This window comes from Microbacterium luteolum (assembly GCF_039533965.1).
Lineage (GTDB): Bacteria > Actinomycetota > Actinomycetes > Actinomycetales > Microbacteriaceae > Microbacterium > Microbacterium luteolum.
Genome location: NZ_BAAAUN010000001.1, coordinates 3717106 through 3825592, shown reverse-complemented (window position 1 = coordinate 3825592; position 108487 = coordinate 3717106). Strand labels below are relative to the sequence as shown.

The 108487-nt window shown below is 68.2% G+C and carries 125 protein-coding genes, 4 tRNA genes and 1 riboswitch (2 of these 130 running past the window's edge); of the genes, 64 read left to right on the top strand and 65 right to left on the bottom strand.

All coding sequences use genetic code 11. From position 1 onward, the window contains the following. The 3 genes from ABD648_RS18700 to ABD648_RS18690 form a co-directional block, all read left to right on the top strand. A protein-coding gene (locus ABD648_RS18700; protein ID WP_282216436.1) for a LuxR C-terminal-related transcriptional regulator crosses the window boundary here: on the top strand, positions 1-368 show its end. It extends 490 nt beyond the left edge of the window; the window shows 368 of its 858 coding nt (coding positions 491-858); its start codon lies off the left edge, out of view; it ends in the stop codon at positions 366-368. Between the two features lie 69 nt (positions 369-437). Then, positions 438-504: riboswitch (guanidine-III (ykkC-III) riboswitch) on the top strand. An 11-nt stretch (positions 505-515) separates the two neighbouring features. Then, on the top strand, positions 516-842 hold the full coding sequence (locus ABD648_RS18695) for a DMT family transporter (RefSeq protein ID WP_282216435.1): 327 nt from the start codon (positions 516-518) through the stop codon (positions 840-842). A gap of 59 nt (positions 843-901) precedes the next feature. Further along, complete coding sequence (locus ABD648_RS18690; RefSeq protein ID WP_282216434.1) at positions 902-1246, top strand: histone-like nucleoid-structuring protein Lsr2; 345 nt, start codon at positions 902-904, stop codon at positions 1244-1246. A 39-nt stretch (positions 1247-1285) separates the two neighbouring features. On the opposite strand, the gene ABD648_RS18685 is transcribed toward ABD648_RS18690, so the two are convergent. After that, a complete protein-coding gene (locus tag ABD648_RS18685; protein ID WP_282216433.1) occupies positions 1286-1903 on the bottom strand; it encodes a MarR family winged helix-turn-helix transcriptional regulator in 618 nt (205 codons plus the stop codon). Between the two features lie 77 nt (positions 1904-1980). Here ABD648_RS18685 and idi point away from each other — a divergent pair, with 77 nt between their 5' ends. From idi to ABD648_RS18640, 9 genes are all read left to right on the top strand, one after another. Further along, positions 1981-2502: an isopentenyl-diphosphate Delta-isomerase gene (idi, locus tag ABD648_RS18680; RefSeq protein WP_282216432.1), complete on the top strand. Its 522-nt coding sequence runs from the start codon at positions 1981-1983 to the stop codon at positions 2500-2502. 3 nt (positions 2503-2505) lie between these two features. Then, on the top strand, positions 2506-3588 hold the full coding sequence (locus ABD648_RS18675; RefSeq protein ID WP_282216431.1) for a polyprenyl synthetase family protein: 1083 nt from the start codon (positions 2506-2508) through the stop codon (positions 3586-3588). Further along, complete coding sequence (locus tag ABD648_RS18670) at positions 3585-4493, top strand: phytoene/squalene synthase family protein (protein WP_282216430.1); 909 nt, start codon at positions 3585-3587, stop codon at positions 4491-4493. Before ABD648_RS18675 ends, ABD648_RS18670 begins: the two co-directional genes overlap by 4 nt. Next, complete coding sequence (gene crtI, locus ABD648_RS18665; RefSeq protein ID WP_282216429.1) at positions 4490-6082, top strand: phytoene desaturase family protein; 1593 nt, start codon at positions 4490-4492, stop codon at positions 6080-6082. Before ABD648_RS18670 ends, crtI begins: the two co-directional genes overlap by 4 nt. Next, complete coding sequence (locus ABD648_RS18660; protein WP_282216428.1) at positions 6082-6429, top strand: lycopene cyclase domain-containing protein; 348 nt, start codon at positions 6082-6084, stop codon at positions 6427-6429. The genes crtI and ABD648_RS18660 overlap by 1 nt, the downstream gene beginning before the upstream one ends. Beyond that, on the top strand, positions 6426-6773 hold the full coding sequence (locus ABD648_RS18655; RefSeq protein WP_282216427.1) for a lycopene cyclase domain-containing protein: 348 nt from the start codon (positions 6426-6428) through the stop codon (positions 6771-6773). The genes ABD648_RS18660 and ABD648_RS18655 overlap by 4 nt, the downstream gene beginning before the upstream one ends. Further along, positions 6770-7663, top strand: a complete 894-nt coding sequence (locus ABD648_RS18650) for a prenyltransferase (RefSeq protein ID WP_282216426.1) — start codon at positions 6770-6772, stop codon at positions 7661-7663. Before ABD648_RS18655 ends, ABD648_RS18650 begins: the two co-directional genes overlap by 4 nt. A 32-nt stretch (positions 7664-7695) precedes the next feature. After that, positions 7696-9882 (top strand): MMPL family transporter, encoded by a 2187-nt coding sequence (locus ABD648_RS18645; protein WP_282216425.1) that lies wholly within the window; start codon positions 7696-7698, stop codon positions 9880-9882. 39 nt (positions 9883-9921) lie between these two features. After that, positions 9922-9994, top strand: a tRNA-Arg gene (locus ABD648_RS18640). A gap of 63 nt (positions 9995-10057) precedes the next feature. On the opposite strand, the gene ABD648_RS18635 is transcribed toward ABD648_RS18640, so the two are convergent. The 3 genes from ABD648_RS18635 to ABD648_RS18625 all read right to left on the bottom strand — a co-directional run bounded on the left by ABD648_RS18635 (position 10058) and on the right by ABD648_RS18625 (position 12622). Next, positions 10058-10555, bottom strand: coding sequence for an HNH endonuclease (locus tag ABD648_RS18635; RefSeq protein ID WP_282216424.1), 498 nt, complete (start codon positions 10553-10555; stop codon positions 10058-10060). A gap of 310 nt (positions 10556-10865) precedes the next feature. Further along, positions 10866-11597: a M23 family metallopeptidase gene (locus tag ABD648_RS18630; protein ID WP_282216423.1), complete on the bottom strand. Its 732-nt coding sequence runs from the start codon at positions 11595-11597 to the stop codon at positions 10866-10868. A 323-nt stretch (positions 11598-11920) separates the two neighbouring features. Continuing rightward, positions 11921-12622, bottom strand: coding sequence for an iron-dependent transcriptional repressor DtxR (locus ABD648_RS18625; protein ID WP_282216422.1), 702 nt, complete (start codon positions 12620-12622; stop codon positions 11921-11923). Positions 12623-12723: 101 nt separating this feature from the next. Between ABD648_RS18625 and serC the strand changes: the two genes are divergently transcribed. Further along, positions 12724-13836 carry a phosphoserine transaminase gene (gene serC, locus ABD648_RS18620; RefSeq protein WP_282216421.1) on the top strand — a complete coding sequence of 371 codons (1113 nt, stop codon included), beginning with the start codon at positions 12724-12726 and terminating at the stop codon, positions 13834-13836. 9 nt (positions 13837-13845) lie between these two features. Here the strand turns inward: serC and ABD648_RS18615 are convergent, their stop codons facing one another. Both ABD648_RS18615 and ABD648_RS18610 read right to left on the bottom strand, forming a co-directional pair. Beyond that, positions 13846-14490 (bottom strand): DUF3027 domain-containing protein, encoded by a 645-nt coding sequence (locus tag ABD648_RS18615; protein WP_282216420.1) that lies wholly within the window; start codon positions 14488-14490, stop codon positions 13846-13848. Continuing rightward, positions 14474-14854 (bottom strand): cold-shock protein, encoded by a 381-nt coding sequence (locus ABD648_RS18610; protein ID WP_116635891.1) that lies wholly within the window; start codon positions 14852-14854, stop codon positions 14474-14476. Before ABD648_RS18610 ends, ABD648_RS18615 begins: the two co-directional genes overlap by 17 nt. 119 nt (positions 14855-14973) lie before the next feature. Between ABD648_RS18610 and ABD648_RS18605 the strand changes: the two genes are divergently transcribed. The 3 genes from ABD648_RS18605 to ABD648_RS18595 are packed head-to-tail and all read left to right on the top strand — an operon-like array spanning position 14974 to position 18646. Further along, positions 14974-15249: a multidrug ABC transporter ATPase gene (locus ABD648_RS18605; RefSeq protein WP_282216419.1), complete on the top strand. Its 276-nt coding sequence runs from the start codon at positions 14974-14976 to the stop codon at positions 15247-15249. A gap of 10 nt (positions 15250-15259) precedes the next feature. After that, positions 15260-16969 carry a helicase-associated domain-containing protein gene (locus ABD648_RS18600; RefSeq protein WP_282216418.1) on the top strand — a complete coding sequence of 570 codons (1710 nt, stop codon included), beginning with the start codon at positions 15260-15262 and terminating at the stop codon, positions 16967-16969. Positions 16970-17005: 36 nt separating this feature from the next. Next, positions 17006-18646: a DNA repair helicase XPB gene (locus ABD648_RS18595; protein ID WP_282216417.1), complete on the top strand. Its 1641-nt coding sequence runs from the start codon at positions 17006-17008 to the stop codon at positions 18644-18646. A 24-nt stretch (positions 18647-18670) separates the two neighbouring features. On the opposite strand, the gene ABD648_RS18590 is transcribed toward ABD648_RS18595, so the two are convergent. Beyond that, positions 18671-19702 (bottom strand): CPBP family intramembrane glutamic endopeptidase, encoded by a 1032-nt coding sequence (locus ABD648_RS18590; protein ID WP_282216416.1) that lies wholly within the window; start codon positions 19700-19702, stop codon positions 18671-18673. 132 nt (positions 19703-19834) lie between these two features. Between ABD648_RS18590 and ABD648_RS18585 the strand changes: the two genes are divergently transcribed. The 3 genes from ABD648_RS18585 to ABD648_RS18575 all read left to right on the top strand — a co-directional run bounded on the left by ABD648_RS18585 (position 19835) and on the right by ABD648_RS18575 (position 22686). Beyond that, positions 19835-20527 (top strand): response regulator transcription factor, encoded by a 693-nt coding sequence (locus tag ABD648_RS18585; RefSeq protein WP_116635886.1) that lies wholly within the window; start codon positions 19835-19837, stop codon positions 20525-20527. Positions 20528-20585: 58 nt separating this feature from the next. After that, positions 20586-22277 (top strand): sensor histidine kinase, encoded by a 1692-nt coding sequence (locus ABD648_RS18580; RefSeq protein WP_282216415.1) that lies wholly within the window; start codon positions 20586-20588, stop codon positions 22275-22277. A 121-nt stretch (positions 22278-22398) separates the two neighbouring features. After that, positions 22399-22686, top strand: coding sequence for a WXG100 family type VII secretion target (locus tag ABD648_RS18575; protein WP_282216414.1), 288 nt, complete (start codon positions 22399-22401; stop codon positions 22684-22686). A gap of 77 nt (positions 22687-22763) precedes the next feature. Here ABD648_RS18575 and groL read toward each other — a convergent pair whose 3' ends face one another. From groL to ABD648_RS18555, 4 genes are all read right to left on the bottom strand, one after another. Next, a complete protein-coding gene (groL, locus tag ABD648_RS18570; RefSeq protein ID WP_282216413.1) occupies positions 22764-24383 on the bottom strand; it encodes a chaperonin GroEL in 1620 nt (539 codons plus the stop codon). A 124-nt stretch (positions 24384-24507) separates the two neighbouring features. Then, on the bottom strand, positions 24508-25086 hold the full coding sequence (locus ABD648_RS18565) for a LytR C-terminal domain-containing protein (RefSeq protein ID WP_282216412.1): 579 nt from the start codon (positions 25084-25086) through the stop codon (positions 24508-24510). 71 nt (positions 25087-25157) lie between these two features. After that, the gene (locus ABD648_RS18560) at positions 25158-25415 is read right to left on the bottom strand and encodes a DUF3263 domain-containing protein (RefSeq protein ID WP_282216411.1); all 258 of its coding nucleotides are present in this window, start codon (positions 25413-25415) and stop codon (positions 25158-25160) included. A 9-nt stretch (positions 25416-25424) separates the two neighbouring features. Further along, positions 25425-26417: a DUF2332 domain-containing protein gene (locus tag ABD648_RS18555; RefSeq protein WP_282216410.1), complete on the bottom strand. Its 993-nt coding sequence runs from the start codon at positions 26415-26417 to the stop codon at positions 25425-25427. Between the two features lie 71 nt (positions 26418-26488). Here ABD648_RS18555 and msrB point away from each other — a divergent pair, with 71 nt between their 5' ends. Further along, a complete protein-coding gene (gene msrB / locus ABD648_RS18550) occupies positions 26489-26893 on the top strand; it encodes a peptide-methionine (R)-S-oxide reductase MsrB (protein ID WP_116635880.1) in 405 nt (134 codons plus the stop codon). Next, positions 26890-27468 carry a nitroreductase family protein gene (locus ABD648_RS18545; protein ID WP_282216409.1) on the top strand — a complete coding sequence of 193 codons (579 nt, stop codon included), beginning with the start codon at positions 26890-26892 and terminating at the stop codon, positions 27466-27468. Before msrB ends, ABD648_RS18545 begins: the two co-directional genes overlap by 4 nt. Before the next feature lie 3 nt (positions 27469-27471). On the opposite strand, the gene ABD648_RS18540 is transcribed toward ABD648_RS18545, so the two are convergent. Continuing rightward, positions 27472-28410, bottom strand: coding sequence for a DMT family transporter (locus tag ABD648_RS18540; RefSeq protein WP_425561716.1), 939 nt, complete (start codon positions 28408-28410; stop codon positions 27472-27474). A 73-nt stretch (positions 28411-28483) separates the two neighbouring features. On the opposite strand from ABD648_RS18540, the gene ABD648_RS18535 reads away from it, so the two are divergent. The 6 genes from ABD648_RS18535 (at position 28484) to ABD648_RS18510 (ending at position 33375) form a co-directional block, all read left to right on the top strand. Further along, positions 28484-29137, top strand: a complete 654-nt coding sequence (locus ABD648_RS18535) for an SOS response-associated peptidase family protein (RefSeq protein ID WP_282216408.1) — start codon at positions 28484-28486, stop codon at positions 29135-29137. A 3-nt stretch (positions 29138-29140) separates the two neighbouring features. Continuing rightward, positions 29141-29524, top strand: a complete 384-nt coding sequence (locus ABD648_RS18530) for an MmcQ/YjbR family DNA-binding protein (RefSeq protein WP_282216407.1) — start codon at positions 29141-29143, stop codon at positions 29522-29524. 108 nt (positions 29525-29632) lie between these two features. Further along, the gene (locus ABD648_RS18525; protein ID WP_282216406.1) at positions 29633-30544 is read left to right on the top strand and encodes an ABC transporter ATP-binding protein; all 912 of its coding nucleotides are present in this window, start codon (positions 29633-29635) and stop codon (positions 30542-30544) included. Next, the gene (locus ABD648_RS18520) at positions 30541-31347 is read left to right on the top strand and encodes an ABC transporter permease subunit (RefSeq protein WP_282216405.1); all 807 of its coding nucleotides are present in this window, start codon (positions 30541-30543) and stop codon (positions 31345-31347) included. Before ABD648_RS18525 ends, ABD648_RS18520 begins: the two co-directional genes overlap by 4 nt. A gap of 10 nt (positions 31348-31357) precedes the next feature. Next, entirely contained in the window at positions 31358-32659 is a 1302-nt protein-coding gene (locus tag ABD648_RS18515; RefSeq protein WP_282216404.1) for a sensor histidine kinase, read from the top strand. Then, positions 32656-33375 (top strand): response regulator, encoded by a 720-nt coding sequence (locus tag ABD648_RS18510; protein WP_282216403.1) that lies wholly within the window; start codon positions 32656-32658, stop codon positions 33373-33375. The genes ABD648_RS18515 and ABD648_RS18510 overlap by 4 nt, the downstream gene beginning before the upstream one ends. Here ABD648_RS18510 and ABD648_RS18505 read toward each other — a convergent pair. The 4 genes from ABD648_RS18505 to ABD648_RS18490 all read right to left on the bottom strand — a co-directional run bounded on the left by ABD648_RS18505 (position 33366) and on the right by ABD648_RS18490 (position 38664). Further along, a complete protein-coding gene (locus ABD648_RS18505) occupies positions 33366-34319 on the bottom strand; it encodes an aldo/keto reductase (protein WP_282216402.1) in 954 nt (317 codons plus the stop codon). The genes ABD648_RS18510 and ABD648_RS18505 overlap by 10 nt on opposite strands. Before the next feature lie 63 nt (positions 34320-34382). Continuing rightward, positions 34383-36170, bottom strand: a complete 1788-nt coding sequence (locus ABD648_RS18500; protein ID WP_282216401.1) for a sigma-70 family RNA polymerase sigma factor — start codon at positions 36168-36170, stop codon at positions 34383-34385. A 230-nt stretch (positions 36171-36400) separates the two neighbouring features. Continuing rightward, positions 36401-37912 (bottom strand): VaFE repeat-containing surface-anchored protein, encoded by a 1512-nt coding sequence (locus ABD648_RS18495; RefSeq protein ID WP_344709703.1) that lies wholly within the window; start codon positions 37910-37912, stop codon positions 36401-36403. A gap of 20 nt (positions 37913-37932) precedes the next feature. Then, positions 37933-38664: a hypothetical protein gene (locus tag ABD648_RS18490; protein ID WP_282216399.1), complete on the bottom strand. Its 732-nt coding sequence runs from the start codon at positions 38662-38664 to the stop codon at positions 37933-37935. A 296-nt stretch (positions 38665-38960) separates the two neighbouring features. On the opposite strand from ABD648_RS18490, the gene ABD648_RS18485 reads away from it, so the two are divergent. Continuing rightward, complete coding sequence (locus tag ABD648_RS18485) at positions 38961-39434, top strand: hypothetical protein (protein WP_282216398.1); 474 nt, start codon at positions 38961-38963, stop codon at positions 39432-39434. Between the two features lie 380 nt (positions 39435-39814). Here the strand turns inward: ABD648_RS18485 and ABD648_RS18480 are convergent, their stop codons facing one another. Beyond that, positions 39815-40360 (bottom strand): hypothetical protein, encoded by a 546-nt coding sequence (locus ABD648_RS18480; protein ID WP_282216397.1) that lies wholly within the window; start codon positions 40358-40360, stop codon positions 39815-39817. A 169-nt stretch (positions 40361-40529) separates the two neighbouring features. Between ABD648_RS18480 and ABD648_RS18475 the strand changes: the two genes are divergently transcribed. Next, positions 40530-40904 (top strand): hypothetical protein, encoded by a 375-nt coding sequence (locus ABD648_RS18475; RefSeq protein ID WP_282216396.1) that lies wholly within the window; start codon positions 40530-40532, stop codon positions 40902-40904. A gap of 145 nt (positions 40905-41049) precedes the next feature. Here ABD648_RS18475 and ABD648_RS18470 read toward each other — a convergent pair whose 3' ends face one another. After that, a complete protein-coding gene (locus ABD648_RS18470; protein ID WP_282216395.1) occupies positions 41050-41472 on the bottom strand; it encodes a TM2 domain-containing protein in 423 nt (140 codons plus the stop codon). Positions 41473-41534: 62 nt separating this feature from the next. Here ABD648_RS18470 and ABD648_RS18465 point away from each other — a divergent pair, with 62 nt between their 5' ends. After that, positions 41535-42173, top strand: a complete 639-nt coding sequence (locus ABD648_RS18465; protein WP_282216394.1) for a helix-turn-helix domain-containing protein — start codon at positions 41535-41537, stop codon at positions 42171-42173. Positions 42174-42287: 114 nt separating this feature from the next. Here the strand turns inward: ABD648_RS18465 and ABD648_RS18460 are convergent, their stop codons facing one another. From ABD648_RS18460 to ABD648_RS18445, 4 genes are all read right to left on the bottom strand, one after another. Beyond that, entirely contained in the window at positions 42288-42977 is a 690-nt protein-coding gene (locus tag ABD648_RS18460) for a hypothetical protein (RefSeq protein WP_282216393.1), read from the bottom strand. 174 nt (positions 42978-43151) lie between these two features. Further along, entirely contained in the window at positions 43152-43472 is a 321-nt protein-coding gene (locus tag ABD648_RS18455) for a hypothetical protein (RefSeq protein ID WP_282216392.1), read from the bottom strand. Between the two features lie 514 nt (positions 43473-43986). Continuing rightward, positions 43987-44541, bottom strand: coding sequence for a hypothetical protein (locus ABD648_RS18450; RefSeq protein ID WP_282216391.1), 555 nt, complete (start codon positions 44539-44541; stop codon positions 43987-43989). A 102-nt stretch (positions 44542-44643) separates the two neighbouring features. Continuing rightward, a tRNA-Thr gene (locus ABD648_RS18445) sits at positions 44644-44716 on the bottom strand. Between the two features lie 229 nt (positions 44717-44945). Here ABD648_RS18445 and ABD648_RS18440 point away from each other — a divergent pair. After that, positions 44946-45632, top strand: a complete 687-nt coding sequence (locus tag ABD648_RS18440; protein WP_282216390.1) for a hypothetical protein — start codon at positions 44946-44948, stop codon at positions 45630-45632. Here ABD648_RS18440 and ABD648_RS18435 read toward each other — a convergent pair. Both ABD648_RS18435 and ABD648_RS18430 read right to left on the bottom strand, forming a co-directional pair. Continuing rightward, complete coding sequence (locus ABD648_RS18435) at positions 45629-46705, bottom strand: tyrosine-type recombinase/integrase (protein WP_282216389.1); 1077 nt, start codon at positions 46703-46705, stop codon at positions 45629-45631. The genes ABD648_RS18440 and ABD648_RS18435 overlap by 4 nt on opposite strands. Continuing rightward, positions 46677-47489, bottom strand: coding sequence for a helix-turn-helix domain-containing protein (locus ABD648_RS18430; RefSeq protein ID WP_282216388.1), 813 nt, complete (start codon positions 47487-47489; stop codon positions 46677-46679). The genes ABD648_RS18435 and ABD648_RS18430 overlap by 29 nt, the downstream gene beginning before the upstream one ends. 50 nt (positions 47490-47539) lie before the next feature. Here ABD648_RS18430 and ABD648_RS18425 point away from each other — a divergent pair, with 50 nt between their 5' ends. The 5 genes from ABD648_RS18425 to ABD648_RS18405 are packed head-to-tail and all read left to right on the top strand — an operon-like array spanning position 47540 to position 49476. Beyond that, entirely contained in the window at positions 47540-47815 is a 276-nt protein-coding gene (locus ABD648_RS18425; protein WP_344709698.1) for a helix-turn-helix transcriptional regulator, read from the top strand. 20 nt (positions 47816-47835) lie between these two features. Beyond that, positions 47836-48132, top strand: coding sequence for a hypothetical protein (locus tag ABD648_RS18420; protein ID WP_282216386.1), 297 nt, complete (start codon positions 47836-47838; stop codon positions 48130-48132). Continuing rightward, positions 48129-48833: a hypothetical protein gene (locus tag ABD648_RS18415; protein WP_282216385.1), complete on the top strand. Its 705-nt coding sequence runs from the start codon at positions 48129-48131 to the stop codon at positions 48831-48833. Before ABD648_RS18420 ends, ABD648_RS18415 begins: the two co-directional genes overlap by 4 nt. Beyond that, the gene (locus ABD648_RS18410) at positions 48830-49150 is read left to right on the top strand and encodes a hypothetical protein (RefSeq protein ID WP_282216384.1); all 321 of its coding nucleotides are present in this window, start codon (positions 48830-48832) and stop codon (positions 49148-49150) included. The genes ABD648_RS18415 and ABD648_RS18410 overlap by 4 nt, the downstream gene beginning before the upstream one ends. Beyond that, positions 49147-49476: a hypothetical protein gene (locus tag ABD648_RS18405; RefSeq protein ID WP_282216383.1), complete on the top strand. Its 330-nt coding sequence runs from the start codon at positions 49147-49149 to the stop codon at positions 49474-49476. The genes ABD648_RS18410 and ABD648_RS18405 overlap by 4 nt, the downstream gene beginning before the upstream one ends. 29 nt (positions 49477-49505) lie before the next feature. On the opposite strand, the gene ABD648_RS18400 is transcribed toward ABD648_RS18405, so the two are convergent. The 6 genes from ABD648_RS18400 to ABD648_RS18375 form a co-directional block, all read right to left on the bottom strand. Next, positions 49506-49703 (bottom strand): hypothetical protein, encoded by a 198-nt coding sequence (locus tag ABD648_RS18400; RefSeq protein WP_282216382.1) that lies wholly within the window; start codon positions 49701-49703, stop codon positions 49506-49508. Positions 49704-50114: 411 nt separating this feature from the next. Beyond that, positions 50115-50339, bottom strand: coding sequence for a hypothetical protein (locus ABD648_RS18395; RefSeq protein WP_282216381.1), 225 nt, complete (start codon positions 50337-50339; stop codon positions 50115-50117). 33 nt (positions 50340-50372) lie between these two features. Then, positions 50373-50558 carry a hypothetical protein gene (locus ABD648_RS18390; protein WP_282216380.1) on the bottom strand — a complete coding sequence of 62 codons (186 nt, stop codon included), beginning with the start codon at positions 50556-50558 and terminating at the stop codon, positions 50373-50375. A 261-nt stretch (positions 50559-50819) separates the two neighbouring features. Beyond that, positions 50820-50996, bottom strand: a complete 177-nt coding sequence (locus ABD648_RS18385) for a hypothetical protein (protein ID WP_282216379.1) — start codon at positions 50994-50996, stop codon at positions 50820-50822. Positions 50997-51181: 185 nt separating this feature from the next. After that, positions 51182-51871, bottom strand: a complete 690-nt coding sequence (locus tag ABD648_RS18380) for a hypothetical protein (RefSeq protein ID WP_282216378.1) — start codon at positions 51869-51871, stop codon at positions 51182-51184. Beyond that, the gene (locus tag ABD648_RS18375; RefSeq protein ID WP_282216377.1) at positions 51871-52605 is read right to left on the bottom strand and encodes a helix-turn-helix domain-containing protein; all 735 of its coding nucleotides are present in this window, start codon (positions 52603-52605) and stop codon (positions 51871-51873) included. Before ABD648_RS18375 ends, ABD648_RS18380 begins: the two co-directional genes overlap by 1 nt. A 76-nt stretch (positions 52606-52681) precedes the next feature. On the opposite strand from ABD648_RS18375, the gene ABD648_RS18370 reads away from it, so the two are divergent. From ABD648_RS18370 to ABD648_RS18345, 6 genes are all read left to right on the top strand, one after another. Continuing rightward, the gene (locus tag ABD648_RS18370; protein WP_282216376.1) at positions 52682-52909 is read left to right on the top strand and encodes a helix-turn-helix domain-containing protein; all 228 of its coding nucleotides are present in this window, start codon (positions 52682-52684) and stop codon (positions 52907-52909) included. 16 nt (positions 52910-52925) lie between these two features. After that, on the top strand, positions 52926-53651 hold the full coding sequence (locus ABD648_RS18365) for a hypothetical protein (protein ID WP_282216375.1): 726 nt from the start codon (positions 52926-52928) through the stop codon (positions 53649-53651). A 54-nt stretch (positions 53652-53705) separates the two neighbouring features. Beyond that, positions 53706-54041: a hypothetical protein gene (locus ABD648_RS18360; protein WP_282216374.1), complete on the top strand. Its 336-nt coding sequence runs from the start codon at positions 53706-53708 to the stop codon at positions 54039-54041. A 1-nt stretch (position 54042) separates the two neighbouring features. After that, the gene (locus ABD648_RS18355) at positions 54043-54906 is read left to right on the top strand and encodes a hypothetical protein (protein WP_282216373.1); all 864 of its coding nucleotides are present in this window, start codon (positions 54043-54045) and stop codon (positions 54904-54906) included. 128 nt (positions 54907-55034) lie between these two features. Next, complete coding sequence (locus ABD648_RS18350; RefSeq protein WP_282216372.1) at positions 55035-55415, top strand: hypothetical protein; 381 nt, start codon at positions 55035-55037, stop codon at positions 55413-55415. Then, positions 55415-58345: a phage tail tape measure protein gene (locus tag ABD648_RS18345; RefSeq protein WP_282216371.1), complete on the top strand. Its 2931-nt coding sequence runs from the start codon at positions 55415-55417 to the stop codon at positions 58343-58345. The genes ABD648_RS18350 and ABD648_RS18345 overlap by 1 nt, the downstream gene beginning before the upstream one ends. 63 nt (positions 58346-58408) lie before the next feature. Here the strand turns inward: ABD648_RS18345 and ABD648_RS18340 are convergent, their stop codons facing one another. The 5 genes from ABD648_RS18340 to ABD648_RS18320 form a co-directional block, all read right to left on the bottom strand. Continuing rightward, positions 58409-58582: a hypothetical protein gene (locus ABD648_RS18340; protein ID WP_282216370.1), complete on the bottom strand. Its 174-nt coding sequence runs from the start codon at positions 58580-58582 to the stop codon at positions 58409-58411. A gap of 9 nt (positions 58583-58591) precedes the next feature. Further along, positions 58592-59389, bottom strand: coding sequence for a hypothetical protein (locus tag ABD648_RS18335; protein WP_282216369.1), 798 nt, complete (start codon positions 59387-59389; stop codon positions 58592-58594). Positions 59390-59502: 113 nt separating this feature from the next. Further along, positions 59503-59931 carry a hypothetical protein gene (locus ABD648_RS18330; protein ID WP_282216368.1) on the bottom strand — a complete coding sequence of 143 codons (429 nt, stop codon included), beginning with the start codon at positions 59929-59931 and terminating at the stop codon, positions 59503-59505. Positions 59932-60553: 622 nt separating this feature from the next. Continuing rightward, positions 60554-60760 carry a helix-turn-helix domain-containing protein gene (locus tag ABD648_RS18325; RefSeq protein WP_282216367.1) on the bottom strand — a complete coding sequence of 69 codons (207 nt, stop codon included), beginning with the start codon at positions 60758-60760 and terminating at the stop codon, positions 60554-60556. A gap of 269 nt (positions 60761-61029) precedes the next feature. Beyond that, the gene (locus tag ABD648_RS18320) at positions 61030-61983 is read right to left on the bottom strand and encodes a DsbA family protein (protein ID WP_282216366.1); all 954 of its coding nucleotides are present in this window, start codon (positions 61981-61983) and stop codon (positions 61030-61032) included. Positions 61984-62215: 232 nt separating this feature from the next. Between ABD648_RS18320 and ABD648_RS18315 the strand changes: the two genes are divergently transcribed. Beyond that, on the top strand, positions 62216-63322 hold the full coding sequence (locus ABD648_RS18315; RefSeq protein WP_282216365.1) for an ABC transporter ATP-binding protein: 1107 nt from the start codon (positions 62216-62218) through the stop codon (positions 63320-63322). A 74-nt stretch (positions 63323-63396) separates the two neighbouring features. Then, the gene (locus tag ABD648_RS18310; protein ID WP_282216364.1) at positions 63397-64701 is read left to right on the top strand and encodes a DUF4032 domain-containing protein; all 1305 of its coding nucleotides are present in this window, start codon (positions 63397-63399) and stop codon (positions 64699-64701) included. A gap of 12 nt (positions 64702-64713) precedes the next feature. Here the strand turns inward: ABD648_RS18310 and ABD648_RS18305 are convergent, their stop codons facing one another. From ABD648_RS18305 to ABD648_RS18285, 5 genes are all read right to left on the bottom strand, one after another. Further along, a complete protein-coding gene (locus ABD648_RS18305; protein WP_282216363.1) occupies positions 64714-65355 on the bottom strand; it encodes an NAD(P)-dependent oxidoreductase in 642 nt (213 codons plus the stop codon). A gap of 11 nt (positions 65356-65366) precedes the next feature. Further along, entirely contained in the window at positions 65367-66380 is a 1014-nt protein-coding gene (gene rlmB / locus ABD648_RS18300) for a 23S rRNA (guanosine(2251)-2'-O)-methyltransferase RlmB (protein WP_282216362.1), read from the bottom strand. Beyond that, positions 66373-67839: a cysteine--tRNA ligase gene (gene cysS, locus ABD648_RS18295; RefSeq protein ID WP_282216361.1), complete on the bottom strand. Its 1467-nt coding sequence runs from the start codon at positions 67837-67839 to the stop codon at positions 66373-66375. The genes rlmB and cysS overlap by 8 nt, the downstream gene beginning before the upstream one ends. A 103-nt stretch (positions 67840-67942) precedes the next feature. After that, positions 67943-69163 carry a 2-C-methyl-D-erythritol 4-phosphate cytidylyltransferase gene (gene ispD / locus ABD648_RS18290; protein ID WP_282216360.1) on the bottom strand — a complete coding sequence of 407 codons (1221 nt, stop codon included), beginning with the start codon at positions 69161-69163 and terminating at the stop codon, positions 67943-67945. Between the two features lie 90 nt (positions 69164-69253). Beyond that, the gene (locus ABD648_RS18285) at positions 69254-69736 is read right to left on the bottom strand and encodes a CarD family transcriptional regulator (protein WP_017201416.1); all 483 of its coding nucleotides are present in this window, start codon (positions 69734-69736) and stop codon (positions 69254-69256) included. 135 nt (positions 69737-69871) lie between these two features. Between ABD648_RS18285 and ABD648_RS18280 the strand changes: the two genes are divergently transcribed. Beyond that, the gene (locus tag ABD648_RS18280; RefSeq protein WP_282216359.1) at positions 69872-70405 is read left to right on the top strand and encodes a DNA modification methylase; all 534 of its coding nucleotides are present in this window, start codon (positions 69872-69874) and stop codon (positions 70403-70405) included. 72 nt (positions 70406-70477) lie between these two features. Here ABD648_RS18280 and ABD648_RS18275 read toward each other — a convergent pair whose 3' ends face one another. Next, positions 70478-71161, bottom strand: a complete 684-nt coding sequence (locus ABD648_RS18275) for a response regulator transcription factor (RefSeq protein ID WP_282216358.1) — start codon at positions 71159-71161, stop codon at positions 70478-70480. Beyond that, positions 71158-72378 (bottom strand): sensor histidine kinase, encoded by a 1221-nt coding sequence (locus tag ABD648_RS18270; RefSeq protein ID WP_282216357.1) that lies wholly within the window; start codon positions 72376-72378, stop codon positions 71158-71160. Before ABD648_RS18270 ends, ABD648_RS18275 begins: the two co-directional genes overlap by 4 nt. A 219-nt stretch (positions 72379-72597) precedes the next feature. On the opposite strand from ABD648_RS18270, the gene phoU reads away from it, so the two are divergent. Beyond that, positions 72598-73296 carry a phosphate signaling complex protein PhoU gene (gene phoU, locus ABD648_RS18265; protein WP_282216356.1) on the top strand — a complete coding sequence of 233 codons (699 nt, stop codon included), beginning with the start codon at positions 72598-72600 and terminating at the stop codon, positions 73294-73296. Between the two features lie 61 nt (positions 73297-73357). Here phoU and ABD648_RS18260 read toward each other — a convergent pair whose 3' ends face one another. Next, on the bottom strand, positions 73358-74107 hold the full coding sequence (locus tag ABD648_RS18260) for a phosphoglyceromutase (protein ID WP_116635810.1): 750 nt from the start codon (positions 74105-74107) through the stop codon (positions 73358-73360). A 68-nt stretch (positions 74108-74175) separates the two neighbouring features. Here ABD648_RS18260 and ABD648_RS18255 point away from each other — a divergent pair, with 68 nt between their 5' ends. After that, positions 74176-75012, top strand: coding sequence for a class I SAM-dependent methyltransferase (locus tag ABD648_RS18255; protein ID WP_282216355.1), 837 nt, complete (start codon positions 74176-74178; stop codon positions 75010-75012). On the opposite strand, the gene ygfZ is transcribed toward ABD648_RS18255, so the two are convergent. From ygfZ to ABD648_RS18240, 3 genes are all read right to left on the bottom strand, one after another. After that, positions 75009-76130, bottom strand: a complete 1122-nt coding sequence (gene ygfZ, locus ABD648_RS18250; RefSeq protein ID WP_282216354.1) for a CAF17-like 4Fe-4S cluster assembly/insertion protein YgfZ — start codon at positions 76128-76130, stop codon at positions 75009-75011. The two genes, ABD648_RS18255 and ygfZ, sit on opposite strands and share 4 nt — an antisense overlap. A gap of 17 nt (positions 76131-76147) precedes the next feature. Next, entirely contained in the window at positions 76148-76750 is a 603-nt protein-coding gene (locus ABD648_RS18245; RefSeq protein WP_282216353.1) for a nitrobindin family protein, read from the bottom strand. Between the two features lie 153 nt (positions 76751-76903). Beyond that, positions 76904-77194 (bottom strand): hypothetical protein, encoded by a 291-nt coding sequence (locus ABD648_RS18240; RefSeq protein WP_282216352.1) that lies wholly within the window; start codon positions 77192-77194, stop codon positions 76904-76906. A gap of 74 nt (positions 77195-77268) precedes the next feature. On the opposite strand from ABD648_RS18240, the gene ABD648_RS18235 reads away from it, so the two are divergent. The 8 genes from ABD648_RS18235 to ABD648_RS18200 all read left to right on the top strand — a co-directional run bounded on the left by ABD648_RS18235 (position 77269) and on the right by ABD648_RS18200 (position 86514). Continuing rightward, positions 77269-77961 carry a winged helix-turn-helix transcriptional regulator gene (locus ABD648_RS18235; protein WP_282216351.1) on the top strand — a complete coding sequence of 231 codons (693 nt, stop codon included), beginning with the start codon at positions 77269-77271 and terminating at the stop codon, positions 77959-77961. Between the two features lie 52 nt (positions 77962-78013). Then, complete coding sequence (locus ABD648_RS18230; protein ID WP_282216350.1) at positions 78014-80179, top strand: RNA degradosome polyphosphate kinase; 2166 nt, start codon at positions 78014-78016, stop codon at positions 80177-80179. Then, the gene (locus ABD648_RS18225; RefSeq protein WP_282216349.1) at positions 80176-81174 is read left to right on the top strand and encodes an NUDIX hydrolase; all 999 of its coding nucleotides are present in this window, start codon (positions 80176-80178) and stop codon (positions 81172-81174) included. Before ABD648_RS18230 ends, ABD648_RS18225 begins: the two co-directional genes overlap by 4 nt. Before the next feature lie 159 nt (positions 81175-81333). Further along, positions 81334-82437 (top strand): phosphate ABC transporter substrate-binding protein PstS, encoded by a 1104-nt coding sequence (locus tag ABD648_RS18220; RefSeq protein ID WP_282216348.1) that lies wholly within the window; start codon positions 81334-81336, stop codon positions 82435-82437. Positions 82438-82542: 105 nt separating this feature from the next. Further along, positions 82543-83520, top strand: coding sequence for a phosphate ABC transporter permease subunit PstC (pstC, locus tag ABD648_RS18215; protein ID WP_282216347.1), 978 nt, complete (start codon positions 82543-82545; stop codon positions 83518-83520). Position 83521: 1 nt separating this feature from the next. Beyond that, positions 83522-84613, top strand: a complete 1092-nt coding sequence (gene pstA / locus ABD648_RS18210) for a phosphate ABC transporter permease PstA (RefSeq protein WP_282216346.1) — start codon at positions 83522-83524, stop codon at positions 84611-84613. Between the two features lie 29 nt (positions 84614-84642). After that, positions 84643-85422: a phosphate ABC transporter ATP-binding protein PstB gene (pstB, locus tag ABD648_RS18205; RefSeq protein WP_282216345.1), complete on the top strand. Its 780-nt coding sequence runs from the start codon at positions 84643-84645 to the stop codon at positions 85420-85422. Positions 85423-86235: 813 nt separating this feature from the next. Further along, entirely contained in the window at positions 86236-86514 is a 279-nt protein-coding gene (locus tag ABD648_RS18200; protein WP_344709681.1) for a DUF559 domain-containing protein, read from the top strand. 139 nt (positions 86515-86653) lie between these two features. On the opposite strand, the gene ABD648_RS18195 is transcribed toward ABD648_RS18200, so the two are convergent. The 4 genes from ABD648_RS18195 to sigK all read right to left on the bottom strand — a co-directional run bounded on the left by ABD648_RS18195 (position 86654) and on the right by sigK (position 89754). After that, positions 86654-87538 carry an aminodeoxychorismate lyase gene (locus ABD648_RS18195; protein WP_282216343.1) on the bottom strand — a complete coding sequence of 295 codons (885 nt, stop codon included), beginning with the start codon at positions 87536-87538 and terminating at the stop codon, positions 86654-86656. A gap of 154 nt (positions 87539-87692) precedes the next feature. Further along, positions 87693-88322, bottom strand: coding sequence for a DNA-directed RNA polymerase subunit beta (locus tag ABD648_RS18190; protein ID WP_282216342.1), 630 nt, complete (start codon positions 88320-88322; stop codon positions 87693-87695). A 29-nt stretch (positions 88323-88351) separates the two neighbouring features. Then, positions 88352-89158 carry an anti-sigma factor gene (locus ABD648_RS18185; protein WP_282216341.1) on the bottom strand — a complete coding sequence of 269 codons (807 nt, stop codon included), beginning with the start codon at positions 89156-89158 and terminating at the stop codon, positions 88352-88354. After that, positions 89155-89754, bottom strand: coding sequence for an ECF RNA polymerase sigma factor SigK (gene sigK / locus ABD648_RS18180; protein WP_282216340.1), 600 nt, complete (start codon positions 89752-89754; stop codon positions 89155-89157). Before sigK ends, ABD648_RS18185 begins: the two co-directional genes overlap by 4 nt. A gap of 186 nt (positions 89755-89940) precedes the next feature. On the opposite strand from sigK, the gene ABD648_RS18175 reads away from it, so the two are divergent. The 6 genes from ABD648_RS18175 to ABD648_RS18150 all read left to right on the top strand — a co-directional run bounded on the left by ABD648_RS18175 (position 89941) and on the right by ABD648_RS18150 (position 93109). Continuing rightward, positions 89941-90597 (top strand): fasciclin domain-containing protein, encoded by a 657-nt coding sequence (locus ABD648_RS18175; protein ID WP_282216339.1) that lies wholly within the window; start codon positions 89941-89943, stop codon positions 90595-90597. A gap of 141 nt (positions 90598-90738) precedes the next feature. After that, positions 90739-90811 (top strand) — tRNA-Lys (locus tag ABD648_RS18170). A 155-nt stretch (positions 90812-90966) separates the two neighbouring features. After that, the gene (locus ABD648_RS18165; RefSeq protein ID WP_282216338.1) at positions 90967-91305 is read left to right on the top strand and encodes an ArsR/SmtB family transcription factor; all 339 of its coding nucleotides are present in this window, start codon (positions 90967-90969) and stop codon (positions 91303-91305) included. A gap of 1 nt (position 91306) precedes the next feature. Then, a complete protein-coding gene (locus ABD648_RS18160; protein WP_282216337.1) occupies positions 91307-91969 on the top strand; it encodes a dihydrofolate reductase family protein in 663 nt (220 codons plus the stop codon). Then, complete coding sequence (locus ABD648_RS18155; protein ID WP_282216336.1) at positions 91966-92427, top strand: SRPBCC domain-containing protein; 462 nt, start codon at positions 91966-91968, stop codon at positions 92425-92427. Before ABD648_RS18160 ends, ABD648_RS18155 begins: the two co-directional genes overlap by 4 nt. A 136-nt stretch (positions 92428-92563) precedes the next feature. Further along, positions 92564-93109: a type 1 glutamine amidotransferase domain-containing protein gene (locus ABD648_RS18150; RefSeq protein ID WP_282216335.1), complete on the top strand. Its 546-nt coding sequence runs from the start codon at positions 92564-92566 to the stop codon at positions 93107-93109. An 8-nt stretch (positions 93110-93117) separates the two neighbouring features. On the opposite strand, the gene ABD648_RS18145 is transcribed toward ABD648_RS18150, so the two are convergent. Further along, positions 93118-93636, bottom strand: coding sequence for a CGNR zinc finger domain-containing protein (locus tag ABD648_RS18145; RefSeq protein ID WP_282216334.1), 519 nt, complete (start codon positions 93634-93636; stop codon positions 93118-93120). A gap of 25 nt (positions 93637-93661) precedes the next feature. On the opposite strand from ABD648_RS18145, the gene ABD648_RS18140 reads away from it, so the two are divergent. Further along, positions 93662-93895: a hypothetical protein gene (locus tag ABD648_RS18140; RefSeq protein WP_282216333.1), complete on the top strand. Its 234-nt coding sequence runs from the start codon at positions 93662-93664 to the stop codon at positions 93893-93895. Here the strand turns inward: ABD648_RS18140 and ABD648_RS18135 are convergent. The 12 genes from ABD648_RS18135 to ABD648_RS18080 all read right to left on the bottom strand — a co-directional run bounded on the left by ABD648_RS18135 (position 93876) and on the right by ABD648_RS18080 (position 104406). Beyond that, positions 93876-94409 carry a DUF1697 domain-containing protein gene (locus ABD648_RS18135; RefSeq protein WP_282216332.1) on the bottom strand — a complete coding sequence of 178 codons (534 nt, stop codon included), beginning with the start codon at positions 94407-94409 and terminating at the stop codon, positions 93876-93878. The genes ABD648_RS18140 and ABD648_RS18135 overlap by 20 nt on opposite strands. Continuing rightward, positions 94406-94987, bottom strand: a complete 582-nt coding sequence (locus ABD648_RS18130; RefSeq protein ID WP_282216331.1) for an isochorismatase family protein — start codon at positions 94985-94987, stop codon at positions 94406-94408. The genes ABD648_RS18135 and ABD648_RS18130 overlap by 4 nt, the downstream gene beginning before the upstream one ends. Positions 94988-95054: 67 nt before the next feature. Continuing rightward, positions 95055-95127: transfer RNA gene (locus ABD648_RS18125), tRNA-Thr, on the bottom strand. A gap of 69 nt (positions 95128-95196) precedes the next feature. Then, a complete protein-coding gene (locus tag ABD648_RS18120; protein ID WP_282216330.1) occupies positions 95197-96753 on the bottom strand; it encodes an alpha/beta hydrolase in 1557 nt (518 codons plus the stop codon). Beyond that, positions 96750-97907, bottom strand: a complete 1158-nt coding sequence (locus tag ABD648_RS18115; RefSeq protein WP_282216329.1) for a DNA polymerase III subunit delta' — start codon at positions 97905-97907, stop codon at positions 96750-96752. The genes ABD648_RS18120 and ABD648_RS18115 overlap by 4 nt, the downstream gene beginning before the upstream one ends. Positions 97908-97982: 75 nt before the next feature. Next, positions 97983-98618: a dTMP kinase gene (gene tmk, locus ABD648_RS18110; protein WP_282216328.1), complete on the bottom strand. Its 636-nt coding sequence runs from the start codon at positions 98616-98618 to the stop codon at positions 97983-97985. After that, entirely contained in the window at positions 98615-101488 is a 2874-nt protein-coding gene (topA, locus tag ABD648_RS18105; RefSeq protein ID WP_282216327.1) for a type I DNA topoisomerase, read from the bottom strand. The genes tmk and topA overlap by 4 nt, the downstream gene beginning before the upstream one ends. Positions 101489-101565: 77 nt before the next feature. Beyond that, positions 101566-101895 carry a helicase gene (locus tag ABD648_RS18100; RefSeq protein WP_282216326.1) on the bottom strand — a complete coding sequence of 110 codons (330 nt, stop codon included), beginning with the start codon at positions 101893-101895 and terminating at the stop codon, positions 101566-101568. After that, entirely contained in the window at positions 101895-102206 is a 312-nt protein-coding gene (locus ABD648_RS18095) for a TadE family type IV pilus minor pilin (protein ID WP_282216325.1), read from the bottom strand. The genes ABD648_RS18100 and ABD648_RS18095 overlap by 1 nt, the downstream gene beginning before the upstream one ends. 44 nt (positions 102207-102250) lie before the next feature. Then, the gene (locus ABD648_RS18090; RefSeq protein ID WP_282216324.1) at positions 102251-102448 is read right to left on the bottom strand and encodes a DUF4244 domain-containing protein; all 198 of its coding nucleotides are present in this window, start codon (positions 102446-102448) and stop codon (positions 102251-102253) included. A gap of 51 nt (positions 102449-102499) precedes the next feature. Next, complete coding sequence (locus ABD648_RS18085; protein ID WP_282217450.1) at positions 102500-103396, bottom strand: type II secretion system F family protein; 897 nt, start codon at positions 103394-103396, stop codon at positions 102500-102502. Beyond that, positions 103396-104406, bottom strand: a complete 1011-nt coding sequence (locus ABD648_RS18080) for a TadA family conjugal transfer-associated ATPase (RefSeq protein WP_282216323.1) — start codon at positions 104404-104406, stop codon at positions 103396-103398. The genes ABD648_RS18085 and ABD648_RS18080 overlap by 1 nt, the downstream gene beginning before the upstream one ends. A 405-nt stretch (positions 104407-104811) precedes the next feature. On the opposite strand from ABD648_RS18080, the gene acs reads away from it, so the two are divergent. After that, positions 104812-106779, top strand: a complete 1968-nt coding sequence (acs, locus tag ABD648_RS18075; protein WP_282216322.1) for an acetate--CoA ligase — start codon at positions 104812-104814, stop codon at positions 106777-106779. Between the two features lie 65 nt (positions 106780-106844). On the opposite strand, the gene ABD648_RS18070 is transcribed toward acs, so the two are convergent. Both ABD648_RS18070 and sp36 read right to left on the bottom strand, forming a co-directional pair. Next, positions 106845-107303: a RidA family protein gene (locus ABD648_RS18070; RefSeq protein WP_282216321.1), complete on the bottom strand. Its 459-nt coding sequence runs from the start codon at positions 107301-107303 to the stop codon at positions 106845-106847. Next, positions 107300-107524, bottom strand: coding sequence for a Sp36 family protein (gene sp36, locus ABD648_RS18065; protein ID WP_116635780.1), 225 nt, complete (start codon positions 107522-107524; stop codon positions 107300-107302). Before sp36 ends, ABD648_RS18070 begins: the two co-directional genes overlap by 4 nt. 74 nt (positions 107525-107598) lie before the next feature. On the opposite strand from sp36, the gene ABD648_RS18060 reads away from it, so the two are divergent. Next, a protein-coding gene (locus ABD648_RS18060; protein WP_282216320.1) for a transglycosylase domain-containing protein crosses the window boundary here: on the top strand, positions 107599-108487 show its start. Its footprint extends 1658 nt past the window's final position; the window shows 889 of its 2547 coding nt (coding positions 1-889); it begins with the start codon at positions 107599-107601; its stop codon lies beyond the right edge, outside the window.

Here is a 108487-nt window from a genome sequence, read left to right as displayed (position 1 = left end):
AGGCCGTACCCGCCCCGCAGCGCGAGGAGCTGCGGGAGAGCTTCGCCGCGCTCCGGAGCATCGCCGCCGACGTCGACGACCCCGAGCTCCGTGCGCGAATCGCCCAGGTCGAGCGGCGCCTGGTCACTCTGGCAGGCGATGCGGTTCCCGTCGTCACCGGCCCCGTTCCGACCGTGCACCTCTCCCCCCGCGAGACCGACGTGCTCGCCTGCGCCGCGCTCGGCTCGACCAACGCCGAGATCGCCGCCCAGCTGGGACTCCGCGAAGGCACGGTCAAGGCCTACCTCGGCACCGCGATGTCGAAGCTCGACGCCTCGACCCGCCATTCCGCCGTCACACGCGCTCGGCGCGCAGGTCTCCTCCCCTGACCTGACGCGCACGCCGGATCCCTCGTCGAACTGCCCAGGCCCTGCCCAGCCCCCTCCGCTATCATCGGCAGTGGTCGGAGAACTCCGGCCCCGGACGAGGCAGACCAGTACCCGGTGAGCGAAAAGACTGGTCCGAAAGGACCGATCATGTCGTGGATCATTCTCATCGTCTCCGGAGTCCTCGAGGCCGTCTGGGCCACCGCACTCGGAAAGTCCGAAGGACTAACGAAGCTCTGGCCGAGCGTCATCTTCTTCGTCGGCCTGGCACTCTCGATGGTCGGACTCGCCTACGCGATGAAGGACATACCGACCGGTACTGCTTATGCCGTATGGGTCGGCATCGGCGCGTCTCTCACGGTCATCTGGGCGATGATCACCGGCGACACGGAGGTCTCCTGGCTGCGCATTCTGCTGCTGATGGGACTCGTCGGATGCATTGTCGGCCTCAAGCTGATCGACACCGGTCACGAATAGCCGTCGCATTCCGCGGATCTTCTTGTCTTCCTCTTTATGCGCGCTGTAGGGTCAATTCCATGGCGAGAAGAATTGTGCACCAGCTGGTAGACGATATCGACGGCAGCGTGCTGGAGGTCGGCGAGGGCGAGACCGTGCATTTCTCGCTGAACGGCACCTCGTACGAGATCGACCTCAATTCCACGCATGTCGAGGAATTGCGTCAGGCATTCGAACCGTACATCTCGGCAGGTCGCCGCGCCGGCGCATCGAGTTCCACACGTGCCGCCTCCCCGCGCAAGCGTCAGGCACGCAATCCCGAGGTTGCGGCGATCCGCGCCTGGGCCAACGCGAACGGCTACACGCTGTCGGAGCGTGGCCGTATCCCGGCCCCGGTCGTCGAGGCGTACAACGCCGCCCACTGACCTTCACCATTCCGCCGGACGTCGCTCCGGCGGAATGGTCTAGTCCGCCGTCTGGGTCAGCCAGGGCTCGTCGCGGAGCGTGATCTCATCGGTCATGTCGGCGAGGAAGCGGATGACGAGGTCGCGCTCCTCTCTGCTCAGCCGCGCTGCCGCATAGAACCGCTTGGCCTGCTGACGCCCCACCGTCTCCATCGCCGCATGCCGGGTCTCGGGTGTGATCGTGATCGCGAGCGCTCGGCGATCGGTCGGGTGCGGCGCGCGATGGATGTGTCCGCCGTTCTCGAGGCGATCGAGCAGCTTGGTGGTCGCTGCTGTCGAGATCCCGAGGTGATGCGCGATCCCGCTCGGCGTCGACACGAGGTTCCGATTCGCGCACACGATCAGGTAGTGCAGCGCGCGCATGTCGGTCTCGTTGAGTCGCATGTACCGCCGAGACGCCTGCGACAGGCGCTGCTCGGCGTCGCGGAGTCCGGCCAGAGCCTCCATCACCGCGGCGATCTGGCGCAGATCCTCGGGCGGCACGCCGGTGCGGTCGATCAGGCTGCTGCGCGGATCGCTGGCCTCGACGTCGTAGATCGCGGCGTGACTGAGGCCGTCGGGCGTTCCGGCGGAGTTCGCCGCAACCGCGCGCGGGGTGGTGCCGGCCTCCGAGTCCATGCGATCATGTTACACACGAAGAGTTTCATGCTAAGTTGATTACTCACTAAGTTAGCTAAAACGATGAGGGAGGCTCCGTGGATCACGTGACGCTCCTCGCGGAGGACGGGACAGCGATCGGCACCCGGCCGAAGAGCGAAGTCCACACCCGGGACACTCCGCTGCACCTCGCCTTCTCCTGCTACGTCTTCGACTCCCGCGGACGTGTGCTCGTGACCAGGCGCGCGCTCGGCAAGCGGACATGGCCGGGCGTGTGGACGAACAGCTTCTGCGGCCACCCGCGCCCCGACGAGCAGATGACCGCCGCCGTCCACCGGCACGGTCTCGGTGAGCTCGGCCTGCACATCACCGATCTCCGCGTCGTCCTGCCCGACTATCGCTATCGCGCGGTCGATGCGAGCGGCATCGTCGAGAACGAGATCTGCCCTGTCCACGTCGCCGTCGTCGACGGCGATCCGCTCGCCGACCCCGACGAGGTGGCGGAGTGGACGTGGGTCGAGGTCGACGACCTCATCGACGCCGCTGCCCGTACACCCTTCGCATTCAGCCCCTGGATGGTCGAGCAGCTTCCCCTCCTCCGTGCCATCGGGGAGATCTGACCGATGACGTCCACAGCGACGGCAGAGGACCTCGGCACCCGCATCGAGGAGGCGCTGCGGCGCCGCTTCTCGGAGCGCTCCGCCGCCGCCGAGCACTACGGCACCGAGTTCGTCGCGCTCTGGCAGGCCGCTGCCGAGCACGCGCTCGGCGGAAAGCTGATCCGGCCGCGGCTGCTGATCGATCTCCTGCGGAGCCTCACCCCCGCAGGCCTCACGATCGCCGAGGTCGAGCGCGCGATCGACGTCGCGGTGCATGTCGAGCTGCTGCACTTCGCCTTCCTCCTCCACGACGACGTCATCGACGGCGACCTGATCCGTCGTCGTCGCCCGAACCTGATCGGATCCCTCGTCGAGCGCCGGTCGACCGAACCCGCGGAGCCGGCGCTGCACTGGGCTCGCTCCAGCGCCATCCTCATGGGTGACCTGCTGCTCGCCTCCGCCGTGCTGGGCTTCGCGCGCGCCGATGTCTCGAGCGACGCACGCACCCGTCTCCTCGCCCTGCTCGAGCAGACGATCTTCGAGACCGTCGCGGGCGAGCACACCGACATTGGCCTGAGCGACGGCATCATCGCCCCGGACCTGCGGACCATCCTCTCGACGAGCGCCTACAAGACGGCGACCTACTCCTTCGTGCTCCCCCTCCGCGCTGCGGCCGTGCTCGCCGGCTCGTCGCCCGCGGCCGAGGAGCAGCTCACCGCGATCGGCCGGCACCTCGGGCTCGCCTATCAGCTCCAGGACGACCTGCTCTCGGTGTTCGGCGACCCCGAGGCCCACGGCAAGGACGCCTTCTCGGATCTGCGCGAGGGCAAGGAGACCGCGATCATCGCCTACGCCCGTATGACCGGCCACTGGCCCAGCATCGAACTGCGCTTCGGCTCGATGGACCTCAGCGTGGCGGACGCCTCCGACATCCGCGACCGCCTTCGCGAGTGCGGCGCCGAGCGCTTCGTCCGCAGCCTTGTGCAGGAGCAGCTCGGGGCGGTGTCGACCATCCTCGGCGAGGCCGAGTCGGCCGGAACCATCTCGCCGGCGGCAGGGCGCACGATCCTCGGGCTCACGTCCCGCATCGAAGGCCGCACGGTATGACGGACAAGCCCCCGGTTCCTGCCGGAGACGGCGCTCTCCGACGTTTCAATCGCACGGCCGAGATCGCGACGACCGACGTGATCCGCGCCTACTCCACCTCCTTCGGGCTGGCCACCCGGCTCCTCGGCAAGCGGCACCGTCAGCACGTGCGGAACATCTACGCGATGGTCCGCATCGCCGACGAGATCGTCGACGGCGTCGCGGCCGAGGCAGGGCTCGACGTGTCGGCCCAGTCGGCGGCACTCGCCTCGTACATCGCCGAGACCCATCGCTCGATGCGCAGCGGTTACAGCAGCGATCTCATCCTCCACGCCTTCGCCCGCACCGCGCGGGAGTGCTCGATCGGCGAGGACCTGACACAGCCCTTCTTCGACTCGATGACGGCCGACATCGCCGCCGACGCGGGCTTCGCGGCCTACGACGCCGATGCCCATGCGAACTACGTGTACGGCTCGGCCGAGGTCGTCGGCCTGATGTGCCTGCAGGTGTTCCTGCGAGAAGAGGATCGGACGCCCCAGGAGCACGAGACGCTCGTCCGCGGCGCACGGCAGCTGGGCGCGGCCTTCCAGAACGTGAACTTCCTCCGCGATCTGGCCGACGACACCGATCGGCTCCACCGCGGATACCTGGGTGGCTCGACCCGTCTCACCGACGCCGATCGCGATGCCTGGGTCGAGACGGTGCATCGACAGCTCGACGACGCCCGCACCGCGATCCCCCTCCTCCCCAAGGACGCCCGCGCGGCCGTTCGAAGCGCACTCGCCCTGTTCGCGGCGCTCACCCACCGCGTGGCACGCACACCCGCCGAGGAGCTGTATCGCAGGCGCGTCCGCGTCCCCGACCCGATCAAGGCTGGTCTCGCGGCGCGCGCCCTCGTCATCACCGCCCTGGAGCGCGGTCGATGAGCCGCGTGGTGGTGATCGGCGCCGGAGTGGCCGGCCTCGCGGTCGCTGGACTGCTCGCACGCGACGGGCACGAGGTCGTCGTGCTCGAGAAGAACGCCAGGGTCGGCGGACGCGCGGGGACCATGGAGCGCGATGGCTTCCGATTCGACACCGGTCCGTCCTGGTACCTCATGCCGGAGGTGTTCGATCACTTCTTCGCGATGATGGGCACGACGACCGAGGCGCAGCTGGATCTCACCCTCCTCGATCCGGGGTATCGCGTGTTCCGCGCACCCGACGTCGCGGCAGAACCCGTCACCGTCCCCTCAGGGCGCGCGGCCGTCTCCCGGCTCTTCGAATCCCTGGAGCCGGGTTCCGCGCCCGCTCTCGACGCCTACCTCGACTCCGCGCACGACGCGAGCACGATGGCCGAGAAGTACTTCCTGTACAACCCGTTCACGCGGCTCCGCACCCTGACGGCCCCCGAGGTTCTGCGCGCACTCCCCCGCCTGTTCTCGCTGCTGGGCACGCGGTTGCAGGCCTTCGCCGCCCGCCGCTTCCGCCACCCGGTCATCCGTCAGATCCTCGGGTATCCGGCGGTGTTCCTCGGCACCGACCCGCGCAGCGCCCCCGCGATGTATCACCTGATGAGCGCACTCGATCTCGATCAGGGCGTGAGCTACCCGCAGGGCGGATTCTGGCGCGTGGTCGAGCGCATCGGCGAGCTCGCCCGCGACGCCGGCGTCCGCGTCATCACGGGCGCCGAGGTCACCGGCATCCGCACGCAGGAGGGGCCGGACGGCCCGGCCGTGTCCGGCGTGACATGGACTGACGAGGGCGGCGCTGCCCACATCGAGAGCGCGGACATCGTCGTCTCGGCGGCGGACCTGCACCACACCGAGACGACGCTGCTCCCGGAGGCGTTGCAGTCCTACCCTGAGTCCTGGTGGGAGCGCCGTACCAGCGGTCCGGGCGGCGTGCTCGTGATGCTCGGCATCCGGGGCGCTCTGCCCGAGCTGCCGCACCACTCCCTCTTCTTCACCGACGACTGGGACGCGAACTTCGACGCGATCTTCGGCGATGCCCCTTCGGTCCCCTCGCCCGCGTCGACCTACGTCTGCCGTCCGAGTGCGACCGACCCCGACGTCGCCCCACCCGGCCACGAGAACCTCTTCGTGCTGGTCCCCGTCCCCGCAGATGTCGACCTCGGTCACGGGGGCTCCGACGGCGCCGGGTCCCCGCAGGTCGAGCGCGCGGCGGATGCCGCGATCGATCTCATCTCGACGTGGGCGGACGTGCCCGATCTCCGCGATCGCATCGTCGTCCGCGAGACCGTCGGGCCCGCCGACTTCCGGGACGACTACAACTCCTGGCGGGGAGGGATGCTGGGACCGGCGCACATCCTCAGCCAGAGCGCGATGTTCCGCGCGCAGAACGCCTCGCGCCGTGTGCGGGGCCTCTACTACGCCGGCGGAACCACCGCACCGGGCGTGGGCGTTCCCATGTGCCTCATCAGCGCCGAGATCGTGTTGAAGCGCGTGCGCGGCGATCACACCGCCGGCCCGCTCCGCGAACCCGTGCGGGAGCCCGTGCGCGGGGAGTCCGGCTGATGGGTGCGCTCTACCTGGGCGCGCTGATCCTGTTCTCGGGATGCCTGCTGCTGCTGGACCGGCGGTTCCGGCTCTTCTTCTGGCGCGACGCGCTGTCGGCCGCGATCGTGACCGTCGTCGGCTTCGTGTTCTTCCTGGCCTGGGACGTCGCCGGCATCGCCGGAGGGATCTTCTTCCGCGGCGAGGCAGCCATCGCGACCGGGATCGTGCTGGCACCGGAGCTCCCGATCGAGGAGCCCGTCTTCCTCCTCTTCCTCGTCCTGTGCACGATGATCCTGTACACCGGGGCCGTCCGCGTGCTCACGCATCGTCGTCCGCGACGCCAGGCGCAGGAGAGACGACCGTGACCTATCTCCAGCTCGCCGCGTGCTTCCTCGCCGCCGCCGCCGTCTGCGGCATCGCCCTGACGGTCGCGTCCCGCCGGCGCGGCCCTCGCCCCGTCGCCGTCGGGTTGACGATCCTCGCACTCTTCCTCCTGACGGCCGTGTTCGACACCGTGATGATCGCGACAGGCCTGTTCCACTACTCGCCCGCACATCTGCTCGGCCTGCACATCGGCCTCGCACCCATCGAGGACTTCGCCTACCCCCTCGCCGGCGCCCTGCTCCTCCCGCCGCTGTGGACTGCGCTTCGCGCCCGCCGGCGTGCACGCGCCCACCCCGGCGAGGGCGACGGAGAGGAACGGGCATGAGCGCCGCCGCATCGCCTACCCGTGGCATCGGACACGACATCGCGCAGATCGTCCTCTCGTCGCGCCCGATCAGCTGGATCAACACCGCGTTCCCCTTCGCGGCGGCGTATCTGCTCAGCACCCGTGAGGTCGACCTCACGCTGGTGATCGGCACGCTGTACTTCCTCATCCCCTACAACCTCGCGATGTACGGGATCAACGACGTCTTCGACTACGCCTCCGACCTGGCCAACCCGCGCAAGGGCGGCATCGAGGGCGCGCTGCTCGCGCCTCGCATCCATCGTGCGACGCTGTGGGCCGCCGCCCTGACCAACCTTCCCTTCCTCGCCTACCTCGTGGCGGTCGGCGGTCCGGCCTCGTGGATCTGGCTGGCCGTCAGCGTCTTCGCCGTGATCGCGTACTCCGCACCCGTGCTGCGGTTCAAGGAACGGCCGTTCCTCGATTCCGTGACCTCGAGCACGCACTTCGTCAGCCCGGCGATCGTCGGGCTCGCTCTCGCCGGCGCGGGGGTCACGCCTGGCGCCGTCCTCACCCTCACCGCGTTCTTCCTGTGGGGAATGGCCGCGCACGCGTTCGGCGCCGTGCAGGACATCGGGCCCGACCGCGACGCGGGGATCTCGTCGATCGCGACCGTCATCGGAGCGCGGGCGACGGTGCGGCTGTCGCTCGTCTTGTGGATCGTCGCCGGCGCCGCGATGCTCCTGACCCCGTGGCCGGGGCCACTGGCCGCTCTCCTCGCGCTGCCGTACGTCGTGAACGCGGCGCCCTGGTGGAACGTCACGGACGACACGTCCGCGACCACGAACCGCGCGTGGCGGCGATTCATCGCCCTGAACTACTTCTCCGGCTTCCTCGCGACGATGATCCTCATCCTCGCGTGGGTCTCCTGATTCCCGAACCGCAGCCCTCCGAAAGGCCCCCAATGTCCCGCCCCGATCACGCCCCCGCTTCGCCGACCCGAGAGCGCTCACGACACCACTCCTGGGTGCGCGTCTTCATCCCGGTGGCGCTGATCCTCGTGTGGCTCGTCGGCGCGTCTCTCGGCGGACCGCTGTTCGGCAAGGTCGACGAGGTGTCGTCGAACGACCAGACGACCTACCTCCCCGAGTCGGCGGACGCGACCCAGGTGCAGAAGCTGCTCGGCGAGTTCAACGACAGCGATTCCATCCCCGCCATCGCCGTGTTCACCTCCGAGGAGGAGCTCACCCCGACGGAGCTCGACGCGATCTCGGATGCCGTCGCCGACGCGCCCTCCGTCGAGGGGATCGGTGACGAGGTCTCGCCCGCCCTCCCCTCCGACGACGGGCTCGCCGTGCAGGCGTTCATCCCGATCCAGAGCGACGCGGAACTCGCGGACGCCACCGCCGCGCTGGGCGAGGAGCTCCGCGCCGCCGTGCCCGACGGCATCACGGTCTACATCACCGGACCCGCCGGCTTCAGCGCCGACCTCGTGGCGGGCTTCTCCGGGATCGACGGACTCCTCCTGGGCGTCGCGCTCCTCGCCGTGCTGGTGATCCTCGTGCTCGTGTACCGGTCACTCCTGCTGCCACTGGTCGTGCTGTCGACGAGCCTCTTCGCGCTCTGCGTCGCGCTGCTCGTGGTGTGGTGGCTCGCGAAGTTCGAGATCCTGCTGCTCAGCGGTCAGACCCAGGGCATCCTCTTCATCCTGGTGATCGGCGCGGCGACCGACTACGCCCTGCTCTTCGTCGCGCGATTCCGCGAGGAGCTCCGTGTCGTCCAGGACAAGGGCGCCGCCGTCACCGCCGCCTGGAAGGGCTCCTTCGAGCCGATCGTGGCCTCGGGCGGCACGGTGATCGCCGGCCTGCTGTGCCTGCTGCTCAGCGATCTGAAGTCGAACAGCACGCTCGGACCCGTCGCCGCCATCGGCATCGTCTTCGCGATGCTCGCCGCTCTCACCCTGCTGCCGGCGCTGCTGCTGCTCTGCGGACGCGCGGTCTTCTGGCCGCGTCGCCCGAAGTTCGAGCCCGAGGTCGTCGAGGCGGAGCACGGCATGCGCACGACGGGGCTGTGGGCGCGCCTGGCGGGCCTGATCAAACGGCGCCCCCGCGTGATCTGGATCGTCACGACCGCCGTGCTCCTCGTCGGGGCGGCCGGCGTCACCCAGCTCGACGCCACCGGCATCCCCCAGTCCGACCTGGTGCTCGGGGCATCCGAAGCCCGCGACGGTCAGGCCGCCCTGGGCGAGCACTTCCCCGGCGGCTCCGGCAGCCCGGCCTACGTCGTCGTCGCCGCGGACAGGCTGCAGGATGCCGCCGACGTGCTGCTCGCGAGCGACGGCATCGACGGAGTGGCGGTCACTGCGGCGGACTCCCCCAGCGGCACGGCGACCGTGACCGAGGACGGGCTGACCGCCGTCGGCCCTCCGGGCACCCCGGCGCCCGAACCGACGACCGTCGACGGGGACGTCCTGCTGCAGGCGACGCTGACGGATGCCGCGGACTCCGACGCCGCGGCAGCCACGGTGCGCGAGCTGCGGTCCGAGCTGAACGATCTCGATGCGCTCGTGGGCGGTGTGACGGCGACCTCGATCGACACGAACGACGCGTCGATCCACGACCGGAACCTCATCATCCCCGTCATCCTCGTGGTGATCATGTTCATCCTGATGCTGCTGCTGCGGTCGATCCTCGCACCGGTGCTGCTGATCCTCACGACCGTGCTCTCGTTCGGCACGGCGATGGGCGTCTCCGCGCTCGTGTTCAACGGGATCTTCCAGTTCCCCGGAGCCGACCCCGCCGTCCCGCTCTTCGGCTTCGTGTTCCTGGTCGCCCTGGGCATCGACTACAACATCTTCCTGATGACCCGCGTGCGGGAGGAGTCGCAGGCGCACGGCACCCGCGAGGGCGTCCTGCGCGGGCTCTCGATCACCGGCGGAGTGATCACCTCGGCCGGCCTCGTGCTCGCCGCGACGTTCGCCGCTCTCTCGGTGATCCCGATCCTGTTCCTCGTACAGCTCGCGTTCATCGTCGCGTTCGGCGTGCTGCTCGACACCTTCGTGGTCCGCTCGCTGCTGGTGCCCGCCCTCGCGTACGACATCGGGAAGGCCATCTGGTGGCCCTCGAAGCTGTGGCGGCGCGGGCAGGACTAACGCGGACGGGGCGTGATCGGTCACCTAGACTTGAACCGCGCCCTCGTAGCTCAGGGGATAGAGCAGCCCTCTCCTAAAGGGCAGGTCGCAGGTTCGAATCCTGTCGCGGGCACGGAAGCGAGAAGGGCCGCCCTCCCGGGCGGCCCTTCCTCTCTCTCCAGGTCTGTCAGCTCGCTCAGGCCGCGAGGGCGAGGTACGGCTCCCACCGAGGGTCGCTGCGTTCGGTCCCGCGAACGGTCCAGGCCGTGCCGTGCGGCGGGCGAGGGGTGAACCGCAGCTGCCAGCGCATCTCCTGCGGCGTGCGGTCGCTCTTCACGTTGTTGCAGCGCAGGCAGCAGGCCACGAGGTTCTCCCACGAGTCGGCGCCGCCGCGTGAGCGCGGGAGCACGTGGTCGATGGTGGATGCCGCCTTGCCGCAGTAGCCGCAGCGGTGGTTGTCGCGGCGGAGCACGCCTCTCCTCGTCACCGGCACCCGTCTGCTCGTCGGCACCCGCACGTACCGCGAGAGGATGATGACCGCCGGGCGGTCGTACACGCCGTGGCTCCCCCAGACGGGGTCGTCTTCCACGCGTTCGATCACCGTCGCCTTGTCGTTCATCACGAGCACGAGCGCTCTTTTGAACGACACGATCGCCAACGGCTCGTATCCGGCATTCAGGACCAGTGTGCGCATTCGTCATCCTCTCGATCCGCCGGGACGGCTTCCCGGCACTCTCGACTCACACGAGGTCGTGCAGGCGGCAGAGCGTTCGCAGGGACGAAAAAAGGCGCTGTCTAAAGACAGCGCCTTTCGCGCACGGCAACGCCGTGGCATCCCTGCGGGCTATGCAGGAGGACGTGACGACCGAGGGCATCCATGGTTCGGATGCTCGATATTCGCTCCATCTGCCTCTCCCGCCAGTACGACAACGGGTTCAGGCTAACCCATCCAGCTGGATGGGAGGCGAAACGCCAGGTGAACGGACGGAAGCGTGTCCCGCGGATCAGCCGGCGTTCGCCGCGAGCCAGGAGTACGGCTCGACGATTCCGCCGTTGATCCACACCTCGAAGTGGAGGTGGTTCGCGGTGGAGCTTCCGGTGCTGCCGACGTAGCCGATCAGCTGTCCTGCGGAGACGGTCTGGCCTTCTTCCACCTGACGCGATCCGTAGGTCATGTGACCGTAGGTGCTCTGGACCTGCTGTCCGCCCACGACGCTGTCGATCATGACGCACACGCCGTAGCCGCCGATGCTCTCGGCCGACGCGCGGACGACGCCCGCCGCCGTGGCGTAGATCGGGGTGAGGGCCGGTGCCAGCATGTCGACGCCGTTGTGGCCGCCGCCGATCGTGCGGCCTTCCGTGTAGGAACCGGGAGGCAGCGGATAGCGCACCTCGCCGGATCCCGGCGAGACCAGGGCGTAGCCGGCGGTGTTGAAGTTCGCGGTCGCGGGCGAGGCTGCGGCGGCACGAGCGGCAGCAGCCGCCTCGGCCTTCTTCTTCTCGATCTCCTCAGGCGTCGTCGCCGTGAAGGTTCCGCGGTTGAGCGGCGCTGCGGTCGCCTGCGAGGCGACGACGAGCGACTGCGCATCGACGGCAGCGAGCTGCTGCACGGTCGTCGCGGCCTCGTCCGGCTTGCTCGCCGCATAGGCGGGAAGGGCGACGGCGGCGACCAGTGCACCGACGGCCGCGAAGATGGCGACGGATCGGAGTGGCTTGACGGCCTTTCGAGCCGTCACCCGCGCGCTGGTGCGGCGGGCGGGAACTCGGTCTTCAGATGTCTTCGCGGTCGGTTCGATGTCTGCGGCCAAAACTTTGTCCTCCTGGGCCCTCGCGCTTTCGGGTAGCGCTGGCTCGTCGGCACTCTCGTTCTCGTGGCACGAATGTAGCTCGGGTACTTTGTGCGTTCCTGCCGTGAAGACGACGAGCCTGGAAGGCGATCTTCGCGGGTCATCGCCAGCGGGCTTCTTCGCTGACGACTTGACCGAGGTTACCGGAAGATAACGATCATGTCACCCCGGGAACCTGGCAATCGACGCAGAGCCCCGGTTTTCCGCGTGGATCAGGCCGGCTCGCCGACCAGGAAGATGTGGGAGGCGAGCTCGACGGGCAGTTCCAGCCCGTCTTCCTTGCCGTCCATCTGGATCAGGACGTAGCCCTCGCTGAAACGGAAGTCGCCGTGGGCGCCGGGCATGACACCGGCGTCGCGCAGCTGCTCCAGCAGCTCCGGATCGACCTGGGCGGGTTCGGCCAGACGCCGGACCGTCCCCTCGATGGGCTCGCCCGCCGCGTTCAGCTTCTGGACGAGGCCGATGACGCCCTCGTCGAAGGTGCGCGCCGGCAGGTCGCCGAGCTGGTCGAGGCCCGGGATCGGGTTCCCGTAAGGCGACTCGGTGGGGTGACCCAGGAGTTCGACGAGACGACGCTCCACCTGCTCGCTCATCACGTGCTCCCAGCGGCAGGCCTCTTCGTGCACGAACGCCCAGTCGAGCCCGATGACATCGGAGAGCAGGCGCTCGGCCAGACGGTGCTTGCGCATGACGTCGACCGCCTTGCGGCGCCCCGCGTCGGTGAGCTCGAGCGTGCGGTCTTCGGAGACGACGACCAGCCCATCGCGCTCCATGCGACCGACGGTCTGCGAGACCGTGGGGCCGGAGTGACCGAGGCGCTCGGAGATGCGCGCGCGCAGGGGCACGATGTTCTCCTCCTCGAGCTCGAGGATGGTGCGGAGATACATCTCCGTGGTGTCGATCAGATCGGTCATGTGCAGGCCCTCCGAGATTCTTAGGCAAGCCTACATTCCCGCACGGACATCGGATCCGCCCCCGGCGGGGAACGACACCGCGCGCCCCCTAGAATCGACCCATGGCGATCGAGATTCCCGGTGACCTCCTGCCCGCTGACGGTCGTTTCGGCTGCGGTCCCTCGAAGGTGCGCCCCGCGCAGCTCGAGGCGCTGCTCTCATCCGGCGCGACGATCCTCGGGACCTCGCACCGTCAGGCCCCGGTGAAGAACCTGGTCGGCAGCGTGCGCGAGCAGCTCGCCGCCCTGTTCCGCGTGCCGGAAGGGTACGAGATCCTCGTCGGCAACGGCGGCTCCACCGCGTTCTGGGATGCGGCCGCGTTCGGCCTCATCGAACGCCGCAGCCAGAATCTCGTCTTCGGCGAGTTCGGCGGCAAGTTCGCCGCGGCCGCAGGCGCCCCGTGGCTCGACGCCCCTGATGTGCGCAAGGCCGAGCCGGGATCGCGGGCGAGCGCCGAGGTCGTCGACGGCGTCGACGTGTACGCCTGGCCGCACAACGAGACCTCGACCGGTGTCGCCGCTCCCGTGGAGCGCGTCCGTGCGGACGGTGCCCTGACGGTCATCGATGCGACCAGCGCCGCCGGCGGCATCGACTTCGACGTCACCCAGGCCGACGTCTACTACTTCGCCCCGCAGAAGAACCTCGGGTCGGACGGCGGGCTGTGGTTCGCCGCGGTCTCCCCCGCCGCGATCGAGCGGATCGAGCGGATCGCGGCCTCCGGCCGCTACATCCCCGAGTTCCTCAGCCTGAAGAACGCGGTCGACAACTCGCGCCTGAACCAGACGCTCAACACCCCGGCTCTCACGACGCTCCACCTGCTGGACAGCCAGCTCAGCTGGATCCTCGGCAACGGCGGACTCGCGTGGGCCGCCGGCCGCACCTCCGCGTCGTCCTCGGCGCTGTACGACTGGGCAGAGGCGTCCGCGGTCGCGACGCCCTTCGTCGCCGATGCCACGCACCGCTCGCCGGTGGTCGCCACGATCGACTTCGACGAGAGCATCGACGCGGCAGCGATCGCGAAGACGCTCCGAGCCAACGGCATCGTCGACACCGAGCCGTACCGCAAGCTCGGTCGCAACCAGCTGCGCGTGGCGACCTTCGTCTCGATCGAGCCGGACGACGTCCGCCAGCTGATCCGCTCGCTCGACTACGTGCTGGAGAACCTGGGCGCCTGAGCGCCTGAGTCACTCCTCGTCGTCGGCGTCCTCGTCGTCGTCCGAGTCGTCGTCGGCGTCGTCGGAGTCGTCCTCGTCGGCGTCGTCCTCATCGTCGTCGAAGCCGTCGTCCGTCAGGTCCTCGTCGGACACGCTCGGGTCGAGCTCATCGATGTCGACGCCGTCGACGTCGCCGGCATGCAGAACGGTGGCCGGAGCGTCGTCGTCCTCATCGTCGTCGAGGTCGTCGTCCTCATCGAGGTCTTCGGCATCGTCATCGTCGATGTCATCGATGTCTTCCTCGACGACCTCGCCGGCCTCGGCCGCTTCGGCGGCCGCCTGCTCGGCGAGTTCGACCTGGTGCGCCCGGTAGTCCGCGAGACGCTCGGCCCACGGCACCCACTCCGGTGCGAGGAGGGCGCCGTCGCCGGGGAGAAGCTCGACCTCGAGCACGGTCGGGTCCTCGTCCTCGACACGTGCGACTGTCACGGTCCAGTACCAGCCGGGATAGCCGGGCAGCCGGTTCTCGAAGCGCAACGACACCGAGCCGTCATCTTCGAGGAGGTAGCCGGCAGCCGGGCCGATCGAGGTCGCGGGAGTGATCTCGCGGAGGGCATCCAGCGCGAGATCGTGGGCGTCGAGGAGACGCGCGTCGGCGTCAGGCTTCGAGGTCATCGGCGACCTTGCGCAGGACGGCCGCGATCTTGCGGCCGTGTCCGGAAGACGGATAGCGTCCGCGACGCAGGTCTCCGCCGATGGTGTCGAGGAGCTTCACGAGGTCCTCGACGATGATCGCCATGTCGTCGGCCGGGATCCGCTTGGCCTTCGACAGGCTCGGCGGCGCCTCGAGCACGCGTACCGAGAGCGCCTGGAGACCGCGCTTGCCGTCGGCCACTCCGAACTCCACGCGCGCTCCCGCCTTCACCGCGGTGCCCGTGGGCATCGCCGAGGCGTGCAGGAAGACGTCCTGGCCGTCATCGCTGGCGATGAAGCCGAAACCCTTGTCTTCGTCGTAGAACCTGACCTTGCCGGTGGGCATGGGAGAACCTCGCTGAAATCGGTATGCAGAAGAGTGCACACGCTGATGCGCGCACCCTCCCAGCCTACCGGTCGTCGGACCGGCGGAATCGAAGCCCCGGTACGAGTAGGGTGAGACGGATGAGCACGCAGAATTCGGAACCGGAGATTCCCGTCCGCCGGGTGGATCGCCTCCTCGCGTTCTCCGCGCTCGGAATCGCCGCGGCATCCGTGATCTGCTTCTTCGCGATCATCATCGGCACCGCGGTCGGCATGGATCAATCCGCTTTCGGCGAAGGACTGTGGCCGCTGATCGCCGCGATCCCGTTCTGGGGCCTGCCGATCGCCTTCGTGATGATCATCGCGCTGCTCGTGATGAGCTTCATCCGAAAGGGTCGCGCAGCGTCGCGTTCCTGAGGCAGCGCCCATGAGCACTCACGCACGACCGCTGGCGGATTGGCTGGCCGCGTCGAGCGATGATGCGCTGCAGCACCTGCTTTCATCCCGTGGGGTGCGGCCGGATGTCCCGTGGCAGGACTTCTTCGACGCCGCCGAGGCCCTGCTCGATCCGTCGGCGCTCACGAAGCTCCTCCCCTCCCTCACCGCTGCCGAGGCGGCGGCGCTGCTCCGAGCGGCCGACGGCGGGGATCCCGGCGGCGAGCGCGAGACGCTCACGGCGCTCGCTCTGCTGCGCCCGGACGGCACCCCCTACGCACCGCTCGTGCCCGTGCTCGCCGGACGCTCCGTCACCGAGGTCGGCGACGCCGCTGCTCCCGGTCCCGCGGCGGAGACCGCGTCAGCACACGCTGCGGAACGCGCGTTCACCACGGTGGCGGTGCTCGCCGACGTGCTGCTCGTCGCCCGCGAAGCACCGTTCGCCCTGCTCGCCGGCGGCAGCATCAGCGCCGGCGAGAAGCGCCAGCTCGCGGATTCGGGGATCTCGGCCGACATCGTCGACACCCTGCTCGCGATCGCGATCGACGCCGGACTCGCCGTCGCCGCCAACCGCCGGCTGCGCACCACCGCATCCGCGGAGACCTGGCTGATCTCCTCCGTCGCGGATCGCTGGACGGTCCTGGTGACGAGCTTCCGCGCGTCGCTGCCGCGCGGCGTCCGATCCGCGGACGGCGGGTGGACTCCGCCCGAGTCCTGGCCGTTCGCGCATCCGTGGGACCCGTCCTGGCCGGAACGCTCCCGCATGCTGCGCGAGGGGGCACGCCTCCTGGGCCTGATCGCGGAGGACGGCACCGAACCGGAGTGGGCCGCATCGGTGCGCCGCGGCGAGGACGCCGACCCGGACGCGCTCGTCCGGCTGCTGCCCGCCGAGGTCGACCGCATCTTCCTGCAGAACGATCTCACCGCGATCGCGCCGGGCCCGCTCGAACCGGCACTGGACGTGCGCCTTCGTGGCATCGCCGCTCGCGAGTCGGCCGCGCAGGCATCGTCGTACCGCTTCACCGCGGAATCGATGGCGCATGCCTTCGTCGTCGGCGAGACCGAGGAGTCGATCCTCGAGTTCCTCGGCGGGATCTCCCTCACCGGGATCCCGCAGCCGCTGAGCTATCTGGTCGCCCAGACCGCGCAGCGACACGGCCTGGTGCGCGTCTCCATCGACGACGAGACCGGTCGCACGCGGATCGAGAGCACCGACCTCCACCTCATCCAGGCCATGGCCGTCGACCAGTCCCTGCGGCCCCTCGCGCTCGCGAAGCATGCCGAATCGCTCACCACCCGGGTCAGCCGGGAGACGGTCTACTGGGCACTCACGGACGCACGCTACCCGGCGACGCTGGTCGGAGCGGACGGCGCCATCCCGGTGCGGGAACGGCATCCCGCCCCAGCCGTCACCGCCCCCGACGTCGATGCCCCCGACGTCAGCGCACTGATCGCCCGCCTGCGCGACCACCAGGGCCCGGATGCCGACGCGGCATGGCTCGATCGGGAGCTGGAGGCCGCGGTCCGCGCCAAGGCCGTGCTCCAGGTCACCGTGGGCATGCCGGACGGATCGACGCGCGAGCTCCTGCTCGAGGCGACCGGGATCGGCGGTGGTCGCCTCCGCGGGCGCGATCGTGCGGCCGACGTCGAGCGCACCCTGCCCGTCTCGAGCATCCTGGCCGCATCGGTCGTCGCGCAGTAGGCCCCGAGCCTCCAGCGCCCGGTAAACTGGACAGCTATGTCTGATGGCCCCCTGATCGTCCAGAGCGATCGCACCGTGCTGCTCGAAGTCGCCCATGCCGACGCGGAGAGCGCCCGCCACGAACTCGCGATCTTCGCGGAGCTGGAGCGCGCCCCCGAGCACATCCACACGTATCGGATCACGCGGCTCGGGCTGTGGAACGCGCGCGCCGCCGGCCACACCGCCGAGGACATGCTCGAGACGCTGGACCGCTGGTCGCGTTTCCCGGTCCCGCCGTCCGTCGCGGTCGATCTGCGCGAGACGGTCAACCGCTACGGGCGACTCGTGATCGAGCGGGACGACGAGGGGACGCTCATCCTGCGCTCCTCCGATCCCGCGGTGCTGACCCAGGTCGCGAACAACAAGCGCATCCAGCCGCTGCTGATCGGGCATCCGAACCCCGAGACGTTCGTCGTCGACGCGTGGGCGCGCGGCCAGATCAAGCAGGAGCTCCTGAAGATCGGCTGGCCGGCCGAGGACCTCGCCGGCTACACCCCCGGCACCCCGCACGAGATCGACCTCGCCGAGGACGGCTGGCACATCCGTCCGTACCAGCAGGATGCCGTCGACGCTTTCTCGAAGGACGGTTCGGGCGTCGTGGTGCTCCCCTGCGGCGCGGGCAAGACGATCGTGGGCGCCGGTGCCATGGCGGCCACCAAGACGACCACGCTGATCCTGGTGACGAACACCGTCTCGGCCCGGCAGTGGCGCGACGAGCTGCTCAAGCGCACGAGCCTGACCGCCGAGGAGATCGGCGAGTACTCCGGCCAGGCCAAAGAGGTCAAGCCGGTCACGATCGCGACTTACCAGATCCTCACGGCCAAGCGGAAGGGCGAGTACGCGCATCTCGCGCTCCTCGATGCTCTCGACTGGGGCCTCATCGTCTACGACGAGGTCCACCTCCTCCCCGCCCCTGTCTTCAAGCTCACCGCGGACCTGCAGGCTCGGCGACGGATCGGACTCACCGCGACCCTCGTCCGTGAGGACGGGCGCGAGGGCGACGTGTTCAGCCTGATCGGCCCCAAGCGGTTCGATGCTCCCTGGAAGCAGATCGAGGCCCAGGGCTTCATCTCCCCCGCGGCCTGCTACGAGGTGCGCGTCGATCTTCCGCCGAGCGACCGGCTCGAGTACGCCGCGGCGACGGACGACGAGCGGTATCGGCTCGCGGCATCCGCTCCGGCCAAGGTCCAGGCCGTCCGCGAGCTGATCGCCAAGCACCCGGGCGAGCGCATCCTCGTGATCGGACAGTACCTCGACCAGCTCGAGTCGCTGTCCGAGGCGCTGGACGCGCCGCAGATCACGGGGGCGACGCCGGTGGACGAGCGCGAAGAGCTCTACCGCGCTTTCCGCGAGGGCGACATCTCGCTGCTCGTGGTGTCGAAGGTGGCGAACTTCTCGATCGACCTGCCGGAGGCATCCGTCGCCATCCAGGTCTCCGGATCGTTCGGCTCCCGCCAGGAGGAGGCCCAGCGTCTCGGCCGTCTGCTGCGCCCGAAGCAGTCGGGACACACGGCGAGCTTCTACACGCTCGTCGCCCGCGACACGATCGACCAGGACTACGCACAGAACCGCCAGCGGTTCCTCGCCGAGCAGGGCTACAGCTACACGATCATGGACGCCGACGCGATCGCGGCCTGAAGTCGTCCACCCGCGCCTTGCGACTCAGCCGTGGAACACGACGTCCAGGCGATGGGTCCCGTTCGCGCCGCCTGACGCGGCGATCGGCGCAGGCGCTGTGCGCACCACGCCGAGCCGGCGCGCCCACCGGTCGGCGAGCAGCGCGTAGACGACCATCGCCACCGTGGAGCCCAGCAGGTCGATCGGCGTGCCGGACGTGGCGTTCGCGTCGACCATCCCCACGGATCCGAACAGGAAGATGAGCACGTTGTTGACGATGTGCAGCGAGATGGCGGCCTCGAGGCCGCCCGTCCGCCAGCACAGCCAGGCGGCGACGATCGCGAACACCCCGACGCTCGCGGCACCCCAGACGTCGTATCCGTGGCCCAGCACGAAGAGCGGGACCGGCAGCAGGATCGCGAAGGCCGGATGCCGCAGCCAACCGCCGACGAGCTGCATCAGGTAGCCGCGGAAGACGTACTCCTCGGCGGCTGCTTGGAAGGGGATCAGAAGCAGCACGAGCAGCACCATGATCCACAGGTTCGGATGCGCGAAGTCCGGGGCGATGTCCGAGCCGGTCGCCGCCGAGATCCCCAGGGAGACAGCGAAGTAGACCGCGAAGACGGCCAGCGCGAGCAGCAGACTCTTCCCGAGCCAGCCGAGACGCAGCCGGCCGGCGACCGACGACAGCAGCCCGACACCGCGCCCCTCGACGATGCGCGAGGCCAGCAGCAGCGGCGGGATCATGAGGATCAACGGCAGCACGAGGGCGACGAGGAGCCAGGGACGGTCGAGGTCGAAGTACTCCATCGTCACCAGGAGCGTCTGCAGCTCGGTGCCCCATTCCGGCACCAGCACCGAGGCGACGCCCACCGGCACCATCACGATCAGCAGCAGCGCCACGTAGAACACGACGGCGAGAAGCCCGGTGAGCAGCATCCGCCACCAGCGGTACCGCGGACGCAGACGCGCGAGACGGTGGAAGGCGATCTGCGCGGCCGGTGCAGGGGTCGGCGCGGCGGAGACGGATGCGGTCATGGATGCGGGGGCGGCGATGTCGTCCTCGGTCGAGCTCATGCATCGATCCTTCCGGGTGCGCCTGTGGATCGCATCCGCCCACGGGAGGATTTCACCGCTCCACGACGGCGACACCGCGCCGTTCCGGACAATAGTCAGCATCCGCATTGCCGAAGTCACCATAATGGGGACATGACTGATGCGCGCATCCTGGTCGTCGATGACGAGCCCAACATCCGCGACCTGCTCTCCACGGGTCTCAGCTTCGCCGGATTCCAGGTGAAGACGGTGGCCAACGGTGCCGCCACGATCTCGGCCGTCCTCGAGGAGGAGCCCGACCTCATCATCCTCGACGTCATGCTCCCTGACATGAACGGCTTCAGCGTGACCAAGCGGCTCCGCGGCGCCGGATTCACGGCTCCGATCCTCTTCCTCACCGCGAAGGACGGCACCGAGGACAAGATCGAGGGGCTCAACGCGGGTGGCGACGACTATGTCACCAAGCCGTTCAGCCTCGACGAGATCGTCGCGCGGGCGCAGGCGATCCTGCGCCGCACCATGCAGGCCGACGAGGAGTCGATCATCCGTGCCGGCGAGCTGTCGATGGACCAGGACACGCACGATGTCCACGTCGGCAAGGAGGCGATCGAGCTCAGCCCGACCGAGTTCAAGCTGCTGCGCTACCTGATGCTCAACCCGAACCGGGTGCTGTCGAAGGCCCAGATCCTCGATCACGTCTGGGAGTACGACTTCAACGGCGACGCGGGCATCGTGGAGAGCTACATCTCGTACCTCCGCCGCAAGATCGACCCGCACACCGAGGAGTCGCTGATCCAGACCAAGCGCGGCTTCGGCTACATGCTCAAGGTCGGCAAGACGGTCTGACGACTGCACGAACTTCGACGCCGCTCTTCGGCGCAGATACCGCACACGGGAGGACCGCATGGCGCACAAGCCCGATGCGGTCACCGGCTGGTGGCGGCGGACCAGCCTGAGGGCGAAGGTCACCGGCGTCACGGTCGCAGTGCTCGCCCTCGGTCTGCTCGTCGCGGGAATCGGCACGGTCCCGATCCTGCGCACCGCACTCATCGCGAACATCGATGCGCAACTGCCCGCTCTGGTCGCCAGCGACCTCGCCGATCGTTATTTCGAGTCCACCGCCGTCGAAGGCGGCACCGTCTACACTCCTCGCGATCAGCAGCCGCGTGACTTCGCCTTCGCGATCTACGATGTGGGCGGCGTCCTCCAGGCATCGACCGAGGGATCAGCCTCCGGAGGGCCGGTGTTCCCGGAGAGCTATCCGCTCGCGAAGGCGCAGTCGGAGGCGGACACGACCTTCGATCTTCCTGGTGCGGATGCGTCCGTGTACCGGGCTGCCGTCGCCACCGTGCCCGGCGACGGCGGTGAACTGCGCATCCAGGTCGTCGCCATGCCTCTGGCCGAGGTGGATCGCATCCTCAGCCAGTACTTCGGCATCTACATCACGATCGCGCTGATCACGATCCTCATCGCCGCCCTCCTCACCCGCGGCCTCGTCACGCTCACGTTCCGCCGGCTCGGGCAGGTCGAGGCCACAGCCATGTCGATCGCCGCCGGAGACTTCCGGCAGCGCCTCACCGACCTCGAGCCGACCACCGAGGTCGGCCGCCTGAACAGCGCGATCAACACGATGCTGGATCGCGTCGACGGTTCTCTCGCTCAGCGCGACCGCACGGTTCAGCACATGCGCCGGTTCATCGGCGATGCCAGCCACGAGCTGCGCACTCCTCTCGTGAGCGTGCGCGGCTATGCGGAGCTCTACCGGATGGGAGCCATCCAGGGCGAGGAGGACACGGCGCGCGCCATGGAGCGGATCGAAAAGGAAGCGATCCGGATGGGCGTCCTCGTGGAGGATCTCCTCGCACTCGCCCGCCTCGATGAGGAACGCGAACCCGAGATCGAACCCCTCGACCTGCGCCCCATCGCCCGCGACGCGGCACTCGATCTGCGGGCCGCGGCGCCCGGGCGCACCGTGACGGTCATCGACCGCACCGTGGAGGTGACGGACACGGCGACCGTGCGGATCGCCCCCGTGCCCGCCCCGGCCGCGGCTCCGCACACGCCACGCGGTCTCTCCCGCGGCACGCTGGCGCGCCTGCGTCGTCGCCCGCGACAGCCGGAGCAGCTGCCCGCGATCGACTTCACGGAGGTTGCGGACACCCCCGTGCGCACGCCGCCCATCGTCCTCGGCGAGGAGAACAAGGTGCGGCAGGTCGTCACCAACCTCCTCGGCAACGCCCGCCGGTTCTCCCCCGAAGACGGACCCATCGAGATCGTCGTCGACTCCGACCGGGTGCGCGGCACCGGGAGCATCGCGGTCGTCGATCACGGCGAGGGCATTCCCCCGCAGATCCGCGAGCAGATCTTCGAGCGCTTCTGGCGCGCCGACACCTCCCGCGCCAGGGAGACCGGCGGCTCCGGACTGGGGCTCGCGATCGTCGCCTCCATCGTGAAGGCTCTGCACGGCTCGGTCGCCGTGTCGGAGACCCCTGGCGGCGGAGCCACGTTCACCGTCACGCTGCCCCTGGCGCCCTCCCGCGCGACGCCCGCGCACCTGCTCGAGGACACCCAGCCCCTCGACCGCCTGGAGCTGTGAGAGCCCTGCACCTCCCCCGCTCGTGAGCGGTTGTGCACAGCCGTCGGCAGATGTCGCGATCGGGCGGGATGCCGCCTGACGCGCGCGCCTAGCGTCGGAACCCCAACGAGAAGGAGTTCCCATGTCTGTCTTCACCGTCGACACCGACGCCGTCGAGTCCGCGCACGCCACGACCCGAGGCACGATCGAGCGACTTCGAAGCGAGTCGACCACCCTCATGGCACAGCTGCAGCAGCTGCAGTCGTCGTGGATGGGCGATGCCTCGAACGCGTTCCAGATCTGTGCCGAACAGTGGCAGGGCGCGCAGCTGCACGTGGAGCAGGTGCTCGATTCGATCGGCACCTCGCTCGGTTCGGCCGCCGCGCAGTACTCGGATGCCGACCGGTACTCGGCGAGCCTGTTCCGCTGAGGCGCGCCCTCACCAGAGGAGCGAGAACGCAGAAACGCCCCGACCGAAGTCGGGGCGTTTCTGTGTTCAGCGGTGGATCAGAAGTCCATGCCACCCGACGGGTCGCCCATCGGTGCCGAAGCCTTCTCGGGCTTGTCGGCGACGACGACCTCGGTCGTGAGGAAGAGTGCCGCGATCGAGGCTGCGTTCTGCAGAGCCGATCGGGTCACCTTCGCCGGGTCGATGATGCCGGCCGCGAACATGTCGACGTACTCACCGGTTGCCGCGTTCAGGCCCTGGCCCGAGGGGAGCTCGGAGACCTTGTTCGCGACGACGCCCGGCTCGAGACCGGCGTTCAGCGCGATCTGCTTCAGCGGGGCCTCGATCGCGACGCGCACGATGTTCGCACCGGTCGCCTCGTCGCCCGTGAGCGAGAGAGCGTCGAGAGCCTTCGTGCCCGACTGGATGAGCGCGACGCCACCACCGGGGACGATGCCCTCTTCCACGGCAGCCTTCGCGTTGCGGACGGCGTCCTCGATGCGGTGCTTGCGCTCCTTGAGCTCGACCTCGGTCGCCGCACCCGCCTTGATGACGGCGACGCCGCCCGCGAGCTTGGCGAGACGCTCCTGGAGCTTCTCGCGGTCGTAGTCGCTGTCGGTGTTCTCGATCTCGCGACGGATCTGCGTGACGCGACCCTCGATCTGGTCGGCCTCGCCGGCGCCCTCGACGATCGTGGTCTCGTCCTTGGTGACGATGACCTTGCGTGCGCGACCCAGCAGGTCGAGCGTGGCGTTCTCGAGCTTCAGGCCGACCTCTTCGGTGATGACCTGACCACCGGTGAGGATCGCGATGTCCTGCAGCTGCGCCTTGCGACGGTCGCCGAAGCCGGGAGCCTTGACGGCGACCGACTTGAAGATGCCCTTGAGCTTGTTGAGCACGAGAGTCGCGAGAGCCTCGCCCTCGACGTCCTCGGCGATGATGACGAGCTCCTTGCCGTCCTGGATCACCTTGTCGACGATGGGCAGAAGGTCCTTGATGTTGGAGATCTTCTGGTTCGCGATGAGGATGTACGCGTCTTCGAAGACGGCTTCCTGGCGGTCGGGGTCCGTGACGAAGTACGGGTTCAGGTAGCCCTTGTCGAAGCGCATGCCCTCGGTGAGCTCGAGCTCGGTGCCGAAGGTCTGCGACTCCTCGACGGTGACGACACCCTCCTTGCCGACCTTGTCGATCGCCTCGGCGATGAGCTCGCCGATCGCGGGGTCGGCAGCGGAGATGGAAGCGGTCGCAGCGATCTGCTCCTTGGAGTCGATCTCCTTGGCGCTGGCGAGCAGCTCCTCGGTGATGGCCGCGACGGCCTTCTCGATGCCGCGCTTCAGCGAGATCGGGTCAGCGCCGGCTGCGACGTTGCGCAGGCCTTCGCGGACGAGCGCCTGAGCCAGGACCGTGGCGGTCGTGGTGCCGTCGCCGGCGACGTCGTCGGTCTTCTTGGCGACCTCCTTGACGAGCTCCGCACCGATCTTCTCGTACGGGTCGTCGAGCTCGATCTCCTTGGCGATGGAGACACCGTCGTTCGTGATCGTGGGGGCGCCCCACTTCTTCTCGAGGACGACGTTGCGGCCGCGCGGGCCGAGGGTCACCTTGACCGCGTCGGCGAGGATGTTGAGGCCGCGCTCGAGGCCGCGGCGGGCCTCCTCATCGAAAGCAATGATCTTTGCCATGAGTTTTTTCGTCCCTCCTGGACGTAGACGTTGGGTTTAGCACTCGGAGTAAGAGAGTGCTAACGCCATTCTGGCACTCGACACCACCGAGTGCAAGCCGCCCGAAGCGGCGCGCATCCCGATGTCAGGAGGCAGGAGTGTCCGCGGGAGTCTCGGGCACGGTCGTTGCCCGATCGAGACCGATGACGACCGTGATCTGCTTCGCGCCGGTGTCGTTCAACGCCGCATAGAAGTCGCTCTGCTGGACCTCGGCGCCGCCGATCACGCGCGCCAGACCGATCGCCGCGAGCTCGTCCTCGTCAGCGACGTAATAGACCGTGGTGGTCTCGAAATCCTCGCTCGCGCTGTCGCTCGCGTAGACGCTGTCCGCGAGCCAGCCGTTGTTGATGAGCAGGTCGCGCATCTGGGTGTCGAGGCCCTCTTCGGGCGTCGCATTCAGGATCATCACCGAGATGGTGGTGTCGACGACTCCGGTCTCCTCGGGGGTGGGGACGGAGCTCGGCGCGGTCTCGGGGAACAGCGAGATGCGCCCCATGACGACCAGCGAGCCGAAGATGCCGGCAATGATCAGCACCAGCGCGGCGACGAACGACCAGAGCAGCACGACCCAGCCGTTCATCCCGGGGGTCTCGGCGCGGTGCGCCCCTACGCGTCCGGAGGAGCGGGGGACGTCATCGAAGCGATCGCGGCTGGGCTTGGACACCCCTCGATGCTAGCGGCAGGTTCCTGTCAATCCGGTACGCGGCGCGGGCGGAGACCCGCCGCCCGGCAGGATCAGCCGACGAACCCCGGCATGCGCGCTGTGCGCCTGGCGGCCCTGGTGTCGCGGATCCTTCGCAGCCGACGCACCAGCATCGGGTCGTACTCGAGAGCGACGTCCGACTCGATCAGACGTCCCAGGAGCTGGTAGTAGCGCGCCGAGCTCATGCCGAGCTGGGCACGGATCACCTCTTCCTTCGCCCCGCCATGACGCGGCCACGACGCCTCGAGGGCGAGGATCGCGCGATCGCGCTCCGTGAGGTCTCCGAGCATGGCTCCAGGTTAGGACGCATCCGCCGCGACGGCGGCGCGCCACTCCCACCAGCGCCCGAGCGGATCCGCGGCCGCGCGGACGCGACCGTCGAGCGCCACGACGAACCCGGGCCAGGCACCCGCATCGACGGGAGGTTCCCACACGTCGAGCAGACCGGGCGGATCGATGGTGATCCACCGCGCCTGCAGCCGGGAGATCCGTTCGACCAATGCCTTCCGCTCCGCTCGGGGGATGTGCACGAGGACGCCGGGCGTGGTGATGACGAGGGTCGCGTCGGCGGGGACCTCCGCCGCGAGCGCGTCGATCGACACCAGCGCATCTCCCGCCACGAGCCGCGGAGGATCGGATGCCGCGATGTCGAGCGCGGCGTCGATCCGCTCCTCTCGTCCGCTCTCCCCCGGCCAGACCAGCGCCCGCAGCCAGCTCCGATCCTTTTCATCCGCGGCATCCAGCGGCGCCAGGTCGATGCCGGCCCGCCACACGACCTCCGGCATCCGCAGCGGTGGCAGGAAGCCGATCACCCGGCTCTCCAGGATCACGGTCGAGTGGCCATCGTCGGGGTCGAGGGCCGCACGGAGCCGGTCGTCCTCGCCGACGAAGCGATAGGAGTAGCGGTCCGGATAGAGGCAGAGCCCCGCGGAGGCACCGATCTCGAGCATCGCGACCGGCCCCTCGATCTCGGACAGCACCGGCAGCAGCGCGGCGAGCCGCAGGGGCTCGTTGGTCTGGAGCTGTCGCGTCGAGCACTCGGCGACGACCTCGTCGGCGTGCCGCAGGACGAAGCGCCGCCACGCCGGGTAGCCGTCGAGATCGGCGCCGAGCAGCCGCGTCACGGCGAACACCAGGGGCGGCTGCCGCCTGGTCTCCGGGATGCGCGCGAGGATCCGCTGCACCTCGCGGTCGTCCGCGACACCGGTCGCCCACTCCTCGTAGAGCGCGCTGCGACCGGGCGCCTCGTCCCGGGCGAAGCGCGCATAGCGCTGCTGGACAGCATCCGTCATCCGTCCATTCTGACTCGGCGCACCCGAGTCCCCGGCGCAGGAGGGAGAATGGAGGGGACTCAGGAGGACAGATGTCGTACAGCGTGGACAAGACCGAAGACGAGTGGCGCCGCGAGCTCGGCGATGAGCAGTACGCCGTGCTGCGCCAGGCCGCGACCGAACGCGCATGGACGGGCGAGCTGCTCGACGAGAAGCGCTCGGGCCTCTACACCTGCGGAGCGTGCGATGCAGAGCTCTTCAAGAGCGGCACCAAGTTCGATTCCGGGTGCGGCTGGCCGAGCTTCTACGAGTCGATCCGTCCGGAGGCGGTCGAGCTCATCGAGGACTCCAGCCTCGGCATGGTGCGCACCGAGGTGCGCTGCGCGAACTGCGGCTCCCACCTCGGCCATGTCTTCCCCGACGGGTTCGGCACACCGACCGGCGACCGCTACTGCATGAACTCGATCGCGATGAACTTCACTCCCGACGAATCGTGAGCGCTCTCGAAGCCGTCCGCTCCCGGCAGTCCTGGTCGAAGGTCGATGACACCGCGCCGACGCGCGAGCAGCTGCTGACCTTCGTCGCGGCCGCCGGTCGCGTCGCCGACCACTCCTCGCTGCGTCCCTGGCGTCTGATCGAGCTTCGGGGCGCCGACCGCGAGGTGCTGGGCGCGGCGATCGCGAAGGCGGAGGGCGACAAGTCCCCGTCCGCGAAGCCGCTCCGCGCACCTCTTCTCATCGCGGTGGTCGCCAGCTACCGCAAGAGCGACAAGGTGCCGCGCTGGGAGCAGGAAGCCGTTGCTTCGGGCGTCGCCCACATGCTGAGCCTGCTGCTCGACGAGGCCGGATGGGGAGTCCTCTGGCGCACCGGGCACTACACGCGGACGAAGGCGGTGGCCAAGGCGCACGGCCTCGGCCCGAACGAGGAGCTCCTCGGTTGGCTGTACGTCGGCGCGAAGCCCGCCCGACGCAAGCCGGGTAGGCGCAAGGCCGTCGACGCCCGCAAGCTCGTGACCCGCATGCCGTCGAAGACCGAGCAGGTCGAGACGAAGGCGAAGAAGAAGAAGAAGTAGGCGTCAGCGCCGCGGCCTGATCCGCGCGACGACGACGGATGCCACGGCGACGATCACCATCGCGACGATCTGCCACAGCGCAGGACCTGCTGCCGTCGGCCAGAAGAGGTCGATCACGACCGAGGTCACGAGCTGCCCGAGCACGGAGCCCAGGCCCATCAGGAGCACGCCCGTGTGCGCGACGATGAATGCTCCGAGCAGGATGTACGCGGCGCCGAGGAACCCGCCCAGGTACAGCCACGGCTCTACCGGCGGCGCGTCGGGCATCCCGCGGACGGCGACGCTCACGCCGGCGGCGCCCGCCAGCACGATCGTGCCGGCGATGAAGCTCATCAGCGTCGCGGCGATGGGCGACTCGACCCGCTGCGCGAGCCGTCCGTTGGTCGCCGCCTGCCACGCGATGCCGACCCCGGTCGCGAACGGCAGCAGCAGCATCCACAGCGGGGCGGAGGCGAGGACGTCGCCGGAGAGGGAGATGGCGACTGCGGCGAGCGCGAGCGCTCCCCCGGCCAGGCGGCCAGGGGTCACGGCGACCACGCCGGCCGGGCCGAAGCCGATCCGGTCGAGGACCAGACCGTTCAGCGTCTGACCGGCGACGACGCCGACCGTGAACAGCGAGACGCCCAGCACTCCCGCCGTCAGGCCCTGGGTGGACACGGTGAGGGCACCGCAGGCGCCGCCGAGCAGCATCCAGAACGGGATCCGCCGCTGCCGGATCCCGCCGATGAGGCGGACCACGCCGCGGCGCGCCGAGGGGATGCACGGGATGACGATCAGGAGCGCGAAGAGCCCGACAGCGAACGAGATGAACCCGGCGACGACGCCGTCGTCGACCTTCACCCCGAGCACGCCGTTGATGCGGGCCTGGATCGCCGTCATCACGCCGATGGCGGCCGCTCCGCCGAGGGCCAGGGGCACAGGAAGCCGGCGGGTATCGGGCACCCGTCGACACTACCCGAGGAGCGGAGGAACGGAGGGCCGGGCGGATGTCGGAGGCCACGGCTACGCTGACGGCATGTGCGCGAGCTATGGTCTCGATCCCCGGTTCTCCGATGCGGAGCTCCTCGCTGCCGCAGACGACGCGGTCCTGGAGGGGCTGCGTGTGTGGGCGGAGGAGAACGCGGGCGAGACCCTGCGTCCGACCGGGAAGAATCTTCGCAACCTCAATCCGATCGTCGTGCAGCCCGAGACCGCTCCGACGCTGGAGCCGGCCTGGTGGGGGTTCCTGGTGAACGGTGAACCCGCGAAGTTCCCATCGATCAACACGCGCTCGGAGCGTCTGCAGGACCGTCCCGGCGGGGCGAAGTCCCGAGCGATCGTCCCGGCGACGAGCTGGTACGAGATGCAGAAGCCGTCGCGGCAGTGGCACGAGTTCCTCGTGGACGACGGCGCCCTGTTCGGGATGGCGGCGGTGACCCAGCGGGGCAAGACCGCCGACGGCGCATGGTTCACGTGCTACTCGATCGTGATGCGACCGGCGCCCGAACACCTCGCCGGCGTGCACGATCGGATGCCGGTGCTCATTCCGACGTCGTTCGCCGAAGAGTGGCTGACGGCAGACACCGGCCGCGACGTCGTCGACGAGGCGCTGCTGGCGGCTGCCGACCTCGACGATCGCGTGCAGGTGAAGCCGCGCCGCGACGACAAGCGCGCCGAGCGGCTGTTCTGACCCGTGGACGCGCGTGAACTCACGTCGGCCGCGGCCGCGCGTGCGGATGAGCTGCCCGGCTCGGAGCGGGAGAACCCGTTCGGCCCGGAGTGGGACGTGTACAAGGTGCGGGGCCGCGTCTTCCTGCTCCTGCCTCTGGACGGCACAGGGCGCGTCACGCTCAAGTCGCACCCCGACGACGCGGAGGCTCTCCGGGAGACGTTCGCCGACATCGTCCCGGGGTACCACATGAACAAGAAGCACTGGATCACGCTCAACCCCGGCCCGTCGCTCGAGGAGGGCCTCGTCACGGAGCTCGTGACCGAGTCGTACCTGCTCGTCGTCGAGAAGCTCCCGAGGGCGCAGCGCCCGGTCGACCCGCAGACGTTCGGACGGCCGGTCGACTGATCTCGGCCCCCGGGCCACCGGCATCCGTCACGGGAATGACGCGCGCGCCGAGGGAACGGTACCGAGGGAGGACGCGGAGCACCCCGGTCTCTCCGTAACGTGGACGGCATGATCACAGCAGAAGGCCTCACGAAGAGGTTCGGAGACAAGACGGCCGTCGACGACGTGTCGTTCACTATTCATCCGGGCAGCGTCACGGGCTTCCTCGGCCCCAACGGCGCCGGCAAGTCGACCACGATGCGGATGATCGTCGGACTCGACCGTCCGACGTCCGGCCGTGCCGCCGTCTCCGGGCGCGAATACCGTCAGCTCCGCGCACCGCTCACGGAGGTCGGCGTGCTGCTCGACGCCAAGGCCGTGCACACGGGCCGGACCGCCCGCAACCACCTCCGCGCGATGGCGGCGACGCACGGCATCCCGGCATCCCGCGTCGACGAGGTGATCGATCTCGCGGGTATCGGCCCCGTCGCCCGCAAGCGCGCCGGAAAGTTCTCGCTCGGAATGGGCCAGCGCCTCGGCATCGCCTCCGCTCTGCTCGGCGATCCGCACACGCTGATCCTCGACGAGCCGGTCAACGGCCTCGACCCCGAGGGCGTCCGCTGGGTGCGCCAGTTCGTCCGGCATGCCGCCTCGGAAGGACGCACCGTCCTGCTCTCGAGTCACCTCATGAGCGAGATGGCACAGACCGCCGACCACGTCATCGTGATGGGCCGCGGCAAGGTCCTCGCCGATGCGCCGCTCGCCGAGCTCGTCCGCGCGTGGACGACCAACACCGTGCGCGTGCGCACCCCGCGGGCTGCGGACCTGGCAGCCGCCGTGGGCGGACCCGACGTCGAGATCGTGAGCTCGGCTCCCGACCTGCTCGACATCGTTGGGCTCCCCGCATCGCGGATCGGCGACCTCGCCGCCGCGCGTGGCATTCCGCTGCACGAGCTCACCCCGACCACCGGATCGCTGGAGGACGCGTACCTCGCCCTCACCGGCGACTCCGTCGAGTACCGGACCAAGGAGATCTCATGACCGTCCAGGCACCCGCTGTCTCCCCGCACCGCGTCGACACCCGCCACCGGCTGACCTTCGTCCGCGCGCTCCACGGCGAGTGGATCAAGCTCGCCACCCTGCGATCCACGTGGTGGTCGATCGGCATCACCGGTCTGCTCACGGTCGCCATCGCCGTCCTGATCGCGCAGAACGTGGTCGATCCCGGCTTCAACCCCGTCCAGGCGGTCGTATCGCCGTTCCAGTTCACGATGCTGCTCGCCGGCATCCTCGGCGCCATCTCGGTCACCGGCGAGTACTCGACCGGCATGATCCGTTCGACGCTCACCGCCAACCCGGTCCGAGGATCGGTCCTCGCCGCGAAGGCCGTGGTGCTCTCCGCCACGATGTTCGTGTCGTCGCTGGTCATCTTCGGGCTCGCCGCGGTCGCCGTCTCGGTGATCGTCGCGGGCCGGGATCAGAGCATCGACTGGTCTGATCCCTCCTCGTCGCTGCTCCCGATCGTCGTCGCCTCGCTGGCGATGGCCGTGTTCACGACCATCGGCGTCGCGTTCGGCTTCATCCTGCGCTCCGGCGCGGGTGCGATCGCGGCGACCGTCGGCCTGCTGTTCGTCCTGCCCATCGTCTTGAGCATGTTCGCGATGGTCGGCGAGGCGGGACGCTGGGTCATGGACGCCGCCGGGTACCTCCCCGCGGCGGCGGCACAGGCCGCCATCCTCCCCGGCGACGGGAGCGACGCACCCGTCGCCTATCTCACGCTCGCCTGCTGGGTCGCCGCCGGGATGCTGTCGGCATGGGCCGTGCTCCGCACCCGCGACGCGTAGAGTCGGCCCCGTGAGCAGAACGCGAAGCCGCAGCGACTCGATCCGCGAGGACGAGGAGCTGCGGCTTCCGCGCGCACCGGGACTGCTCCGACGCTTCTGGGCGCGGCATCCCGTCTTCGCCGACGTGCTGATCATGCTGATATGCCTGGTTCTCACGCTGGGCGGCGCCGTCAGCATCGGCAGCACGAGCTACCCCCCGGAGCAGGTGGTGGCCACCGTCCCCGAATCGGTCACGATCGTGCTCGCGGTGATCTCCACCGTCCTCGCCGTCGTGGGGTGCGCAGCACTCCTGTGGCGCCGACGCGCACCCCTCGTGCCGTTCGTCATCGCCTTCGCCCTCGAACTCGCGTTCCTGTCCGGCACGCGCCCCGGGGGCAGTCCGATCGTTCTCGTCGCCTGCTACTCACTCGCGGTCTACCGGTCATCACGTGCAGCCTGGGTGGGTCTCGCCATCGGGGCAGGCGCAGTGACCGCCGCAGCCCTGTCGTTGATGGGTCTCGGCGTGATCACGCTCCAAGGCGGCGTCGACGGCATCCTCAACGCGGTCGTCCTCGGGCTCATCGGGACACTCATCGGAGTCAACGTCGGCGAGCGCAAACGGTATCTCACCGCCATCATCGACCGCTCCCGCCAGCTCCTGATCGAACGCGATCAGCAGGCGCAGCTCGCCGCATCGGCGGAGCGGGCGCGCATCGCTCGAGAGATGCATGACATCGTCTCCCACTCGCTCACCGTGATCGTGGCGCTCTCCGAGGGAGCTGCCGCGACGGCTGATCCGGAGCAGGCACGAAGGGCAGCGTCGACGGCGGCGGAGACAGCCAGGGGGGCCCTCACCGAGATGCGCTCGATGCTCGGCGTGCTCCGAGACGAAGGTTCCCCTGCGCCCTTGGCGCCGATGGAGCCGACACCGCCACGCGACACGGTCACCGCCGCGCAACGAGCCGGCTACCCGGTGACGCTCGCCGTCAGCGGGAGCGCCGAGGTCGCTCCCGGTGTCGCGCACGCGATCGGCCGGATCGTCCAGGAGGGCATGACGAATGCGATGCGTCATGCGCCGACCGCGACGGCGATCGCCGTGCGGCTCGCCTACACCGCGAAGACCGTGACGATCGAGATCATCAACGACGGCGTGCGCGGCGTCACCGGGAACGACGGCTTCGGCCTCCGCGGTCTCGCCGAGCGTGCCGCCCACGTGAACGGAGACCTGCGTTCCGCCCCGGACGGCAACGGGCGCTGGGTGCTGTACGCCGAGCTCCCCACGTCGGGGACGGCGGCAGCCGCACCATCATCACCGAACGAGGAGAACGCATGACAGAGACGATCAGGGTCCTCCTCGTCGACGACCAGGAGCTGATCCGCGTCGGGTTCCGGATGGTGCTCGAGGCCGAACCGGGCATCACCGTCGTCGGGGAGGCGGCCGACGGGCACGCCGCGATCGCCCAGGTCGCCGCTCTCGCGCCCGATCTGGTGCTGATGGACATCCGGATGCCGGGGCTCGACGGCATCGCGGCGACCGAGGCCATCGTGCGACAGCATCCGCAGACCCGCGTCCTCGTGCTCACGACCTTCGATCTCGACGAGTACGCCTTCGGCGCGATCCGTGCGGGGGCCAGCGGTTTCCTGCTGAAGGACGCGCAGCGCCACGAGATGATCTCGGCTGTCCGCGCCGTGCATCGCGGTGATGCGGCGCTCGCTCCCCGGATCACGCGGATGCTGCTGGAGCATGTCACGCCGCAGCTCGGAGCCGCGCGTGCGGAACCCGATCCCGCCGAATCCGCTCGGCTCGCGGAGCTCACCGATCGGGAGCGGGACGTGTTCCTGGCGATCGGCCGCGGTCTCACGAACGCCGAGATCGCGCAGTCGCTCTACGTCGGCGAATCCACCGTCAAGACGCATGTCGGGCGCGTCCTGGCGAAGCTCGGCGCGCGCGACCGCATCCACGCGGTGATCCTCGCGCATCGCCTGGGGCTCGTCGGGGACTCGGCGGACCGGAATCCGGCGAGTCCCGACGGCACCGCTCAGGCCTGAGCGGGCGTCCACTCCGAGACGCGGTTCAGCTGCTCCACCTCGTCGGCGGTGAGCTCGAGCCGCGCACCCGCGAGAAGATCCGGCACCTGCTCGACCGTACGGGCGCTCGCGATCGGTGCGGCGACGGTCGGCTGCGCGCGCAGCCAGGCGAGCGAGGTCGCAGCGATCGACGCACCGTGGTTCTGCCCGATCTCCTCGAGCGCGTCGATGATCCGAAGCCCCGCGTCGGTCGCGTACTTCGCGGCGCCCTGCGCGCGCGGCGACTCCTGGCCCGCGGCATCCGTCGAGCGGTACTTGCCCGTGAGGAACCCGCTGGCGAGGGAGTAATACGGGACGAGGACGAGGCCGAACTCCTGTGCGACCGGGATGATCGTCTCCTCGACGACATTGCGATGCACGAGGTTGTAGTGCGGCTGGACGGCGACCGGGCGGGCCACGCCGAGACGGTCGGCGATGCCGACCCATTCGCGGATGCGCTCCGCGGTGTAGTTCGACACGGCGACGTGGCCCACGAGACCGTCGGTCACGAGCTGCCCGAAGGCGGCGACGGTCTCCTCCAGTGGCACCGACTCGTCGTCGAAGTGCGCGTAGTACAGGTCGATCGCATCGACGCCCAGTCGCGCGAGCGATGCCTCGGCGGCCTTGCGCACGTTCGCTCCCGAGAGCCCACGGAAGTCGGGGTGCTGGCTCACCTTGGTCGCCACGACCACATCGGACGGTCTGCGCGACGCGAGCCACTCGCCGATGATCGTCTCGCTCTCGCCGCCCGAATTGCCCGGAACCCAGGAGCTGTAGGAGTCGGCCGTGTCGAGGAAGTCGCCACCGCCGGCGACGAAGGCGTCGAGCACGGCGAAGGACGCGTCGCGGTCGGCCGTCCAGCCGAACACGTTGCCCCCGAGGGAGAGCGGGAAGACGTTGAGGTCACTGGTTCCGATACGAGTCATTCTCAGGACAACGGCGCGCTCCGAGGACGCATTCCCTCATGACGGCGTGTTGCGGACGCGCGTCTACGGATCGCTGATGTCGAAGGTCATCTGCTCCGGATCGGGGCCCCACGGGTCGAAGATGACATCCGGGTCCCACACGTCCAGCGGATGTTCGTCCATCGGTCCCCAGAAGCCGTCGCCATCCAGCGCCCGGAACGTGAACCAGTACCAGCCCTGGGAATGCATGCGGAGTCGCTTGATCGCGTGTCCGGTGCTGTCCAGGGGGATCACCGCCGAGTGCCCCTCGATGCTCGTGATGTAGATCGACCCGTTCGCCGGCCCCGTGGCGGCGATGACCAAGCCCGTGGTGCTCGCCTCCGTGACATCCATGTCCTCGGTGCCGGTGATGTTCTCGAAGCCTTCGATGACGATGGGGAGGATCGTGAAGCTGCCCGTCGCCGCGGGCGACTCACCTGTGTCGTCGAACGCCCAGGCCTGATAGTCGTGCGTGCCGGCGGGGAGCTGGAGGGCGCGCGGATCGAATGACCACGTGCCATCGGGGGCGATCGCCGGGGTGTAGCGGGCGCCCCCGACATCCACCGCGACCGTGGATCCCGGCGTCGCCGCCCCGGACAGGACCGGAGCCAGGTAGCCGGACGACGAGGTAGGCGTGAGGAGTCCCGGGCTCAGGCCCGAGCCTGATCCCGGGCCGGGTGTGGTTCCCGGTGCCGTCACCGGCGCCGTGGGGCTGAGCGGCCCGGCAGCCTCAGGGTCGTTGACCAGGTCGACCGAATCGATACCGGGGTCGTTGATCCAGCGCCCTGTGCGAGGGACCGGCTGTGGTCCGGTGACGATCGGCGCCACGTCCGTGCCTTCGGGCGCCTCGGCGCCGGTCACGGGATGCGCTGCGGCGGACGTGCTCTCGGTCGCGGCGAGAGGCGGCGAGGACTCGATCGGTGCCGTCGGGGGGAACAGGAAGGACCCGAGCAGAATGCCGCTGACGGTGAGCACGCCGATCCCGCCGACGAGCAGACTCGTGACGCCGACACCGGTGCCCGCCGCGACGATTGCCGCCGCAGCCGCGGCGGTGCCGGGTGCGAGCGCACCGGTGGATGGCAGCACCACCCCGAGGGCGCCGAATCCGACAGCAGACAGGGTGACGCCCTGAAGGCGACGAGCGTCGCTGCGCATGTCGAGGAGCAGCTCTCCGCATTCGCCGCACGATGCCACGTGATCAGTGACCTCTCGCGCCACCGTGTCGTCGAGCGGTTCGGTGAGGTGTCGCGGGAAGAGGCGGGCGGCATGCGCCTCATCGTCGCGCAGGGGCAGAGGGATCTGCGTCGTGAGCCAGTGGAGCTTCAGTCCGCTGCGGGCACGGCGCTGCAGGGCCGAGACGGCGTTCGGTTTGATGCCGAGCTCACGCGCGATCTCGGGGCGCGGGACATCGGCGACCTCGGTCAGCCACAGCACGCGCTGCCAGCGTTCGGGGAGCTCTTGAAACGCTCCGAGGAGCTGCTGCGCGTTCGACTCCCGCTCGACGAGGTGGAGGGCGTCGCGGAAGTGCGGACGATCGGCCTCGACGGTGTCGTCGATGCGGTCGGCCTCCTTCCGCCACCGGATCGCGGTGTTGCGGATCACGGCCTTGAGGTACGAGCGGAAGGCGAAGTCGGGTCCCGTGCTCGTCGTCGTCACCTGCTGGTAGACGGCGAGGAGCGCTTCAGAGGCGAGGTCCTCCGCATGCGAGGGGAACAGCCGATGCGCGTACCGCAGGGCGGCGCCGATGTGACGTTCCCACAGGACCGCATACGCGCGCTGGTCGCCGTCCCGGAGCGCGCTGAGGAGTTCTCGATCGCTGCGAGAATCTTCCACGTCTTCCCTTTCCAGAGAAACGCCCGCTCGTCGTGGCCGCTGCCGAGCCGCCGCCGAGCAGCCGACCGCGAGTCCAATCGCACGATCGATCCGAGTTTGAATAGCCATTCAATGGTAGCGCCGGACGGGGTGGGTTCGCGAGAGCCACCGCGAACCGAAAGTCGTGCCGACGGAACGCGGGCAGAGGAGCGGAGAAGAATCTCGCGCCTCTGCCCGCGCACGCTCACGGGTCAGGCGTCGACAGCGCGCCGCCTCACCCGCATCAGGATCACGCCGGCGAGAAGCGCGGCCAACGCCGCCGCCGTGATCATCGTCGGTGCCGGGGAACCGGTGGCGGCGAGGTTTCCGCCGCCCGGAGTCGGCACGGTGGGCGCACCGGGATTCGGTGTCGTAGGCCCACCCGGCGCCACGGCCTCGACGGTGACCGTCTGCGCCGCATCGTCGATGTCGGTGTGCCCGGCGATGGGCTCACCGTCGAGGTCAGAACCCAGGTAGAGCCATTCGAAGGCGACGAGCACGTCGCCCGCGAACCCCTCGGGTACGACGAAGCTCACGTCCACGGTGCCGTTCGCGCTCGTCGGCGTGAACGTCGTCGACCCCGTGATGCCGGTCGGCTGGCCGTCCGACTTGCGCATCAGCTCGCCGACGACCGTGTACTCGGTGCCCGGCACGAGGTTCTGGAAGGAGACGGTGTCGATCACCGTGCCTCCGTTCGCGCCCAGCACCCGGTCCCCGTCTGCGGCGTCGACCAGCGATGTCCCGATCACCGGCTCCGCCGCGCCGGGCAGAGCCGCCCAGTCCACTGCGGCCTCACCCGTCGTCTCGGCCGTGTCGGGCGCCACCAGGATCATCGACTGCGCGTGGTCCTCTGCCGTCGGCGTGCCCCCGGGCGCGTTCGGCACAGAGATCACGGCGCCGATGCCGGTCGAGCCCACTGCCGTCACCCGCACGGTGGCGCTCCCCGCGGCCGTCGCCTCCCGCAGATCCAGATAGAGCTCCTGGCCATCGACCACCGTGCTCAGGTCCACAGGGGTCCCTGCGGCATCCGTCACCGTGACGGCGGGGTCCACGGAAACCACGACCGATGCCTGGTCGGTGCTCACCGTGAAGGGTCCGACGAGACTCCCCGCGCTCTGGGCTGCGCTGGGCGCCGTCACCGAGGCCGTGACCTGGAGATCTCCCGGGGTCAGTCCCGGGCTGGCGTTCGCGCCGTCGAGGAGGTGCCAGTAGGCAGCCTCCGAGTCGGGCGTCTCCCATGCCCACGGGGCATCGAAGTCCAGCTCGGTGTACCGCCAGATCGCGTACTGCGTCGCCTCGATGGCATCATTCCGCGAGATGCCCGGCACGCCCGCGGCCGCACCGAAGTCTTCGAGACTCACGGCCGGGTAGCTGTTCGCGAGCACCCAGAGCACCTTCCCGGCTACGGCCGGATCTGTGAAGCGGTTCTGGCCGAGGTAGCTGTCGAGGTCGCCGGCCGTGCCGAGCAGTCCGGTCCTGGCCGCGACGTCGTGCTCGATGCAGTACGCCCAGTAGTCCGGCTCCCCCTCCTGGACCCCCGAGGACCAGATCGGGTAGATCCCGGTGCCGTCGTACCCCTCTTTGCTGCCGATGAAGACCGCATCCCCCGGGGCGACATCCGCCGCCATGGCCGCGCTGACGCCGCCGGGCGCCATGATGACGGCGCCCAGTGCGAGCAGTGCACCGGCGAGCCAGCTTCCTGCGCGGCTCGCCCCTCTCGTCACCCCCGTGCCGCTCCGGCGGTTCATGCCGCGCAGACCGGGTTCAAGGCGGTGAACGTGAACGGGCCGACCCAGATGTTCTGGGGCGGCCGATCTCCCAGCGAACGCCCCGAGTTGTTGGCGACGAACGTGAGGTCGAACGCACTGAGAGGCGGCGCGGTCACCTGGACGTTTCCGGCGGCGCTGGTGGCCGCGACCTCGGGGTTCGGCGAGCCGGTGAACGGCCGCCATGCGTTGGCGCTCGCTCCCTGGCCGCGGATCCAGGCGGTGTTGTACGTGCCGGTGCCCTCGGAGACGTACACGCGCTCCGCACCGCCGAGGCCGTCCAGAGCCTGGAAGCCGTCGATGTCCTTGATCGTGTAGGCCAGGTCCGCGACGGTGACCGTCACGCCGCCCAGGGCGAAGCTGAACGTGACGCGCTGCCCGCCGCCGATGTTGCGGAGGTCAGCGGTGTCGAGTGCGAGATGGACGCTGGGCTGTGCTTCGCCACCCTGCGTCGTGGAGTCGAGACGGAGATTGTTCGTCTGGTTGATGGTCATGTTGTTCGCGCCGTTGGGCACCGCGCTGAGCGTCAGCGTCAGATCCTTGCCGTCCCCGAAGACGTCCACCCAGGTGAACACCGCTGAGGTGGCGCTCAGCCGCGTGTACGAGGCGGTGGTGGTGCTCAGGCCCGCCGTGCACGCCACGGACGCGGCCGCCAGCGGTGTGGCCACGGCAGCAGCGATCACCGGCAGCGCCCACGCCGCACCTTGCACGACCGTTCTCCGCGAAAGACCGCTCCTCGGGACCGCTACCTGTTGCTCGTTCATCTGATCTGACTCCCCTCGAATCGGACGACATTGTGTCGACACATTGGGAAGGAGTCGGAAACGCCTCAGGAGTGACGCGGGAATCAGAAATTCGTGGAAATGCGGACGGATTCGTGATTCGGCGTCACTTCGGACGCCCCGACGACTCCTTCTTCGTGGTGCACGCAGCGATCACCGCTCACCGCGTGCGCCCGCACGAACACAGCAAAGAAATGGCTCCTCAGAGCCGGATAGGGAAGACAATGCCGGACAACCCCAACTCTCGCGACCTCTCGCGCCGCACCCTCGTCAAGGGTGCAGCGTGGTCGGTGCCGGTCGTGGCCGTCGCGGTCGCGACGCCGCTCGCCGCCGCGTCGGAGACACCACCCGCTGCGACCTTCTGGGCCACGGGTGCAACCGTCAGCGTCGTGAGCGGCAACGTGACGAACTTCACCGTCGAGGGCAGCGACGCGAACGGAAACCTCGCTCTGCTCCCCGCCGGCACCAGCGTCATGATCGTCCCGGATGCCGGCGTCACCCTGCAGGTCGTGAACGCCATCGGCATCGTCGTCACGACGAACCCCGACGGCTCGATCACCGGTGTGATCACCGCCAGCGACATCACGAATGTCCGTATCCAGTTCCGCCCGACCGGCCCGTCCGGATCCGGTTACGCGATCACGACCAACATCGACATCGACCCGTTCACGGAGACCATCGACGTCACGCTGCGCTGAGCGGAGCCAGAAGAATCTGATCGCCCCGGCAGGTCGATCCGCGTCACCTCCGTTCCGACGGGATGCGGTCGGGGCGAGCAGAAGAAGGGCAGGTGTCGCCAGGATTCGTCTTGACGACACCTGCCCGGATTATGGGCCGGATGGGACTCGAACCCTTGACCGCCGTTTTCGGGTCGATCTTTCCCGAGCATTACTGATCTTTACCGGGATCAAGAGGTTCGGGTCCGAGTACACTCGCTGGCTTACCGCAATCTGCCAAGCTTTACCGCGCAATTCTCCGAGTAAGCGGCGGATCAGACGAGTGCGAAAGTTGTTCGGGCTGCGTATGGTCCAGCGGTGAAGTCGAAGACGTGCTCGCTCAAATGCGAAGTCGACGGTATTCAGGGCCCGATAGCTAGTCCGCCGAAGCGTTCTGAGGTCTTCACGCTGTCAACAGCGCCCTCTCGCCAAGAGCGGATGATCTGCCCCACCACTCGAGTGTCGCGGTGTTGGTCTTCGGAGTTTTCGATGGCCGCGACCCGCCCCGTCGCCAGCTTCAGTTGCTTCAAGGCTTCGGCATCGTCGCCACGCCCGACCATGCGAGCCGTGTCGATCGCCGCGTACAGAGCTTGCGGTGGCTCCCAGATGACGGCTGGGCGAGTGTGGAGATCGCGCATTCTCTCCCCGAGTGATTCGATCACCTTGAACAGGAGTGTGTCGAGCCGCTCTTCGTACCTCTCATTCGCCCTGGCTTTGGCATTCGAAAGTTCCCGAGCTTCCTCTTGTTTCGCTCGTCTGCGTTCGAGCCAAAAGCTACCCGCCAACGCAACCGCTGCACCGATCAGGGTTGCGAACAGCGTGGCGATGAAGCCGTCGACATCTGGCTGTGTCAAGTCATCAGCAATGCGTTTCAGCTGGCAGGCCAACGGTGGTAATTCGCAATCCATGCCTCGCACCCTATCGGGGAAGACCCGATGAGCCCGCCGTCGACGGCTCCGACGAGCATCCCGATCGTCGATTGCGCACAGTGCGGACATCGACATCCGGAGACGCGGAAGCGCTGCTCAACGCGCGGATCTCCGAGCGTGTTCTCCACTCGGTTCACGGTGGTACCTCATGAGCATCCTCGCCGCGGCGTTCAACACGTCGCGCGAGTGCCGCGCCGAGTACGACGACACCCTCTACGCGCAGTACGAAAGCTGCCGAGGACGCTCGCGCCGCTCCCGCACTGCCGAGCTGTGGGTGCAGTTCGAGGCCAGCGCCGCCGACGCGATCCAGTTCGCGGCAGCGGCCGAACGCGCCTACCGCTCCCACGAGGTGCAGGAACGCTCGCACCGCATCCGCTGCGTCCGCTGCCCCGAGTGCCAGCAGCAGATGATCTGGCACCCGCCCGCCTGGTTCGTAGGGCATGTGACCGTGAAGTGCTCGAACGACGAGTGCCGACACGTGATGGACCAAGACGAATTCGAAGAACTGGAGAAGACCGCATGACCGCGAAGCTGATCGAAATCGCCCGCGACCCGTCGCAGCGGAATCTGAGGATGCCTAACTGATCGGTTGTGTGGTCGATGCCCGCGAAGCCGCCGAGAAGGCGCACACCCCGACGCCGAGCGGGCAGAGAATGGTGCGCTGTGATTCAGTGCCGGAGACCCCGCATGGTCTTCCGATTCGCGTTGTCGACCATCGACGGGACCGTGAACAGGTCCACGATGATCCACAGCCATACCAACGCAAGGATCACGTTCGCGACGATCGCCGAAGCGGGATCGGGATCGAGCCTGAAAAGCACCTGCACGAAAGAAGCCACAAGCAGCATCGATGCCGTGCCTGGGTGACGCAGGTAGAACCGGTGAGCGCCGAAGCCTCCGAGGAGGATCAGCAGCCAATATGCGGCCGTTCGGGTCTTGGCAGGGATGAGGAACCCTGCCGGAGCGATGGAGTGACTCATCGGCAGTTGTTCAGGTGCCAGTGGACCCCACGACGCGCCATCCCACCACTGCCGCTGTCCGTTGGCGTTCAGGTGCCAGCCGGCGTCCGGCGGCGATGTGGGGAGAGTCATATCAGCAACATATCGGACCGCATTGGAAGAGAGGACGGCGTCAATGCTCGAGCCGACAGTGGGTGACTGCGAAGGAAGCGGCGGCGCTGATCGGCCGCCACGTGTCACACATCTACCAGTGGATCGACGCCGGCAGACTCGCCACCCGAGTCCGAGCCGACGGCGTCACCGTGGTCCCTCAAGGGCGGTCCTGCGGATCGAACCGAGGGTCCCGCGCGGCCGTCCGCGCGGGGCAGTGGGACGTCGGCGAGATGTGGGACGATCAGCAGATGAGCGACGCCGACGCCCCGCCCAACCCTGAAGCGGAAGGCCGAGGATTCAAACGGCCGGGCACTCGCATCTTCCGATTCCCACCGTCGACCCCGCCCGTGCCGAAACTCGACCTCGGGATTGCGACGGCCACGGCGGATCTTCTACGGTCGGTTGAGGGGCTGAAGGCGCTACCACCACCCGACCTCCTCGGACCCGCCTCTCGATCGGCAGAAGCAGCGGAGCGCACCGCTGACACGATCGCCGAGATGGCATCCCAGACCGACACCATCGTTCGCCTCACTCAGCAGAGCCTCGCTGCCTCCGAGTCCGCCCGTCTTGACGCAGCACGGTCGGAGAGATCTGCGAAATGCATTTCCGTCATCTCCACAATCATCTCCGCAGCATCGCTGGTGACCGCAGTCGTCGCGATCATTGTCACGCTCTCATGAAAACGTGCATCAATTCGCGAAACCCGCAACGATAGGGCGTGGGCGGTGGACCAGTCCGCCCAGACGAAAGGCCCGGCCCTCAACTCGAGAACACCGGGGATTCGCTGTCGGCTGTCAGCTGCCGGCCGCAAGTCCGAGCATCTTGCCGCCCTCGATGAGAAGGGCAGTCGCAACTCCGACAGTGATCTGCCGGAACATCGCTAGCCAATCCTCTTTTTGTTCTGGTGGAGAGGCTTCCGCAGCAGCTTGAAACGCCACTCTTAGCTCAACGACAGCCGCCGTGTAGTCGAAAATCCGGCCGGCGGCATCATCGTCGAGGGCGTTACGGATGGAGGCAATGAGCCGCCTTATGTATGCCGCCAGCGTCGGATCGAGATTGGGGCTATTGGTCAGCAGCGTGTCGGCCTGGTCGATGAGCGCGCGCAGGGACGGCAGCCGAGCGTCGTCGAACGTCAGCACCTTGCCGTCCAGGAACGAACTCAACGCCTCAATCTGATCGAGCGTCGCCTCATCGACGATCTGGTCCGGGCTACTGACCCCGGCGTCCCACCCCGTAGTGAGCATCAACGGCACCCGGCCCCATCTCTTGAGGCTGCGCTGATGCACCGATACGCGCGCCCCTCGATCTTCTAAGTAGCGAAGTTGACCATCGAGAATCCGCAGAAGCGCGTAAGCCTTGGCAATCTCCTGGAGCCCATCCCCCGCCGGATCCACGAGCGAGGCCATGTTCGCCCCCGGGCTTTCCACAACCCTCTGCCGCCATGACGAATACAGCGCATGCAGTTCTTCTGCCGAGTTGCTCATCCGCACATGATATCGACGCACGTTACCCCGCGTTCAACACACGCATCGCGCACAGGGCAAGAGGCCCGAGTCGAGCTGAACCATCGTTGCGCTATCTGAAGATCAGAAGGCCCGAGTCCTCGCACTCCACGTAGAAAGACTCGCGACACTGACGAGTCGGAGGAAGTCTACGGGCTACTGAGGCCCGCCAGGCTTCTGAACATTCTGCATGAGCAGCTTCATGAACTCTGCACCCTGAGCCTGGGTGTTGCGCTCCGCGTCCAGCTTGCTATCGATCACCTTCGAGATCTGCGACTCGACGTTGTTCTTCACGTCTTGGCTGATCTGTCGCGTCTCGCCGGTCACGCGGCGAATCTCTTCGAGTGCGCGCTCCGTTCGGTCTTCAGTGTCCTTCGCGAGCTTCAACTGCTCCTTCGAGATGTTGGCCTGCCAGATTGCGATGATCGCCGCGACGACACCGACGACGAGCGCGGCCACGCTGATGAAGATCTCCATGCAGCGAAGCATAGCGGCGACGCTCGGAGGGCATCGTGGCGCTGTTCATCCGGCACCCTTGAGCGTGAGTCCGTCGAAGAAATGGTCGAGGAGCTCTCTCGCTACCACCCACAGCGGCACCGGGACGCCGAGGACGAACTGATCCGGGAGGTCGCGAGGCGTGCGGTGCGCGACTTCCGCCTCTCCGCGTTGCTCCCCACCGCTCCCGGCGGGATGGGTATGAAGGCGGCAGAGCGCCAGGCGCGGAACCGCGTGTTCGCCGAGCTCGCGTCCCACCGGCCGCCGCGACCCACGAACTGCAGGCACACGCCATGCAGATCGTCTCGGGCCTCCGCGCCGACGACCTCGCACAGCGCCTGATCAGAGTCGCCGCTTCCGAGGGTGAGGCTGCTGCGGCGGCGTCGCTCCGGTTCGCTGGGCTGACATCGGTCACCCCGATCGCGGGCACGGCATCGCAGGCCGGCGCGGATGGTGACGGAGCGGTCGGGTGCCCCACGGCTCGCACGACGACGAGCTATCCCAGCACCCAGTCGACCCGGTCGCCCGTAGACGGAGAGACGTAACGCACGTTGGTCAACGTCGCACCATCGAGCACCGGGAACGTGATCCAGCCGCGGAGGCACTCACCGGCGAAGAGATCGACGTCGCCCCAGGCATACTGCGGATTCGGGAACTGGTTGTAGCCGGTGCTCGAGGACTCGTAGCTGCGCGAGTCGCTGTCACGGAGCGTCCATGGAGCAGTGCTCGCGGAACCATCGTCAGCGGTGTTGTTACAGACCTGCACATCGATCGAAACCCAGTGACTGCTCGCCTGCTGCGGCAACGGAGCTTCCGGGGCCGACGCCGGCTCGTATCCGAGCACGGCGACCGTCGATCCGGAACTGAGTTCGACCGTGCTGCCGACGACGTTCACAACCGGATCCGGCGTCGGCGTGGGTGTTTCTGCTGGTGTCGCGCTGGGGGTGCTCGCCGATGGTGTCTTCGACGGCTCAGCTTCGTCCTTCGCCGTACAGCCGGTGATCAGAACAGCGACAGCGACGAGTGCCACGGCGATGGTGCGTCTCTTCATGCTGGTGAGCATAGCTCGCACGGCTCGCGGCGTTTCGCTGGACCAGAGAGAGGTCCGGAGCTCTTGGAATTGAAGTTTCCATACTCTCGTAAGAGATCTGAGAGCCGACTACGGGACTCGAACCCGTAACCCCCGTATTACAAGTACGGTGCGCTACCAATTGCGCCAAGTCGGCGAACCGCGGAATTCCGCGGATCTCGGGGCGTCTGCAGGAGTTCGGCGGTAGCCGATCCCGCACAAACCCCGCACATTTGCGCCGGGTAAACGCTGGCTACGAGTCTAAGCGACCAGCAGTCGACGCACGCGCAAAGCGGCTCGCCCCCCCGGAAGGGTGCGAGCCGCTTAGAGCGTAAACGTCGTTGGAAGATGCGACGTCTTCTCTTCCACTCTAATACGATCAGGGCATGCCAGTCGACATCGTGACATATCTGAGTCAACCGAGATTGTCGACGTATGTCAGCGCATGCGGCGGAGATGAAGCGATCGCACTCGATCTGTATCGAGCAAACGCTCAGGTGAGTGGGCTGGCCTTCACGTCACTGCACTATTTCGAAGTGATCCTACGCAACGCTCTGGACGCCGAACTCGCGCGGTGGAACCTCTCGGCCTGCGGCAGAGCCGACTGGACCTTGCACGCAGCGCCTCTTCTTCTCGCCGTTATTGGTCTCGAGCGCCTGAAGGACGCGAGGGATGCGGCCTGGCGTGCAGTTGGACGCAAGCGGAGCCCCACGCACGATGACGTCGTCGCTCAGCTCTCGCTCGGCACCTGGCGCTACATGCTCCCCTCGGCCCGCCACCAGGGAAAGCAAAAGCTCTGGGACGACGCGATCGAGCAATCCTTCCCAAACAGGCATGGCGTGTCCGCCGCGAGCATCGCCCAGTCCGTCTCGATCGCCTACGACTTCCGGAACCGCGTCGCGCACCACGAACCAGTCTTCGCGCTCGATCTGAGGGGCAAGCGGCGAGCAATGCGGGACGTGCTCAACAGCGTGGGAGGGCCGGCGCGGAAATGGTTCGTCGAGCACGACCCCTTAGCGCCCGGGCTCAACGATTTCTACGCCCAGTGGCCGCAACTGGAGCGCAAGAACTAGCCCAACACGGCATCGAGAGCGTCAGCCGCGCGCCGTCCGCCGACCGTCTTCGACATGTAGGTGTTGAGAGTCAGCGATGGGTTCGCATGCCCCAGATACTCAGCGATGTCCCGCGCCGAAAGTCCGGCCTGATCGAGAGCCGTGGCGACGGTCTTACGGAACGAGTGGAACGTGTAGTCCCCGAGGCCCAGACGCTCGCGCGCTGCCTGCCACTCGCCGGACGTGTTGCGGCGATCGCGACGCTTGCCGAGCGGCGTCGGGAACAGCGGAACTTCGGGTTCCCGGGAACCCGAAGTTCGACTCTTGAGCATCTCGGCGACGGCGGCGGGCATGGTGATGCGCCGCTCCCCCGCGGTCGTCTTCGACTTCCGAATGGTCACCACGTTCCCGTCGACGTCGGAGACGTCCAGGTCGAGCGCTTCGCTGATCCGCACGCCAGTGCCGGCGAGGAAGGTCACGAGGTCGGCGAGCCCCGACGAGGCCGCCGCCTCGTCGCTTGCCAGTCGCTGGAGCATGCTCGGCAGCTCGGCGAGCGGCACGGCCGTCGCGCCGACAGCCTTCGCCTGGATCGGCGCGAGCTCGCGCACCGGGTTCGCCTTCACCGCGTCAGAGCGGGCGGCGAGCCCCATCATGCCGGACAGCACCGCGCGCGCCTTCTTGGCCTCGCCGGGCCCATTCTCGGCAGCGATCGCGTCGAGGGTGCGCTGCAGTCGCTCGGCGGTCGCCTCCGAAACGGCGAGGTCACCGATCCTCGGGATGATGACCTTCCGCACGCTGTGCCGGTATGTCTCCAAGGTGCGCGGCGCCCGGTCGGCCTTCGATGTCAAGAATCGTTCGCCGAGATCTCGGATGCGAGTCTCTCGCTTCACGTCGACCGCGGTTCCCGCCTGGATCGTGGTGAGCGCTTGCTTGAGCGCGGCCTCCGCCTTCGCGCGCGACGGCGCGAACTTCTCGACCTGCCGCAACTTCCCGTCGTCGAATCGGTAGCGGGTGCGCGCGCGCCACTTCCCGGACTCGATCTCGACCGTCGAGATCCGGCCGTAACTATTCAGGGGTGTCCGCGGCCTCGCCACGTTCCCCCCTCGCTTTGAGCTTGTCTAGTTCAGCTCGCGCGGCGTCCATGCGATCGATGTAGTCGCGGGCAGTCATCATCCACGCCTGGCCACTGAACGATTCACCGAGGGGCAACAACGCGTCGAGGTCCATGCCGACGGGGAGCCCGAACTCAGAGGAGTTCCCACGGTCAACGTCTGGGTCTCGAGTGTCGACCCACTCATCGAGTCTGAGAGACTCAAGCTCGGCGGGCAGATCCGGGACCTCCGGCACGTTGAACTGCTCGGCATATGACCGCCACTGTCTGCGTCTAAACGCGAGATCTCGCAGGTCGTCCACGAGGTAGCGGGAGGGGCGGCCCGCCATCCACAAGGCGTTGTGCCACTTCGCGTAGTTCATCGCATTGGCATATTTGGCGAACGTCCCGAGCGCCGATCCCCCGACGATGTGGAGCTCGGCGTCGGTGACCCACGAAAACGCAGAGATGACATCGGCCTCGGGGAGCAAGGGCCCCTCCGGGAGCGGCGCGCCGAGCGGAAGCCCCGTGATGAGGTACGTCGGCGAAACCCTAAGCGCCCGCGCGAACGCGAAGATCTCGCCGACCGAGAACGCCTTGCGCTTCTTGGCACTCAGAATCCCGTTGAGCGTCTCCAGTGACGGCGTCCACCCGTATGGGGCTAGTTCTTCGCGGAGCCGAGCAATAGTCCACCCGTAGCGTTCGCGCAGCTGATTGATCGCAGCAACGATGCGGTCGGCGTGCTCGGCTTCCCAATCTTTGAGGGATCGCGGTTCAGAAGTAGTCACGAATTGACGATAGCGCATACCGTCGATCGGGAACAGTTGACAACCTGTGGATGATGATGCACTCTGGAATTAGGCGTCATCAGTCGCCTACTCCTACACCGAAAGGTAGTCAACCAATGACAACCCAAGAGATTGGTCGCGTCGAACTCCCCGATCTGGCCACCCGCCGGCAGGTCGCCGAGTACACGCAGACGTCTGTCCCCACTCTCGCCCGCTGGGCTGGAGAGGGCCAGGGCCCGAAGTTCGTTCGCCTCGGCGGTGCTGTGCGCTATCGCCGCGCAGATGTCCTTGCGTGGATCGAGGCGTCAAGCGCAGGAGCGGCGTGATGTCGACCCATACGCCAGCGATGGCCCTCGATACGGGCACCTCGAGCGACGCCGAAGAGACGCTCTCCCTGGCTGCGAAGGAACGCGTCGCTGCAGCGATCACCGTCATCCTGACGGAGTCCGGAGCGCTGACGGATGAGCAGATCGTCGAGAAGTACAATGCTCGCGCGTTGGCACATTCCTCGGTGCCGCAGGTGACGGCGCAGCGGATCCGCACCGCTCGCGCGAAGCTCGTGCGCATCGGCCATGTCCGAGATGCGGGAGAGCTCGCGTACTCACGGCTCGGTAACCGGGCGACGGCTTGGACGCTCTCTTGAGCTCGGCGATCACCAAGAAGAAAGCCCCCGCTGCTGGCGGCAACCAGCGCGAGGGCGAGAAATCGAACCCCTTCGAAAGGAACGAATCAATGCTTACTGTAGATCAAATCCTCACTGCAAGCGACAACGGCACCATTCTCGAGGTCGCTCAAGCCGAAGCGGAACGCGTCAAGCGCGAGATCTGGGAACTGTGGGTTCACCGTCAGACCATTATCGAGAACACCGTGAAGAGGCTCCGTGACGGTGGTGTCGACGCACACCTGGCGCGCATTCTCCAGGCCAAGTCTCCGACGAGCGGCGTCCTGTGCGAGTCGTGGTCATTCGACAAACGCGGCACGTACCGCCACGGGTTCGACTATTTCAGCGTGGACGAGAAGAGCCGCCGCAAACCGGGCGTTCACCTCTGCGAAGGGGCGCTGATCGTCTGGCACGGCACGTACGAACTACTGCACCGAGATGGCCAGCGTGCGATCGTCGTGAGCGCCGAGGGAGTTGACGATCATGAAGCAGCACACCGACGGGATGTTGCGCATCTTCGCCGCGTCGCACGTCGGGACGGCCTCAGCGTTTCGGTGCGCGACCGCGACGTCACACTGCTCGATCCGATGGGCACGACTCTTCACACCGGAACCGTCATCACGACCCTCGCGTTCATTGCTGGCATCGACCTGAACGCCCCCGTAGAGGAGATCCGCGCATGACTCTCCGAATTCGGCAGACCTCACAATCGATCAAGCTAGCGAGGGAGCTCGTCTCGATCGCGACGAACATCGAGTTCGGGGACCTGCGCGGTGACATGGTCGAGAGCCGTGTCATCAAGGAAACGGAGCAGATTCAGTCCGACGGCCCGGCGGTGAGCGAGTTCATCGCCCGACTCATGGGCGCCCTCGTCCACGCCATGACCACGGTCGAGGTCCTCGTGGACGAGATCGCCCGCGACACCGCCGCCGTCCGCGCGGCAAACGCGGTGCTTGCGCACCCGGAAGCGCAGGCCATCCTCAAGGAGACGGAGGCATGACGTCAGAGGGTGACAAGGTCGCGTTCCTGATCCGGGAGGGCCTGGTCGCCGAGCACGAGGGCCAGGTCTTGCTCTCCTCTCGCGCGGTCGCGCTGCTCACAGGCACATCCGAGGAGTCATGGACCTTCGTTGGTCGGCGGGCGGAGAACGGACAGGCACGGATTGCCGACGCGTTCGGGAGTGAGGTCCGTGTCGGTGCCGCGGAGATCCGTGCACGCCTTGGCACCGACGACCCGATGGAGGTGCTGTACGCGCTCGCGACCGCACGCCGAAAGCTCAAGCGGAGCGCCGCCGTCGACGAGCAACTACGCGCACTCGACGACTGAAAGGTGTGCCATGACTGCCTCGGCTGAGATCACCTCTCCGCCGGGGCAGCCCCGCGTCCGAGCTTTGCCCGCAACATCGCGCACCGCTGCGTGAGTGTGTCGAGGGACGGACCGTCGGCGCGCCAGGCTCGCCGAGCGGCTTCCTCGAGGGTCTGCGTCATGAACTCCGTCGAGAACTCGGCGACGACCAGCCCGAGCTCTCGCAGAGCTTGCTCTCGTGTTGTCATCACGTAAGGCTAAGCCGCTCGCCGCAACTCGCCGCCGCACGGAAGAAGAGCACGGCTGGAAGGTCCGAGTGAACCGACTGCCGTGCTTCTTCCGAAGAACAGAGCGCGGCTCAGCTGTCCGCGGGAACTGCCTGCCGCGCTCTACGCACCAGGGTACAGCAAGAGAAACGCGGCCCGGCTGTCCGAGGGGACTGCCTGCCGCGCTTCACTGACGACTATACGCAACGACACCACGAGAGATCCACCGTCAGCGTGCGATGGGCCGACCGACCGCGTCCACGACTTCGACCCATCGAGTCGATGACCTCAGTACTGTCTGTGCGCGATCGGTCAATACGCGCGCGCGGAGCGCGTACGCGTGTGCGGCAAACTGACGCTGGACGCCCTAAGCGTCTCCGTGTTCGCCTCGGGTCAGATGCGCCCGGCGCGCGCCAGGCGAGCAGCCTCCTCCGGGTCGAGGAACCGCTTCTTGCTCTCGCTGTCGCCGAACCACCCCTTCTCGTCTCGGTGAAGAACGGCGACGACTCGGTCGTCCGTCATGACCTGCCAGTAGGTACCGTCCGCGCTCTCGTAGAACTTGGCGCGTTCGCCAGAAAGGTCAAAGTAGCCGCTCGGAGGATCGATCGCTGTAGTCACGCCCGCACTCTACCGGGGGCACGCCGGCTAGGGTCATTCCTCATAGAGAATGACGTCAGTTCCAGGCGTAACAAAGATCTGCTGATTGCCGACCTGGAGAAGACGCCCCGCCGTCTGTCCAGATGCGATCTGACGAAGGAACGTGGCGGCAAGATCCGCCTGCTCGTCGTCTGCGAAGGTGTAGGGGCGGTTGAAGTATCGGATGCCACGCGTTGTCATGCCCGCACTCTATCGGGGATGGTGGCTACTCGACTCGACCGGTCGATTCCGGCGTCGTGCGCGCGCGTAATGTGCGCGCGTGAGCCGCGTGCAACCGAATTCCGGTGAAGGAGTCGAACGTTCGACTGGCGAATCGCGCGCGCATGTCAGCCGCGCGCAGGAGAATTGCTGAGCGCACTGGAGAAGAGCCGCCCAGACGAAAGCCCCGGCCCTCGCAAGAGGCACCGGGGCTCTGTCGTTCAGACGCTACTTCGCGTCAGACTACTTCGCGTCCGACGCAGACTCACGGGTGACGCTGATCGTGTTGTCGGCCTTGTAGGTGAGCACGATCTCACTCTCGGCGTCGTAGAACCAGAAGAATCCGTTCGCGAGCGAATACTTCTCCGCCTCGACGGAGCGCTGCGAGGCCGCTCCCTTGTTGATGATGAACTTCGCCATGCTGTAATCCTCTCAGTGGCCGCACCCAGCGCACGGTAGCGATCAGCATACGAGCAGCCCCCGACACTCTGGCCCAGTAGCCGCACGTAACCGCGTCCAGGTGGCGCACGCTCGAGGTGAACCATGGCCGCAGCGCCCCGCACTCGCAAAGCGCATCGACCAGTCGATGACCAAACGCGCGCGAGCTATCGTCCGTTGATCTCATCGAGCACCGTCTCGATCAGATCGGCCGACATTCCTTCATGACGCTCGGTCCAGACACGCCGGAGCTCGCTATCGGGTGTTGTGGCAATGTCGATGTCGGGCGCGAGGTTGTCATACATCGCCCGGGTGTCCCGGTCGAGGGTCGCGAGCCCGGGATGCAGTGCCGGCGGGCGTGCGGGGTTAGGACGCCGCCCACGAGGCACGGGGCGTGTGCTGGGCGTTCGTGCCGGTGGCCGTCCAGGAGTTCCTTCTGCGGCGCGCAGTGTGGCCGAGACGCCCACCTGCCGCGCCTCAAACTTCACCCCCAGCGCAGCAAGCGCCTTCTTCGTCTCCGCCTCCGCCTTGGCGATGTCGCGCTCGATGAGCCGCTTGGGTCGCTTGAGCGGGTCGTACCGGTAGTGCAGCGTCTTCTGGTCGCGGTGCCGGGACTTCTCCCAGTCTTTGAGCGCCATCATGCGGCGGGCGGTGAACTCCTCATCGGGAAGCCCCTCGTCGACGAGCGCCTGCATCGTCTCCACCCAACGAACCGCGTGCTCCACGTCTGCCTCCAGCATCTGGAGTTGCTTCGCGCGAGCCCGCGGGCCATCGAGGAACTCACGTGGCCACTCCTCCGGATCCAGTCGTCCCCACGCCGGATGCCCCTCGTAGCTCACGTGGTTGTGGCCGGCCATCAGGCTCCGCCTGAGTACGTGAAGTCGGTCGAGTCGAGCGGGGGTTCGTGTCGGCCGGTGGCCCAGCCGTCGAGATGGGGCTCGAGCGGGCCGAGCGCGTCTTCCATGGCTGCCAGCAGAGGCGTAGGCATCTGTCCTGCGGCGAACTCCTCGAGCGTGAACTCTCGCCCGTGCTGCGCCGCCAGCACCGGCGCGTAGTTGGCATGGGCGGCAGCGAAGCTCCGATAGTGATCAGCCCTCGTGCGGCGAAGCTGATTCTGCATATCGCTACGCGCGTCCGGGGATCCCTCGAGATGAGCACGAGCGGTGCGAAGCGAGCCGGTGTATCGGGACCACGCATCTCGCACCTCCTGCAGGTGGCTTGCGGCGTCCGTCACCGCCTTGAACGCCGCAAGCTGTGCGACCTGATCTCCCGGCAGAAGGAGATCGGCGATCGTGACGTTGAGCACCTTTGCGAACCCGATGAGTTCGTCGACTGTGACCGAACGGTTCGACGAAGGCTTGTCGGGGTTCTCGATCTTCCAGATTGTCATCTTGCTCATAGGGCGGGCGCCGGGGAGCGCAGACATCGCCGCAGCAAGCTGCTCCTGCGTCCACGGGGCAGGGCGACCATCAGAATCGCGACGTCCCTCACGGATCTCCTGCAGGCGCGGGCCCACGTTCTTCGCCTCACCGAACCACGAGAGCAGTTCGGCAACGTCTGTCCAGCCAGTCTCGATCATTCCGAACTCCATTCCCGATCGGGATACTCAGCATATCCCAAATCCCATCGAAGCGCGCAACAATTGTTGTAACGAAGGGAGCAAGACAATGTCGATCGCACAGGACGCCATCGCCGAGAAGCTCGTCGAACCGGGAACGGCTCGCGAGATCCGTGAGCGGGCAGGCATGAGCCAGGCACGCATCGCTGCAGAGCTGGACGTCTGGCCCAACACGGTGCAGCGGTGGGAAACGGGCGTCAGCCGACCTCGAGGCGGGCTCCGCCTGCGGTACGCGCGCCTCCTCGCCGAGATCAACGACCTGCAGCCGGCCGCCTGACATGCGCATTCGAACCGTGAAGCCCGAGTTCTGGCGCAGCGACGACGTCGCCGAGCTCGACTGGCACCACCGCCTCGTCTACATCGGCCTGTGGTCGTACGTCGACGACGGCGGTGTCGGGCGCGACGACATACGCCTCATCGTCGCGGACCTGTTCCCACTCGATGATCGCGATGAGGCATCCCGGAGGACTCAGGAAGCGCTCACTGAGCTGTCACGGAGCGGGCACATCGTGCGCTACGTCGTCGACGGCAAGGCATACCTGCACATTCCCACCCTCCTCTCCCACCAGGTCATCAATCGACCCTCGAAGAAGCGCCTCCCGCTCCCACCGAATACCCCTCAACCACCACTCGCTGAGGACTCAGTGAGTGTTCCCGGAGCGCTCACTCCTGGAGGGGAAGGGGATAGGGATCAGGGAAAGGGAAGGGGAGGCGACTCCGCACCCACCCCCACCTGCCGGAGGCACGAGACCTGGGATCACAACGAACCCTGTCGTGCATGTGGCGCGGACCGTCTCGCACATGAGGCCTGGCGTAAGACCCTCGACGCGGACTGGGACAACGCTCTCACGTCGATGGAGTCCCCCCACCCATCGACGCCCGTGCCGATTCGCGGCAAGACGATGTCGGAACGCCTGGAGGACTGCGCAGACGATTCCCTCACGCACCGCTGGCTCTCTGACGGCACGTGCATGCGCTGCGAGCAGCGGCGAGAGCACCAAGACCTCGGGGCCGCATAGCCCCGTCCCACTGCTCGCCAGGGCGAGCATCCAACCCAAGGAGAACACCCCATCATGACCGAACTGACACAGGCGACCAAAGCCGCAGTGCCGAACCTCAAGCGCATCGCCACGCGCTTCCGCCGCCACCTTGAAGAACTCTCGGAACGCCACGAAGTGACTCCCGGGCTGACCCCTGAGGGCAAGGCCGACGAACTGCAGCGGATCCTCGCCGAGCACCACGACGCCGCCCGATCGATCCAGCACACCTGGGCGCAGAAGAGCGCTCAGGCATCCGCTACCGGCGAGCAGACGGCGGAGACTCCCGACTTCTCCCTGGTCGCCAGGATCACCGCCGTGCGCACGCTCGCCGAGGCGAACGCCCTCGTCGCGACTTTCGAGGAGAACTGACATGGCCATCGACCCGTACCTCGTCAACCGTGCCGCCAACGAGTTCCCCCAGGTCTCGCACCCCGTGCTCACCGACCGGCAGACTCCGCATCCAGTGTTCCCCGGCCTCACGACCGGCACACGGCCCGGACTGCGCGCCCGGTCGGCCGCGCACGCCGCGCTGAAGGCTGCTGAGCAGCACCTGAGCAACATGACCGGCGCGCGGAACTATCAGAACGCAGAGGTAGCTTCAGACATCCTGCCCGAGCTTCGGAGCGAGGTCGCTGCCCGCCTGACGGAGCGCACACGTGGGCAGTTCGAGGACCCGCTGGCAGGCTTCATCAAGGTCGCGGAGACCGCACACCAGGAGGCCGACGCAGCGGCCGAGAAGTACCGCCCGAAGCTGAACCCCGAGTCAGCGACGCAGCTGGTCCGCACCGACCAGGCTTGGAACAACCATGTGCTGCCGATGCTCAACAGTGGCAAGACATGGGACGAGATCATTCCAACTCTCGACGTCGACGGCATCCTCGCAGCTCAACGATTCGCCGGTGGATACGAGTCCAACAAGCGCGACCGCTTCCACCAGCACGAGGTCCCCTCAGTGCTCGACGGCATCCAGGCGATGACCGCCCGACGTGTCGTTGACATCGCTCCTCCTGAGGCCCGCGAGGCGCTCAGAGAAGCACAGGACACCGCGACGACACTCGACTACACGCGCAACGTCGCGAGGATCGTGAACGAGACGGACCCGCGCAACGCAGCCGCGATCAGCATCGGCTTGACCCGTGGCGCCTATCAGGCCGGTGTGCAGCGCCCTGTCGAGACATCGAACGAGGCGCTCGAAGCGTACGCGGCATCGCTGGCCGCCCCGCCGCAGGCCTGATCCCGTGACTGCCGCGATGCCACCCCTGCTCGCTTCGGCGAGGCGTCGCGGCTCCGGGGCTGACCGCGGTGTTCCGGTCAGCCCCGCCACTCCCCCGAGGCCACGCCTCACAACCTCAAGGACCTGACATGACCACCGCCCCACCCCCCGACATCGACGCCCAAGTCACCGCGTTCCGCGACCAGATGGCTGGCCTCGCCGCCATCGAGCCCGAACAGATCGCTGCCGACGTGGCACGTCTCGCCACTGCCATGCGGACCGCGGACAATCACGAGCTCGCCGCCGTCGCGATGCGCGAGTTCTACGACACTCACACCGTCGAGTACTCGCGCGCGATCATCATCGGGGCACTGAGCGCCCTCAGCGTGACGATCCTGGTCGCCGAGGACCCGAAGCTCCTCCCGGGCCCGACTGGGATGATGGTGCGCCTGACGCGGCTCGCCTGGGCCGTGCGCGGGCTTGGCATCACCCTGAATCACCCAGGATTCAGCGTCGGAGGTGAGTTCTGATGACCGCTTTCGACGCCGGGAGCCTCGTTTTCAAACTGCAGACCCTCGGAGCCCAGATCTTCTCGAAGGACCAGTCTGACGCGAAGAAGGCCGTCGAGGAGACCGGCCGCGCCGCACAGACATCCGCCGGTCAGGTCGACAAGCTCGGAAGCTCGACGGACGCGACCGGCAAAAAATCGAAGGACACGAAGGCTCCGCTCGACGAGCAGGCGAAGTCGACGAGAAAGGTCGGCGACGAGAACGCGACCGCGGACCCGAAGATCAAGCAGACCACTGCTTCCGCAGAGCAACAGATCGCGGCGGCGAAGCAGCTGTCGGCCGCGCTGCTGGGCGCAGGTGCTGCCGTCGCCGCGATGGTCACCCTGTCCGTGGTGAAGTTCACCGAGTTCGATCAGGGCATGTCCAACGTTCGTGCCGCCACCACGGCCACGAGCGCGGAGCAGAAGCAGCTAGGCGAGGCTGCGCTGCAGGCCGGTGCTGACACCGCGTACAGCGCGTCCGAGGCCGCCGCCGCCCAGGAGGAACTCGCCAAGGCCGGTCAGAGCGTCTCGGAGATCGTCGGCGGTTCTCTGAACGGCGCGCTGGCTCTCGCCGCGGCCGGTCAACTGCAGGTCGCCCGCTCCGCGGAAATCATGGCGACGACCCTCACCCAGTTCGGGCTCACCGCGGATAGCTCCGGTCATGTCGCCGATGTTCTCGCCGCAGGCGCCGGGAAGGCTCAGGGCTCGGTCGATGACCTCGCTCTCGCGCTGCAGTATGTCGGCCCACTCGCGAATCAGGCCGGCTGGAGTCTCGACGAGACCGCTGGGACACTCGCGTATTTCGCGACGCAAGGCGTCCTCGGCGAGAAGGCGGGCACGTCGCTGCGCGGCGTCCTCGCCTCACTTCAGTCCCCGTCGGCTCTCGCGAAGTCGACGATGGAGCAGTATGGGCTGAGCATCTATGACGCCAGCGGCAACATGCTCACCGCGTCGCAGGTCGCCGGCAACATGCAGAAAGCGTTCTCGTCTCTCACCCAGGAGGAACGTAACGCGGCCCTCGGGCGCATTTTTGGGAACGAATCCCTTCTCGCCGCCACGCTCCTCTACGAGGGCGGAGCGGACGCGATCTCACACATGACCGACGAGGTCAACGATTCTGCGTATGCCGCCGAGCAAGCCCGCATCCGTCAAGACAATCTGGCCGGTGACGTCGAGAAGTTGGGCGGGGCTTTCGATACTGCCCTGATCCGCACTGGGTCAGGCGCGAACGACGTCCTGCGCGAGATGACCCAGGCGGTGACCGAGCTCGTCGACTCCTACGGCGACATGCCGGAACCCGTCCAGGCCGTCACCATCGGAATCGGCGTCGCGGCAGCAGCCATGCTCCTGTTCGCAGGCGGCGCTGTAGGCACGCGAGCGAAGTTCCTCGAACTGAAGGCGGCCCTTGTAGACACAAACGTGACGATGGGCAAGACCGCGCTCGTCGGGGCCGGCGCGGGCCTCGCGCTGACCGGCATCATCACTGTCCTCGGCCTGCTCATGGCCAAACAGGCCGAGGCCCGCCAGAAGGCCCAGGCATACGCCGACACACTCGAGGACGGGACGAACCGGGTTACGAAAGCCACCCGGGACCTGGTCAAAGAGAATCTCGCCGCCGCGGACTCGTTCCTGTGGTTCAACAGTCCCTCCGCGTTCGATAAGGCCGAAGACCTCGGACTGTCGCTCGGCCGCATCACCGACGCAGCCATGGGCAACGTCGAGGCCCTGAAGGAACTGAAGGAAGCTCAGGAAGAGTATCAAGCGGCATACGACCGTGACCGAGAAAGCGGTGACGCGTCGAGTGCTGACGACCTTCGGCTGCAGAACATCAACGCCGTCATCGACGCCGTGAATGGAGAGAACGCGAGCATCGACGAGTCGATCCGCAAGGCAGAGCAGAAGAAGAAGTCCGACGAAGAGTCCGCCGAATCGTCGCGCACGGCCGGCGAGGCCTACATGGAGGTCGCCGGCGACGTCGAGGAAGTCAACAACCAGCTGTCTCAACTGATCGATAAGATCATGGCCTCGAACGATGCGAACCTCGACGCCCGCGAAGCGAACCGTCAGCTGATCGACGCGTTCGTGGACTTCGATGAGGTCCTCGCCCGCAACGGCGCGACGCTCGACCTGAACACGGAGGCCGGGCGAGAGAATGAGGCCGCGCTCGACAAGATCGCCGAGAAGGCGATGACAGTAGCCGAGTCGACGACCGCCGCCGGTGGCAGCTACGACGACTATCGCGCGTCGCTCGAGTCATCCCGACAGCAACTTCTCGACCGCATCCACGACCTCGGAGTCCAGGGAGACGAAGCCGAAGCTCTCGCTGACAAGATCCTCAAGATTCCGGCCGAGTCGGAGTGGAAGATGATCGCGGATGCATACACGGCTCAGGCGACGATCGACCAGTTCATCATCACCAACTCCGGCAAGAAGATCCCGATCAAGATCATCGCCGACGGATCATCGTTCAAGCTCCCCGACTTTGGGGGACGGGTCATCGACTCCGGCGGCCTCGCCGACGGTGGGGTTGTCAGCTACCACGCGAACGGTTCGGTGTCGGAAAACCATGTCGCGCAGTTCGCGCGTGCGGGTGAGTGGCGGGTGTGGGCTGAGGACGAGACCGGCGGTGAGGCGTACATCCCGCTCGCGCCGTCCAAGCGCGCGAGGTCGGAGGCGATCATGGCCGAGACCGCTGAGCGGCTGGGCGGCACGTACATCCCGTCAAGTGCACAACATCAGGCGGTCGGTTCCGTCATGGCACCTTCAGGCGGAACCGGTCGAGGTGTCGGGCGCGGCAACATGACGCACATCGACAAGGTGGAGAACAATTTCGTCGTCCCGACTTCCGACCCAGAGCTCGCTGCTCACTACATCGGACGTGAGCTCGGATTGGGGATCGCATCAAGCTGAGCCCCACACGCAAAACCCCCACCTAGCCATCGGGCTGGGTGGGGGTCTTTGTTGCCTGTCGCGCTATTCCTCGCGCTGGAATCCCTTAAACGGGGTCAGCCCGCGCACGACGTTGTCGTTCGAGTGGCGGCGATCCCGCTTGGTCTCTTCGATGATGCGCCGCATCTCGGGGCTCGGGTTCACCTCCGACAGGATCTTGAAGTACTCCTCTTCACGTGGTGTCAGAGCGTCCATCATGTCCTCCCATCAGTCCCCAGCTCCCCTTAGCTTCAAGATACGGGATACCACCCCCGCGGCGATACCCACCGACTCGTGTGTCGTGCGCTTGTTCAGCCGAGGCACATGAACTTCATTGGATGAGCGGTAAGCCCGATCAATCGTGATAACGCCGAGAATGACTCCCGTCTTCCTCGGATCCCAAATCGGTTCTGCGACCACCTCGGAGTATTTGCCCACGATCGACTGGAACTCGGCACGCGAGAACCCGCACCGTGTTCCAGCTGGAATCTGATCGAACGTCTCCTGGTCCATATCGGCCTCGCCGTACCGTTCGGCAACAGCATGCCAGTCCTTGTAGACCCGCTTCTTGGCCTCCCAGCAAAGGCCGACCGCGCCCTTCCCTGAGGCCCACTCCACGCCGGATTGTTGCGGATACCGCGCCGGGCGCAGCCGTGCGACGCGCCTCAGGCGCATGTGAGCGTGAGGCTTCTTGAGAAACCAGTCGAACCGAGACACTACGTATACATTCGCACCAAGCTCCTCGAGGTGAAGGGCCGGGCTCGCGCGGACAATCTGAATCAGCGCCGACGCGAGCGCGTCCTCAAGCTTCGCAGCGCGATCACCCCTCCTCGTACGGAAGTGACGCACGATCAGCGTCACCACGTTCTCAACACCGAGGACGATGAGACTCACGAACCACACCCAAGACTCCAGCGATGGGAGAGGGGTAATCACGCCGATCGCTTTCAATGCGGCACCGAGTCCCACAAGAACCGTGTACGCGACGATTATCACGCGCACGGTCAGGGAGATTGCAGGCCACATAGCCTCTGATGCTAATAGTCACCGGCGCCCACTCCCGGCCACGACGCGATCACGGTTCGGCCACGCCGAGCTGCCTGGACTCTGCCGTCGTCGACGCAACCCTTCTCGTGCGCCTAGTCGCCGTCGTAGTTCAGGTCGCCGTGACGAGTCATCCGCAGTTCGGCGTCGTCAGGGAGGCTCCGCGACAGCAGTTGGAAGTTGAGCCGTTTGAGGCCTACCTTGAGCACGTCGACGGCGGACATGCCATGGACGAGGAAGTCCGTGACGGGAACGTGCCCATGTTCTCGGTTGTAGGCCGCGAGTTCGTCGTAGGTGCTGATGCCGGTCTCGACGCGGTCGATTGCGAGCACCTTCAGCCGCGCATGGGCGATGTCGTTGCCCCACACGTCGATACCGACAATCCAGAACCGTTCGGCATCGAGCCCGATCTGATCGGCGAGCTCCCTTGTGCCGCCCCCGTGTGTGTCGGCAGCGACGGTTCCCGCGAAGTCGAAGTACTGCGCATAGGCCGGCGTCACAATCTCATCGTCATTGATAGCCACAGCTGGATCCTCTCGATTAGATGTCCAGACAGTATCGGACGCCGCCGACACCGTACTCCCACGTAAGCGTGGGCTTAGACTCCGCCGCCCGGGGCAGATCGCCGCCGGGAGACTGGGAGCAAACGCCATGCGTCGCAATCGTCCGAGAACACATCGCACCTGGTGCCACCGCGGTGCCCATTGGTTCCATCATCAGCAGACAATCACCGAACGCACTCCTCCCCTGGACTGCCCAGCGCACGCCGAATAGTCTCGCTGCAGAAGGCGGCAGGCAGTTCACTAGGACAGCTGAGCCGCCTTCTGCTTGCCAGAAAGCCGCAACGCACCGCGCCGTAACTTGGAAGGTGTGCGAGCCAGGCTATTGAAGGTGGCGGAGGTCGCCGGGACCCTCGGCGTCGGAATCGACTAGTGAGCGAGGCCGATCTGGCTGACTTCATCCAGCAGCGCCGGCCATCCTCGCGGTAGCCATCGCGGGCCTCGTCGAACGTCATCTCGGCGCGGTAGTCATGTCCCGAGATAGAATCAGCGTTGTAGGGTTCCTCCCCGCGCGAGCCACCTCGATAGTGGTCAGATGAAAGCGCGGGCGTTGGGAACCCTACTCTCGTCCGAGCGGCGCGCCAGTTCAGCCCTCGATCAGTCTCGCCGCCAACCAGGCATCGAGGTCGGCCGGGTAGTAGACGTTCAAACGGCCCTGCTTGAAGACGACGGGGCCTGTACCTTCCCACTTCATGAAGCGCAGCGTCTGCGGCTTGAGGCCGACATACTCAGCCGCCTGCTTCGTGGTGAAGACGGGGCTGCGACGGGGCGACGTCTGCGTTTCTATACTCATACCGCAGCATGTCCGCATGCCGAACGATGGTCAAGGTCGGGAGCTGTTGCTACGACAGACGAACCCCGCATTTACCCCGCAGAATCAGGGAGGTGTCTAGATAGTGCGGGATAGCAGATGATCGCGTCGCCTCACCTGGGAGATAGCAACGGATACCCCGCGTAAACCCCTGATACTCGGTTGAACTGAATTACAAGTACGGTGCGCTACCAATTGCGCCAAGTCGGCGGACGCCACCAGCTTACCGATGGCATCGTCTCCCCTCCGAACTACGGTGTGGGGGTCGCCGTCGGGCTGGGCGTCGGTGTCGGCGTCTCGGTCGACTGCTGGGAGGCGTCGTTGTCGATCGTGAGCATGAAGTTCGAGAACTCCGCCGGGTCGTCGAGCGCTCCGACGTACGCCTCGCCGTTCGCGACGATCATGGGAGCGGATGAGAGCACGAGGTCGTCGGAACCGGCGAGGGGTCCGTCGAGGGCGCGAGTCGTCGCTTCCTTCGCCCAGGTCACGAAATCGCCGTCGACGATGCAGGACCGGACGGCCTTGGGGTTGTCGACCCCGACCGCCTGGGCGGCATCAGCCAGCTGAGCGTCCGAGAATCCGTCGCTGCCCACCTTGGGCTGGTTGTCGAGCAGGTCGTGGTTGAACGCGTAGAACTGCTCGGGCGAGTGCGTTGCGACGCATGCCGCCGCAGCGGCCGCGCGCAGCGAGTACTTCGTGCCGTTGGAGCTGGCGGTGAGCAGGGCGACCGGGTGGTAGCTGACGGTCACAGCACCTTCGGTGATCCAGTTGGCGAGCTGGCGCGAGTTGGCCCGCTCGAACTCCCCCGCGTCGGGCGACAGGTAGTCGACGTAGACGTGGATCTCGACGCGCTCGGGCGCGCTCGGCTCCGTGGTCGGAGCATCCGTCGCGCCGGCCTCGGTCGGCTCGGGACTCGGCGTCGTGAGCGTCTCATCGGACGCGGCAACGGCCGAGATGTCGTTCACGACGACGCCGTCCGACTCCATGCCCGTCGGGGTGAGCTGCGGCTTGGACACCTGCGCCGACACCGCGAGGGTGACGGCGGTGCCGATCGCGCCGACGGCGATGACCGCGACAGCACCGATGATGATCCGTCGCATGAGACGCGCCCTGGACTGCTGCGCGTGCACCTGCTGTGCCTTCTCCCGCACGGCCTCGCGGGAATTGCTCGGCGTGGGGACGTTCGGCGTTTCGTCGCTCGACATCGTTCCTCTTGAAAGTCTGAGGGGGTCCGGGTTGGCCCCGACCATCGCTCGGAGCGACGATCGCCGCGTGACGCGGCCAGGTTCGATGTTAACCAGCCAGGCTGAGAAATACCCAGGTGCCATGGTTCATGTCATACTGATCCCGACCCAAAGACGGGTCATGGCGGTTCATTCCGCCACTTCCATCACTACGGATCGTCCGGCACGTACCTGCCGGTGAGGAGAAACAATAATGGCATCTGTCACTTTCGACGACGCAACCCGCCTGTACCCCGGCGGCACCCGCCCCGCAGTCGACAAGCTCAACCTCGAGGTCGGAGACGGCGAGTTCCTCGTCCTGGTCGGCCCCTCGGGTTGCGGTAAGTCCACCTCGCTCCGCATGCTCGCGGGCCTCGAAGAGGTCAACGCCGGCCGCATCCTCATCGGTGACCGCGATGTCACCGACGTGCCGCCGAAGGACCGCGACATCGCGATGGTGTTCCAGAACTACGCGCTGTACCCGCACATGACGGTCGCCGAGAACATGGGCTTCGCGCTCAAGATCGCCGGCGTCAACAAGGAAGAGCGCGCCACCCGCGTTCTCGAGGCCGCGAAGCTCCTCGACCTCGAGGACTACCTGACCCGCAAGCCGAAGGCCCTCTCGGGTGGTCAGCGTCAGCGCGTCGCGATGGGTCGCGCGATCGTCCGTCAGCCGCAGGTCTTCCTCATGGACGAGCCGCTGTCGAACCTCGACGCCAAGCTCCGTGTGCAGACGCGTACGCAGATCGCATCGCTCCAGCGTCGTCTGGGCGTCACCACGGTCTACGTCACGCACGACCAGACCGAGGCTCTCACCATGGGCGACCGCATCGCGGTCCTCAAGGACGGCCTGCTCCAGCAGGTGGGAACGCCGCGCGACCTGTACGAGAAGCCGAACAACGTGTTCGTCGCCGGCTTCATCGGCTCCCCGGCCATGAACCTGTTCTCGGCCGACCTCGCCGAGGGCGGCATCCGCTTCGGCACCGAGGTCGTCCCGCTCGACCGCGACACCGTGGGCCGTGCGAACGGTTCGCAGGTCACGGTCGGCGTCCGTCCGGAGGACATCGTCGTCGGCCCCGCCGACGGCAAGGGCCTCTCGGTCACGGTCGACCTCGTCGAGGAGCTCGGCGCCGACGGCTACCTCTACGGCCACACCGAGATCAACGGCAAGCGCACCGACCTCGTCGCTCGCGTCGACGGCCGCAGCCACCCGAACGCGGGTGAGACCGTCACGCTCGCCGCGACCGCCGGTCACGTGCACGCGTTCGACATCGAGTCCGGCGAGCGTCTGAACGACAAGCCGGTCGTCTCGGCCTCGTAATTCCACTGGACGCGGCGCGGTCGACCTTCGGGTCGCCCGCGCCGCGTCTGTTTTCCCGACTCCCCTGGAGCGCCATGCAGGATTCGCTGCGGATCACCGCCAGCTCGGTCGACCCGGGCCTTCTATCCCTGCCCTGGTCGACGACGCTCGCGAAATGGCCCTCTGAGCAGATCGTGTCGCTCCCGAAGGGGCTCTCCCGCCACCTCGTGCGCTTCGCCGACCTCTCCGGACGCGTCGTTGCCGTGAAGGAGACGACCGCCGAGATGGCGCAGCGGGAGTACGAGATGCTCGGCAACCTGGCCCGCCTCGACGTCCCCTGCGTCGACCGTGTGGCCGTGATCGCCGGACGGACGGATGCCGCAGGCGAGCCGCTTCCCGCGGCTCTCGTCACCTCGCACCTGCGCTTCTCGATGCCCTACCGAGCGCTGTTCACCCGCGTGCTGCGACCGGACACGGCCACGCGTCTCGTCGACGCGCTGGCGTTGCTGCTCGTGCGCCTGCACAACGTGGGCTTCTACTGGGGCGACGTCTCGCTCTCGAACACCCTGTTCCGTCGCGATGCCGGTGCCTTCGCCGCTTACCTGGTGGATGCCGAGACCGGGGAACTGCACGAAGAGGGCCTGACCGAGGGCCAGCGCGCATACGATCTCGACCTCGCCCGCACGAACATCGCCGGCGAGATCATGGACCTCGCCGCGGGTGGGCGGCTGGAGCTCGGCGTCGACGCGGTGGCGATCGCCGACGGCATCGTGTCGTCATACCGGTCGCTGTGGGCCGAGCTGACGGCGCAGGAGTCGTTCTCGGCCGCCGAGACCTGGCGCATCACCGAGCGGGTCGAGCGCCTCAACGCCCTGGGCTTCGACATCGACGAGATGTCGATGTCGACCACCGCCGACGGCACGGTCGTCGAGATCCAGCCCAAGGTCGTCGATGCCGGGCACCACCAGCGCCGCCTCATCCGTCTCACCGGGCTCGACGTCGAGGAGAACCAGGCCCGACGCCTGCTCAACGACCTCGACGAGTTCCGCGCCCGCTCGACCAAGCAGTGGTCCGACGAGGAGATGTACGCGCACGAGTGGCTGACTCGCGTGTTCGAGCCCGTAGTCCGTGCCATCCCCTACGAGCTGCGCACCAAGCTCGAGCCCGCCGAGGTGTTCCACCAGGTGCTCGAGCACCGCTGGTACCTGTCGCAGGCGCAGGGGCGATCCGTGCCGCTCGCCGAGGTCCTGACGAGCTACATCAACGAGGTGCTGCGCCACCGACGCGATGAGGCCACCATCATGGGCCCGCCGACCGAGACCATGAGCCTGCCCGTGATCACCGGCAACCTGTCACTCGCCGACGACGAGGACGAGGTCGACTGGCGCGACCTGGTCTGACCTCCGCCAGCCTCAGTAGCCGACGGTGAACCGTCCGCGGTGATGGTCGCCCTGTTCGATCTCGTCGACCATCGCGACGGCGAAATCGGCGCCGGAGATCCACGACTTCCCCTCGGCATCCCGCACGATGACATCGCCACCGTCGCGGTAGTGACCCGTGCGCTCGCCCTCGGCCCACGGGCCGAATTCCTCCGCGGGGTGCACGAAGAACCAGTCGAGTCCGGCATCCGTGCTCTGCAGGAAGGCGAGCGAGTCGATGCCGACCTGCGCCTCGGCCTTGTACTCCTCGGGGAAGCCCTGGTCGAACAGCCGGGGACCACCGGGAGCGACGAGGCTGCCACCGGCACCGCCGATCACGCCGAGCCGAGTCTCGGTCCCCGTGAGCGAGGTGGCGACGCCCTTCAGCGCGCCGAGCACCTTGTCCGCCATGTCGCCGCGCGGGGACAGCGCCCAGACCACCGCATCGGCTCCATCGAAGGTCGCCGCGACCGATTCGCCGTCGAGCACCGAGCGCTGCACGTACGCGGCACCCGCCACCGGGTCGGTGGGCTCGGAACGCGAGACCGCGATCACCGCGTGCCCGCGGGCGACGGCCTCCGCGACGATGTGCCGACCGGCGTAGCCGGTTCCTCCGAGGACGACGATGCGCGCCATGGGGTTCCCTTCTAGGACTTCTTCTTCGCGCCGCGAACGGTCGCGACCTGGTAGAGCGCGACGGAAGTCGCGATCCCGGCGTTCAGCGACTCGGTGGACGCGGAGATCGGGATCGAGACGATCTGGTCGCACGTCTCACGCACGAGGCGGGAGAGACCCTTGCCCTCGGAGCCCGCGACGATCACGACCGGGCGGTCGGCGAGCTGCAGGTCGGGCAGCGAGATGTCGCCGTCGCCTGCGAGACCGAGGATGAACACGCCCTGCTTCTTGAACTCCTTGAGCTGCGTGGTGAGGTTCGTCGCGAGGGCGACGGGCGTGCGCGCTACCGCACCGGCGCTCGTCTTCCACACCGCGGAGTTGACGCCGGCCGAGCGGCGCTGCGGCAGGATGACGCCGTGGGCGCCGAAAGCGGCCGCCGAGCGGATGACAGCACCGAGGTTGCGCGGATCGGTGATGCCGTCGAGGGCGACGAACAGCGGCACCTGGCCACGATCGATCGCCTTCTCGAGCAGGTCCTGCGGGTGCGAGTACTCGTAGGGCGGCACCTTGATGGCGACGCCCTGGTGCACGCCGTCGAACCCGGCCATCCGGTCGAGCTCCTGGCGGGTGACCTCCAGGACGGGGATGCCGCGGTGGGTCGCGATCGAGAGCATCTCCTTGACCCGGTCGTCCATCTCCACGCGCTGCGCGATGTGGAAAGCGGTCGCCGGGATCTTGGCGCGGAGCGCCTCGAGCACCGAGTTGCGACCGGTGACCGTCTCCGCCTCGGACGTGTTGTCCTTCGCCCGCGCGGAGCGGTTCGGGTTGCCACCCGATGCCTGGCGCTGGTTCGGCTTGCCCTTGCCACCGGAAGCCGCGTAGCGCTCGGCCGCGGCCTTGCGCTTGCCGGCGGGGTGCCAGGCGCGATCCTCCGCCTTCGGGGTCGGTCCGCGGCCCTCGAGCGCCTTGCGTCCGAGTCCGCCGGTGCCCTTGGTCGGGCCCTTCTTGTTTCCCTTGTTCGCGCCGGGGCGCTGTGGCTTAGCCATCGATACTCCAATGAGTTCCGGCCGGAGTGTCCTCCAGCGTGATTCCTGCGGCGGCGATCGCGTCACGGATGCGATCGGCCGCCGCCCAGTCCTTGTCTGCACGCGCCTGGGCGCGCTGCGTGATCATCGTCTGCACGAGGGCGTCCAGAGCGGATGCCGAGGCGCCGCCGCCGTCCGCGCCGTCGCGCCACTGCGTCGAGCCGGGGTCGATGCCCAGGATGCCGGTCATCTCGCGCACCTTCCACGCAGCGATCCATGCCGCAGCGTCGTCACCGGCATCCAGCGCGCCGTTGCCCCGACGCACGGTGTCGTGGATGACAGCAAGCGCCTGCGGGACCGCGAGGTCGTCGTCGAGCGCATCACCGAAGGCCGCGGGAAGGACGAACACGTCCTCCGCTTCGCCGTCATGGTGGCGCTCGGCCTCCTGCGCGGGCCTCTCGGCCGACCACGTGAAGGGACTCTCGAGGCGCCCCGCGCGCTCGAGGAACGATCGGATGCGACCAAGCGCGGCATCCGCCTCGACGAACGACGACTCGGTCAGGTCGAGGCTCGACCGATAGTGCGCTGCGGCGAGGGCGTAGCGCACCACGAGCGGGTCGAACTCCTCGAGCACGTCCGCCGCCGGCGTGAAGTTGCCCAGCGATTTCGACATCTTCTGGCCGTTCACGGTCACCAGGCCGTTGTGCACCCAGTAGCGCGCGAACGAGTCACCGGCCGCCGTCGACTGGGCGAGTTCGTTCTCGTGGTGCGGGAAGCGCAGGTCGAGACCGCCGCCGTGGATGTCGAACTCGGCGCCGAGATAGCGCTTCGACATCGCGGAGCACTCGATGTGCCACCCCGGTCGGCCGGGGCCCCAGGGCGAGGACCAGGTGGCGTCGGCCGGCTCCTCGGGCTTGGCGCCCTTCCAGAGGGCGAAGTCCTGCGGGTTGCGCTTGCCGCGAGGGTCCGCGTCCTCCGCTGCCTCCATGGCGTCGACGGACTGATGCGTGAGCGCACCGTACTCGGACCACGAGCGCACGTCGAAGTACACGTCGCCGGAACCGTCCGGAGCCGGGTACGCGTGACCCCGCTCGATCAGGCGGTCGATGAGCTCCTGCATCTGGGGGACGGATGCCGTCGCCCGCGGCTCGTACGTCGGCGCGAGGATGCCCACTCCGGCATATGCCGCCGTGAACTCCTGCTCCATCCGGTAGGCCAGAGCCCACCACGGCTCGGCATCCGTCGCGTTCGCGAGCACCTTGTCGTCGATGTCGGTGACGTTCCGGACGAATGTCACACGACCGAACCGGTGCGCGAGCCAGCGGCGCAGCAGGTCGAAGCTCAGAGCCGCTCGGACATGGCCGATGTGCGGGCCGGACTGCACGGTGGGTCCGCAGACGTACATCGTGATGTTCTCGGGATCGAGAGGCACGAAGTCGCGCAGCTGGGCAGCGCGGGTGTCGTAAAGGCGGAGTGTCACCGCTCAAGCCTACTCGGGCACGGCTGAACGCCCGCCGCCGTGCGACGATTCGCGGATCATGTGACGAATCGCGGACGGATCGGCGGAATCGATCCGCGAAACGTCACACTCTCCGCGAAACGTCGGGCAGCAGCAGAGCCATCGCCGTGACGGAGATGCCCTCTCCGCGTCCGGGGAACCCGAGCCCGTCGGTCGTGGTGGCCGTGACCGAGACGGAAGCGCCGCCCAGGGCTGCCGAGAGCACGGCCTCGGCCTCCGCTCGACGGGCGCTGAAACGCGGCCGGTTCCCCTGGAACTGCACCGAGACGTTGCCGATCACGAAGCCGGCATCCGCCAGCAGCTCCCGCGTGCGGGCGAGGAACACCGCGGCGTGCGCACCGGCATACTCCGGATGCGCCGTGCCGAAGTGCTCGCCGATGTCGCCGAGTCCCGCGGCACCCAGCAGCGCATCGACGATCGCGTGAGCGACCGCATCGCCGTCGGAGTGCCCGGACAGCGCCGGCTCCCCCGGCCACTGCAGCCCGGCCAGCCAGAGGTCGCCCTCGCCCCCGAACGCGTGCACATCGGTGCCGACGCCGACGCGCGGCACACCGGCGCCGATCGCCGGACGGGGCGCCGCGGTCGGGGCCGCGGCCAGCAGGTGCCGAGCCCGCTCGAGGTCGGCGGGCGTCGTGATCTTGAAAGCGCGGGCGGAACCGTCGACGTGTCGCACCGCATGACCGGATGCCGCGAACAGAGCCGCATCGTCGGTGTAGTCGACGCCCGACGAGAGCGCACGGGCGTATGCCTCCTCGAGAAGCGCACGAGGGAAACCCTGCGGGGTCTGCGCGGCCGCGAGCTCCGAGCGATCGACCGGGCCGACGACCGTGTCGGCATCGACCCGCTTGAGCGTGTCGACCACGGGGAGCGCGGGGATGACGCCCGTGTCCGCGGTCACGGCGGCGGACACGGCATCGATCTGCGCGGGCGGAGTGAGAGCGCGGGCCGCATCGTGCACGAGCACGGTCGTCACATCGCCCCAGAGCGCGGAGAGCCCCGCGGCGACGGAGAGCTGACGGGTCGCGCCGCCGGCGACGACTCGACCGAGGTCGCGGCGCTCGCCCGCTGCAGCATCCAGCTCGGCCTCCGCATCGCCCTCGTAGCCCGGAGGCGCGACGACGATCACCTGCGCGGGAGCCGCGGCGAAGACGCCGTCGAGGGCGTGACGCAGGATCGAGTGCGCATCGATGCCCACCAGGGCCTTCGGCGCTCCGGCGTCCAGCCGGGTGCCGGAGCCTGCGGCGACGACGATGATCGCGGTGTCGGGGACGGGGAGCAGAGTCACCGTCTCACGCTACCGCGTGGGTGGGGACGCCGAAGGGGCGGATGCGAGATGCATCCGCCCCTTCGGAGACGTACTCAGGCGTGCGACGCCTCAGGACGCGAGGACCTCGTCGAGCAGTGCGCCCGCCTTGTCCTCGTCAGTCTTCTCGGCGAGCGCGAGCTCGGAGATGAGGATCTGACGCGCCTTGGCCAGCATCCGCTTCTCTCCTGCGGAGAGTCCGCGGTCCTGGTCACGACGCCACAGGTCGCGGACGACCTCGCTGACCTTGATGACATCGCCGGAGGCGAGCTTCTCGAGGTTCGCCTTGTAACGACGCGACCAGTTGGTCGGCTCCTCCGTGAACGGGGCGCGCAGCACCTCGAACACATGATCGAGGCCCTCCTTGCCGATCACGTCGCGAACGCCGACCAGGTCGACATTCTCAGCCGGAACCTCGATGATGAGGTCTCCCTGCGTGACGTTGAGCTTCAGATATTTCTTCGCCTCACCCTTGATGATGCGTTCCTTGACCTCGATGATGGTCGCAGCGCCATGGTGCGGATAGACGACGGTCTCGCCAACCTCAAAAAGCATAAAAACGTGTCCTTTCGGCAACCTCAAGGATACCACAGGGAATATGCGCTAAGGTTCGCGCCTCGGCGTCCCTGAGGCCGTGCCCGCATACCCGTAGAATGGTTGCGGATACCCCGCCGGACCTCAGGAGGACCCGTGAAATCGCGCCTTGTTGCGTCTGCCGCCCTCAGCGCCGTCGTTCTTCTCGGCGCGACGGGATGCACGTTCATCTCGCCCCAGGCGACGAAGATCGAGTACGCCGCGTCGGACGGCGTGAACGTCTCCGACCCCGACGCTCCGATCGACGTCCGCAACGTGTTCGTCGTCGCGACGGAAGACGGCTCGGTCGGCAACCTCATCGCCGCGATCGTGAACCCGACCGACGAGAAGGCCACGCTCACGATCACCCTCGAGGGCATCGACCCGTTCACGGTCACGGTCCCCGCGGGGAAGACCGTCAGCCTCGGCGCCGACGAGGAGCCCCTCCGCATCGTCGACCTCGACACCAAGCCGGGCGCGACCGTCGAGATCCACTTCCAGTCGGGCGATTCCACCGGCGTCAAGACCGCGGTGCCCGTCCTCGACGGCGCCCTCCCCTACTACGCGGATCTGGTCCCGGACGTCACCGAGCGTGCGCCGCAGCCGACCCCCGTCCCCACCGACACGGCCGCGCCCGCTCCGGCGGAGTGATCCTCCGCTGACGCAGACACACGAGAGAGGCCGGTCACCCTGGGGTGACCGGCCTCTCTCGTCGTCCGGGGCTCAGCCCTCGAAGCGGTATCCGAGCCCGCGCACGGTCACGAGCATGACGGGTTCGCTCGGGTTCTCCTCGATGCGCGAACGGATGCGCTTGATGTGCACGTCGAGCGTCTTGGTGTCGCCGAAGTAGTCGCTCCCCCAGACGCGGTCGATGAGCTGACCACGTGTGAGCACGCGGCCCGAGTTGCGCATCAGGACCTCGAGCAGCTCGAATTCCTTGAGCGGCATGTTGATCTGGTCGCCGGCGACGGAGACCGTGTGCCGGTCGATGTCCAACGAGACACGTCCGCCGTCGAGCACGCGCTCGTCGAGCTCGCTCTCGGCCTGGACGACCCGGCGGAGCACGGCCCGCATGCGTGCGAGCAGCTCGCGGGAGGAGTAGGGCTTGGTGATGTAGTCGTCGGCGCCCAGCTCGAGCCCCACCACGATGTCGACCTCGGAGTCCTTCGCCGTGAGCATGATGATCGGCACGGCCGACGTCGACCGGATCTGGCGGCACACCTCGGTGCCCGGCATCCCCGGCAGCATCAGATCGAGCAGCACGATGTCGGCACCGCGCTCGCGGAAGGCCGTGAGCGCGCCGGGGCCGTCCTCGGCGATCTCCACCTCGTAGCCCTCGCGACGAAGCAGATAGGCGAGGGGGTCGGCGAGGTCGGGCTCGTCCTCGACCAGAAGGATGCGGGTCATGCTCTCTCTCCGTTTCGAACGCGGGCGGATGCGGCCTTGGCTGCTTTGCGCGCGCGCTTCTTCTTGCTCTTCTTGTCCGAGTCGATGTGCCCGGGGGTATCGATCCGGGGAAGCCGGATCGTGAAGGTGGAGCCGCGCCCCGGGCGGGACCACAGGCGCACCTCGCCGCCGTGCCGCTGGGTCGCGTGCTTGACGATCGACAGTCCGAGGCCCGTGCCGCCGGTGCGGCGCGAGCGCGCCTCATCCGCGCGGTAGAAACGCTCGAAGATGCGCTCCCGATCCGCTTCGGCGATGCCGATGCCCTGATCGGAGACCGCGATCTCGACGATCTCGGCGTCGGCCTTGACGCCGACGCCGACGCGCGATCCCCGGGGCGAGTACACGATGGCGTTCGCGATGAGGTTGCCGACCGCCTCGACCAGGATCTGCGCGTCGCCGCGCACCCAGATTCCACGGTCGCCGCCGCGGGCGAGTTCCACGCCGGCGGAGTCGGCCTGGACGACGTGGGCCTCGATCGATGAGGCGATCACCTCGTCGATGGAGACCGATGCGACCTCCGTGAGCCCGCCCTCGGCCTGCAGCCGCGACAGGCTCATGATGCGACCGGTGAGCTGGCCGAGTCGGCCGGCCTCTGCGGAGATCCGCGCGGCGAAGATGCGCACCTGCGCCGGGTCGTCCGCGGCGGACTCGATGGCTTCGGCGAGGAGGCTGACGGCGCCGACCGGCGTCTTGAGCTCGTGACTGGTGTTGGCCACGAAGTCGCGGCGCATCTGGTCGAGGCGCTCCTGCTCCGTCACATCGCGGATGATCAGGAGGACCAGTCGCGTGCCGATCACGCTCGCGCGGGCCGAGACGAGCCGCGGGTCGAGGCTCAACCCGCCGCGGGTGATCCGGAACGACTCGGTGGTCGAGCCTCCCGTGGTCTTCGCGGCGCGCACGAGCTGGCGGAGTTCCGGGTTGTCGAGCGTGGAGCCGACCTCGATGCCGAAACGGGTCGCGGCGTGCGAGACCGCGAGGACCAGACCGGAGGAGTCCACCACGCACGCGGCGTCGTCCATGCTGCCGAGCACGTCGGTGATCCCGGCCGGGATCTCGAGCGATGTCTCCTCCTCGGCCCGCGCACGGGCGCGGTACGCCCACACCACGAGGAGGGAGAGGCCGATGCCGATCACCAGCCCGATGGCGAGCGAAGACAGCGCGAGCTGCGGCAGGGTCATGACACCAGCGTAGAGTGCGTTCACCGTCCGAACGGCGGGTTTCTGCGCCCTGACGGCAACGCGAGAAGTACTATTCACGTGCTGGGCACCGTTCGTTAACCTTCGGAGCACACAATCTCCTCGGGCCTGTGCGGGAGCGCAGACCTGCCCCCGTGCGGACGAACCGCCGTCTCGCGCCGTGCACACAGCCGAGATCCGAATGAAAGGTTGCGCCCCACCATGCGCGAAGTCTTCCACCAGTCCCTCGAGGACCTGCAGGCCCGCCTCGTCGAGATCGCGGACCTCGTCACCGTCGCGATCGACAAGGCGACCCGCGCTTTCGCGACCAGCGACGTCGCCCTGGCGGAGGAGGTCATCGCCGACGACGCCAAGATCGACGCGCTGGCGATCACCCTCGACGAGCAGGCCATCGAGATCCTCGCCCGCCAGCAGCCCGTCGCCCGCGACCTGCGCATCGTCGTCACGGCGCTGCGGGTGAGCGCCTCGATCGAGCGCATGGGCGACATGGCCGAGCACATCGCGCAGCTCGCTCGCCTCCGGTTCCCGGAGCGCGCCATCCCGAAGGGCCTCAAGGGCACGTTCGTGAAGATGGGCGAGCTCGACGTCGAGATCTCTCGCACGCTGTCGGAGCTGCTGCGCACCGGCGACCTGCGCTTCGCCGACACGATCCGCAACGCGGACGACGACGTCGACGAACTGCACGCCACCGTCTTCGAGAAGGTGCTCAGCGACAACTGGAAGGGCGAGGCGACGGCGACCGTCGACGCCACGCTCGCCAGCCGGTACCACGAGCGCTTCGCCGACCACGCGGTCGCCGTCGCCAAGAAGATGGTCTACCTCGCCACGGGCGACTGGCAGGTCTCCGAGGCCGAGATCGCTCTCGCCGTCGAGCAGCAGCAGGAGCTCGGGCACGCCTGACGCGCACACACGAGAGGAGGGGCGGATGCTGTCAGCATCCGCCCCTCCTCTTGTACGCGTGCTACTTCTTGCCCTGCGCGGCGACCGCGGCGGCACCGGCGGCAGCGGCCTCGGGGTCGAGGTAGCGGCCGGGACCCGTCGGAACGTTGTTCTCATCGAGCTCGTAGACGAGCGGGATGCCGGTGGGGATGTTCAGCTCGGCGATGTCGGCGTCGCTGATGCCCTCCAGGTGTTTGACCAGACCGCGCAGCGAGTTGCCGTGCGCCGTCACGAGAACGGTCTTGCCGGCTTCGAGGTCGGGGACGATCGCGCTCTCCCAGTACGGCAGCAGACGGTCGATCACGAGCTTGAGCGACTCGGTGCGCGGCACCTCGCCGTCGATCCCGGCGTAGCGCGGGTCGTTCACCTGGCTGAACTCGCTCGCGTCGTCGAGCACGGGCGGCGGCACGTCGAAGGAGCGGCGCCACAGCTGGAACTGCTCGGGGCCGAACTCCTCGAGGGTCTGCGCCTTGTCCTTGCCCTGCAGCGCACCGTAGTGGCGCTCGTTCAGCCGCCACGAGCGGGTCACCGGGATCCAGAGCCGGTCGGCGGCGTCGAGCGCGATGTTCGCGGTCTGGATCGCCCGGCTCAGCAGGGAAGTGTGCAGCACGTCGGGCAGGATGCCGGACTCGGCGAGCAGCTCGCCGCCGCGGCGGGCCTCCTTCTCGCCCTGCTCGTTCAGGCGGACGTCCACCCAGCCGGTGAAGAGGTTCCGTTCGTTCCACTCGCTCCGGCCGTGGCGGAGCAGGATCAGGGTGCGCGTCGCAGTCATGCGGCCAGTTTATCCGCGACGGCCGCTCCGGATTGGTCCGCGAGCGCATCGAGGGGGAGGATTGACTCATGGCGTCATCTCCCGTCGGCCGGCCGACGCGCGGCACGACCGGGACGAACCGGCTGCGCCGCAACGACCGCTGGATCGCTGCGAGCCCCGCGTTCCGCCGTGCCGCCGATCCGCTGGTGATCGATCTCGGTTACGGCGCGAGCGGTGTCACCGCGTTCGAGCTCGCGGCGCGGCTGCGCGCAGTCAGGCCGGATGCCGAGGTGCGCGGCCTCGAGATCGACCCGGCGCGGGTGGCGACCGCCGACGCTCAGCTCGCCGAGGTCCGTGCGGGCCGCACGAACTTCCCGGATGATCTCCGCGTCTCGTTCGCACGCGGCGGCTTCGAGATCCCGCTCCCCGACGACCGGCGACCCGCCGTCATCCGGGCGATGAACGTGCTGCGCCAGTACGACGAGACCGACGTGCCGGCGGCCTGGCGGACGACCGCCTCAAGACTGGCTCCGGACGGGCTCCTCATCGAGGGCACCTGCGACGAGATCGGCCGCGTGGCGAGCTGGGCCGATGTGCAGCCCGACGGAACCCCCGTGCGCTTCACGATCTCGCTGCGTCTGGCCGGGCTAGAGCACCCGAGCATCGTCGCCGAACGGCTGCCCAAGGCTCTGATCCACCGCAACGTCCCCGGGGAGCGGATCCACGCCCTCCTGGTCGACCTCGATCGCGAGTGGGATCGAGCGGCCGCTCTCACGACATTCGGCGCCACCCAGCGGTTCCTGGCGACGGTCACGGCCCTGCGGGATCAGGGCTGGCCGGTGCTCGGCGGACGCACCCGCTGGCGTCTGGGCGAGCTCACGCTGCCCTGGGATGCCGTTGCGCCGCTCGACGCGTCTCGCGCCTAGACCGCGGCGCGGGGATCCGGCGCCGCGGGGCGACGCGAGAGCCGGGTGAGCCGGGGGATGTCGGCGGTGGCGCCGGCATCCGCCGGCACGATCACCTGCTGCGAGGCGGCGATGTCGATGCCGTCGGCGCGCACGACGAGGTCGCCGATCGGGGCGCGTCGCGCCAGGATCGCGAGGGCGATCGGACCGTCCTCATGATGACGGGCGACCGAGGTGACGTGGCCGACCTCGTCGTCTCCGGCGAAGACGGGAGACCCCGGCTCAGGGAGCACGGCATCGCTGCCGTCGAGCTGGAGCGCGGCGAGACGACGCGGCGGGTGCCCGAGGTTGTGGACCTTGGCGACGGTCTCCTGCCCCCGGTAGCAGCCTTTGTTCAGGTGCACGGCGGTGCGGATCCAGTCCGACTCGTGCGGGAGCGACCTGTCGTCGACCTCGGCCGCCCACCGCGGACGCCATGCCGCGATGCGGAGCGCCTCGGCCGCCAGGAGACCCGCGGCGGCTTCGTGGTCGATCGTCGCGGCCAGCTCGCCCGCGGCATCCGGAGAGAGCAGGGCGATGCGCCACGCGAGCGAGGCCCCGGGGTGATCGACGACCTCGGCGTACTGGTGGCCGCCGAGCGCCACGTGCTGCCAGGGGTCTTCCCAGAGGAGCGGGATGCGGTCGCCTGCCGCCGCGGCGGCGTGCACGGCCAGCGCGGCGGATCCTCCGTCGACGAAGCCGAGGAGCACCAGGTCCGCCCGCACGTCGACGGTCGCCTGGGTGCGGAACTTCATTCGCGTCAGCCAGGTCGCGAGAGCATCGGCATCCGCTGCGTCGGCGATCAGCCAGGTCGAAGTGCCGTCGTCGACGACGCCGGCGGCGTGCTCGACGCGGCCCTGCGGGTCGAGCACCAGGAGCTCCGTGCTGTCGCCCGCGTTCAGATGTCCGACGGACTGCGAGGTGATCGAGTCGAGCCAGCCGAGTCGCTCAGGGCCGGCGACCTCGATGACGGTGCGATCGTCGAGCGCGACCACCGCGTCGCCCGCGGCGAGACGACGCTGTTCGCGGAACGGGTCGCCGAAGTGCGCGATGCCGGCATCGCCGGCGACGGCCCCCGGGAAGCTCTCGAACACGCTCATGTCAGACGCCGTCCGTCTCAGACCTTGGCCAGCCGCGCGGACGCGTGCGCGCGCAGCGGCGTGCCGAGGGCCGCGATGTCCCACGCCCACAGCATGTGACCGTCGACGAGGCCGTACATGCGCGATGCCGCGCCATAGTCCTTGGTGCCGGCCGCCCGGACGACAGCGTCCGAGGCGATGTCGACCCGCGGACCGTTGATCTCGCCGAGATAGAGCTCCAGGATGCCGTCGGAGTGTGCGAGCGAGACCTCGATCGGGAACGCGCCGTTCTCCCCGCGCAGGCTCTCGACGTCGTCGACCGTGCGGGTGATGACGTCGGCCTGCGGAGGCAGCAGCGCCGGACCGGGATCCGCAGCGGCCGCCGGACGCGAGAGGCGCCAGAATCCGGTCTCGGCGATCAGCGGGATCGACAGCGCCTGGTCCTCGCCGGTGAACGTCGCGGTCGCCGAATAGTTGAGGTACGGGCCGCCGTCATGACTGAAGCTGACCCGGTGGGTGAACTCGCCCTGCAGGCGCTCCTCCCCGACGGGGTAGTCGATGACACCGGTTCCCTCCCACACGCCGATCAGCCACGCGAGCGGGGCGAGGTCGGCGGGGAGGTCGGTGGGCAGATCGAGCACGATGCGTCAGCGCTGGCCGCGGAAGAGGTTACGCAGAACCACTGCCGAGACGAAGACGATAGCGAGGCTCGCGAGGCCCAGGAGGCCAATGAAGAAGATTTCGAGCGCCATGAGATCCATGTCTCCACCTTACCGCGCGGCGGGACGCCGAGATCAGGTGGGCAGCAGCGCGGCGATGCCGAAGCCGACCGAGATCAGTCCCATCAGCACGAGCGCGCCCGTGACGCTGCCTGCCACCCGGAAGATGAACCCCTGGGTGCGGCCGTACCAGAGCTGCACGGCGAACGAGAGCAGCACGATGCCGCCGAAGGCGACCAGCATCCACGGGACGCGCCATTCCTCCGGCACGAAGATCCCGACGGCCACGGTCGCGACGAATGCGATGACCCACACGGCGACGACGCCGACGAGGGCATTACGCGGTGCGAGCGCTGGTTCGGACATGACACCATTGTTGCGCATCCGGTGCCGGTATCATGGCGGCACGGCGTCGACCCCCGCGCCGGTGAGGAGTGCGCGTGGCCCTGGTGCTGGTTCTGACCAACGCTCCGCTGTCGGAGCAGGTGCTTCCCGCGCTCGAGCTGCTCAGCCACCGCGTCCGGCAGATCCCCGCCGAACCGGCTCAGCTGGTCAGCGCGCCGGACTACGACGTCGTCGTCGTCGACGGCCGTCACGATCTGGTCGGCGCGAAATCGCTGTGCCGTCTGCTCCGCGCCACAGGGCAGGACGCACCGCTCCTCCTCGTCGTCACGGAGGGCGGCATGAGCGCCCTTTCCGGCGACTGGGGCATCGACGACGTCCTGCTCGCGACCGCCGGCCCCGCCGAGATCGATGCGCGCGTCCGACTCGGACTTGCCCGCCGCGACGAGGTCGCCGAGCCCTCCCGGGTGCAGGCCTCCGGTGTCACGATCGACGAGCAGTCCTATTCCGCGAAACTGCGCGGCAAGCCGCTGGACCTCACCTACAAGGAGTTCCAGCTGCTGCACTTCCTCGCCACGCACCCGTCGCGCGTCTTCACACGCGAACAGCTGCTCAGCGAGGTGTGGGGATACGACTACTTCGGCGGCACCCGCACCGTCGACGTGCACGTGCGCCGCCTCCGCGCGAAGCTGGGCGACCAGGAGCAGATCATCGGAACGGTGCGCAACGTCGGCTACCGGTTCAACGTGTACGAGGACGAGACCCTGGCGGCGACGGCGGCAGCCCGGTAACGGATCGGGTCCGTTCACACGCGCGTCACCTCGCGGTGATTAGATGTACCCCATGATCGATCCCGCACTCACCGACGCCGGTCTCGGTGACGCCGAAGACGACGACTTCGACGCCGTCGAGTCGCCCGACGCCCTGCTCCCCGACCACCGGTACCTCGACCGGGAGCTGAGCTGGCTGGCCTTCAACCAGCGCGTGCTGGAGCTCGCCGAGGATCCGTCGCTGCCCGAGCTCGAGCGGGCGAACTTCCTCGCGATCTTCGCGAGCAACCTCGACGAGTTCTTCATGGTCCGCGTGGCAGGGCTGAAGCGGCGCATCATGACCGGTCTCGCCGTTCCGACGAACATCGGCCGCTCCCCCGTCGACGCCCTCGCCGACATCTCGCGAGAGGCGCACGATCTGCAGCTGCGCCACGCCGCGGCATGGACCGACCTGGTGCGCCCCGCCCTCGCGGATGCCGGGATCGAGATCACCGACTGGTCCGAGCTCACCGAGGAGGAGCGCTCCGCGCTCTCGGACTACTTCGGCGCGCAGGTCTTCCCCGTGCTGATGCCGCTGGCCGTGGACCCCGCCCACCCGTTCCCGTACATCTCCGGCCTGTCGCTGAACCTCGCGATCCGCATCCGCAACGCCCGCACGGGCCGCCAGGAGTTCGCGCGCCTCAAGGTGCCGCCGATGCTCCCGCGCTTCGTCGAGGTGCCCGGTCACGGCGAGATCAAGCGCTTCCTGCGCCTGGAGGAGCTGATCGCGAACCACCTGGGCGATCTCTTCCCCGGCATGGAGGTGCTCGACCACCACGCATTCCGGCTCACCCGCAACGAAGACGTGGAGATCGAGGAGGACGAGAGCGAGAACCTCATCCAGGCGCTCGAAGCGGAGCTGCTCCGCCGTCGCTTCGGCCCGCCGATCCGTCTCGAGATCACCGACGACATGGACGAGGTCACCATGGACCTGCTGGTCCGCGAGCTCGACATCACGGATCTCGAGGTCTACCGCCTTCCCGGTCTTCTCGACCTGCGCGGCCTCTTCGACCTCTCGCGCATCGACCGGCCCGACCTGCGCTACCCGCCCCACCTGCCGACCACCGCCGTCGCCTTCCAGCCGACCGGGTCGAACAGCCGCGCCGATATCTTCAAGGCGATTCGCAAGTCGGACGTGCTGGTGCACCACCCGTACGAGTCGTTCACGACCAGCGTGCAGGCGTTCCTCGAGCAGGCCGCCCGCGACCCGCACGTACTGGCCATCAAGCAGACGCTGTACCGCACCTCCGGTGACAGCCCGATCGTGCAGGCGCTCATCGACGCCGCCGAGTCAGGCAAGCAGGTGCTCGCGCTGGTCGAGGTGAAGGCGCGCTTCGACGAGGCGAACAACATCGTCTGGGCGCGGAAGCTCGAGAAGGCCGGCGTGCACGTCGTCTACGGACTCGTCGGGCTGAAGACCCACTGCAAGCTCGCCCTCGTGATCCGCGAGGAAGACGGCAAGCTGCAGCACTACTCGCACGTCGGCACCGGCAACTACAACCCGAAGACCAGCCGTATCTACGAGGACTTCGGGCTGTTCACGGCCGATGCGCAGGTCGGCAAGGACCTCACGCGCCTGTTCAACGAGCTCAGCGGCTACGCGATCGAGAAGAAGTTCAAGCGCCTGCTGGTCGCGCCGCTCCACCTGCGCAAGGGTCTGGTGCGCCAGATCGACGCCGAGCGCAAGAACGCGGAGGCGGGCAGGCCCGCGCACATCCGCATCAAGGTGAACTCGATGGTCGACGAGGAGATCATCGACGCCCTGTACCGCGCCAGCGCCGCCGGCGTGAAGGTCGAGGTGTGGGTGCGCGGCATCTGCAGCCTGCGCACGGACCTCGAAGGGATCAGCGACAACATCACGGTGCGCAGCATCCTGGGCCGTTACCTCGAGCACTCCCGCATCTTCGCCTTCGAGAACGACGGCGACCCGCAGGTCTACATCGGCAGCGCCGACATGATGCACCGCAACCTCGACCGCCGTGTCGAGGCGCTGGTGCGCGTGTCCGACCCCGCCCATCTCAAGGAGCTGCTGTCGTTCTTCGACCTCGCCATGGACGAAGGCACCACGTCGTGGCACCTCGGCGCAGACGGCGTGTGGACGCGGCACGCCGAGGATGCCGACGGCAAGCCGCTCATCGACCTGCAGGATAAGACCATGGGGTTGATCCAGCGGCGGCGCCGCGCACGGGCAGTGCGATGACGGTCGGGCAGGAGCAGAGCGCCCGGGCCGCGAGGACGCCGCCACCGGCGTCGAAGTGGACCGACAAGGCGGTGTACGCGGCGGGCGCCGTCGTCTGGCGCATCGTCGACGGCAAGCTCCGCATCCTGCTGATCCACCGCACGAAGTACCGGGACGTCACTCTTCCCAAGGGCAAGGTCGACCCGGGCGAGATGCTCGCCGAGACCGCCGTCCGCGAGGTCCACGAGGAGACCGGCATCCGGGTGTCCCTGGGCGTGCCGGTGGGCGTGAGCCGCTATCACCTCGCTTCGCAGAAGCAGAAGGTCGTGCACTACTGGGCCGCCGAGGCCACCGACGACGCGATCCGCGAATCGACCTTCGTGCCGAATCGCGAGATCGCCGCAGTCGAGTGGGTGAGCGCCAAGAAGGCGCGGGAGCGGCTCAGCTACCCCGTCGACCTCGAGATCCTCGACTTCTTCACCAACCTCGTCGAAGACGGTGTGCTGCGCACGTTCCCCGTGATCGCCCTGCGGCACGCGAAGGCCCTCTCGCGGTCGGAGTGGGACGGCGCGGATGCCGCGCGTCCGCTGACCGAACGAGGACGGAAGCAGGCGGCCTCGATCGTTGGGCCGCTGCGCGCGTTCGGTGCGCGCAAGATCGTCACCAGCGATGCCGTGCGGTGCATCGAGACGGTCAGGCCGCTCGCGACAGCCCTCGATCGCAAGATCGTGAAGACCGAGAAGATCAGCCAGGACGCATGGGAGGACGGCACGTCCGACCTCCGCACCGTCGTCGGTCGCCGTGTCCGCTCCGGCAAGCCGGCCGTGCTCTGCAGCCACGGTCCCGTGCTTCCCGGCCTGCTCGCGGAGATCGCTCTCGCCACCGGCACCATCCAGGGGTCCTATCTCAGCAGTGCGGCCGACCTCGACCCCGGGGCCTTCTCGGTCGTGCATCTCTCCGCCACGAACCCCGGCTCCGGCATCATCTCGATCGAGACGCACATTCCGAAGGTCTGACGACCTCACGCGTCTCCAGCAACCGCCTGGGGCCGCCCCAGAGAGTCGCTCGCCGTTCACCTGCCGTTCACCTGCGCGGGAGAGTCTCGTTAACCGCCGCACTTAGCGTCACTGTGTGCCCTGCACCGGGCCCCACCCTCCAAGATCGAAGGATCCACAGTGAAGATCTCCCGAATCGCACGAATCGGCGCCATCGGCGCCGTCGCCGCTCTCGCACTCGCCGGCTGTGCCGCGAACGAAGGCGGCACCGGCGGCTCCAGCGACGAGCCCTCGGAGTCCACGCTCTCCGGCACCATCGACGCGACCGGCGCGTCCTCGCAGACCGCCGCCCAGGAGGCCTGGGTCGCCGCGTTCCAGACCGCGAACCCCGACGTCACGGTCAACTACGAGCCCACCGGCTCCGGCACGGGTCGTGAGAACTTCCTCGAGGGCGGCAGCAACTTCATCGGCTCCGACCGCGCGTTCAACGACGAAGAGATCGCCGCCGGCGGCTTCGGCGCCTGCACGACCGACGACATCGTCGAGGTCCCGCTCTACATCTCCCCCGTCGCGGTCGCGTTCAACCTCGAGGGCGTCGACACCCTGAACCTGGATGCCGCCACCATCGCGGGCATCTTCGCCGGCACGATCACCAACTGGAACGCTCCGGAGATCGCCGCCCTGAACGACGGCGTCAAGCTCCCCGACCTGGCCATCTCGCCGGTCCACCGCTCCGACCCCTCCGGCACGCAGGAGACCTTCACCAAGTACCTCAGCGCCACCGCGGGTGACGTCTGGACCTACGAGCCGGCCGACGTCTGGCCGATCCAGGGCGGCGAGGCCGCTCAGGGCACCTCGGGTGTCGTCCAGGCCATCGGCGCCGGCAACGGTGCGATCGGCTTCGCGGACGCGTCGCAGGTCGGCGACCTCGGCCAGGTCCACGTGGGCGTCGGCGAGGACTTCGTCGCCTACTCGTCCGAGGCCGCCGCGAAGCTCGTCGAGGGCTCGCCGCTGGTCGAGGGCCGCGGCAAGGCCGACCTCGTCTTCGACGTCGACCCGGCATCCGCCGCGGACGGCGCCTACCCGATCGCGCTGGTCAGCTACCTCATCGGCTGCGAGCAGTACGAGGACACCAACGTCGCCGAGCTCGTGAAGGAGTACTTCACCTACATCGCGAGCGAGGACGGTCAGAACGCCGCTGCCGACAACGCCGGCAGCGCACCGATCTCGGAGGGTCTGCGCGAGCAGGTGCTCGCCGCGATCGACCTGATCCAGGTCGGCTGATCCCGCCCACCCGCTGATGGCGGTGCCCCCGCGTCCCGATCGGACGCGGGGGCTCCGCCGGGTCAGCACCCGCTCCATCTCGACCCGGCCCGAAACAGGGAGATCATGAGCACGACCGCGCAGGCGCCGACTCCGGCACCGACCAAGGCGCCGCCCGCACCGATCAAGGCCAAGCAGCGACTCGGCGACCGGGTCTTCTCCGGCACCGCGCTCGGGGCGGGGGTGGTCATCCTCATCGTCCTGGTGCTCGTCGCCGCCTTCCTCGTCATCCAGAGCATCCCCGCGTTCCAGCTCGACACGAGCGACAACCACATCCTCCGCGGCGAGTCCTTCTGGACATACGTGGGGCCGCTCGTCTTCGGCACGCTGTGGGCCTCGTTCATCGCGCTGCTCATCGCCGCTCCGATCGCGATCGGCATCGCGCTGTTCATCTCGCACTACGCCCACCGGCGTCTGGCCGCGTTCCTCGGCTACATCATCGACCTGCTCGCCGCCGTCCCCTCCGTGGTCTTCGGCCTCTGGGGCGGTCTGGTGCTCGCGCCGCTCCTGCAGCCGATCTACGCCTGGTTGAACACGAACGCCGCCTGGGTCCCGTTCTTCCAGGGCCAGGTCTCCTCGACCGGCAAGACCATCCTCACCGCGGCGCTCGTGCTCGCCGTGATGTGCATCCCGATCATGACCGCGATCTGCCGTGAGGTCTTCCTGCAGACTCCGAAGCTGCACGAGGAAGCCGCTCTCGCGCTCGGATCCACGCGCTGGGAGATGGTGCGGATGGCGGTCCTGCCGTTCGCCCGCGGCGGCATGGTCTCCGCAGCCATGCTCGCCCTCGGACGTGCACTCGGCGAGACCATGGCCGTGACCATGGTCCTCTCCCCCTCCGCGGTCGTCAGCTTCCTCGTCCTCACCTCGACGAACCCGACGCCCATCCCCGCGAACATCGCGCTCGCCTTCCCCGAGGCCCACGACACGGGCGTCAACACCCTCATCGCCACCGGCCTCATCCTCTTCGTCGTGACCTTCGCGGTCAATGCGCTGGCGCGCTGGATCGTCGCCCGCCGCGCCGAGTTCTCGGGAGCGAACTGACATGACCACCCTCACCGCTGCTCCTGTCACACCGCACACCGCGGTCCTCACCTCCGGCCGACTGCCGAAGTGGGCGCCGTGGGCGCTCCTCGGGGGGTCCTTCGTCATCTCGGCCGCCGTCTTCGGCGTGGCCGCCGCGGGCGCGGATCTGGCGGACTTCAACATCGCCGGCACCGTGATCGTCGGCATCCTGCTCTACATGGTGATCATCACCGTGATCTCCTCGATCGTCGAGAGCCGCCGCAAGGCGGTCGACCGCCTGATGACCGCCCTGGTCGCCACCGCGTTCCTGATCGCGCTGCTGCCGCTGATCTCGCTGCTGTGGACCGTCGTCGCGAACGGCATCGAGCGATTCGACGCCGAGTTCTTCAGCTACTCGATGCGCAACGTGATCGGCGACGGCGGCGGCATCGTGCACGCCATCTGGGGAACGGTGCTGATCACGCTCACCGCGACGGTCATCTCGGTGCCGATCGGGCTCATGACCTCGATCTACCTGGTCGAGTACGGGCGCGGGAAGCTCGCCAAGGGCATCACGTTCTTCGTCGATGTCATGACCGGCATCCCCTCGATCGTCGCCGGTCTGTTCATCTACGCCGTGTTCGCCGTGCTGATCGGTCCCGGCATCTCGATGGGATTCATGGGTGCGCTCGCCCTGGCCGTGCTGATGACCCCGGTCGTCGTGCGCGGCAGCGAGGAGCTGCTGAAGATCGTCCCGAACGAGCTGCGCGAGGCGTCGTACGCCCTGGGTGTGCCGAAATGGCTCACGATCCTCAAGGTGGTGCTGCCGACGTCGATCGCCGGCATCACGACCTCGATCATGCTGGCCATCTCCCGAGTCATCGGCGAGACCGCCCCCTTGCTGCTCACCGCCGGCTTCACCCAGAGCATGAACACGAACATCTTCGACGGTCAGATGATGACCCTCCCGGTGTTCGCCTACAACCAGTACATGAACCAGGGCACGAACCCGGACGCGGCCGTCGCCCGCGCCTGGGCCGCCGCGCTCACCCTCATCCTCATCGTCATGGTGCTGAACCTGCTCGCGCGTCTCATCGCGAAGCTGTTCGCACCGAAGATGTCCGGCCGCTGAGCGCCCGACCACTCAGAACAGGAACCCACGTGTCCAAGAGCATCGAAGTCAACGACCTCAACGTCTACTACAGCAGCTTCCTCGCGGTCGAAGGGGTGTCGCTCGACATCCAGCCCCGCAGCGTGACCGCATTCATCGGCCCCTCCGGCTGCGGCAAGTCCACCTTCCTCCGCACGCTCAACCGCATGCACGAGGTCATCCCCGGCGCCCGCGTCGAGGGCGAGGTCCTCCTCGACGGGAAGGACCTCTACGGTCCCGGTGTCGACCCGGTGCTCGTGCGCCGGCAGGTCGGCATGGTCTTCCAGCGTCCGAACCCGTTCCCCACGATGTCGATCAAGGAGAACGTGCTGGCTGGCGTGAAGCTCAACAACAGCCGCATGTCGAAGAGCGATCAGGACGCGCTCGTCGAGAAGTCGCTCACCGGCGCGAACCTCTGGAACGAGGTCAAGGACCGTCTCGACCGACCCGGCTCCGGTCTGTCCGGCGGCCAGCAGCAGCGACTGTGCATCGCACGCGCCATCGCCGTGTCGCCCGAGGTGCTGCTGATGGACGAGCCGTGCTCGGCGCTCGACCCGATCTCGACCTACGCGATCGAGGAGCTGATCGGCGAGCTGAAGAACGAGTTCACGATCGTCATCGTCACGCACAACATGCAGCAGGCTTCGCGGGTCTCGGACAAGACCGCGTTCTTCAACATCGCCGGCACCGGCAAGCCGGGCAAGCTCATCGAGTACGACGACACCACGTCGATCTTCACCACCCCGACCGTGCAGGCGACCGAGGACTACGTCTCCGGCCGCTTCGGGTGAGCTGAGACGTCAACCGTGACGAGGGCCCGGGGACTTCGGTCTCCGGGCCCTCGCGTTTCCACTTCGGCTGCGTGGTCCGCTCTGGCCCCGCACGACTTCGGAGTTTCGAGATGACACCCCGGCAGCTGCATCCGTTCTGCGGGGTTTCCTGCACGGATCTCCGAAGTCGTGCCCGAGATGACTCGGTCTGCACCGCGGCGACGTACGTGAAGTTCTCCGCAGATCGCGGATGGGCGGCAGAGACGGATGCTGCGCGCCAGGCATCCTCGATCGATGTGCACGGTGGACGGCGACCAGGTATGGACCTACGGCGAACTACGTCAGACGATGAGGCGGAGCGAGATCGAGCGGCAGGTTCGACTCGGTCGCCTCTCACACGTGCGGCGCGGTGTCTACGCCAGTGCGGACGCATGCGCTGACGTCGTGTCGGCGGCCGCACACGGCGGCGCGCTCGGGTGCGAGTCCGCAGCCCGACACCTGGGTCTCTGGGTGCTCGACGTGCCGAAGCTGCACGTGTGGATGCACGGAGACCGCCATCAGTATCGCCACGAAGAGAAGCCGTGCACCTGTGTCGCGCATTGGGACGATGCCCCGCGGCGACCCGGGTTCGGTCTCCCCTCCGTTCCCCGCGTGCTGTTGCAGCTGTTCCGGTGCCGAGGGCGAGAGCGATTCTTCGTCGCGCTCGAGTCTGCACGCCGACAGGGCCTGATCGATGCGTCCGGGCTTCGATCGCTGCGGGCGAGGCTGAACCGGAGCGGCCGTGAGCTGGTGGACTTCTCGCGGCCTGACTCGGACAGCGGGCTCGAATCGTTGGTGCGGTTGAGATTGCGGGCCTTTGGCTGGATCATCCGCACGCAGGCGTCGATCATCGGCACGGGCCGCGTCGACCTCCTCATCGAGGGGTGGCTGATCATCGAAGCCGACGGGCGAGCGAACCACGAATCCGCAGCTCTCCGGCACAAGGACCTCGTTCGAGACGCCAACGCGGCGCTCTGGGGACACGTCACGCTGCGGTTCGACTATGCGATGATCGTCCACGACTGGGACCTCGTGGAACGAGCGATCGTCACGACGATGTCGACTCGCTCGTGAGCGAAGTCCGCGTCAGCATCCGCCTTCCGTGCACGACTTCGGAGCCCGGCGCCGCCACGCCGCTTGAGATCACGCGCTCTTGGCGTGTCGAGACGGATCTCCGAAGGTGTGCCGGCACTGCTCCGTGCGAGGTCCCTCGTCAGTCCCGCGGGGACAGGAGGTAGGCGTTCACCTCGTCGGTCAGAGCCTGGTCCACGGGCAGCGCGGCCCCGTCGATGGCCGTGATCGCGGCAGCGAGTCGAACGCTCGACACGAGCCACGCGGCGTCAGCGCGGGGAAGATCGGATGCCGGGATGCGGTCGTATCCGACCTCGAAGCCGCGAGCCGCGAGGTGCTCGTAGACGCTGAGCTGAGTGGTGCCGTGCAGGATGCCGCCGTTCGGCGCCGGTGTCACGAAGCGGTCGCCGAAGCGGAGGATGAGGGAGGCGGTCGGCGCCTCGAGCACGAAGCCGTCGCTGGAGAGGAAGATCGCATCGTCCGCATCGCGGCGGTGAGCCTCCCGGAGCGCCGCCATGTTCACCGCATACGAGAGGGTCTTCGCGCCGAGCAGCAGCCATGGTGCACGTTCTGCGGCGCCGAGGTCGTAGCCCCGGTCCAGCGTGACGACGCGGACACCCTCGGCGCGCACGCGCGAGAAGTCGGATGCCGGAGACGCGGTAACCCACGCGGTCGGGGTCGGACCGTGCTCGACGCCGCGGCTGAGGATGAGCTTGATCACCGCTTCGCCCTCTCCGCACCGCGACGCCGCCTGGTCGATCGCCTGTCGCCACTGCGGCAGATTCGGCTCCGGAAGGTCGCACAGCCGCGCCGAGTGCGCGAGCCGTTCCAGGTGCGGGACCACCTCCTGCGCATGGCCGTCGATCACGCCGATGGACTCGAAGACGCCGTCACCTCGCTGCGTGCTCAGCTCGCCCACGCTCAAGGCGGGAGCCGCGGCATCCACCGCCGTGAAGGTGTCAGCGAAGTCGGGGCGGGCCTCATCGGCCGCGACGGGATCGATCATCAGTGCGAAGCGCCGGTTCATGACTCGAGCCTACGGTCAGGGAATACCCATGGAGGTCTCGCGTTATAATTGAACGGCCGGGCCGCATAACCCCGGGCTCCAATTTTTGCCGCTTTGAGCGGCCTTCCGCCGAGAGGCGTTCTTGCGGCCCGGTCTTTCTCTGTCCGGCTCGCGGTCAGGCCAGGGAGCCCGTGCGCCAGAGCACCGCGGAGGCCGACAGATCCTGCGCATAGCTGCTGAGGCGCAGGGCCCGCGTCGTCAGCTCGCTCGCCCGCGCGGGCTCGGTCGGCTCGTAGTCGTCGGCCGTGTGGGTCGCACCGGACGCCTGCACGCGGCAGAAGGCGGCGGCACGGTCGAGTGCGACCGCGAAGTCCCCGCGGAAGGCCCCCCGCAGGATCGTGTCGATGAGCGCGACGAGCTCGTCGGGTTCCGCCGGCGCCGGAGCACCCGCGATCACGGCGTCGGCCGACGGCAGCTCGACGCGTCCGCGCTCGTACAGCAGCGCTGCCGTCTGCGGGTCGCCATGGATCGCCAGCTGCAGCACGTACAGCCTCCAGAGAGCGCCGGGCAGCGTGCGCGAGGGGGCTTTGGACCACAGCTCCGCGATCTCGTCGATGCCGTGCTCGGCCGTGAACGCGACCAGACGCTCGGCGCTCGCCCCGCTCTCGTCGGCCCGCACCCGCGTGAGCAGAGCGGATGCCGTCGCGTGCGCCACGCGCGTCTCCTCGGCGGGATCGTGCGCGCCGACGATGTTGTCGAAGGCACTCGTCGGTCGACGGATGGGACGGTGATGCTGCTCGGGCATCGAACCAGGCTACCCGCGATCGCAGCCGATCAGGCCGTGGGGATGACGATGACCGGGTCGGAGGTCGGCGTGCCCGAGGGGGATCCCCCGGCCTGCTCGACCGTGACCGCGATCACATCGCCCGCGTGCATGTCTCCTTCGAGTGCCGCGGTCGCGCGACCGTCCTCGACGTCGAACACGCCGGCGGGGATCGCGTCGTCGCCGCGGACGTACCAGAGCTCATAGGTCTTGCCGTCGGCAGGGGCGGGCACACCGTCGGTGACGAGCACGGCTGCTCCGGCGGACGCCGACCAATGCGCGGTCGCCTTTCCTCCGGAGGGAAGCTCCACGGATGCCTGCTCGGCGTCGGATGCCGACTGGATCTGCTCCAGTGCGACGACGGATGCCGGGCGGTTGAGCTGGCCGTTGAGCGCGACGGCGCCGATCCCGACACCCACCAGCACGGCGAGGCAGGCGGCGAGCGCGAACACGGTGCGGGTCCAGCGGCGCTTCGGTGCAGAGGCGCGAGCCTCGTCAGGATCGCTCGGTGACGGTTCGTCCACCCGCGGTCGCTCGTCGGCGAGGACGTCGGGGCTCGTCGGCCCCGTGCCGGTCGTCGGCTCGCCGTTCTGGGGCGTCGCCGCGATCTGGGCGAGGAGGGCGGCACGAATGCCGGGAGGCGGGGATACGGGCGCGACGGAGCCGGACAGGAGGTCAGCCGTCTCGGCATCCGCTTCGGCGATGGCTCGCCACTCGGGGTGCGCGACGAGAGCGTCGTCGAATCGACGGGCGTCGTCGGGCGACAACGCGTTCAGGGCGGCGCCTGCCGCGAGTTCCGCGAACTCCTGCTCGTTCATGCTGTCACCCCCATGGCTGACCGGAGACGGGTGAGCCCGTCCCGCATCCTTGTCTTGATCGTCCCCAATGGTGCTCCCACGAGCACCGAAATCTCGTTCTGACTGTAACCGCCGTAATACGCGAGCACGAGCGCTTCTCGCTGCACGTCCGGCAGCTCCGTGAGTGCTTCGACGACCTTCTCGCCGTCGATCCCGAGTTCCACCTGCTCTGCCACACTGTCGTGCGCCACGCCGATGTCCCTCAGTCCCGCACGCACATCACGGTCCGCACTGGACTGGGATGCACGCACCCTGTCCACGGCCCGGCGATGTGCGATGGTCATCACCCATGCTCGTCCTTGACCTCTGTTCGGAGCGAAGCGCGAAGCGGATTGCCAGATCTCGAGAAAGACCTCCTGCAGCACCTCTTCACTCTGCGAGCGGTTCACGAGCACACGCAGGATCAGCCCGAACACGCGCGAGGAGAGAGTGTCGTAGAGCTCGGCGAAAGCACGCTGATCCCCGTCGGCGACGCGGACGAGGAGTGCGGCGACCGCGTCTCTCGCCGTCCCGTCCTCGGGCACGTCCATTCCGTCGATGACCATCCCCTCCAGCATGCCGCATCTCCCCCCTATTCCCGTGCAGACGTCACCCGATCGTGAGGGAATTTCTCCCGTGATTCTGCGGATCGAGGTATCGGATCCGAACGATTCTGAGATTTCTCCCATCCGATACCGACGGGGCTCCGAACAGATGTCGACGCCACGGAGAGGCCGTGGCTGAAGTTTCTGAAGGAGCTCGAGATGTTCAGCACCAAGAAGAAGGTCACCGCAGCACTCACCCTGACGCTTGCCGGAGCGTTCCTGCTCTCCGCATGTTCGACCGGCACCGCCCCCGCCGAAGAGTCGTCGGAGCCGATGACGTCGGAGTCCGCCGAGCCGACGACCGAGGCGATGGACCCGGCCGCCAACCTCGTCGGAGCAGGCTGCTCCGCGTACGCCGAGGCCGTCCCGGACGGCGCAGGCTCGGTCGAGGGCATGTCGAAGGACCCGGTCGCCGTGGCCGCCTCCAACAACCCGCTGCTCAAGACGCTCGTCGCCGCGGTGAGCGGTCAGCTCAACCCGGACGTGAACCTCGTCGACACGCTCAACGGAGACGAGTTCACCGTCTTCGCACCGGTGGATGACGCCTTCGCGAAGATCGACCCCGCCACCATCGAGACGCTCAAGACCGACAGCGCACTGCTGAGCTCGATCCTGACGTACCACGTGGTCCCCGGCCAGATCGCGCCCGACGAGATCGCCGGCATGCACACCACCGTGCAGGGCGCCGACCTCGAGGTCACCGGCAGCGGTGACGACCTGATGGTCAACGGAACCTCGACCGTCATCTGCGGTGGCGTCCAGACCGCCAACGCGACCGTGTACCTCATCGACACGGTTCTGATGCCCCCGATGTAATCAGGGACACAACCTGCCGGGTGTGGATTTCCCGGCAAGCGACCTTCTCTCGTCTCGGGGGAGGAACGTGAGAAGGAGAAGGGGCCGCCGGTGATGGTGTTCACCGGCGGCCCCTTCTGTGCGCACTACACTTGAGGCGAGGGGCCTCTAGCTCAGTTGGCAGAGCATCGGACTTTTAATCCGCGGGTCGTGGGTTCGAGCCCCACGGGGCCCACCGCAGCTTTCTGGCACGGCGACCGGCGACGGGGATCGAGCGACGAACGCTCTCCCTGACGCTGACGTCGATCGACAGCGCGTCCATGTCGCCGTCGGCATCCGCGATGAGATCGACTCTTGCCGACGTCGACTCCGCGGACTACAGTTAGGTAAATGCCTAAGTATCACGATGACGTCGACGCCGTGCTCCGCGCTCTCGCGGACCCGACGCGTCGCGCTGTCGTCGAACGGCTGGCGAAGTCGCCCGCGGTCGTCTCCGAGCTCGCGGAACCGTTCGCGATGGCGTTGCCGTCGCTCATGCAGCACCTCCGCATCCTCGAAGATGCGGGAGTGGTCGACTCGGAGAAGCACGGCCGCATCCGCACCGTGACTCTGCGACCGGGCGCACTCGACGTGCTGCACCTGTGGCTCGGCGAGCAGCGCACGCCCGCCGAGAACCAGGCCGACCGCCTCGGCATCCATCTCGCCCTCACCACTCCCAAGGAGAACTGACATGACCCGCGTTCGCATGGCTCTGTTCACATCGCTGGACGGCTACACGCCCGCCGACCCGACGCCGACGCCCGAGAACCCCATGGGCGAGGACTGGGGCCGTCTCACGGCCGCGTACGCGGCGACCCGCACCTTCCGCGCGAAGATCTTCGGTGACACCAGCGGCGCCGGAACGACCGGCGTCGACGATCGTTACGCCGCAGCGTTCTTCGACGGCATCGGTGCCGAGATCATGGGCGCGGGGATGTTCGGCCTGCACACCTTCCCCGACGACCCGGACTGGAAGGGCTGGTGGGGCGACACCCCGCCCTTCGGCACCCCGGTGTACGTCCTCACCCACTCCGCCCCTCGCCCGTCGATCCCCATGGACGGCGGCACGACCTTCCACTTCCGCGACGCGGCGATCGAAGACGTGCTCGCCGAGGCGACAGAGGCCGCGGGCGGTCTGGACGTGCGCATCGGCGGCGGATACCGCACAGCGCGGGAGTTCCTGCGCGCGGGCCTGGTCGACGACCTGCACCTCATGGTCGCGCCGATCTTCCTCGGTCGGGGCAACCGGCTGTGGGACGATCTGCGCGGCTTCGATCTCACCCACACCGTGACGACGGAGGTCGCCGAGAGCGGTGAGATCCACGTCACCCTGACGCGTCGGGACGACCGATGACGACAGAACGCCGACTCGCACGCTCCGGATTCACCCTGACCCGCGACTACCCCGCCGGCGTCGAGCGCGTCTGGGACGCCTTCGCCGTCGAGCAGGAGAAGCTCCGCTGGTGGGGTGCCGGTTCGTCGATGAAGGCGCGCGAGTGGGCGTTCGACTTCCGCGTCGGCGGGCGCGACATCGCCGAGAGCGCCTTCCACGACCGTCCGGTGTCGCGCTACGAAGCCACGTACACCGACATCGTCGAGCACGTCCGCATCGTCACCACGTACGACATGTGGATCGACGGGGTGCACATGTCGACATCCTTGGCGTCGTTGGAGTTCGAGCCGATCGATGAGGGAACCCGCTTCACGCACATCGAGCACGGCGTCTTCTTCGACCGGTTCTGGGCCGACGGCGTCGGGCGCGAGGAAGGAACGCGCGGACTGCTGGGGGCGTTGGGGCGATACCTGGCCTGAGCCGCTCACACCGGCTCGCCCCGCTTGTATCACCGCCGTCGCCGTTCGACCACCCCCTTCACCATCTGCGCACTCCGCGAGAGGGTCGTGTCGTCCCCGAGAACCCGGGGACGACACTCCCACGAAAGGACGAACGATGACTCTCTCCGGCAGCCGAGTGGCATTCCTGGCGACAGACGGATTCGAGGACAGCGAGCTGACCAGCCCGTGGGACGCCGTGACCGCCGAGGGAGCGAGCGCGACCCTGATCGCCCCGGAGAGCGGCAGGATCACCGGCAAGAACGGTCATGAGCAGTCGGTGGATCTCACGTCCACGGATGCGACCGCCGAGCAGTTCGATGCGCTCGTGCTCCCCGGCGGCGTCGTGAACGCCGACCACCTGCGCATGGACAAGCCCTCGATCGCGCTCGCCCGCGCCTTCTTCGAGCAGCACAAGCCGGTGGGCGTGATCTGCCATGGCGCCTGGATCCTCATCGAGGCCGGTGTCGTCGACGGCCGCACCCTCACCAGCTACCCCAGCCTGCAGACCGACCTCCGCAACGCCGGGGCGACCTGGGTCGACGAGGAGGTCGTCGTCGACGAGGGACTGGTCTCCAGCCGCACCCCGGACGACCTTCCGGCCTTCAACGCGAAGGTCGTCGAGGAGATCGGCGAGGGGAAGCACGCCGGCCAGACGGCCTGATCCGCAGGTCAGGCGCCTCGGGCCCGATGCCGCCGGACGGCAGCTCGGTTCGCGCAGCGCACCGAGCAGAAGCGCTGACGACCGTTCCGCGTCACGTCCGCCACCACGTTGGTGCACGGCGGCGCCTGGCAGCGGCCCAGCCTGCTCATCCCGCGTGTGACGAGGTGCAGCGAGGTGCCGAGGTTGATGATCGCCCGGAGAACGTAGGGCAGCGATCTCACATCGTCGCGGTAGTGGAGGTGCCATCCTTCGCCATCGTGGTTCGTCAGCCGCGGGTAGGCGGCCGCCGCCGCGAGCTCCGCGTTGAGCAGGTCGGCTCGCGCGTCGGCATCCGGTTCGTCGACGATCTTGAGCCACTCGTCGATGACAGCCCGGATCTGCTCGTGGTCATCGGGCGCCGGCGGGAAGGTCTGCGTCATCCCGAGTTCCAGCGTGCGCTCCTCGATTCCGGCGCGGTCTTCCGGCCAGTCGTTGGCGAGGGATGCCGCCAGCAGGACGGCGTACTCGCCGTAAGGGTTGAGATGCATAAGAGCATTACATCACGCTGGATACATGACCGCACTGCACACCCGTCCGATCCCCCGCATCCCCCAGCCCACGGCAACACACGAGCACGCATGGCTCGTGGAGTCGCGCCACCCGACGAGCGAAGGCGTCGTGCTCTACGTGCGGTGCGCCGAGTGCTCCGTGCGGCGCGTCGATGTGCAGCCGCACCTCCAGACGCCGCCCTCCGCGCTCAGCGCCGAGATCGCCGCACCCGCTGCGCTCAGGCGGTCAGCTCGATGAGCTTCCGGACCGTGCGGAGGTTGCGCGCGGTCCCAGCGACGCCGAGGGCGCGGTCGAGCACCGCCTTGGTCAGCTTGGTCGAGTGCACTCCCCCGCTGCCGTAGTCGATCCAGAGGTCGTCGCCGATGAGCACGAGACGCTCATCGGGCAGGAGCCTCTCCTCCAGCCCCTCGACAGCGCCCGGCCGGCAGGCGCCCTCGAGGAACATGGCATGCACGAACTTCTCCTCGCCGTCGGGAAACGGCTGAGCCTTCTCGGATGCCACGAGCTCCGCATGACGGCGGTGGATCACGGGGGTGTCGACACCGAACTCCGCCACGATCGCCTTCCGCACGGCGGCGCAGGCGGCATCCGGCCTCTTCGGCGTCTTGCAGATGATGTTGCCGCTGGCGATGTATGTCGAGACGTCTTCGAGATCGGTCTCGGCGGACAGGACCTCACGCAGTCGCGCCATCGGCACGCTGTTGCGCCCGCTCACGTTCACGGCCCGCAGCAGAAGGACGCTGCGGCTCACGCGTCCGCGCTCTCGACGAGCTCCGCGCCCGCGTGCGCGAGCTCCGCCAGAGCCGCTTCGCTGGATTCCGCGCCGACGCCCGCCACGAGATCCGTGAACACGCGCACCCGCACGCCGTGCGCGATCGCATCGAGAGCTGTGGCCCGCACGCAGTGGTCGGTCGCGATCCCCACGACGTCCGCGGTGACCACACCTGCGTCCGTCAGCACCGCGCCCACGGTCGATCCGTCGTCGGCCACCCCCTCGAACATCGAATACGCGGGAACCCCCTGCCCCTTCTGCACGTGGTGCGTCACGGCATCCGTCGCGAGAAGGGGGTCGTACTCCGCACCCTCCGTCCCGGCGACGCAATGCACCGGCCACGTGTCGACGAAGTCCGGCTCCTCCGCGAAGTGCCCGCCGTTGTCGCCCTCGGCATGGTGCCAATCGCGTGACGCGATGATCACCGCGTAGTCGGACGCGTGATCGGCCAGGAACGCGGACACCGCGGAGGCCACCGCGTCGCCTCCCGTGACGGCGAGAGCGCCGCCCTCGGTGAAGTCGTTCTGGACGTCGACGATGAGAAGCGCTCTGCTCATGGTTCGAGAGTACGCCGTGAGGAACGGGAAAGGCCCCGTGATGTTCTTCGCATCACGGGGCCTTCGGAGCCGCCTGTCAGAATCGAACTGACGACCTTCTCATTACGAGTGAGATGCTCTGCCGACTGAGCTAAGGCGGCGTGCGACGCGTGAGCGGCACGATCACCGATATTACCCTGTCTCGCGGCTCGTCGCGAATCGAGGCCGCCTCACTCGCAGCGCAGACCGTCCTCGGGCACGACGTCGTCGAGCAGGAAGGCCTCCACGGCGTCATCGACGCAGGAGTTGCCCTTGTTGTAGCCCGTGTGACCTTCGCCGACGCGGGTGATGAGAACACCCTCCTCCAGCTGGTCCGCCAGCGACTCGGACCACTCGTACGGGGTCGCCGGGTCGTTCGTCGTGCCGACGACGACGATCGGGCCCGCACCCTCGGCCTTGATCTCGCCGCGCGTGCCCGTGGGCGGGTACGGCCAGACGGAGCAGGAGTCGGGACCGTTCCAGTACGGGGCGATCGTCGGAGCGCCCTCGGCGATCTTCTTCGTGATCGCGGCCTCGGCCTCGGGGTCGTCCTCGACCGGGTAGTCCATGCAGTTGTACGCACGGAACGCCTCGGAGGAGTTGCTGAGGTAGGCGCCGTTCTCCCGCTCGTTGTAGAAGTCGGCGAGCAGGAAGGCCGTCGTGGGGTCGCCCTGCAGCGCCTCGTCCAGCGCCTGGGTGAGGTAACTCCAGCTGTCTTCCGAGTACAGCGCGGCGATGATGGCGGTCATCATCGCGTCCGCGCCCATCAGGCGTCCGTCGCCGTTCTTGAGCGGCGTACGGTCGGCGCTCGCGAGCAGAGCTCCGAGGTCGGCCATCGCCTCGTCGACCGTGCCATTGAACGGGCAGCTTCCGGAGTCGAGGCAGTTCTGCATGTAGGCACGCAGGGCCGATTCGAAGCCGAGCGCCTGAGTGGCGCCGACCTCGAGACCCGGGACGGCGGGATCGATCGCGCCGTCGAGCACGAGCCGGCCGGCCTTCTCAGGGTAGAGCTTCGCGTAGGTCGCGCCGAGGAAGGTGCCGTACGAGTAGCCGAGGTAGTTCAACTGCTTGTCGCCGAGCACCGCGCGGATCAGGTCCATGTCGCGCGCGGAGTTGATCGTCGTGATGTGAGGCAGGATGCCGGCGCTGTTCGCATCGCACGCATCGGCGAACGCCTTGTGCGACTCCAGCAGCTCGGCCTCCCACTCGGGCGTCCCGCGCGGGGCGTCGGGGATGCCGTAGAGGTAGTCGTCCATCTGGGCGGCGTCGAAGCATTTCACGGCCGTGGAGGCGCCGACACCGCGAGGGTCGAAGCCGATCACGTCGTAGTTCTCGATCAGGTCGGCCCCCACCGCGAAGTCGAGGCTGCCCTGGATGAGCTCGACGCCACTGGCGCCGGGTCCGCCCGGGTTGGTCAGCAGGGAGCCGATCGCGGTGCCCTCGGCCTGGTGGCGGACCACGGAGAGCGTGATCTCCCCTGCACTCGGATTCTCCCAGTCGAGCGGCGCCGTCACGTCGGTGCAGTCGAAGCCGGTGCCGCACGTCGTCCACGTCAGCGTCTGCGAATAGAACGGGAGCAGGTCCTCGGCGACGCCCTCGGTGTCGGGTGCGTTCGTCGTCGACGGCCGCGGGGCCGCCTGCTCGGGGATCATCGCGTAGAGACACCCGGAGAGGGCGACGGATGCCGCGGCCAGGCCGGCGATGATCGCGGCGGCGCGGCGGAAGCGGGAAGTCGATCGGTTGTTCACGGTTTCCTCCCGCTCGTGATCGTCACGAGCAAGCTCTCCAGGGCGAGCAGCGGGGCGACGTTGCGCTCCAGCGACTGCCGCGTCTCGGCAAGGTGGTCAAGTACGACAAGAGTACGTGTCTCCGGCCAGGCCGACGCGAGGCCTGCCAGCTCGGCGCGCAGCTCGGTGTTGATCAGATCGTCATCTCTGCCGAACTGCAGCATGACGACGTCGCGGAACAGGGATTGGAGGTCGGTAAGCACCCGGTCGATGCCGTCACGCAGACTGCGCGTCGCGCGCTTCTTCTGGTCGTCCTCGAGAGCGGAGAGCTGCGTGCGCAGAGCCGGCGGGACGGGCTGCCCCTCGGCGATGCCCACGGTCCGGAGCATCGAGGCTCTCTCCGTCGCGTCGCGCTCGGCCGTGAGGGCCTTCGCATCCTCGGTGGCGGCCTGGATGATCCGGCCCGCCACGTCGACAGCGTCGCCGACACCGCGCACGCCCAGGACCGAGCGCAGGGTCTCGTCGCGCCGACGGCGCGCCGATTCGTCGGTGGCGAGCCGCTGTGCCATGCCGATGTGACGCTGCGCGTGCCGGGCGGCCTGCTCAGCGATCTTCTCGTCGGCGCCGGTGCGCAGGCTGATCAGACGCGCCACGTCGGCCACGTCGGGCTCACGGAGCCGCAGCGACCGCACCCGGGAGCGGATGGTCGGCAACAGGTCGGCCTCGCTCGGGGCGCACAGGATCCACACGGTCTGCTCCGGGGGCTCCTCGAGCGCTTTCAGCAGCACGTTCGAGGTGCGCTCGACCATGCGATCAGCGTCTTCGACGACGATCACCCGATATCGTCCTGCCGACGGCGCGAAGTACGAGCGCTCCACGAGCGCGCGCGCCTCGGCGATCGTGATGATGACCTTGTCGGTGCGCAGCGCCGTGACATCGGGATGCGTGCCGGCGAGCACCTGGCGCATCGCCGCCTCGTCGTCCGGACGGTCGGCGACCAGCGCGGCGGCGAAAGCGTGCGCGAGCGTCGAACGGCCGGATCCGGGAGGACCGGTGATCAGCCAGGCGTGCGAGAGCGCGGCTGGGTCGGATGCTGCGGCGCGGAGCGTCTCGACCGCCGCGTCCTGTCCCCACACATCGGCCCATGGGAACGGAGCGGCGACGGTCTGGGGCATGACCTCAGCCTAATCGGGAGCACCGACGCCCGCGGCACGGGCTCGACGCGTCACCAGCGACCCGCGGGCGGTGGTTCAGCGCGAGGCGAGCAGGCTCTCGACACGGGCGCGGATCAGCCCGGCGATGTCGGCGGCGGATGCGGCGGCGTCGACCACGAGGAATCGCTCGGGCTCCGCGGCGGCGAGCGTCAGGTAGGCGTCGCGGACGCGGGCGTGGAAATCGACCTGCTCCGCCTCCAGCCGGTCGAAGGGCTTGTCCGCGGAATCGAGGCGCACGCGCGCCGCGCCGGGGTCCAGGTCGAGCAGGATCGTGAGATCCGGGAGCGCCCCCTCGGCTGCCCAGAGCGACAGGTCGCGGATCTCGGTCGCGTCCAGCACGCGGCCGGCGCCCTGGTACGCGACCGAGGAGTCGAGATAGCGATCCTGCAGCACGACCTCGCCGCGTTCGAGGGCCGGCCGGACCACGGTTGCGACGTGGTGCGCCCGGTCGGCGGCGTACAGCAGCGCCTCCGCACGCGGCGCGATGTCACCGCGGTGATGCAGCACGATGTCGCGGATCAGCTGACCGACCTCGGACCCCCCGGGCTCGCGGGTGCGGACGACGGTACGACCGGCATCCGTCAGCCACGAGGCGAGCAGATTCGACTGCGTGGTCTTGCCCGAGCCGTCGCCGCCTTCGAGAGTGATCCACACACCGCGGCCTGAGGTCACGAGCCCGCCTTCGCTGCGGCGTTCGCGGCACGCGTCGCGGCGGCCTTCTTCGCCGCAGCCGAGCGCGCGGCCGAGGTGGCGGCGTCCGTCTTCTTGGCGGCAGTCTTCCCTGCCGTGGTCGTCTTCTTCGCCGCGGCGGTCTTCGCCGCCGGCTTCTTCGCGGGAGCCTTCTTCGCTGCGGGCTTCTTGGCGCCGCGCTTGGGAGCCGGGCCCTTCGCGCGCTTGTCGGCCAGCATCTGCACGGCGATCTCGAACGTGATGTCCTCGACCTTCTGTCCGCGCGGGATCGTGACGTTGGTCTCGCTGTCCGTCACGTACGCGCCGAAGCGGCCGTCGCGGATGCGGATCGGCTTGCCGCTGACCGGGTCGGCCTCGAACTCCGCGAGCGCGCTCGATGCCCGGCGCCCTGCGCCGTACTTCGGCTGCGCGTAGATCTCGAGCGCCTGCTCGAGCGTGACGTCGAAGATCTGCGACTCGCTCTCGAGCGAACGCGAGTCCGTGCCCTTCTTCAGATAGGGACCGAACCGGCCGTTCTGGGCCGTGATCTCCTCGCCCGACTCCGGATCGGTGCCGACGACGCGCGGGAGGCTCAGCAGCTGCAGCGCGGTCTCGAGATCGATCGAATCGACCGACATCGAGCGGAACAGCGATCCGGTGCGAGGCTTGGGCGCCGTCTCCTTCTTGGCCCCCCGCTTCGGCTTGGGGGCCTCGACGACCTCCCCGGTCGACTCGTCGACGGCAGCATCGTCCGACACGGGGTCGTTCTCCTGCACGTACGGACCGAATCGTCCGTCCTTGACGACGATGATCTTGCCGTTCTCGGGGTTCTCCCCCAGCACGCGGTCGCCGGCGACGGGAGCGTCGATGAGCTCCTGCGCCTTCGCCTGCGTGAGCTCGTCGGGTGCGAGATCCTCCGGCACGTTGACGATGCGCGGCTTGGCCTCGGGGTTCTCCGGGTCGGCGACCTCGAGGTAGGGGCCGTACTTGCCGAAGCGGAGCGTGGCGGTGTCGGTGATGCGCGTCGAGTTCAGCGCGCGGGCGTCGATCTCGCCGAGGTTGTCGACGACCTGACGGAGGCCGGTGCGGTTCTCGGATCCGAAGTAGAACGACTTGAGCCATTCCACCCGGTTCTGCTCGCCGCGGGCGATGGTGTCGAGGTCGTCTTCGAGCGCCGCCGTGAAATCGTAGTCGACGAGCGCGGCGAAGTGCTCCTCGAGCAGACGCACGACGCTGAAGGCGAGCCAGGTGGGGACGAGTGCCTGGCCGCGCTTGACCGCGTATCCGCGATCGAGGATCGTCTCGGGGATCGAGGCGAAGGTCGACGGACGACCGATGCCCTTCTCCTCGAGCACCTTGACGAGCGAGGCCTCGGTGTACCGGGGCTTGGGCGTGGTGCGGTGCCCCTTGGCCTCGGCATCCGAGACGGCGAGCGCGTCGCCGACGGCGACGGCGGGCAGGGACTGGTTCTCGGCCGCATCAGCGTCGCCCCGCTTCTCGTCGCGCCCCTCTTCGTAGGCCTCGAGGAAGCCCTTGAAGGTGTAGACGGTGCCGGATGCCGTGAACTCGGCGAGCTGGGCGGCACCCTGCCCCTTGAGCTCTGCCGAGGTGTCGACGGCGATCGTCACGGTCGTCGTCTCGTACTTCGCGTCGGCCATCTGGCTGGCGACGGTGCGCTTCCAGATGAGGTCGTAGAGGCGCTGCTCGTCGCGGTCGAGTTCGCTGGAGAGGGATGCCGGCGTCCGGAAGTTCTCACCCGAGGGACGGATCGCCTCGTGGGCCTCCTGCGCGTTCTTGCTCTTCGACTTGTAGACGCGCGGCTTCAGCGGCACCGCGGCGTCGCCGTAGAGCGCGACCGCCTGGCTCCGCGCCGCCTGCACCGCCTGGGTGCTCAGCGCCGTGGAGTCGGTGCGCATATAGGTGATGTAGCCCTTCTCGTACAGACGCTGGGCGACGCCCATCGCCTGCTTCGCACCCATCGAGAGCTTGCGGCCGGCTTCCTGCTGCATGGTCGAGGTCGTGAACGGCGCATAGGGGCTGCGAGTACCGGGCTTCGCCTCGACCTTGGTGACGGTGCCGGAGCCTGCGGCGTCGACTGCCTGCGCGAGAGCGGCGGCCGTGGCCTCGTCGAGGATGACGACGGCCTTCTTGAGCTTTCCGGTGTCGTCGAAGTCGGTGCCGCGGGCGAGCTGCCCGCCGTCGACCCGGACGAGACGGATCTTGAAGGACGTGCCGGTCGCTGCGGCGGCGGCATCGACGTCCCAGTACTCGGCGGAGGTGAACGCCATGCGCTCGCGCTCGCGGTCGACGATCAGGCGGGTGGCGGCGGACTGCACGCGCCCCGCGGAGATACCGGTCTTGACCTTGTACCAGAGCACCGGCGAGACGTCCCAGCCATAGAGGCGGTCGAGGATGCGGCGGGTCTCCTGCGCGTCGACGAGGTCGTGGTCGAGCTCGCGGGTGTTGCCGACCGCGGCCTGGATGGCGTCCTTGGTGATCTCATGGAAGACCATGCGCTTGACCGGGACCTTGGGCTTCAGGGTCTCCAGCAGGTGCCAGGCGATCGCCTCGCCTTCGCGGTCCTCATCAGTGGCGAGCAGGAGTTCGTCGGCGGTCTTCAGCGCGCGCTTGAGCTCGGCGACGGTCTTCGTCTTGCGATCGGAGACGACGTAATAGGGGTCGAAGCCGTTCTCGATGTCGATCGAGTACTTCCCGTAGGCCTCTTTATCCGCGGCTGGGATGTCCTTCTTGTCAGCGAGGTCGCGGATATGGCCGACGGAGCTGAGCACCTCATAGCCGTCGCCGAGGTATCCCTGAATAGACCGCATCTTCGTCGGGGACTCGACGATGACGAGCTTCTTGCCTTCAGCCAAGGGGGCGTCCTTTCTTCGAAGCACACCATACACACCACTGTGTGGGGTCGTTCACAGTGAGTGAGGTCGCGCCGCCGTCAGTGACCCTCGGGTGGCCCGGCACGGGCGCGGGAGACGGCAGCCAGACCAGCGTACGCCGCCTGCACCTCCACGGTCGCCACGAAGCCGTTCACGACGCAGCCGGTGAGGGCGGCTCCGGAGGCTCCCGCCACCCGCGCCGCGAGTTCGCACGGGTCATCGGCGGACGGCACGGCACCGCTGGCCGCGTCGGCGGCGGCGAGCGCGGCGGCGTCAGCCGCACCGGCCGCGCGCTGAGCCGTCACCGCCGCCCCGCCGACGGCGGCGAGTCCGAGGGAGAGCGCCGCCGCGACCGTGAGGAGGCCGGCCGCGAGCGCCGTGCCTGCCATCAGCGGCCTCCGTCGAGCGCGCAGCTCGATGCTCGCAGCGGCAGACGGACGACGGCGCCGAGCGACACGTCGATCGATGCGGTGACGCAGACGAGGTCGCCGGATCCGGAGGACGAGACCGCTGCCCCCGGAACAGCGCGCCCGACCACCCCTTCCGCGGCATCCGCCCCCTCACCGCGGCCGAGGAGCCGGGCGGCATCCGCCACCGCATCCTGCAGGGCGACCTGCAGGGAGGCCGCGCCGAGGGCGCCGGCGCCCAGGAGGAGGGCGAGGAGGACGGCCGGGAGCGCGAGCGCGAGCTCGGCCGCCACCGAACCGCGCTCCTCTCCCAGACGCGGGGTCGTGCGCGTCGCCCTCACGACACTGTCAGCGCTCGACGGACGAGGTCGGTGAGGATGCCGCGCACCTCGTCCGACCTCATGATCACGACGAGCAGTCCCGCGAAGGCCACGGCGGCCATGGTCGTGATCGCGTACTCGGCGGTCGCTGCTCCGGTGTCGTCGCCGAAGAGGTTCGCCGCGCGACGACGATCCAGCGTGGGAATGGTGTTCATGATGTTCCTTCTTTCTCTGTGGTTTCTTTCCGGTGGTGCGTCGTCGGTGGTTCACAAGGGCAGCGGCGTCGAGGCGAGCACGCTGAGCAGCAGCGGAGCCACGCCCAGCAGGAGGAAGGCCGGCAGCGTGCAGACGCCGAGCGGGATGAGCAGGCGCGTGGAGAGCTTCGCCGCGCGCAGGCGGCCCTGCACCCGGGCGGAGTGCCGGTCCTGGGCCGCGGCCGCTCGGAGCAGTTCACCCGCCGGCACACCTGCTGCGCGGGAGAGATCCAGCACGGTCCTCACGCGCTCCTCCTCTCCGGCGCCGGAGACGGCGCTCTCCGCGACGAGCCGCAGCGCCCGGTCGATGGAGGCGCCGCCGGCGAGCGCGACGGCGACCAGCTCCGCCCTCATGCCGGGGGTGCCCGGCGCGGGGCGCGCCTTCTTCAGCAGCCTCCGCGTCCACTGACGTGCGGCGACCACCAGGAGCAGACCGGCCACCACGCACGCACCGCCGAGCGGATTGCCGAGGATCACGCCCAGCGTGTCGAAGCCGAGGGCGAAGCCCAGGAGCAGTCCGGCGAACGGCATCCACAGCAGCAGGCGCGCCGTTCCCGCGGGCTCCGCGAGCGCGATCCGCACATCGTCGGCCGCGGAGGCCGCGTCGCGAAGCGTCTCGGCGATCATCCGCAGCACTTCGGCCAGTGGCGCACCGACGGTCGTCGCGATCTCCCACGCGGCAGCCAGATCGGCCCACGCTCCGCCCTCGGCCTCGATCGCGGCGAGCAGCGGCGTTCCGGAGGCGACGCGGTCCACGACGGATGCGGCATGCCGATCGCCGGTCTCGGCGAGGTGTCGCCAGGCGACGAGCGGCACGGCGCCCGCTTGGAGCAGCACGGCGAGGGTCTGCACCGAGGTCGCCGCATCCGCCCCGTCGGGTTCGACCACGGCCGACCGGCCGAACCGCATCACCACGGCCGGACCTCTTCGATGTCGAGCCGGTCCCCGCTGAGAGCGAGCCGCCCTGCTTGGGCGATGCGCCGGGTGCCGTCGGGTGCCCGCTCGAGGTGCAGCACGATCGTGAAGGCACTGACGGCCTGCCGGGCGAGAGCTGTGGCGTCCATCCCGGCGAGAGCACCGAGCGCCTCGAGACGTGCCGGCACGTCGCGCAGTCCGCTCGCGTGCAGGGTGCCCGCGCCGCCGTCGTGTCCGGTGTTGAGCGCGGTGAGCAGCTCCCTCACCTCTTCGCCGCGGCACTCCCCCACCACGAGTCGATCGGGCCGCATGCGCAGCGACTCGCGCACCAGCCGGGCGAGGCTGATCCCGCCCGCTCCCTCGAGGTTGGCCTGGCGCGCCTCGAGGGCGACGTGATGAGGGTGACGCGGACGGAGCTCGGCGACGTCTTCGATCGTCACGATGCGCTCGGCGGCGGAGACCTCGGACAGGAGCGCCGAGAGCAAGGTCGTCTTCCCCGTGCCCGTTCCTCCCGTGATGAGAACGTTGGCCCGCTCGGCGACCAGTCCCAGGAGCCAGCTCTGCTGGCGAGCATCGAACGATCCGAGCGCCGCGAGCGCGTCGAGGTCGGCGGCGCGCACGCGAGGGATGCGGATGGACAGGGCCGTGCCCGACGTCGACACCGGCGCCAGGACGGCGTGGACGCGGATGCCGGAGTCGAGGCGCACATCGACGCACGGCGCCTGATCGTCGAGGTGCCGGCCGCCGAGTCCGACGAGCGCCACCGCCAGATCGCGGACTTCGCGCTCGGACGCCCTCCAGGTGGGTACGGGCTCCGTCCCGTTCCCCCGATCGACGAACAGTCCGTCGGCGCCGTTCACGAACACATCCGTCACCGCATCGTCGGTGCAGTGCTCGGCGAGCGGTCCGAAGGCGGGATCCAGACGCCGCTGCTCGGGGACGTTCGCCGCAGCGAGCGCTGAGCGCGTTCCGCCTCGGGGCTGGATGACGAAGGAATCGGCCATGACGCGAAGCTATGCCGGGCCACGGTCGCCGCGACGGCCGCACAGCGTTCGACACCGCGTGCTGTGCAGAAGCCCCGGGATCGGGGTTCCGTGCAGAACCGGGAGAAGGTGCGGCAACGGTTGCGAGCGAGAGCGCTCCCAACGGAAATGGGCGACATCTCACGGGGGGAATGAGATGTCGCCCACGGCGGGCCGCGATCGGGGGAATCGGGCGCACCAAGGCACGAATGAGAATTCGGCTGTCGTCGAGTGTACGCAAGGCGACCGTCCTGACAAAACCCGCTCCACTACTGACTTTCGGCAGTATGCGACGTCGGACCGCGAGGATAGATTCGCCCTGACACGGCGGTGGCAGAGTCACGCCGTGCCCGCATGACCCGTGATGCCGCAAAGGAGCGCCTGCCGATGAGCAGCCAGATCGACCACCTTCTCGACGAGACCAGGAAGTTCCCGCCGTCGGAGGAATTCGTCGCCCAGTCCGTGTCGTCGCCCGAGCTCTACGAGCGCGCGTCTGCTGACCGCGAGGCATTCTGGGGCGAGCAGTCCCGCGATCTCCTGCACTGGCACAAGCCGTTCACGCAGGTGCTCGACTGGACGAATCCGCCGTTCGCGAAGTGGTTCGACGACGGCGAGCTGAACGTCGCGTACAACTGCCTCGACCGCCACGTCGAGGAGGGCAACGGCGACCGGATCGCGCTGCACTGGGAAGGCGAGCCCGGCGACAGCCGCAGCATCTCCTACGCCGAGCTCACCGATGAGGTCAAGCGCACGGCGAACGTGCTCGCCGGCTTCGGCGTCGGCCAGGGCGACCGGGTCGCCATCTACCTGCCGATGATTCCCGAGGCCATCGCGGCGATGCTCGCTGTCGCGCGGCTCGGCGCCATCCACTCCGTGGTCTTCGGCGGCTTCAGCGCCGACAGCCTGCGTGCGCGCATCGACGACGCCGGCGCCAAGGTCGTCATCACGGCAGACGGGGGCTACCGCAAGGGCAAGGTCTCCGCACTCAAGCCTGCCGTCGATCAGGCTCTCGGCGACCGCGGCGAAGGCGAGCAGCAGACGGTCGAGCACGTGCTCGTCGTGAAGCGCGGCGGCAACGACGTCGATTGGGTGGAGGGCCGCGACGTCTGGTGGCACGACGCCGTGCCCGCGGCATCCGCCGAGCACGCCGCCGAGGCCTTCCCCGCCGAGAATCCGCTCTTCATCCTCTACACCTCCGGCACCACCGGGAAGCCGAAGGGCATCCTGCACACGTCCGGCGGCTACCTCACCCAGGCCGCGTACTCGCACAAGTACGTGTTCGATCTGCACCCGGAGACGGACGTGTACTGGTGCACCGCCGACATCGGCTGGGTGACCGGGCACTCGTACGTCGCTTACGGTCCGCTCGCCAACGGCGCCACGCAGGTGCTGTACGAGGGCACACCGGATGCTCCGCACCCCGGCCGCTGGTGGGAGATCATCGAGAAGTACAAGGTCTCGATCTTCTACACCGCACCGACGGCGATCCGCTCGTTCATGAAGATCGGCCGCAGCATCCCGGCGAAGTTCGATCTCTCGTCCCTGCGCCTGCTCGGCTCGGTGGGCGAACCCATCAACCCCGAGGCGTGGATGTGGTACCGCGAGGTCATCGGCGCGAACAAGGCGCCGATCGTCGACACCTGGTGGCAGACCGAGACGGGCGCGATCATGGTCTCGGCCCTCCCCGGGGTCACCGCCACCAAGCCCGGCTCCGCGCAGGTGCCGCTGCCCGGCATCTCGATCGACGTGGTCGACGAGAAGGGCGTCGAGGTCGGCAACGGCAGCGGCGGACTGCTCGTCGTCACCGAGCCGTGGCCCAGCATGCTGCGCGGTATCTGGGGCGACCCCGAGCGCTTCCGCGAGACGTACTGGGAGAAGTTCGAGGACCAGGGCTACTACTTCGCCGGTGACGGCGCACGGCTCGACGAGGACGGCGATCTCTGGCTCCTCGGACGCGTCGACGATGTGATGAACGTGTCCGGCCACCGGCTCTCGACCGCCGAGATCGAATCCTCTCTCGTGGCGCACGAGGCCACGGCCGAGGCGGCGGTCGTCGGCGCCTCGGATGAGACCACGGGCCAGGCGGTGGTCGCCTTCGTGATCATCAAGGAGAGCTACCTCGCCGGCCACGACCCCGCAGGACTCGCGCAGTTGCTGCGCCTCTGGGTCGGCGAGCAGATCGGCGCGATCGCTCGTCCTCGCGACGTGTACATCGTCGGCGAGCTGCCGAAGACGCGCTCGGGAAAGATCATGCGCCGCCTGCTGCGCGATGTCGCGGAAGGCCGGGAGGTCGGCGACACCACGACGCTGGCCGACACCGCCGTCATGAGCATCATCTCGGCGCAGGTCAAGTAGGCCGACGAAGAGAACGCCCCTTCCCGGATCCGGGAAGGGGCGTTCTGCATCTGGATGCCGCGGCGTCAGGCGAGGATGAAGGTGACCTCGACCTCGACGGGGCTGCCGAGCGGGAGCTCGGCCACACCCACGGCCGCGCGGGCGTGGCGCCCGGCATCACCGAAGATCTCGCCGAGCACTTCGCTCGCGCCGTTGATGACGCCGGGCTGACCGGTGAACGCCGCAGCGGATGCCACGAATCCGCCGAGTCGCAGCACGCCGGCAATGTGGTCGACGCCTCCGGCGGCATCCGCTGCCGCGGCGAGCGCGTTCAGCGCGCACGTGCGGGCGTAGGCCTTCGCATCCTCGGCGGTGACCTGGGAGCCGACCTTGCCGATCGCGGGGAGGGCGCCGTCGATGAACGGCAGCTGCCCCGACGTGTAGACGAGACCGCCGTGCACCACGGCCGGCACGTACGCGGCCACCGGGGCGGCGACGGCAGGCAGGTCGATGCCGAGCTCGGCGAGGCGCGCGGAAACGCTCATGCGGCGCCTCCCTCGAACTGCCGAGCGGCCTCGGCCGCGGCGGCGAGGCCCGCATTCGCCGAGGCGTCAGAGGTCACGGGGCGCTTCAGGTAGGCGACGAGACCGCCCTCCGGACCCTGCACGACCTGGACCAGCTCCCAACCCTGCTTGCCCCAGTTGTTGAGGATCGCTGCCGTGTTGTGGATCAGCAGCGGCGTGGTCAGGTATTCCCACGTGGTCATGGCACTCCTGTCAAAGGCGGTATTCAGGGAACTCCCCTACGATCAAGCGTATGCCCCAAAAGAAGAATCGAACGGTGAGAGGTGTGCTCGGCGGTCTCGTCGGGCTCGTCGGCCTGAGCGCCGTCGCCGGTCTCCTGGTCACTGCGAGCGTCACTCCGGTCCTCGCGATGACCGGTGTCGCCGGCACCCAGGCACTGACTCTTTTCGACCAGCTCCCCGAGAACCTCAACCCGGGTACTCCGATGGAGCAGTCGACCATCTACGCCACGGCACCTGACGGCACCCCGGTCGAGCTCGCCTCCTTCTACGAGCAGAACCGCGTTCCGGTGACCTATGACCAGGTCGCCCCGGCGCTGTACGACGCGATCCTCTCGAGTGAGGACAAGAACTTCTACAGCCATGGCGGCGTGAACGTCGGCGCCACGGTGAAGGCTCTGGTCGACAACGTGCGCGGCACCTCCAGCCGCGGCGCTTCGACGATCAGCCAGCAGTTCGTCAAGAACGTGCTGATCCAGCAGTGCGAGCAGGAAGTCGACACGACCTCCGAGACGTACTCGGAAGAGCTCCAGCAGTGCTGGCTCGATGCGACGAACGCGGTCGGCAGCAAGGGCATCGAGCGCAAGCTGCAGGAGATGCGCTACGCGATCCAGATCGAGAAGGACGTCTCGAAGAACGACATCCTGCTCGGCTACCTGAACATCGCCAACTTCGGCGGCACGGTCTACGGCATCGAGTCCGCCGCCAACTACTACTTCTCCACGACCGCCGCGAACCTCACTGTCGCGCAGGCCGCGACGCTGGCCGGCATCGTGCAGAACCCGAACACCTTCCGCATCGACCAGCCGGAGGGCACGTCGACGAACGACGACGGCGCCGCGGTGAACGGTGCGGAAGACGGGTACTCGCTGACCAAGGATCGGCGCCACTACGTGCTCGGCCGCATGCTCACCGACGGCAAGATCA

Coding starts and splice junctions, on each gene's coding strand:
- ABD648_RS18695 (WP_282216435.1), top strand. CDS start 516: ATGTCGTGGATCATTCTCATCGTCTCCGGAGTCCTCGAGGCCGTCTGG.
- ABD648_RS18690 (WP_282216434.1), top strand. CDS start 902: ATGGCGAGAAGAATTGTGCACCAGCTGGTAGACGATATCGACGGCAGC.
- ABD648_RS18685 (WP_282216433.1), bottom strand. CDS start 1,903: ATGGACTCGGAGGCCGGCACCACCCCGCGCGCGGTTGCGGCGAACTCC.
- ABD648_RS18675 (WP_282216431.1), top strand. CDS start 2,506: ATGACGTCCACAGCGACGGCAGAGGACCTCGGCACCCGCATCGAGGAG.
- ABD648_RS18670 (WP_282216430.1), top strand. CDS start 3,585: ATGACGGACAAGCCCCCGGTTCCTGCCGGAGACGGCGCTCTCCGACGT.
- crtI (WP_282216429.1), top strand. CDS start 4,490: ATGAGCCGCGTGGTGGTGATCGGCGCCGGAGTGGCCGGCCTCGCGGTC.
- ABD648_RS18660 (WP_282216428.1), top strand. CDS start 6,082: ATGGGTGCGCTCTACCTGGGCGCGCTGATCCTGTTCTCGGGATGCCTG.
- ABD648_RS18650 (WP_282216426.1), top strand. CDS start 6,770: ATGAGCGCCGCCGCATCGCCTACCCGTGGCATCGGACACGACATCGCG.
- ABD648_RS18645 (WP_282216425.1), top strand. CDS start 7,696: ATGTCCCGCCCCGATCACGCCCCCGCTTCGCCGACCCGAGAGCGCTCA.
- ABD648_RS18635 (WP_282216424.1), bottom strand. CDS start 10,555: ATGCGCACACTGGTCCTGAATGCCGGATACGAGCCGTTGGCGATCGTG.
- ABD648_RS18625 (WP_282216422.1), bottom strand. CDS start 12,622: ATGACCGATCTGATCGACACCACGGAGATGTATCTCCGCACCATCCTC.
- serC (WP_282216421.1), top strand. CDS start 12,724: ATGGCGATCGAGATTCCCGGTGACCTCCTGCCCGCTGACGGTCGTTTC.
- ABD648_RS18615 (WP_282216420.1), bottom strand. CDS start 14,490: ATGACCTCGAAGCCTGACGCCGACGCGCGTCTCCTCGACGCCCACGAT.
- ABD648_RS18610 (WP_116635891.1), bottom strand. CDS start 14,854: ATGCCCACCGGCAAGGTCAGGTTCTACGACGAAGACAAGGGTTTCGGC.
- ABD648_RS18605 (WP_282216419.1), top strand. CDS start 14,974: ATGAGCACGCAGAATTCGGAACCGGAGATTCCCGTCCGCCGGGTGGAT.
- ABD648_RS18600 (WP_282216418.1), top strand. CDS start 15,260: ATGAGCACTCACGCACGACCGCTGGCGGATTGGCTGGCCGCGTCGAGC.
- ABD648_RS18595 (WP_282216417.1), top strand. CDS start 17,006: ATGTCTGATGGCCCCCTGATCGTCCAGAGCGATCGCACCGTGCTGCTC.
- ABD648_RS18590 (WP_282216416.1), bottom strand. CDS start 19,702: ATGAGCTCGACCGAGGACGACATCGCCGCCCCCGCATCCATGACCGCA.
- ABD648_RS18585 (WP_116635886.1), top strand. CDS start 19,835: ATGACTGATGCGCGCATCCTGGTCGTCGATGACGAGCCCAACATCCGC.
- ABD648_RS18580 (WP_282216415.1), top strand. CDS start 20,586: ATGGCGCACAAGCCCGATGCGGTCACCGGCTGGTGGCGGCGGACCAGC.
- ABD648_RS18575 (WP_282216414.1), top strand. CDS start 22,399: ATGTCTGTCTTCACCGTCGACACCGACGCCGTCGAGTCCGCGCACGCC.
- groL (WP_282216413.1), bottom strand. CDS start 24,383: ATGGCAAAGATCATTGCTTTCGATGAGGAGGCCCGCCGCGGCCTCGAG.
- ABD648_RS18560 (WP_282216411.1), bottom strand. CDS start 25,415: ATGCTCGGAGACCTCACGGAGCGCGATCGCGCGATCCTCGCCCTCGAG.
- ABD648_RS18555 (WP_282216410.1), bottom strand. CDS start 26,417: ATGACGGATGCTGTCCAGCAGCGCTATGCGCGCTTCGCCCGGGACGAG.
- msrB (WP_116635880.1), top strand. CDS start 26,489: ATGTCGTACAGCGTGGACAAGACCGAAGACGAGTGGCGCCGCGAGCTC.
- ABD648_RS18535 (WP_282216408.1), top strand. CDS start 28,484: ATGTGCGCGAGCTATGGTCTCGATCCCCGGTTCTCCGATGCGGAGCTC.
- ABD648_RS18525 (WP_282216406.1), top strand. CDS start 29,633: ATGATCACAGCAGAAGGCCTCACGAAGAGGTTCGGAGACAAGACGGCC.
- ABD648_RS18520 (WP_282216405.1), top strand. CDS start 30,541: ATGACCGTCCAGGCACCCGCTGTCTCCCCGCACCGCGTCGACACCCGC.
- ABD648_RS18510 (WP_282216403.1), top strand. CDS start 32,656: ATGACAGAGACGATCAGGGTCCTCCTCGTCGACGACCAGGAGCTGATC.
- ABD648_RS18505 (WP_282216402.1), bottom strand. CDS start 34,319: ATGACTCGTATCGGAACCAGTGACCTCAACGTCTTCCCGCTCTCCCTC.
- ABD648_RS18485 (WP_282216398.1), top strand. CDS start 38,961: ATGCCGGACAACCCCAACTCTCGCGACCTCTCGCGCCGCACCCTCGTC.
- ABD648_RS18480 (WP_282216397.1), bottom strand. CDS start 40,360: ATGGATTGCGAATTACCACCGTTGGCCTGCCAGCTGAAACGCATTGCT.
- ABD648_RS18475 (WP_282216396.1), top strand. CDS start 40,530: ATGAGCATCCTCGCCGCGGCGTTCAACACGTCGCGCGAGTGCCGCGCC.
- ABD648_RS18470 (WP_282216395.1), bottom strand. CDS start 41,472: ATGACTCTCCCCACATCGCCGCCGGACGCCGGCTGGCACCTGAACGCC.
- ABD648_RS18460 (WP_282216393.1), bottom strand. CDS start 42,977: ATGAGCAACTCGGCAGAAGAACTGCATGCGCTGTATTCGTCATGGCGG.
- ABD648_RS18455 (WP_282216392.1), bottom strand. CDS start 43,472: ATGGAGATCTTCATCAGCGTGGCCGCGCTCGTCGTCGGTGTCGTCGCG.
- ABD648_RS18450 (WP_282216391.1), bottom strand. CDS start 44,541: ATGAAGAGACGCACCATCGCCGTGGCACTCGTCGCTGTCGCTGTTCTG.
- ABD648_RS18440 (WP_282216390.1), top strand. CDS start 44,946: ATGCCAGTCGACATCGTGACATATCTGAGTCAACCGAGATTGTCGACG.
- ABD648_RS18425 (WP_344709698.1), top strand. CDS start 47,540: ATGATGATGCACTCTGGAATTAGGCGTCATCAGTCGCCTACTCCTACA.
- ABD648_RS18420 (WP_282216386.1), top strand. CDS start 47,836: ATGGCCCTCGATACGGGCACCTCGAGCGACGCCGAAGAGACGCTCTCC.
- ABD648_RS18410 (WP_282216384.1), top strand. CDS start 48,830: ATGACTCTCCGAATTCGGCAGACCTCACAATCGATCAAGCTAGCGAGG.
- ABD648_RS18405 (WP_282216383.1), top strand. CDS start 49,147: ATGACGTCAGAGGGTGACAAGGTCGCGTTCCTGATCCGGGAGGGCCTG.
- ABD648_RS18400 (WP_282216382.1), bottom strand. CDS start 49,703: ATGACAACACGAGAGCAAGCTCTGCGAGAGCTCGGGCTGGTCGTCGCC.
- ABD648_RS18390 (WP_282216380.1), bottom strand. CDS start 50,558: ATGACAACGCGTGGCATCCGATACTTCAACCGCCCCTACACCTTCGCA.
- ABD648_RS18385 (WP_282216379.1), bottom strand. CDS start 50,996: ATGGCGAAGTTCATCATCAACAAGGGAGCGGCCTCGCAGCGCTCCGTC.
- ABD648_RS18380 (WP_282216378.1), bottom strand. CDS start 51,871: ATGGCCGGCCACAACCACGTGAGCTACGAGGGGCATCCGGCGTGGGGA.
- ABD648_RS18375 (WP_282216377.1), bottom strand. CDS start 52,605: ATGGAGTTCGGAATGATCGAGACTGGCTGGACAGACGTTGCCGAACTG.
- ABD648_RS18370 (WP_282216376.1), top strand. CDS start 52,682: ATGTCGATCGCACAGGACGCCATCGCCGAGAAGCTCGTCGAACCGGGA.
- ABD648_RS18360 (WP_282216374.1), top strand. CDS start 53,706: ATGACCGAACTGACACAGGCGACCAAAGCCGCAGTGCCGAACCTCAAG.
- ABD648_RS18355 (WP_282216373.1), top strand. CDS start 54,043: ATGGCCATCGACCCGTACCTCGTCAACCGTGCCGCCAACGAGTTCCCC.
- ABD648_RS18350 (WP_282216372.1), top strand. CDS start 55,035: ATGACCACCGCCCCACCCCCCGACATCGACGCCCAAGTCACCGCGTTC.
- ABD648_RS18345 (WP_282216371.1), top strand. CDS start 55,415: ATGACCGCTTTCGACGCCGGGAGCCTCGTTTTCAAACTGCAGACCCTC.
- ABD648_RS18340 (WP_282216370.1), bottom strand. CDS start 58,582: ATGATGGACGCTCTGACACCACGTGAAGAGGAGTACTTCAAGATCCTG.
- ABD648_RS18335 (WP_282216369.1), bottom strand. CDS start 59,389: ATGTGGCCTGCAATCTCCCTGACCGTGCGCGTGATAATCGTCGCGTAC.
- ABD648_RS18325 (WP_282216367.1), bottom strand. CDS start 60,760: ATGAGTATAGAAACGCAGACGTCGCCCCGTCGCAGCCCCGTCTTCACC.
- ABD648_RS18320 (WP_282216366.1), bottom strand. CDS start 61,983: ATGTCGAGCGACGAAACGCCGAACGTCCCCACGCCGAGCAATTCCCGC.
- ABD648_RS18315 (WP_282216365.1), top strand. CDS start 62,216: ATGGCATCTGTCACTTTCGACGACGCAACCCGCCTGTACCCCGGCGGC.
- ABD648_RS18310 (WP_282216364.1), top strand. CDS start 63,397: ATGCAGGATTCGCTGCGGATCACCGCCAGCTCGGTCGACCCGGGCCTT.
- ABD648_RS18305 (WP_282216363.1), bottom strand. CDS start 65,355: ATGGCGCGCATCGTCGTCCTCGGAGGAACCGGCTACGCCGGTCGGCAC.
- rlmB (WP_282216362.1), bottom strand. CDS start 66,380: ATGGCTAAGCCACAGCGCCCCGGCGCGAACAAGGGAAACAAGAAGGGC.
- ABD648_RS18285 (WP_017201416.1), bottom strand. CDS start 69,736: ATGCTTTTTGAGGTTGGCGAGACCGTCGTCTATCCGCACCATGGCGCT.
- ABD648_RS18275 (WP_282216358.1), bottom strand. CDS start 71,161: ATGACCCGCATCCTTCTGGTCGAGGACGAGCCCGACCTCGCCGACCCC.
- ABD648_RS18270 (WP_282216357.1), bottom strand. CDS start 72,378: ATGACCCTGCCGCAGCTCGCGCTGTCTTCGCTCGCCATCGGGCTGGTG.
- phoU (WP_282216356.1), top strand. CDS start 72,598: ATGCGCGAAGTCTTCCACCAGTCCCTCGAGGACCTGCAGGCCCGCCTC.
- ABD648_RS18260 (WP_116635810.1), bottom strand. CDS start 74,107: ATGACTGCGACGCGCACCCTGATCCTGCTCCGCCACGGCCGGAGCGAG.
- ABD648_RS18255 (WP_282216355.1), top strand. CDS start 74,176: ATGGCGTCATCTCCCGTCGGCCGGCCGACGCGCGGCACGACCGGGACG.
- ygfZ (WP_282216354.1), bottom strand. CDS start 76,130: ATGAGCGTGTTCGAGAGCTTCCCGGGGGCCGTCGCCGGCGATGCCGGC.
- ABD648_RS18240 (WP_282216352.1), bottom strand. CDS start 77,194: ATGTCCGAACCAGCGCTCGCACCGCGTAATGCCCTCGTCGGCGTCGTC.
- ABD648_RS18230 (WP_282216350.1), top strand. CDS start 78,014: ATGATCGATCCCGCACTCACCGACGCCGGTCTCGGTGACGCCGAAGAC.
- ABD648_RS18225 (WP_282216349.1), top strand. CDS start 80,176: ATGACGGTCGGGCAGGAGCAGAGCGCCCGGGCCGCGAGGACGCCGCCA.
- pstC (WP_282216347.1), top strand. CDS start 82,543: ATGAGCACGACCGCGCAGGCGCCGACTCCGGCACCGACCAAGGCGCCG.
- pstA (WP_282216346.1), top strand. CDS start 83,522: ATGACCACCCTCACCGCTGCTCCTGTCACACCGCACACCGCGGTCCTC.
- ABD648_RS18195 (WP_282216343.1), bottom strand. CDS start 87,538: ATGAACCGGCGCTTCGCACTGATGATCGATCCCGTCGCGGCCGATGAG.
- ABD648_RS18190 (WP_282216342.1), bottom strand. CDS start 88,322: ATGCCCGAGCAGCATCACCGTCCCATCCGTCGACCGACGAGTGCCTTC.
- ABD648_RS18185 (WP_282216341.1), bottom strand. CDS start 89,158: ATGAACGAGCAGGAGTTCGCGGAACTCGCGGCAGGCGCCGCCCTGAAC.
- sigK (WP_282216340.1), bottom strand. CDS start 89,754: ATGCTGGAGGGGATGGTCATCGACGGAATGGACGTGCCCGAGGACGGG.
- ABD648_RS18175 (WP_282216339.1), top strand. CDS start 89,941: ATGTTCAGCACCAAGAAGAAGGTCACCGCAGCACTCACCCTGACGCTT.
- ABD648_RS18165 (WP_282216338.1), top strand. CDS start 90,967: ATGCCTAAGTATCACGATGACGTCGACGCCGTGCTCCGCGCTCTCGCG.
- ABD648_RS18160 (WP_282216337.1), top strand. CDS start 91,307: ATGACCCGCGTTCGCATGGCTCTGTTCACATCGCTGGACGGCTACACG.
- ABD648_RS18155 (WP_282216336.1), top strand. CDS start 91,966: ATGACGACAGAACGCCGACTCGCACGCTCCGGATTCACCCTGACCCGC.
- ABD648_RS18150 (WP_282216335.1), top strand. CDS start 92,564: ATGACTCTCTCCGGCAGCCGAGTGGCATTCCTGGCGACAGACGGATTC.
- ABD648_RS18145 (WP_282216334.1), bottom strand. CDS start 93,636: ATGCATCTCAACCCTTACGGCGAGTACGCCGTCCTGCTGGCGGCATCC.
- ABD648_RS18140 (WP_282216333.1), top strand. CDS start 93,662: ATGACCGCACTGCACACCCGTCCGATCCCCCGCATCCCCCAGCCCACG.
- ABD648_RS18130 (WP_282216331.1), bottom strand. CDS start 94,987: ATGAGCAGAGCGCTTCTCATCGTCGACGTCCAGAACGACTTCACCGAG.
- ABD648_RS18115 (WP_282216329.1), bottom strand. CDS start 97,907: ATGCCCCAGACCGTCGCCGCTCCGTTCCCATGGGCCGATGTGTGGGGA.
- ABD648_RS18100 (WP_282216326.1), bottom strand. CDS start 101,895: ATGGCAGGCACGGCGCTCGCGGCCGGCCTCCTCACGGTCGCGGCGGCG.
- ABD648_RS18090 (WP_282216324.1), bottom strand. CDS start 102,448: ATGAACACCATTCCCACGCTGGATCGTCGTCGCGCGGCGAACCTCTTC.
- ABD648_RS18085 (WP_282217450.1), bottom strand. CDS start 103,396: ATGCGGTTCGGCCGGTCGGCCGTGGTCGAACCCGACGGGGCGGATGCG.
- ABD648_RS18080 (WP_282216323.1), bottom strand. CDS start 104,406: ATGGCCGATTCCTTCGTCATCCAGCCCCGAGGCGGAACGCGCTCAGCG.
- acs (WP_282216322.1), top strand. CDS start 104,812: ATGAGCAGCCAGATCGACCACCTTCTCGACGAGACCAGGAAGTTCCCG.
- ABD648_RS18070 (WP_282216321.1), bottom strand. CDS start 107,303: ATGAGCGTTTCCGCGCGCCTCGCCGAGCTCGGCATCGACCTGCCTGCC.
- sp36 (WP_116635780.1), bottom strand. CDS start 107,524: ATGACCACGTGGGAATACCTGACCACGCCGCTGCTGATCCACAACACG.